Source organism: Algoriphagus sp. AK58 (assembly GCF_014324365.1).
GTDB lineage: Bacteria > Bacteroidota > Bacteroidia > Cytophagales > Cyclobacteriaceae > Algoriphagus.
In genome coordinates, this window is sequence record NZ_QEIG01000013.1 from 56,958 (window position 1) to 171,228 (window position 114,271).

Sequence of the window (114,271 nt, forward strand, 5' to 3'; positions counted from 1 at the left end):
AAAAAATATAAATCGGTCACTGGTGACCGTTTTTTTTATTGATTCAAATCAATTGGATTGAGTCGATAATAATGAAGCATTTCGGAATCGAATCGATCATCCATCCATTTTTTCAAATCTGAAATATTTTGATTCTCATCAATTATCGCCATCCTGAATTGAAGTCTATTTACCTCCGGCCAATTCAAAGATTTATAAGTTCTGAAAAATTCGAATACTCGTCTGACTTCTTCAATTTCCATGCATCGCTGAAAAAGAGCGAGATCAAGATGCTTTAAACCTGACAAAAACCGAGTAGGACCGGCAGCATTTAACAAATCAATCAAGTCTTGATCAATTTCTGCAAGAATCTCTATCAATTCCTTTTCCTCAAAAACTTGATCAAAATAATCTATGACCTTCTCTAAGGCAACATTCTCAAAGACCTCATTTACCACCATAGAAGGTGTAAACTCAACCGCCAAGACATCCTCAAAATAGTCTCTAAGCAGCTCAATATGCTTAACTTCCTCTTCAATTAGACTGATCACATCTGTATTGAAATTGCTTAGGATCGAGGAGTCACCGCCATTTTTATTCACAAATCGTATCCCTAGCCTTGATGCAAATTTGGTTTTCGCATTCTTGTACCTTACCATGACATATAAAGGAAAGCTAGCAGCCGATTTTCCAATCTTCTCCAATTCCTTGCCGTGGTAATGTTTGATTGCCAGTTTTGTTTTCTTTTGCATACTTATCGCTGAATGAAGGAAAGGATTCTATTGTAAGTTTCCACGGTTCTTCTTTCGGTGTAATATTTTTTAAGAACCGAGCCGGGTGAATGCCCAAATATCATTCTTATATCGTTATCATCCATCCCCAGTCGGTCAGTCCAGGTTCCAAAGGTCTTTCTACCTACCTTATTGGAAAGCACATCCGGGAATTTAATTTTCTCTGCAAGGACTTTCAGGTTCTGATTAAACTTTTGTTCTGAAATAGACACGCCTGCAGGAAAAAGATAATCTCCACCTTCTTGAAAATACTTTTTGACGATACGTTTTGCGGTATCATTGAGGGGGATCCAAAATTCTTCCCCATTCTTTTTTCTCTCCCCCTGAAGCACCATGTGTTCAGGGTTTTCTTTCAGCAAGTTCCAATCAAACCCATTTTCTGAACGGATTGCGATCAAATCATTATAATACAGTGCTGTGTTGCACAGCAAAAGAAAAAGATCCCTCGTGATTTCAAGCCTTCGCTCTTCAGGAGAAAATTTCATTTCAGACAGCAGTTCGTACTGCTTATCATTAACGTATATGATTTTATCAGGCCTTTTGGTTGACTCGACATCCAGTCTTTCAAATATTCGCTTCTTAAAAAGAATCCCATACTGGTCACAATACTCTCGATAGATTACCTTCAGTCGATCCACATATTTGGCAACTGTGGTGTCGGAATTAATATCTGTAGAATCACTCCGCAAGAAATCAATAAACCCCAACACAAAAGCTTCATCCAAATCAGCCATCACAGCTTGGCTTTTAAAGCTATCAACCAAATTCTTTAAGGTCACATATACTTTTCTCGTTCCTTCTGCCTTTTTTGAGGAAGCCCCAAATTTGAGAGAATAATCGATGTAGGATGAAATTTTATCACTTGCCCCGGGAGCATTTGTTCCATTGACACCTTTTATTCTTTTGCCTTGGTGTTTTACCAGATATATGTTCTTCAGTTTATCAGCAGTAAGAACCTCACTCCGCTTATAATAATCCTGGATGATTTCTTTGAGATGATGAATTTCCCTTGCAATTACACGATTATGAAAATCCGCGTACAGATATTGACTATTGACCCATTTTAATGGTTTTCCAGACCAAGCATTTTTTGGAATCTTTTCAAGGTTGAGATTAATGTAGTGTCTTCCTTTTCGATTAATGCACAAATAAATCGCTTCCCCATCTGGTGACTTTTTACTTTTCGGATTCAAAACCGCTGAAATTTTGAAATCTATCATGGTTCAAAATACCGAAAAAAATCAAGGCGGACAAGAAGGGGGACAAATTGGGGGACAAAAAGGGGGACAAAATCATTAGAATTTATTAGAATCAAATAGATTCGAAATAGTTCTAAATGCCTGAAAAACAAAAAACTCCGAACAATTTTGACATTGTTCGGAGTCGAGAAGTAGCGGGAACAGGACTCGAACCTGTGACCTTCGGGTTATGAGCCCGACGAGCTACCAACTGCTCCATCCCGCGATATTGTGATGCAAAGGTAAGTACTATCTCTCAAAAATCAAGTACCTTTGCAAAAAAATCTTTAAAAATGACCGCTCATCCCCATAAAGCAGGTTTCGTCAATATCGTAGGTAAACCCAATGTGGGAAAGTCCACGCTGATGAATATCCTTGTCGGTGAGCGACTTTCCATCGTCTCCTCCAAAGCTCAGACCACCCGGCACCGAATCCTAGGCCTGATCAATACCGATGACTATCAAATCGTTTTTTCGGACACCCCTGGAATGCTTAAACCCAAATATGAGCTCCACAAGAGCATGATGGGCTTTGTCAATCTATCTTTGGAAGATGCGGATGTGATTGTATTTGTCACTGACCTTTTTGAAACTGATGAGGAAATCGAAGAGGTGATCCAAAAAATCAATGCTTCCGGCGTTCCGGTGCTTTTGGTCATCAATAAGATTGACTTGGCCAAAGAGGGGCAGCTCGATGAAGTCACCCAATATTGGACTTCCCGAATCAAGTCAGAAACGGTAATCCCCGTATCCGCTCAGGAGAAGTTCAACACGGATAGAATTCTTCAGGAAATCGTAGAAAGACTTCCTATCCATCCACCTTTTTATGATAAAGAGGAACTAACTGACCGCCCAGAAAGGTTCTTTGCCTCCGAGATCATTCGTGAGAAGATCTTTACCAATTACAAAAAAGAAATCCCTTACAGCACAGAAGTTGGCATTGAAGATTTTCACGAAGAGGAAAATATCATCAAAATCCGGGCAACCATCTTTGTGGAAAGAAACAGCCAAAAGGGAATTATCATCGGAGACCAGGGAAAAATGCTCAAAAAAGTAGGCATCGAAGCTCGGACTGACTTGGAGAAATTTTTCGGAAAAAAAATCTTTCTGGAAACCTTTGTCAAAGTCGAGCAAGACTGGCGAAAGAATAAATTAAAACTTAAAAAATTCGGGTACGACCCATCCTAATCATGGCAAATATAGTAGCAATAGTAGGCAGACCCAATGTGGGTAAATCCACTCTTTTCAACCGCTTGGTCGAAGAGCGAAAAGCCATTGAGGACAACATGAGCGGTGTCACCCGTGACAGACATTATGGTCATGCCCAGTGGTCCGGAAAATTCTTCTCGGTGATTGATACCGGAGGGTATGTGACAGGTTCGGACGACATTTTTGAAGCAGAAATACGAAAGCAAGTCAAGCTGGCTATCGAGGAAGCCGACGTGATCCTTTTTGTGGTGGATTGTCATGATGGATTGACCGATTTGGATTCGGAATTTGCCAATGAACTTAGAGGCACCAAAAAACCACTTTATATCGTGGCCAATAAAGCCGATAACCAGGAAAAATCCCTGATGGCTAATGAATTTTACTCCATGGGGCTGAGTGACTTTGAGATTTTCCCTATAGCAGCGGTAAGCGGTAGCGGCACGGGAGACTTATTGGATGCTGTGATTACCCATTTCAAGGATGATGGAGAAGAAGATCCAGACGCAGGAGTACCGAAAATTTCCATTTTGGGTAGACCCAATGTGGGCAAATCCTCTTTTCTCAACGCCCTCCTTGGCCAGGAAAGATCAATCGTAACCGATGAGGCGGGTACTACCCGCGATGCCATTCACACCCGATATAAGTTTTTCGGAAAAGATTTTATTATCACTGACACAGCGGGTATTCGCAAAAAAGGTAAGGTTAAAGAAGATATCGAATTCTATTCCGTCATGCGTTCTTTGAGAACCTTGGAGGAATCAGATGTCGTGATCGTGATGGTAGATGCTACGAGAGGCTTAGAAGCACAAGATATCAACCTGATTGGCCTGGCTATCAAAAACAATAAAGGAGTCATGATCATGGTCAACAAGTGGGATTTGATCGAAAAAGACCACAAAACCATGAATAAAATCAAAGATGAAATGCTGGAAAGACTCGGGGAGCATAAGTGGATCCCGATTATCTTCACCTCAGTGGTAGAAAAGCAAAGAATCTTTCAAGCCATCGAGTTGGCAGTAAAGGTCTTTGAAAACAAAACAAGGAGAATCCCAACCTCAAAACTTAACGATGTCATGCTCCAGGAGATTGAAAAATATCCTCCTCCGGCATGGAAAGGGAAGTACATTAAAATCAAATACGTCACTCAACTCCCTACCAAGAATCCTGTTTTTGCATTCTTCTGCAATCTTCCACAATACATCAAAGATCCTTATACCAGGTATCTTGAAAACCGCCTGAGAGAAAACTTTGATTTCGAAGGAGTTCCTGTAAAAATTGTTTACAAAAACAAATAAAAAATATTTGGACGGCACTTGCACAATTGAAAATATTACTAGTACCTTTGTGGTGTAATTAAGAAAACCATAACAAATGAAAAAGGTATTTGCAATTTTCGCAATCGCTGGTTTGATCGCTACTGCTTCTTGCGGTAACAAGACCACTGAAGAAACAGTAGAAGAAACAACTGTAGTTGAAGAAACTCCAGTTGTTGAAGAAGCTCCTGCTGTTGACACTGCTGCTGTAGCTGCTGACACTACTGCTGCTCAGTAATCCAATCCAGCTTTGGAAAAAAATTAAGAGTCCCGAATTCGGGACTCTTTTTTTATTTTTGGCTAAATGAATTTTCCTCCCGGCCTTCTTCATATTGCAAAAACCCATTTTCCTGAAAGGTCAATTTCTTATTGCCTGAAACTTTGGCAGGAAACTCCTTTTTGCTTGCATGTAAAAAATCCCAGATCCACCAAGCTTGGAGACTTTCGCTATAGAAAAGACCGGAAATTTCAGACCATCACGCTTAATTCTGATCTGAATCCTTACCAGTTCCTCCTCACTTATATCCACGAACTTGCCCATTTAAGGGCTTTTGAGAGGCATGGGATTCACCACGCTCAGCATGGCCCTGAGTGGAAAAAACTATTTCAGGAGTTGATGGAGCCGCTTTTGACAGATGCCATTTTTCCTCGCGACTTACTTGTGCCTTTGAAATTGCACATGAGAAACCCCTCGGCAAGCTCTGCGAGAGATCTTTTCCTGATGAAGGAGATGAGTAAATACGACACCAAGAACCCTCACTCAAAAGAAGTTTTCCTGTCCGATCTTTCCCCCGGAAATACCTTCCTACTTTCGGGAAGAAAATTCAGAAAAGGAGAAACGAGAAGGACTCGGATACTTTGTGAGGAAGTGGGTTCGGGAAAAAAGTTTTTGGTCTCTCGACTTGCTAAAGTTCAGGCTTCAGATTAGTCTTTTTCTTCTCCGATTTGATTTTCGGGCTGTGAGAAATCTTTGGGTTGAGGCAGATCTTGAATGGAATTGATCCCAAAATACTCCATAAACTTCTGTGAGGTCCCATAAATCAAGGGTTTTCCTACACCTTCCGATTTTCCTTTGATTTCGATCAATTCTTTTTCCAAAAGTTTTTGAATCGAATAGTCACTGTTGACTCCACGGATTTGCTCCACTTCTCCTTTGGTAATCGGCTGCTTGTAAGCAATGATAGAAAGCGTTTCCAATTGCGCAGAAGAAAGTCTCTTTTGTGACTGCTGCCTCAGCAGAATACTGATACTTGTCTGATAGGCCGGTTTGGTCAAAAATTGATATCCTCCTCCGAGATGCTCTAAGGCAAAGGAAAAATCGTCCTGATTGTATTTCTTTCTCAAGTCGTAAATAGCCGCTTCGACATGGTCAATAGGAACTTCTGCCTCAAACATTTCGCTGAGGCACTTGACGATCTCTGTGACTGTAAGAGGCTCCGGGGCACAGAATATCAGAGCCTCAATATGGCGGTGAAGGAAATCCAAAATTACTTTTTGGCCAATTTTGCTTCAATGGAATGCATCGTATGGGGGACAGCTTTCAGCCTCTCCTTGGATATCAACTTTCCTGTATCCACACAAACTCCATAGGTGCCGTTTTTGATGCGGATCAAGGCATTTTCCAAATTGATGACAAACTTTTGCTGTCTTGCTGCCAATTGGCTCAAACTCTCCCGCTCCAAGGTATCAGCCCCATCCTCTAACAATTTGGATGTCGAAGCGGTGTAATCCGTCCCACTGTCGTTTTTCTTACTTAGGGTTTCTTTCAAAGAATGAAGTTCTTCTTTTGCCAAAGCCAACTTCTGAAGAATGATTTCTTCAAATTCTTTGAGCTCCTCTGGGGAGTATGCGGTCTTCTCTTCCTGACTCATAAGGGTCTAGCTTTTAATGATCGTACTGGGACTTTTTTGGATTGGTACCCTAAAATACAGTGGTCTTTGATAAATGCAAAGATTTAAAGATTTTGATAAAAAAGACCATTGGGAAACAGCGCAAGGTTTCTTTACTATCGGCTGTAAATCAGTTATTTATTTAAAAAATCTGAAAAATATTTTAATCCTGAAAAATTGATTGTTGTTAGGCTACAGCTTTCTCATGGGGAACCACTCTTTCCAATCGTTTCGAAAGAACCAGATCGTCGACTTCCATTCGAAAGCGCATGCGAAGGTATTGTTTTACATCCTGAATACTTTTTCCTTCTTTGAGGATGATTTCCTGAAGCGCGAGTGTGATCAAATCCTTTTCCATAGCCCTAAAGATTAATTATTAAGATACGAAAATTTGCTTATCGGGCCATATAAAATATTATCAATCAGAGTTTTGTCCCTACCACTATCGTTTTTTTAATGATAGATGTTCTGCCATTGAGATCAAATAGCTCCACTAACAGAATATAGTACCCCGGTCGGACTCTTGCGCCTGTTGAATCGGTACCAGACCAAGTGTACAAACCACTCATTCCCAAAAGTTGATTTTGCGCTAAGGTTTGGACCAAAAGTCCGGAAGACGAGTAAATCGAGAAACTGCCTACCCAACCCGGCTGATCCAATTCATACCTAATCGTGGTAAAAGTAGGACCAAAACTACCCTCAGGATCAAACACCTGAGGTTCAACCTGAATCAGTTTGGATTCGAACTCTCCGCTTATAGCCATGGAATTTCTTTTTCCAGGTGTAGCATAATCCTCGTTGCCTGAAGCGGACTGCCAGTTGGCAGGAACCTCTGCTGGGGTTTTAGAAGAGATTCTCTCCAAAGAGACCCCCTTGGTGTTTCGGATGAGCGGGTGATGCATTTTAGGATCGTACGTGAATTTTTCCATGACCTCTCCTCTTGTTGAAATCAGAACGACCGTACCTCCTGAAATGGGGTAGCTTGGAAGGCTGGAAATCTGAAGATAAGCCCCATCGGCAGATTTCGGATAAGCTAACCTCAGACGATTGGAGTCGGTACTTATTGCCAAAAAACCTCCGGGACCCAACATACTTCCCTTTGTACCAAATACCCTAATCTGATTGGGTAAGCCAGAGTCATTCAAATTGGCCAAAGCCCAGAACTCCAGAGAAAGATATCTCTCGGTAGTATTATGAATCTCCACAAATTTTGGATCTCCTACCCTAGCGTCAAACAATACTTCATTTATGATCAAGTCCCCCTTATCTGCTTCCTCGGCAAGTACCAAGGTGACGGAAAGCCCTCCATCTAGAAGAATTCCGGCACAGGTAACCAAGTCAGAGATATGCAACTCATACTTTAGACTTGGGATAGCAGGTTGAACAAGTTTGATATGCAAAGCTCTTCCCGCCGAGGAAATCCATACCGAATCCGCTCTGAGTTCAGGTGATAGGGAAATTTGATCTGATTTGATTTTTGGCACAAAAGGCTGATTAAAAACCAGTTCGATATGATCCGGACCCAGAAAATAGGCAGTTTCGATTTTTAACTCACCGTCGCTTGTTTCTATGGAGAATAAGGAGTTTTGTTTTCCAGGAGTGCCTCTACTTGGATCTGTCGAAGGCCTTAGGAATTCCGAATTATCACAAAGGAAAAACGGATTGATGACTTCGAGGCTGTATCCTCCATTGGCAAATTCACTCCCTCTCCAAGAAGTAGTCACAAAACTCAACTGATCGATCGGCTCACCCAGTGAAGAAGTCAGTCCCATCACATCTCCGGAATTTAACATAGACGGCCAAGGACTGACAGGAATTACAGACCCAAACTCCTGAAGTTGATTGGCTTGGTTGGAGGGAGCAAGAAGCAAATATTCTCCGGGTTGAATCCAATATTCCGACAACGCGGTACTACTTCTGGAATTGGAAAATCTGACACCCTGAAGTCTAAATTCCTTCTCTGTAGGATTAAAGAGCTCCACATACTCCACATTGGGAAGGTCCTGATCTACCCTTGGAGCAGGCATCAGTTCGTTGATTACCAAAGACTTATATCCAAACGCTGTAGGATCAGAAAACCGAAAAGTCACAACCGTATCTCTCAAAAAATTTCCCTCTAAATCAGGAATTTGGTTGATAGACAAGCGGTAGCTTCTTCCCTCTTCCAAATTCTCTTGAAATCCAATAATCACGGTCGAATCATTCAACGCTTTTATCCTTTCAGGCTCAACCCCTTCCAGGCGATAGGCTATGGGAAAAAGCGAAAACACAGGATCAATAGGTTCGTCGAAGCCCAGAAATAATTCATTCTTAGCGTATCCTTTTAGGGTTGCCACCTTTGGAGAAATGACATCCTGAACGAAATTCCCCAGCTCAAAATCATCCAACAACCATCTCGCCCCGCTTCCACTACCTGGGCCATAAAGAATTTCGATTTTCAAAAAGACTTCATTAGAGTCAGTTAATTCATCGGGAAGCTCCAAAACAAATCTTCGGTACTCTTGATTTTCATTCCCGAATTCATTCTCCCCACCCAGTAAGGCCCTATTTGTAAATCCTCCATTCAAACTTTCTCCCCAAGAAAAATACACTAGGGCAGGACGATTACCCGTCCCATTTTGAAGGCTTCTGGCCCAAAAGGAAACCTTTGGATTTTCAAATTCTGCAGGTTTAAGCCTAACCCAAATTTCACCATTGAAAGTACTGATAGGCTGAACCGCCAGCGCTCTGGAGTTTCCTCTGCCGAGGTTGGGCGATTGAAAAATGCGGGAAGCTGTACTTCTTACTTCATTCCCATACCATCCGGGAAGAAATTCTTGAGGAAATGATGCAATCGAAAACTGGGATTCGAAATTCTGCCTTTGTCCGAACAGCTCCTGAGACAAGGTGAATCCAAAGCCGACGATTAACCAAAAAACAATAGATCTAAAAAGATGATTCATAAGAAAAATGAGCGAAAAGAATGAGTTGAAAATACAAAAATTAGTTTGTTCTTGATTTTGGCCCCTTGAAATTTTCACGGAAAAATTGCCACATAATCCTGAAAATGAACTCCTAGTCCTTACTTTTGCAGTCCCAAAACCAATAAAAACCTATTTATACACACATGAAACTGGCTGTAGTAGGCGCCACCGGTCTGGTAGGCTCCGAAATCCTCGAAGTGCTCGACGAGCACAACTTCCCTTATGACGAACTGCTATTGGTCGCTTCTGAGCGATCTGTGGGTAAACAGATCGAGTATAAGGGCAAAAAACACACAGTGATCGGTCTCGCTGATGCTGTGGCAGCCAAACCTGAAATCGCGATCTTCTCTGCAGGAGGAAGCACATCCCTCGAGTGGGCACCAAAATTTGCAGAAGCAGGTACCACTGTGATCGACAATTCCTCTGCATGGAGAATGGATCCCACCAAAAAACTGGTAGTCCCTGAGATCAACGCCAAAGAACTGACCAAAGAAGATAAAATCATCGCCAACCCGAACTGCTCAACCATTCAGATGGTCTTGGCTTTGGAGCCTTTGCGTCAGCGCTTTGGCATCAAGAGGATCGTAGTGTCTACTTATCAGTCCGTGACCGGCACAGGGAAAGCTGCGGTGGACCAAATGATGGCCGAGCGCGCAGGCGAAACCAACCCTCCGATGGTCTATCCGCACAAGATCGACATGAACGTTCTTCCTCACATCGACGTGTTCCAGCCCAACGGATACACCAAGGAAGAGATGAAAATGATCAACGAAACCAAAAAAATCTTCAGCGACAATACCATTCAAGTGACTTCTACCACTGTGCGTATCCCTACTATGGGAGGACACTCTGAGGCTGTCAACGTGGAATTCAAGGAGGATTTTGACTTGGCAGAAGTGAGAAATCTTTTGGAAAATGCTCCGGGTGTGATTGTACAGGACGACCCAACCAATTTTGTCTATCCAATGCCGATCACTTCACACAAGAAAGACGAGGTATTCGTGGGTCGATTGAGAAGAGATGAGTCACAACCAAATACACTCAATATGTGGATCGTGGCTGATAACCTCAGAAAAGGAGCTGCTACCAATGCGGTTCAGATCGCAGAATACCTCTTGGAAAATAAACTGGTCTGATGAATCTCAGCGAGCTCAATAGCGCTGAATTCAGACAATTTGTGCAGGATCATCTTTCAGAAGATCCTGCACTTTTGCTTTTCAAGTATCAGGGAAAAGTGGCTTTTGACCTGAAAATGGCCGTGCAGCAGATTTCTGCCAGACAAAAAGCGGCTAAAAAACTTCCAACTTGGTCAGCAAATCCAAATCTCATTTTCCCTGCCAGCATTTCCCTAGAGCAAAGTTCTTCCGAGGAAACTGCCAAATTCAAAGCGGAAGGTCAGACTGGAAAAGTACTAGTCGACCTTACCGGAGGTTTTGGAGTTGATTTATATCACTTGAGTCAAGGATTTGACAAAGGGATTTACTGCGAGCGCCAACCTGAACTCTTTCAAATCACGAAGCATAATCTGGAGCTATTAAGACCCGGAAAGTTTGAATTTAAAGAGGGGGATGGATTGGATTTTTTGGAAAAAACGGAGCAACATTTTGACCTGATTTATGCCGACCCGGCAAGGCGCGGAAGCGGCAATCAGAAGCTCTACAAGCTGCAGGATTGCGAACCCGATGTGGTGAGTGCTTGGTCCCAATTGCGCAGCAAATCTGACAACATCCTGATCAAAGCTTCTCCTATGCTGGATCTCACTCAAGCTTGGTCAGAACTTCCTGAGATTCAAAAAATCACGGTGGTTTCCGTCAAAAACGAGGTAAAAGAGCTCCTGCTTTCCTGGTCAAAAGGAAAAACCGAGGAATCCCGACAGATTCAAGTGGTCGATTTGGGAAGTAGTTATCCCACATTTTCATTTGATACAAAGGAAGAGGAAAAGGCACTTGCAACTCTTGGGGAAGCAGAAAAGTACTTGGTCGAACCGCTCAGCGGAATCCTAAAGGCTGGTGCTTTTAGCCTTTTTGCAGAGCGTTTTGGCTTAAAAAAGCTGGAAAAAAACAGCCACCTCTATACGGGAAATAAGATTCCCCCAGGAATACCGGGCCGCGTTTTTGAAATCTTTACGGAAGTTTCACCAAAAAAGCAGGAAATCAAATCCCAATTCCCTTCTGGAAAAGTCAATGTGATTTGCCGAAACTACAGCATCGGGGCTGAGGAACTTAAAAAGAAATTGGGACTGAAAGATGGGGGTGAAGACTTCCTGATCGGAACCAAAACGGGAAGTGGATTTAAGGTTTTTTGGTGCAGGCGAGTGAAATAGGAATTTAAAAGTGCGTCGAATAAATCAGAAGCAAGAGACAAGACCTTAGACACAAGAACGTTCGGTATCCTGCAAAGCTTGGCTTACATGTGATTTTTCACCAAATTAGAGGATGGGGCAAAGGAGACTTTTTATCATCGCAGGATGAAATGGAGCTGGAAAAACCACTGCTTGCTTTCGGATGCTTCCCGAGCTTTTGGACTGCAAGGAATTTGTCAATGCTGATGAAATCGCGAGAGGATTGTCTCCTTTTCAGCCTGAGACCGTTGCGTTAGAGGCTGGTCGAATTATGCTTTCACGGATCCATGAGTTGATTGAGAGAGGAGAAGATTTCGCCTTTGAAACAACTCTAGCTACAAAGTCTTACTTGAGTTTTATCCGAAAAGCAAAAAAGGCAGGTTACTTCGTCTCTTTAGTTTTTTTCTGGCTGGAATCTCCCGAGTTGGCCATTGAGCGAGTAAAAAAGCGCGTGATGGAAGGTGGACATCACATTCCTGAAGGTGTGGTGAGAAGAAGATACCAAAGAGGAATTGAAAACCTATTCAACCTTTTTTTCAACGAGGTAGATTATCTATTGATATTCGATAATACAGGACCAGATCCAGAATTAATTGCTGAGAAAGAAACACAATTGAATATTTTAAATATTTCTAAATTTGATTTAATAAAGGCATTTTCAGAATGAGCACAGAAGAAAAGGAAATCTTAAAAGAGAAACTAAAATCAGCAATCCTGAATTCTGGCGAAGACTTTTTGAAAATGAAAAAGCGATTCGGTCAGAAAATTGTGACTCAGATTGATGGCAAGATCGTAACTCGGACACCGGATTATTTTTTAAAGAAATTAAAAGAGAAGAAAAACTAGTTCTCTGTCAGAAGCAATCAGTTTTAATCAAATTCACATTTACATTTTAGAGAGATTATTCCAAGAAAAAAGGTCTGTGAGGACACAGACCTTGGTATAATTGAGGTTTTAATAAGATTACTCCTTTACGTCTTCGTAGTCGACGTATTCGCCGCCTTGGATATCTTTTTTACGCTTTTCCAGCTCTTCTTTGGGGATATAATCTACCACTACAGAGTCTTTAGGACGGGAAGCATGCTTTTGGGCACGCTGCTGTTCCATGGCGGCTTCATTTACTTGTTTGGCAAATTGAGCAAGCTTGGATCGTAGAAAATAACGGAGGAGTTGGCCTAGCAGCCAACCCACTCCAAGAAGTATGATAAGAAATTTTACCAAGGTTATTCAGTTTTACGAACCGGATTACCTACTCAAATAAATGTTTCGCTCAGAGTAGATTTTCAAGAAATAATCATCCATCAGGTCGTCGATAAAGTAAATCGCTTCACCGGTGGATTTCATTTCAGGCCCCAGTTCTTTGTTGACATTCGGGAATTTGTGGAAGGAGAACACAGGTTCCTTGATGGCATAACCCTTCTTCACCGGTTTGAATTCAAAGTCGGTGACTTTTTTCTCTCCCAACATCACCTTTACGGCATAATTCACATAAGGTTCCTGATAGGCCTTGCAGATAAACGGCACCGTACGGGAAGCCCTTGGATTGGCTTCGATCACATATACTTTGTCATTCTTGATCGCAAATTGAATATTGATCAGTCCGACAGTCTTCAAAGCAAGCGCGATTTTCTCGGTGTAAGTCTCGATCTGACGGATCACCAAATCGCCCAAGTTGTAGGGAGGAAGCACGGCGTAGGAGTCTCCGGAGTGGATACCGGCAGGCTCGATGTGCTGCATGATGCCGATGATATAGACATTTTCTCCGTCACAAATCGCATCCGCTTCCGCTTCGATTGCGCCTTCCAAGAAGTGATCGAGGAGAATCTCATTGTTTGGAATGTCCCGAAGGACATTCACCACGTGCTCTTCAAGTTCCTTTTCGTTGATCACGATTTTCATGCCCTGACCACCCAACACATAGCTGGGACGAACAAGTAGAGGGAATCCGATCGTTTTGCAAAGCTCAAGAGCTTCGTCTGTATTGTGAATCGTGCCAAATTCAGGATAAGGCACGTTGTTTTCTTTCAACAAAGTGGAAAATAGACCACGGTCTTCTGCCAAATCAAGTGCCTCAAAGCTCGTTCCGATGATCTTGATGCCGTATTTGGAAAGTTTTTCGGCCAATTTCAATGCCGTCTGACCACCCAGCTGTACGATAACGCCAACCGGATTTTCGTGCAAAATGATCTCGTAAATATGCTCCCAGAACACTGGCTCGAAGTAAAGCTTATCAGCCACATCAGGATCGGTAGAAACCGTCTCCGGGTTACAGTTGATCATGATGGTCTCATAGCCGCATTCCTTGGCGGCCAAGACCCCGTGCACACAAGAGTAATCAAACTCGATTCCCTGCCCTACACGGTTTGGTCCTGAACCCAAGACTACCACTTTCTTTTTCTCCGATCTGATGGATTCATTTTCCTCCCCAAAAGAGGAGTAATAGTAAGGAGTTCGGGCTTCAAATTCCGCTGCGCAGGTATCGACCAGCTTGTACACCCGCTTGATTCCCATTTCATGATAGCGCTTGTTGAATACATCGCTTTCCAAGCAATCCAACAAATGCGCAATCTGACGGTCAGCGTATCCTTTTTTCTTCGCCAGATCCATCAGTTCAAAGGGAATGGTGTCGATTTTATATTTCTCAATCTCAGCTTCCAAATGGATCAATTCCTCAATTTGCTTGAGGAACCACTTGTCGATTTTAGTGAGATCTTGGATGGTACGGAAGGAAATGCCGAGTTTGAAGGCATCATACACATGGAACAATCGATTCCAGCTAGGATTGGCCAGGGAGTATAAGATCTGAGCTTGATCTTTCAGTTCTTTTCCATCAGCGCCCAAGCCATTTCTCTTAATTTCGAGAGACTGACAGGCCTTTTGAAGTGCTTCCTGGAAATTGCGACCGATGCCCATTACTTCCCCTACCGCTTTCATGGAAAGTCCCAGTCTACGGTCGGAACCCTTGAACTTGTCAAAGTTCCAGCGAGGTATTTTTACGATTACGTAGTCGATAGAGGGCTCAAAATAGGCTGAAGTAGTTCCGGTAATAGAGTTGGACAATTCGTCCAAGTTATACCCTACCGCCAGCTTGGCAGCAACTTTCGCGATTGGATAACCGGTTGCTTTGGAGGCAAGTGCGGAAGAGCGGGAAACCCTTGGATTGATCTCGATGCCGATGATGGTCTGGTTATCCGGACTTACAGCAAACTGTACGTTACAACCTCCGGCGAAATTCCCGATGCTGTTCATCATCGTGATCGCATAGTTTCTCATGCGCTGATAGACCGTATCCGGAAGTGTCATCGCAGGTGCTACCGTGATCGAGTCACCGGTATGCACGCCCATCGGATCAAAATTTTCGATAGAGCAGATCACGATCATGTTGCCGATATTGTCTCGCATGACCTCCAGCTCATATTCTTTCCAGCCGAGGATGCTTTGCTCGATCAGCACTTCATGCACCGGAGATGCCTGAAGTCCTGCCGCTAGGTATTTTTCAAAGTCTTCTGCCTTTTCCACAAAAGCACCTCCTGCTCCACCAAGGGTGTAGGATGCTCTGATAATGAGTGGAAACCCAATTTCCTGAGCGATTTCTTTACCCTGCAGCATGGAAGTAGCCGTGGCACCTTTACAGACACCTACTCCAATATGCTCCATCAGGGCTTTGAATTTTTCTCGGTTCTCGGCGGTATCGATGGCATCGATGTCAACACCAATCATGCGCACACCAAAATTTTTCCATATTCCTGCTTTTTCGCAGTCAATGGCAAGGTTAAGGGCGGTTTGCCCTCCCATGGTAGGGAGTACGGCATCGATATCAGGATGCTCAGTTAGGATTTTCCGGATGGATTTCTTTTCCAGCGGGAGCAAATACACGTGGTCGGCAGTCACCGGATCGGTCATGATCGTAGCCGGGTTAGAATTGATCAGGGTGACTTTGATTCCTTCTTCACGGAGCGATCTGGACGCCTGGGAGCCGGAATAGTCAAATTCGCAAGCTTGACCGATGACGATGGGACCTGAACCGATGAGGAGGACGTGCTTGATGCTACTGTCTTTAGGCATTAGAGAGGAGGGTTGAGGAAAATTTCACTTAAGTCCAAATTGGGGCAAAATTAGAAAAATTATCCGAAGGGGGAAGGGAAAAGGCGGGAAGTTTGGATGAAGTAAAATAGGGAGGTACGGATATAAAGAGATTAGAAAGTGTGTACCCAAGCAACTTATAATTGCATATATATTTGATTTTCAATTTTTTACAATCTAAAATTAGCCTAAACTATCTGAGGTGCATCCATTTCTAAAGTGGATTTAGAAAAACTCTTTGGCTCAAAAGTGCTTTATCTTGAAAGTCTTTCGATCACTATCTGCTGAAAAGGTCTTAGCTTTTTCAGATCCTCCCCTTCAAAAACTCCTGCCTTAGATCCTCCGGAAATTTTTCAATTGCGTACCGTAAAGCCGTCCGGGACATGGTGCGGTAATGCTTTTTCAAAAACTCCATTTCCGCTTTCAAATCCCGCTTTCCGATCTCCCGAAGCATCCAGCCGACGGCCTTGTGCATCAGATCGTGGGGATGGTTTTTGAGCTTTTCGGCCAAAGCCAAAGCATCGACAAACTCCCCTTTCTTGATCCAAAAAAAGCTACTGATCATCGCCATACGCTGCCTCCAAAGACTCTCAGAATCTGCCAGTTTATAGAATAGTGCTTTTTCTCTTTTCCAATAAAAATGCCCTAATATTTGGTGACAAGAGCTGTCTACCAAATCCCAGTTGTTCACAAAATCCAACTGAGAAAGGTAAAATTCGACCAGTTGTTTTTGCTCTTGTTCAGACTTGGTCTTTTCGTAGCGATACACCAAAGCCAATAGTCCTGTCAACCGAACTTCATGAATGGGATGTTGGAACAATATGGATAGCTCTTCCAAGCTAATCCCTTGGAAAAACTGCTTTGCAATATGTCGCTGATCGGGAACAGTCACTCCCAAAAACTGATCTCCCTCTCCGTATTCTCCGGGTCCGGTTTTGAAGAATTTGGGCAGGAAAGAAGCCTTCTCCGGAATCGCTTTTTCCTTTAAAGCTTCAATGATTTGTTCGGTCAAACCGCTCATCGGGTGAATAGTTCCAAGGCCTTTTGGATCAGCCGATCCACGGATTTTTCAGCCTCTTGATCAAACTTTTTCAAAGGCCTATTTGCCACAATAGCATTCAAACTGAGCATTTCATGGCCTAAAAGTTTCCCTAAAGCATAGTATCCGGCTGTCTCCATCTCAAAATTGGTTAGCCTTTTTCCTTTTATTTCTAGAGCAGCCAGCCGCTCGATCATCTGGCTAAATCGTGGTTTGAGACGGACTTTCCTTCCCTGAGGGGCATAAAATCCCGGGCAAGTAAGCGTCACGCCTCTTATTATTTTCTCATCGAGTTTGTCTAAAAGCAAGGTAGAGGCAGTTGCTTGGTAGGGTAAAAAAGGTAAATCCAACTCCGTCTCAATAGCCTTTGCGATGTCCTGATCCTCATTCAATTTGGGATAATAAGCCATCAGGGTATCCATTCCTATCCCTATTTCCGAGGCCAGCATGGTACCTACTGGCAAATCTGCCTGCATACTGCCCGAAGTGCCGATTCGGATGATTTGGAGGCTGGTTTTTTCGGATTTGATCAGGCGGGCTTCCAGGTCTACATTGACTAAAGCATCGAGTTCGGTCATTAGGATTTCGATGTTGTCCGTACCCATTCCGGTGCTCATGACCGTCACTCGCTTTCCGTTTTTCCAACCTGTGTGGGTAACAAACTCGCGCTTTTGGGTTTTGAAGTCGATCTGGTCAAAATATCGGGAGACCAAAGCCACCCGATCCGGATCGCCTACCGTGAAAACAGTTGAAGCCAGGTGTTCTGGCTTCAAGTGCAAATGATAAATACTCCCGTCTGAATTGATGATCAGTTCAGACGCAGGTATTGGCTGATTCTCCATGAAGTTTTTGGATTATGTCTTTGTTCGGCTTACGGTGAAGCCCTTTATAAGGATTGTATCCGTTGGTGTTTTTTTGATAATACCCAGTTCCGTCATAGGGACGCTTTTCAGGATGCTCCTTACACTCTGCGGAACAGGCACCCTCGAGTTCCCATCCACATTTTTCGCAGATAGGCAGGTGTTCGTTACAACTAGGATTAGCACAATTCACCATTCGGTCGCAAGCTGTACCGCAAACGTGGCACTTTGAAATAATGGTTGGGTTTACCTTGTTTACTTCCACTGCGATCCGGTTGTCAAATACGTAGCACTTGCCTTCGAAGTCCTCACCCCCAGCTTCCATGCCATACTTGATAATGCCTCCATGAAGCTGGTATACGTCTTCGAAACCTTGCTCCAATAGAAAAGCGGAAGCTTTTTCGCACTTGATTCCACCTGTGCAGTAAGTAAGAACTTTCTTGTTTTTCAGGTGTTCGAGTTCTTTTACTTTCTCAGGAAAATCCCGGAAGTTATCGATATCCAGTGTGATGGCATTTTTAAAGCGACCCAGTTCATGCTCGTAATTGGAGCGGACGTCAAGAATCACCACATCTTCCTGATCCTTCATTTTTTTGAATTCTTCAGGTTCTAGGTGTTTGCCCGTTTTCACATTGGGATCTAGATGACGGAGTGAAGAATGCACGATTTCCGGCTTGTAGCGCACATGAATTTTGGCAAAAGCATGGGAATCGTAGTAGTCAATTTTAAATTCTGTTTTAGCAAACCGAGGATCTGCGTGGATGTAGGCCATGTATTTTTCGCAGTCTTCTATCAGACCGGAGACTGTACCATTAAGTCCTTCATCAGAGATGATAATTCGGCCCCTAATGTTGTTTTCCACACAGAAGAGGTGGTGTTCTTCCCGATATTCTTCAGGATTTTCGATTTTGGCGTAGCAATAGTACAGCAGGATGCTGTAGGGTTTGTTTGTTGTGTTTTCCATAACTAGAGCCCTGTTTCGGCAGGGTGTTAACGGTTTCGGATTTATAAATTTTGGATTTCGGATGTTGAGTTTTCTCTATTCATCATTCGAAATTCGGTATTCGTTGTTACTTTTTTTCTCTGATCATTTCACTTTGGCCGCCGGATTTCCGAAGACGGTTTCATTTTTCCCAACAGAGGAGATCACCACGGATCCGGCACCTACTCGGGCCCCCTTGCCAATCGTAATGCCCGCCACTATTGTCACTCCTGAACCAATAAATGCGCCTTCTTCGATGGTCACTTCAGCATTGATGATGGATCCAGCGCCGATTTGGACAAAGTCCTGGATTTTTACCTTATGATCGATGATCGCTCCGGTATGAAAGATGCAATGGCTTCCAACCTCAGAACCAGCGCCGATGGTAACATTGGCATTGATAAAATTGCCATGACCAATAGCAGCATCTGTGGAAATATAAGCCCTTTGGTGGATGGCATTGACAGGCTGCATTTTTCGATTTTCTAAGAGCATATCCACCAGAAACTTTCGGTATTTGCTGTCATCCACTGCTACGAATGCCTCGGTCTTTTTTCCGATTAACTTCAAAAAACCCTCATCTTCGGTATGTCCAAGCACTGGAACATTGTTGATTTCGGTACCATGGATCTGGGCATCTTCATCAAGGAATCCATATACAATGACCTGATTGCTGTTGAAAATCTCAAGTGCAGGATGGGCAATGCCTTTTGCACCTAGAATAATCACTGGTTTTTCCATGAATCTAAGGGGTTTGGGATTGCAAAAGTACAGTAATTGCCCTGCTTGCGCAAAGAATCATTTGGATTGTCCTTTGAGTAAGCTCTGACCGATCTTGCAGTTGAGGCATTTTTGGGTCTGACAATAGCTCCGATAAAGCCCTATCATCCCTTGGGAATCGAACGCGTTTTCAGCTTTCCACGCTTTCTCAGCATACTTGCGAATGATGAAATTATTTTCTGAAGGGATGGTCTGCATAAGATCAAAGCAACGCTCCTGCCATTCGGGTTGCTCGAAATATCTGCCGTAAGCGAACCATAACGGAATCACAAAATTGATGATCAAAAGTTCCAAGGTTTGGCTCGAAATGCCTCTGGAGGCTGTTTTTTCAGTAGGAGTTCCAAAGTTATAATGATGCTGCCAATAGTCGGAAGGCTTGACTTGAAGGAGTTTTTTGAAGGCCGAAAATTCCCGACTGTCTTCCATCACCGCTTGAAGAAGGTTGGGAGCATGCGATAAAACCGATGCAAGTTGAGCGATCCTGAGTGTAGGAAAATTGGTCGGCCGGGCACCCATAAAAGACCACTGCTGTCGGCTTAGTTTATGCTGCCAGTTGAATTTTTTCTGATAAAAATCATACTCGCGAATTAGGTGTTGAGCGTAAGGTTCCGCTGATTTTTCAGGCAAAAGTCCCGCTTGGCCTAGAAGCATGGCTTCGAGCGCAGAAACTTGAGTTCGGTGTTTTTGAAGGATTTTGTAGGGTACCAATGAAGCAAGTTCACTCATGGGAAGTGAATTGACCTTGAACCCAAAGCAAGTGAACAGCCATCGATAAGCCGTTTCCTCCCAATCTCCTTTGGTTTGGTCGAGGATCGATAGAATGAGTTTGGACTTTTCCAGCAATCGCTCCACCAAGGCTTTTTCCAAAGCCGAAAATCGGATGATTTCAGGAACGCTTCGAAGTGCATGGGCGCAGGGAAGGTCGGATTTGAAGTCGAGGAGGTTCTCATAATTCCTCCAGATTTCCAGGAAGATTTTCCCCTTCAGTTCCAAGGTAGGCATAGGTGTGCCATCATTTCGGAAGACGTCTTTGTCATTTTCCCAAACTACATGCAGGATGACCGAATTGTAAGCAGGATCGCCTCCATGGGCATGTTGCTTCCATTCGGAGGCAAGTCGGTGCACTTCCACATGACCATGAAGAGTAACTCCATCGAGAACCAGCGAGGCATCCCTAAAGTCAGGTCCTTCCCCTTGGTTGTGAAATCCCACGTTGTGAATCTGTATTTGCTGCCCATCTACTGTCAGTAGATTTTTCCGGTCGAAGTACTGATACTTCCAGACCATTTGTAAAAAGTCCTCTCTGAAATTCATAAAAAACGACGACTAAAAGTGTACGGAATTTAAGAATTTCCCTGAAATCAGTCAACAATTCAAGAGTTCAAAACCTCTAGCGTGTTTTAAAGGTACCTCTCCAGCAATTCCTTCATCTCCAACTGTAGCTTTTCTGCTTCTTTTCTGGCGGCTTTTGCAAAGTCTTTTTCACCCGAGGCATAAATAATCCCCCGACTGGAGTTGACCAATAACCCACAGTTAGAATTCATCCCAAATCGGGCTACATCAGATAAGCTTCCTCCCTGCGCACCTACGCCTGGCACTAGGAAAAAGTGGTCTGGAGCAGTCTTCCGCACTTCGCCAATCAGTTCACCACGAGTCGCTCCGACTACATACATCAAATTTTCAGAGCTTCCCCATTCCTGACTTTTTTCCAAAACTGATTGATATAGTGGCTTGCCGTTTTGGTCAGGGATCAACTGAAAATCCATTGACCCAACGTTTGAAGTTAAGGCTAGCAGAATTACCCACTTGTTTTCAAATTCCAAAAATGGGGTCACCGAATCCTTTCCCATATAAGGTGCCACAGTGACCGAATCAAAATCCATGGCCTCAAAAAACGCCTTCGCGTAGAGTTTGGAGGTATTTCCAATGTCTCCTCGCTTGGCATCTGCAATGGTGAAAACGTTTTTTGGCATGATCTCAGCGACTTTGGCCAAGGTCTCCCATCCTTTTGCTCCCAAGGCTTCGAAAAAGGCAATGTTTGGCTTATAGGCCACGGCGAAATCCGCAGTTTCCTCAATAATGGCTTTGCAAAAGCTGAAAATTGGATCAGGTTCTGAGAGCAAATGAGCGGGAATTTTCTCCAAATCAGGATCCAAGCCTACGCAAAGAAAGGATGATTTTTGATGGATTTGGGAGAAAAGCTCGGCTCGGGTCATGGTTTATGGATTTTGGGCAAAGGTATTGATTTAAAAAATTTAGGCTAGCCTTGATCTTGGCAGATTTAAAATGATATTTCGAATCTGCAAGGATGATTAAAATAAAAATAATTGAAATACAGCTAGTTGTGGTTTTTCGCTAAATCAACTTTGGTAAAGGCTCCAGCCAAGGAAACTCCAGCAGAAATCAAGAAAAAGATTAAGCTGAAAGCCACCGCTGCGGTCTCTTCGATTCCTGCATAGGTGTGGGCATAGACAAATACCAACTCACGTGCACCCACTCCTCCGATGGTAAGCGGAAGCACAGCGACAATGGAAGATAGCAAAAACACCAACTGATAAGCCAGAATAGTTTCGTGAATTCCCAGGGCTTTCAGAATAAACCAAGCGCAAATCAGTTGGGCAAGCTGTCCAGCAAAAGACCAGGCATTTCCTGACCAAAAAGAGGGTAGAAAGTCTTTGAACAGCAACTTTTGAGCTATCCAAAATGCTGGGATAGTCAACATCAAGCCAGCAATCATCAATCCATTCCAAATGGAACTTTCGAGAAACTCAAGCTTGAGATCCACCACCAAAAACAGCCCAAAGAGCAAGAAAACGATGGCAACCAGTCCTCCGAGGCGGTCCAACAGCACTGCTTGAAGTAGTTTTTTGACGGGGGTTTTAAACTGTTTATTGAGCAAATAGACTTTATAGCCATCACCTCCGATTCCCCCTGGCAAAAACAAATTGTAAAACATCCCAATCAGGTAAAGTCGCCAGTTTTGGGATTCTGAAAGTCTGATTCCGATATTTTCAAAATAGCGGTTGAGGCGGATGGCGGTAGCCACTTTGCTCAGGATAAACAGGACCAAGGCCGGAATCAGCCAGAACCAGTGGATTGATTTTGCGAGTTCAAAAAGCTGCTCCGTGTCGATTTTTCGAAAAACCAAGTACAAAGCCAACCCTGTCAGCAAAAGCTTTAGCGCAGTTTTGAGTTGGTTTTTGTAACGGGACAAGGGGATAATTATTAGTTTTTGTAAAATGTGGAGTGGGTAAGTCTGCCGAATGATTTTGGATTATTCTGCCAACTGAGACTGAATACTGTGTTCTAACAAGACTGCTTCGTGCCTCGCAGTGCCGCGAGAAAGTTCCTGACTACTTATTACGGATGACTTCTTACTGAACACTACCAACTTCCTAAGCTTTTCCCTGAAAGATATCTTTGATCCGATAGGTCTTTTTGTCCTGAGATTCAAAATATGTCCTCACAATGATCTCAGCAATAATCCCCGTGGTGATGAGCTGAATTCCGCCTAAAATCAGGATAAAGCCCAAAATCATGATTGGTCTTCCCCATATATCCTCTCCAAGTATCTTCAAAATCAACAGGTAAAAACTTATCAAGGTCCCCAAAAGAAAAGAAAGCAATCCCAAGCCTCCAAAAAGATGAATCGGTCGCTGAAAATACTTTTGGAAAAACAGCATCAAGATCAAATCTGCCATTACCTTGAAGGTCCGGCTGAGTCCATATTTGGAAGTACCGTGGATTCTCGGGTGGTGCTTGACATCCACCTCGGTCATTTTGGCGCCTTGCTGCTTGGCTAGTACCGGGATAAAACGGTGAAGCTCTCCATAAAGGCCCATGTTTTGGGCGATTTCGGCTTTGTACACGCGTAGCGTGCATCCGTAATCGTTGAGGTAAACTTTGGTTGTATTTCGGATGATCCAGTTGGCGATTTTGGAGGGGATTTTTCTAAGGACAAAACCGTCTTTTCTATTGGCACGGCGACCTGCGACTACATCCCATTCCTCGTCTATTGCTTTTTGAAGCATAGTTGGGATATCAGTTGGGTCATTTTGGAGATCCCCATCCATGGTTGCAATGTATTCTCCTGTTGCCTGATCGATCCCAGCAGCAAGGGCAGTAGTCTGTCCGTAGTTTCGGTTAAAAATCAGGAGCTTGGTTCGCTCATTTGCATATTTTTTTACTTCTGCCACTGTCCGGTCAGTACTCCCATCTTCGATCAAAATTACCTCATAGTCGATTTCTGAAAGGGCCGAGTAGGTGGCTTCCAAGAGAGGTTGGATGTTGTCTTCCTCATTGTATACCGTAATGACAACAGACAAAAGTGGCTTGCTCATGGGATAAAATTTGGTCAAAATTACTCCAAAAAGCCAGTTTAGGCAAAAAAGGTTCTTAATAATGCTTAATTCCAAAGATTGTTTCGAACTTAAGCTGGGGCTAAATTTTATCTTTGCGCATGCTTTTATCCCAGACTTCAGAGTTGAAAATCAATCCCTGGATTTTGATGTTGGCCTATGCTGTATTGGTAGGTCCTTTTGCACTTGATTTCCATATGCACTATCCGGATGAGATCTATTACCGGGATGCTGCAGTCAAAATGCTTCAAAACGAAGATTACCTGACCACTTATCTTGGGAGTGGAGACTTGAGATTTAAAAAGCCGATTTTAACTTACTGGGCAGTATTAGCGGGGTTTAAGCTTTTTGGAGTCAATGAGTTTGGTTCCCGAATTTTCTTTTTACTGGCAGGTGCAGCTACAGTAGGATTAACTTTTTATTTGGCGAAAACTCTGTTTCAAGACAAAAAAATCGCAGGACTCTCTGCTTTGATCATGGCGGCAAATCCTGTGTTGATTTTATCATCCAGTCGGTCCATTCCGGATGTGCTGCTGGTACTGACCATGACGATCAGTGCCATTGGATTTGCCGGTCTTCTCAGAGATGGAGAAAAAGCCGATTCGAAATACCTTTGGTTGATGTATTTGGGTTTGGCCTTGGCCTTTGAGGTCAAAGGACTTCCGGCAGTCGCACTGGGAGGATTAGGACTTGCTCTGCTTCTTTTCAATCCTTGGCAGAGCGTTTCGTGGAAAAAGCTTTTGCATCTTCCTTCGATTTTGGTGAGTTTGGTGATTGCTTTGTTTTGGTTTGTGGCCATGTGGCTGATTCATGGGCCTACTTATCTCAATAGCTTTTTGGAAGATCAAGTGGGTATCAGAGTAGCTTCCAGGATTTTATTGATTTTACAAAACGGCTTTTTGGCATTGGGACTTCTTGTAGCCATGTTTTTGCCATGGATTTTTTTGGTTTTCTTCAAAATGCAGCAGACCGTTCAGAAGGCTTGGAGAGATAATCCACAGTTCTTTGTATTTGCAGTTCTGTGGGGATTGGCAATCCTTGGGATGGGTGCGTTGACGAGTAAGTTTTACGAACGCTATTTATTACCTGTCGCTCCGGTTTTGGCGGTTTGGATTGCTTGGTTAGGAATGAAAAGTGGAGTTTTTGATCGGCAAAAATTCATCAAAATCGCCTCGGCAATTTTTCTTTTTTTATTAATTCTCCTCATCGGATTTAGTATCTGGATCAATCTGGAGGGAAAAGGGCCGATCTGGATCCATTTTCAATGGATGATCGGATTGATGTTTTTGTGTTATTCAGGGATTATATGGATAAAGGCCCCACTAAAGCTTCCAAAAATCATCACTTACTCCTTTTTGATGATATTTTTCCTATTAAGCTCGATTACCTTTCATATTTCCTTGCCCCATCAAGGTGAGCAGACCAGGGAAGTTGTCAAAAAGGAAAACATCAACAAACCAATCGGTTTTTATGGAAATCTGCATGTAGGCAGCAAAATTAGGATGAGCCTTGGGCCAGACTATCACTTGGTGGATTTACCGAGGGAAAATTGGCGATCCAAAGCCGAAGGATTTGATGAGTTGATCCTGGAAGATAAATTCTTGACAGAGGTGGATACTTCACGATATTACACAAGACCTGTTTCAAAAAACTGGGAATCAAAGGCTATTTCTACACTGCTTTTGGCGTATCATTCTGAAAATTTTGAAAATCTTTTGGAAGCAAACAGTAAAAAATACTACCTCCTAACCAAAAAATAACCCCGGAGGATAAGTCCGGGGTTTCAAAAAGTTTTCCAGTTTTTATTGATTAGCTAGAACTACCTTTTCTTTATATTTTTTGATTTGACGTCTGAGAGCCTCGACCGCTTCATCTGCGGCGGCTTCAAAGGAATCACTTTGCTCTTTGGCAAAGAACTGTTTACCTGGGACATTAAGCTTGATTTCCACGATCTTGTTTGCGTTGTTGTCGTTTTTATCAAGTCTCATAAAAACCTCTCCGTCTATGATTCGATCATAGAATGTGTCCAGCTTATCTGCTTTCTTTTGGATAAAATCGATCAATTTTTGATCGGCATCAAAGTGGATGGAGTGCATCTGCAGTTTCATAACGATTGCATTTTAATGGTTAACAATTAATTTATTTAAGCTTTAGGATGTGCCTGTTCAAACACAGCCTTTAGTTTTTCTATGGTATTGTGGGTGTACACCTGCGTAGCCGCCAAGTTGGCATGGCCTAGCAAGTCTTTGACCGCGTTGAGGTCCGCACCTTTGTTTAACAAATGTGTGGCAAAGGTGTGTCTCAAGAGGTGAGGACTTCTTTTGGTATTTTGTGCAAAAAGATCCAAGTATTGTCTGACAATTCGATAGATCATCATTGGATAGGATTTTTCACCCTTATTACTGATGATAAAGTACTCATTCCCCTCAATCTTTGAAAACCTTTCCTCAAATACTTTTTTATAGGAAAGAATATTTCGTTGGAGACGCATCGTAATAGGTATTATTCTTTCTTTTTGCCTTTTACCCATGACTTTTACTCGTTCCTCATGAAGGTTGAGGTCTCTCCACTTCAGGGCAGTGAGCTCGGAAAGTCGGACTCCTGTAAGATACAGAAACTCCATCACCATTCGGTCTCGTTGCCCTTCAAAGGTCGATTCATAAACTTCTTCCTCCAAAACGGATTCAATGGTACTTTCTTGCAGGAATTCTGGTAGTTTTTTAGGGGTTTTAAGGGATTTTAACTTATAGGTGGGATCCTTTTGGATGATTTTAGATCTCATCAAGAATTTATAGAACGACCGAAGGGTAGCCAGCTTTCTATTTACTGTGGTGGGGCTAAGCCCCTGCTCAACCAAATCAATAATCCAAGCCCGCAACTCCGAATGTGAGCATTCGCCAAGGTCTTTAATGGAGAAGGAAAGAGACACAAAGTCAAGGGCTTGTTCCAGATCTTTGCGATAGGCCAAGACGGTATGATTGCTGGTTCTTTTCTCGTATTCGAGGTAATTGATGAAAGAATCGATCATGGCTCTTAATTCAGAAATAAGATAGTCTAAAATTTAGAATTCCTGTGTGACAAAGGTCATCTATGTAAATGATCTGCGCTTTAGTCTATTTAAGAATAAGGCATTTCTAAGTGAACTAGTTACTTACAAAATTGTAGATAAAAAAAATGGCTGCCTCAGGCATAGTTCTTACTCTTAGAGTAAGTTGGCTCTTTTCAAATGAGGCAGATTTCAGATTTCCAGCCTTCATTTTTTTCTACGATTGCCTGAGTTGGTTATTTAAAGTGAAGAACGGATTCGCTTTTTCCGTTGTCATGTTTTTAAAAAAGCCCCAAATGTGGTTTACCTGACCAATTAGGAGCAGATCTGTTTCAAAGGCAGCTTTATCATAGCCCAACTCAGAAGTGAGTGGTTGCTTTTTTTTGCCTTCTATTCCAGCAGACTTCATTCGTGTTTTTTGATTGCATAGCTCAACCTATCCAATTTGAGGCATACAAGAAAGGCTAGCCGAACAATCGACTAGCCTTCAAACTACCTACTTTTGAGACAGTATCTTTCCTTTAGCTCCACAGATTCGCCGGATATTCTCCTTCTTTATGCAGCTTCTGAAGTGCCTCGATAACCACAGGCCGGTCCTCGGTGTAGGTCACCCCAAACCAGGTTTTTCCTCCAGGTAGAATCTCAAATGCTGCCTTTCCCGCTTTGATGAGATTGTTGGCGACGGTCGGAATGTAAAATTCGGACTTCAGGTTTTCGCGATTGGCAGGAAGAAACTCATTCCACATCGCCTCGATATCTCCGAATACCTCAGGATGGAAACCCCAGAAGTTCATGCTCACGGGTGTATTCTCGGCAATTTCCAATACTTCACCTTCTCCGCGACTGAGAATCTTATCCCCTTCTCGGGCTATGGAGGTCCGCTCGGTCATTCCGATCAGCTGCCCTTTTTCATTCGTTTCGCATACACCGCGACTAACGGTACCATTTTCAGAAAGTACATTTTGAATTGAATAGCCTACCATCGCATGCAAGTCGGGACGAACTTCGGTGGAAAGGAATTTGCCAAGTACTTCAAAGGCCTCTTTTCCATAGAAATCATCCGCATTGATCACCGCGAAGGGTTCCTTAATAGCGTTCTTAGCGCAAAGGACTGCATGGGCGGTGCCGAAAGGCTTCACCCTATCCGGCTGCTTCAATTCGGCAGGCACAAAACTGTCTAAGGATTGAATGACCCAGTCCACCTCGATTTTGCCTTGCAGCTTGGGGAGAAATTTCTCCTTAGCCACTTCCAATATTTCCTGACGTACGATAAAAACCACCTTGCCAAAACCGGCACGAATGGCGTCAAAAATGGAGTATTCGAGGATGGTTTCGCCATTTGGGCCGAAGCCGTCAATCTGCTTATTGCCTCCATAGCGGCTGCCCATGCCGGCAGCCAATACGAGGAGTGTTGGTTTGTTAGTCATTTCCAGTTCTTTAAAAAAACGCTGGCAAAATTAGTCCTTATTCTCAGCCCAACAAATTCGATCTTTTTTTGATCTAGGTTTATTTTTAACCCATAATTTAATTTTTATGCACTCTTTTTCAATGAATGGATCCAATATTAGACTTACAACACATTTTTTAATATATATTTTTTGTTTTATGGTTAATTTTTTAACCTGTATTTTGATTTTGATCTAATTTTTCTCTTACTTTCCTGCCAGATTCTCAAAAAACCTTTAAACCTGTTGATAAAATGAAAAAAATCGAAGCGATTATCCGCACTTCACGCTTTGATCAGATCCACACCTGTGTCTCCAAAATGGGAGTAAAATTTCTCTCCTTTTATGAAGTAAAAGGGATGGGATTTGAGCATGCCCGACAAGAAGTGTATCGCGGAGTGGCCTATGAGCCTGCCTACATTCCACGCACCAAGCTGGAAATCGTCGTCCCTGATGACCTAGCCGAAGCAGTGATCAACTGCATCCTCAAAGAAGGAAAAACCGGAGAGGTCGGAGATGGAAAAATCTTCGTTTACGACGTTCTGGAGGCCTATCGAATCCGTAACAATGACACCGGAGAGGATGCCCTCTAATCCCCAATTCTTAATCACCGAACCTATTTAGACCTATGCAAGAACCTGTTCAAGACCTATTCACGGTCAATAATCTTTGGATGATGATCTCGACCATTTTGGTATTCATCATGCACTTGGGCTTTGCGACCCTTGAGGCCGGCCTTACCCGGGCCAAAAACACGGTCAATATTTTATTCAAAAACACCATCATTCCCGCCATAGGATTACTCACCTATGCGTTTGTAGGTTTCAACCTGATGTACCCCGGAGCTGATTTTGCCGGATCTATTTTCGGATTTTCAGGATTTGGCCTGTCTCTACCCGATGGCTGGGACACAAGCAATTACAACGCGGGATATACTTTCTTTACGGATTTTATATTCCAAGCTATGTTTGCCGCCACTGCTGCGACCATCGTTTCCGGTGCTGTAGCTGAGCGGGTCAAACTGGGGCCTTTCATCACCTTTTCCCTTCTTTATGTAGGGATTTGTTACCCTATAGTTGGCATGTGGAAATGGGGAGGAGGTTTTCTGAACACGCTGGAAACCCCTTTCTACGACTTTGCAGGATCTACAATAGTCCACTCTGTAGGAGGCTGGGGAGCATTGGTCGGAGCCTTTTTGCTTGGACCAAGAATCGGCAAATATACCCCAACAGGTATGAAGGCCATCCCTGGACATAACCTTCCCATGGCTACCATGGGGGTATTCCTTCTCTGGTTTGGATGGTTTGGATTTAACGGTGGCTCTGTACTCAGTGCAGACCCGGGTACAGTCTCCAAAGTATTTGTGACCACCTCCTTGGCAGCTGCTGCCGGTGCCATGGGAGCTTTGATCGCATCTTATTTCAAATTCAAAACTTACGATATCACCATGGTGCTCAACGGGATATTGGCAGGCTTGGTAGGAATTACAGCGGGAGCTGATCAAATGGGTGTGACCGATTCGATCATCATTGGATTTGTCGGAGGTGTATTGGTGGTGTTTGCTGTGGTTCTCTTTGACAAAATCAAAATCGATGATCCAGTAGGTGCCATCTCTGTTCACCTGGTAGGCGGTATATGGGGCACTTTGGCTGTGGGTATTTTCGGAGATTTGGCAGGATGGGGACAACTTTACTCCCAGCTATTGGGCATTGCAGCGGTAGGTCTGTTCTGTTTTGCCACCTCTTGGCTGATTTTCTTTTCTTTGAAGCGCACCGTAGGAATCCGTGTGGATGAAAAGGAGGAAGTCGAAGGCTTGGATATCAACGAGCACAGCATGAGAGCTTATCCTGATTTTGCTCCAAAGGATTAAAAACTAAACCAACTCTAGAAATGAAGAAAGCCCTGGGAAGCTGTGAGTTTCCAGGGCTTTTTTAATTTACTGCAAAGCGGAAGTGTTAATAAGTTGGTTTAAAATAACGATTTAGAATGGGTTGGTAGGTACGGCCAAACATCTCATAGCACCAATCTCTGAATTCTTCTATTTCAGCCGGCACCAAATACCGAAGTCCTTTTTTCAATTCTCGCTCAAACAAATACCTGTTAAAGCTTACTTTTTGCAAAATGGTCTTCACATATTCTAGCATAGCGGTACTGATTTGGGTTTATTAACTGATTTTAAGTGTTCCAACGGGGTCAATTCCGAAGATGTTACGTTATTTTGGAACCTGATAATCCGGAATTACCCTATTTTCGCAATCATGATCAAAACGACACTTCGACTGGCTTTCGTATGTATCGCCATGCTTCTTGTAGGTTTTTCTTACGGACAGGAAGTTCAGATCGAATTGGGTCCTGATGAAATCGGGCTGAATGAGACTTTTACGATCAAAGTCACCCTTTCCAATGACAAGATCAAATCCTACGATCAGTTTCCCGAAATACAGGGATTTCAAAAGCAAGGCATCTCCCAATCCTCCTCGATGAACATCATCAACGGGCAGATGAGTAGTTCAAACAGCATTATTCAATACTATAAGCCCAGTCGAAAAGGTCAGTTTACGCTGGGCAACTTTACGATTTTGATCAATGGAGAACCCCATAATTCACCCGGCAAACGAATCACTGTAACCGATGCAAAAAGCACTCAGGGTTTGGGAGGAAATGTCTTTGATCCATTCGCTGAGTTTTTTGGAAGAACAGCGGAAGAGCCTGAATTTATTGAATTGGATGATGATGCGTTTTTCTCTGTTTCGGTAGATAAAGATGAGATTTATGCAGGTGAAGGCTTCACGGTAAGTATCGCCTTCTTTATGTCGGAGCAAAACCAAGCACCTTTTCAGTTTCATGAACCCGGCAGACAATTGGATGCAGTCTTGAAGAAAATTAAGCCTGCCAATGCCTGGGAGGAAAACTTCAACATCACCAATATTGAGCCCCAGCCGGTGGAGCTTAACGGAAAAAAATGGATGAGATTCAAAGTGTATGAGGCTACTTTTTTCCCTTTTTCAGAAGGAAACATCGAAATTCCGAAAGTCCCATGGGAAATGATCAAGTACAAAGTGGCTAAAAATCCTTCTTTCTTTGGTGCAAACCGGCAGGAGGATTTCAAGACCTTTTACTCAGCACCAAAAACCATCAAGGTAAAACCACTTCCTCCACATCCGCTCAAGAATGAAGTAGCCGTCGGAATTTACCAACTGAGAGAAAATATCAGCACGCTAGAAGCCACTACCGGAGAAGGATTCAACTATAACTTCGGCATATCCGGTGTAGGAAACATTAATTCTATCGCAGCCCCGAAGCGACTGCCAGGCACCAATCTCAACACCTTTGACCCCAATGTCCGCCAACAAATCAACCGGGGATATGGAAGAGTATCCGGCATCAAGGAGTTCAATTATTTCATCACCCTCAATGAAGCAGGCGAATACAATCTAAAAGACTATTTCAGCTGGATTTACTTTGATCCGATTAGAGCGGTATACGATACACTTCGACCTGAAGCTAGAATCATCGTAAGCGGTGAGTCCAAAATCAATCAGGCACTTTCCGGTCAAAGGCTCGGGGGAATCTACGATCGCATCGGCACAGAAAGCAACCAGTTTTCAAACGAGCAATATAAATACTATTTTACCGCCGCAATTAACCTGCTTTTACTCGGAGCAGTGGTTTTACTAGCGGTCCTGATAATCAGAAAAAAGTAATGGGTAATTCATTTGGAAGGCTTTTCAGAATCACCACCTTTGGTGAATCACATGGAAAAGCTTTAGGGGCAATCGTAGAGGGTTGTCCGGCTGGATTGGAATTGGACGAGGAAAAAATCCGCCTCGAAATGCAGCGCCGAAAACCCGGCCAATCCAAAATCACCACCCAACGAAAAGAGGAAGACGAAATCGAAATTCTCTCCGGTATTTTTGAAGGAAAAACTACGGGTACACCCATCGGAATCGTCATCCAAAATGCCGATCAAAAGAGTAAAGACTACACCCATATCGCGGATAAATTTCGCCCTTCCCATGCAGACTATACCTATTTTGAAAAATACGGAATTCGGGACTATCGAGGAGGAGGCAGGTCCAGTGCGAGAGAAACAGCCGCGAGAGTAGCAGGTGGGGCTATTGCCAAACAATTTTTAGCGACCAAAGGAATAAATATTCAGGCCTATGTGTCTCAGGTAGGTGATTTGACACTTGAAAAAAGCTACACCGAACTAAACCTTGACCTTGCCGAAGAAAATATCGTCCGATGTCCTGATCCGGAATTTGCAGAGCAAATGATCGCATTGATTGATTCGGTACGTTTGGAAAGAGACACCATAGGTGGAGTCGTTTCCTGTGTGATCAAAAATTGTCCTCCCGGACTGGGTGAGCCAGTGTTTGACCGGCTTCATGCCGAGTTGGGAAAAGCCATGCTAAGCATCAATGCGGTGAAGGGCTTCGAGTATGGAAGCGGATTTGAAGGAGTGAAAATGCGTGGCTCTCAGCACAACGATGCCATAGTCAATAAAGGAGGTAAAATCAAAACACTCACCAATCATTCAGGAGGCATTCAGGGAGGAATCAGCAATGGAGAGGATATCTATTTCCGTGTTGCATTCAAGCCTGTAGCTACTATTATGCAGGATCAAGAGTCGGTCAATGAAGCCGGTGAAGCTGTCACAGTAAGTGGAAAAGGACGTCACGATCCCTGCGTGGTACCGAGAGCGGTACCGATCGTGGAGGCTATGGCTGCCTTGGTCATAGCTGACTTCCTGCTTATTTCCAAAACCAATAAACTTGAAGACATATAAACCCCGATTACTTTGAAAAAACTACCTCTACATACACAGATTATCATCGGATTGGTATTGGGCTTGGCATTTGGCTTGGTCTCCATCCAAGTGGGTATTCCAAAATGGCTGACCATTGACTACATCAAGCCAGTGGGCACCGTTTTCATCAATGGTCTGAAAATGATCGCCATGCCACTCGTTTTGGCATCTCTGATTATTGGGGTATCCAATCTGGGTGATATCTCTAAACTGAGTAGAATCGGAGGAAAAACCCTGATGGCATTTCTGATTACAACAGTGGTAGCCATCTGTACCGGTCTAGGTTTGGTAAACCTATATGAGCCTGGTGAAGGACTTCCTGATTCGACAAGAGAAAGCCTGATGGCCATGTACGAAGGGGATGCCGGAAAGCGCGCCGAGGCTGCCGCGCAGCTTCAGGACCAAAGTCCGCTCCAACCCTTGGTAGATATGGTGCCTCAAAATCTCTTCTTGGCGACGACCGACAATGCCGCCATGCTTCAGGTAGTGTTTTTTGCCATCCTTGCCGGAATCGCCCTTCTTCAGATTCCAAAATCCAAAGCAGAACCGGTCATCGCTTTCTTTGATGGGCTCAATGATGTAATTATTCAAATCGTAAACTACATCATGATCATTGCACCTTACGGAGTATTTGCTCTGATGGCTTCTTTGATTGTGGAAATAGCCGGTGACAACCCGGAATCAGCCGTGACCTTGCTTTTGGCATTGCTCAAATACAGCCTGATCGTATTGGGGGGCTTGTTCTTTATGATGTTGGTGATTTATCCACTTCTGCTAAAATCATTTACCAAGGTAAAATATACCGACTTCTTCAAGGCCATCCGCCCCGCTCAGCTCTTAGCATTTTCTACCAGTTCAAGCTCTGCTACGTTGCCTGTGACCATGAAACTTACCGAAGAGGAACTTGGCGTATCTGAAAACATATCCAGCTTTGTGCTCCCTCTTGGTGCCACTGTCAATATGAACGGCACCAGCCTGTACCAAAGTGTGGCTGCCGTATTTATTGCACAAGCCTTGGGTATGGATTTGACGTTTTCGCAGCAGGTAATGATTGTGCTTACCTCTACCTTGGCGGCTATCGGTTCCGCTGGTGTTCCCGGAGCAGGATTGATTATGCTGATCGTGGTATTGGAAGCAATCGGAGTACCTGCAGCTGGAATTGCCTTGATCATGGCGCCTGACCGGATTTTGGATATGTTCCGTACCGTGGTCAATGTCACCGGGGACGTGGTGGTAACTGCGGTAGTTGCCAGCACAGAAGGAGAACTCCCCGAAGGTATGATTCGCAAAAGCAATCCCCTCACACCTAATGAATAAGAAACTACAATGAGAAAGCAAAAAGCCCGGAATCAACCGGGCTTTTTGCTTAATACGATTTCAAAAACTCAATCAGCCGATCAAATTCGGTATCGGTGATCGCAGGGAAATTGGCAATTCTGAAACTCGTAGGCTTGAGCGGTCCATATCCGCTACCGAGCTGCATTCCTTCTTTTTCAGCAGCTTTTTTTACAGCGGAAATCAATTCCTCCGAGCCTGACACAGCCAAAACAGTCGTACTTCGTGTGGCCTCATTATCCACCAAAAGTTGCAATTTAGAAGATTGGGCGATCGCGGTCTCCAGTTTAAGCATACGCCTTCTCAATCGGGCATCAACATGCTGGATTTCTTCGAGATCTTTGAGCACTCGATTCAATAAATAAATACCAAAAACATTGGGTGTGTAATGCGTCTGGTAGCCTTCCGCATTTTCCAGCATAAAGTTTAGGCTGTTGTATCGTCCCTTTTCACCTTTACGCTTTGCTTTTTCTATTGCTTTAGGCGAAACAATCAGAACCCCCAAGCCCGCAGGAAGTCCAAAGCATTTCTGGACAGATGCATACCAGATATCTGCCAAAGAAAAATCCAATTCGATTCCTCCCATGGAAGATGTGGTATCCACAGCGATCATTTTCTCGGGATACTTTTCGCCCAATTCCTTCAATACTGACATAGGAACTTGAGTGGCATTGGCCGTCTCATTCTGGGTTATTGCGATCAGGTCAACCACTTCTCCGATCGCCAACTCCGCAACATCAATAGCCTGATTGGCATCGATCTTCAAAGCCTCCGTAGCGGGGATAATATGTTTGGCATATTCATACCACTTTTTCCCAAAAGACCCTGAAAAAATGTGAAAACTGGCATTTTCCACGATAGACTGCGAGATAATCTCCCAGTTTTCGGTAGCAGAAGAAGTGAAAAGCAATTTGTAATCAGCTGGCATGTGCAGCTTCTCCCGCATCAGTTCCTCAGTCTCTTGGTAGAGATTCATAAATACGCTGCTACGGTGATTGGCACTGAGAATGCCTTGGTTGTAAGCATCCTGCATATATCGGGGCAAGGCATCGTATACCTTGGAAGGCCCGGGGGCAAATGTGATCATAGTTCAGGAGAATTGAGAAAATAAAGAACTCCCAGCTCATATCCTTTGAGGCCCAGTCCGGAGATCATGCCTACACAGGATTTGGAAATGATGCTTTTGTGGCGAAACTCTTCCCGCTTGTAAATATTGGAAATATGTACTTCCAAGGTTGGGGTCGTCACGCCTGCAATGGCATCAGAGATCGCCACTGAAGTATGGGTATATCCGCCTGCATTGAGCAGAATGGCGTCAAATTCGAATCCTACTTCATGGATTTTGTTGATAATCTCACCTTCCACATTGCTTTGGAAATAGTGTAGCTGGACTTGTGGGAAACGCTTTTTGAGATGTTCAAAGTAATCCTCAAAGGATTCACTCCCGTAGATTTCGGGCTCTCTTTTTCCTAAGAGATTGAGATTTGGCCCGTTGATGATTTGAATGTTCAAGGTAAAATAGGTTGATCAGTATATCCAAAGTTACAGAGTCCTTTCAAGCTTTCAACGGGACAGTGGTTAATCCTTTCGCTCTTTGACCCTGAAAAGATACGCCAGGGTAAATTCCAGATTGGTAGAGCGCATATCAAAGACTCTATCTTGAGATTCGGGATTGGTAAAATCATAAGCAAACCTAACTTCAGCAGAGAGGGTACTTTTACCAAAAAGCTTTGATATCCCCCCTCCTGCGGTAATCCCATACATGAATTTGTTGGGATTATCCCCGGGTTGTCCAAAAGTGGGAAGCTCTGGAGGATTTCCCCCGGAGTACTCCCTGGAGACATCAGATGCATCTCTTAATTGGCCAAGGTGAGGACCAACCTTTATTTGAATTCTTCCCGACCTTCCTGCAAAAAAGCTGGCTAAGAGGGGGAATTTTATGTAATTAAACTCGGTCTGATTGAGATCTCCCTCCTCATTGAATTGTCTATATCCAAGCGTCAAATACTGAGCATTGAGTTCGATTCCCGCATTTTTTGCATTGAAATACTCCACCACAATAGCAAACGTCGGAGCCCCTATCCCATCCACTGAAGTACTCCGATTGCCTGCAGTAGCCTGATAACTGTATGAAGATGTGGCATATCCCCCTCTTATCCCAATGCTAAGCTGAGCCCAAGACGCGCTGGATAGCAGAAAAAAGAAAAGGACAAGGATTGATTTATTCATGCCCAAAAATAGGAGAATTAGTTTCCTTTCTTGTTATTTCTTGTTTAGTACGAATGTTCCTGAAATGATTTCCCCATCCACGGTCAACCCTCTGATCTCAACAACTACCGGACCTGTCGAATCATTGGAATAAAAGGTCAAGGTTAATTCCCCTTTCTCATCTGTCACTAAGTAAGGATTCCAAAATAAAGTCTGACGGTCGTCTTTCTCTATGGAAATTGTACTATTGGAATAATCCAAAGGAAAAAAATTCCCGGGAGGCTGGTATCCCTCGATGACGTACTCAGCCATACCCTTTCCCGAAAGGTTATCTGTAGCATTGAGCTGATCTTTCAGATAGATGGCAATTACTCCATTTCTACCCTGGTCGCCCAACATGGATACCATACGAGTGACTACCTCTATCCGTTCAATGTCAAAAGGATTGATCGTACGAATATTATCGGCAGCAGTCGTTGCGCCTCCAGAAACCAACACCACTCCATCAAGCATCACAACCGGTTCCATAGACATACTCCCGGATATGGCACCTCCTCGAAGACGGATGGTTTGTTGTCCTGTGCCCCCTACCAGATTGACTTGCGCTCCTGGGATATTCCCCACAAGGCTGTTGACCAAGTCAGTAGTATTACCCGTTTTCATCAATTTTTCTCCCTCAATGACAAAATCCGGATTGCCATAAATTGCCTTTCTAACACTACTGCCCGAGGTTTGGGTACTTTCAGACAGAATCTCTTCCTGCTTTTCGATGATTTTGATGGGTTTGGCCAAGGTGGTTACTTTCGGAAAATAAGCCTCCGAAGGGAGCGAAACCGGTGCCTTAAGCTGCTCATCCAACTGGATAGAAAATGGTCTGCCCTTTTTATCGGCAGCCAAAAATCCCAATCGCATGGGACCATAGAACTCCATTTCATCCAAAATGAAATTCCCATCGGTATTGGATTGGAGTTCGATCATACCTTGGAAGTCATTGACAAAGGCAGTAATGTCGGAAGCTACTCCTTTGCCTTTTTCATCCGTAACCTTTCCTGAGAATTTCAATTGCTTTTCTACAGGATAAGAAAAACGATCCAAACCTAAGGACTCAGGAACACCTGAAAGATTTATGCTTTCCTTCATGTTGGGATAGCGCTGAATTGGCACCAATTGCTCGGCATCCCAGACACCTACGGAGAGTGTCGAGGCAGCTGGCCTACCCTTTGAATCAGTCAGATTGAGGGTAATCGTAACCTTTTCCCGCGTTCCAAAAATCGGCTTATCTGATCTCAAGCTCACCCCTTGGTTGGTCCAAGCAGAAATTGCCTCCTCATTGATAATCCGCTTGTAAGGATTCAGGACGGAAAGTGGTTGTAAAAAGTAGTGATTAGGTCCATAGTTTCGCATCCAGTTGGTATAGGCTCTCAAGAAATACTTTTCCCCATTGAGCGTATCTGGCAAATAAAAATCCCCAACCACCAACCCGTCACGGATCGGGAATTTCTTTTCAATCAACAAGTCCCTTTCACTACTGATTACTTCTACATGGAGCACTTTGCTCAATTCATCCCGAAGATACGGATTGCCATAGGCAAAGTAGCCTTTGAAAAATAGCTGATCACCTGCGTAATAATAGGGCTTGTCAGTATGGAGGTAGACTCTTTCCTGGTAGTTTTTAGCTGTTTTGGCTAAATCTTGGAGAAGAATCGCTTTTTCCGCATTGTAATCCAAAGGAAGCAGATTGGAAATCCGCTTCCGGTCCATATCTCCGGAGAAAACCACATCCTCGGGATTGAGTACCATCCCGTTTTCTTTCACTTTGACTTGTCCCTTGTTCACTTCCACCCAAGAAATGGGGTAAGGAGCATCCTTGTAGGTATTGGCCTGAGCAAAGCCTTTTTGATAGTGAATTTCAATTCTCCCTTTCAGATTGAGAAGGTAGGTGCCCGGCGGGCTGATGGGTGTGACTAAAGGATCGGCCTTGTAGGGAACTACGGATTTTCCAAGCTCATTAGCAAAAATATCCGAACGCATATTCATACTTGCCGAACCGCCCGCCTTGTCTCCATAGAGGTAGAAGCCCTCCCGCTCGTGAGCACCTTTGAGCATGGCCCTGAACATATTCATCGGTGACTTGCGGTATACTTCGGCCCTGTTTTTTTCCCAAATGGATTTCTGGGCATCTGATTCAGGCTTCATTTCTTCAAATCTTGCCGCACCCACGATTCGATAATTGGTCGGGGAATCGAAAAAATCCTTAAGATTGAAAGTGATTTTATAGCCTAAAAAGGCATTTTCGATCTCGATAGGCTGATCCGCTTTGGCGACAAAAGCGCCTTTCTCCGAAGCTACCGGAAAGTCAATCACCCAAGGATTGAGGATGGTAGTTTGGGTTGCGGCTTCATCGATACCTATGAACAGGTTTTGGAATTTGCGAAGATCTCGCTCCCAGTTTTTGTCTCTAGAAGCCTTGATTTCCACATCAGAAAGCTCTTGGGCAAAGGGCTTCATGCTCAAATTGATGGTCAGAGTTCCTCCGGGATTAAGGGTTACTTTTCGGGTTTCTGCCACATAGCCCATAAAAGAAAATCCCAACTCCAAAGGACCCGACTCCAAGCCGGAAAGCATGTATTTACCATCCATATCCGTGACTGTGGCAATGGTTGTGTTATTGACAAAAACGCTGCAAAAGGGTAAGGCCTCGCCTGTTTCAGCATCTTTGATCTGCCCAGTAATAGTGCCGGTCTGAGCAAAGCCAACAGCCAGGCTAGAAAAAAAGACCAAAAAAGACAAAAGAAACTGCTTCATGTCAGCGAGTTGGTTTAGTAGGTAATTGACGGAGCAAAGTAAAAAAAAAGCCCCAAAAGGGGCTGATAAGATTAGTTAATTATTCTGATTTAGAATCGTCCCGATCCTTGAGCTTTTTGTCCTCTACATTTTTGTTGAGAAACTCATTGATCTTGTCGATGGAAAAGGAGGATGAAATCTCTCCGAAAGAATTGATTTCCATTTTGAAGCCTTTGAGTTCTTCATGAACCTTGGGCTCCTCTTCTTTTTTCTTCTTCTTGGTCATCTTAGCTTACGACTGTTAGGGTGGTTAGTGCATATCGAATTCTTTTCGCCACTTCAGCAGGTCCTAAAATAGCAAAAACCTGCATCAAATCGGGGCCTGCCCCCATCCCGGTCACTGCCAATCGGACGGCCTGCATCACTTTTCCAAGTTTGATTCCCTCCACTTCAGCAGTTTTCTCGAGAAGCAACTTGGGGTTATCACCTGCAAATACCCCTTCGAAATTATCCAAAGCTGCGGCATAAGCACTCAACAATTTTACCGAATCGGCATTCCATTTTTTGGAAGCTACCTCTTGGTCGAAGTCCTTGGGTGCCGTCATGATGAATTGACTGTCTCTCCAGAATTCGGATGGGAATGTGACCCGGTCTTTGAGCAAGCTGATGATGGCTAGGGCTTTTTCCTCAGGAATCGTGATGCCATCGGATTTTGCGTCAGCAATCAGAAATTTGGCCAACTCCTCGTTGGGTTTTGTACGAATGTATTGTTCATTGTACCACTTGGCTTTGGCGATGTCAAACTTGGTACCCGCCTTGCCAATCCGATCAATACTGAAAGCCTCTACCAACTCTTCCAGGGAGAAAATCTCCCGCTCATCGCCTGGATTCCAACCCAAAAAGGCCAAGAAATTCAAAAAGGCATCCGGCAAATATCCTTGTTCGCGGAAGCCGGAGGCTTTCTCCTGAGTAAATGGATCAGTCCAATTCAAGGGGAATACCGGAAAACCGAGCTTATCTCCATCACGCTTGGAAAGCTTGCCATTGCCATCAGGCTTGAGCAAGAGCGGTAAGTGTGCAAACTGCGGCATGGTATCTTCCCAGCCGAAAAACTTATACAGCAGCACGTGGAGTGGAGCGGAGGGCAGCCATTCTTCTCCACGGATGACATGAGTGATGCCCATCAGGTGATCGTCCACAATATTGGCCAGGTGATAGGTAGGCATGCCGTCCGACTTCATCAGCACTTTGTCGTCCAAGGTGCTCGAGTGCACCAATACCCAACCACGGATCATGTCATTCAAACGCACATCTTCCTTCAGGGGGATTTTGATGCGGATCACGTAAGGATCACCCGAAGCGAGTCGGGTAGCTACCTCATCCTTGGAGAGGGTGAGGGAGTTTTTCATTTGGGTGCGTGTGATGCTGTTGTACTGTGGCTGCACCACACGGGCAGCGGTGAGTCGCTCACGCATAGCCTCCAGTTCCTCTGCGGTGTCAAAGGCATAGTAGGCATGACCTTTATTCACCAAATCCAAGGCATACTGCATGTACATTTCCTTGCGCTCCGATTGACGGTAAGGAGCTACACTACCGGGCTTCCATGGACTTTCATCTGGAGTAATTCCCAACCAATCGAGTGACTCGCGGATGTAGTCTTCCGCACCGGGTACAAAGCGGGTTTGGTCGGTGTCCTCGATGCGAAGGAGAAATTTACCGCCCATTTTTCGGGCAAAGAGGTAATTATATAAGGCAGTACGGACACCGCCGATATGCAGGGCGCCTGTAGGTGAAGGAGCAAATCGTACGCGAACTTCTCTATTCATGGGAGGTCAGTAACTGAGCTTGATACCCCAAAAAGCGGGGCTAGGTTTAGTCCAAATCAGGGCACAAAGATAGGGAATAGTTGGGGAAAGGGGATTAATCCTACAAAAAGTAAGGGGATCGAATGCTAGCGAAATTGAGCTACAAGTTTGGGAAATCCTTGAAGGCAAGCTTGACTTTTAAATAAATAGGATTGATCTTTTTTGGATTGATTGATGTAGCAATTTTCCTTTAGTAGTAGTAACATTAATCGTGTGAATTTCCCCTTAGTTTCAACTTATACATGGCTCTTTACCAAGAAATTAATGCTGTATTAATGCATTGGAACCCAATCGGAGTTTCTGGATCGGATTTGGAAACCGAATACGTAAGGTATATCGAAGAGCTAATCTTATGTGTTCAAAACAAGGGTGATTTGTTGGGTTTAATCCATGAAATAGAGGGAAATCGAATCGGTTTTTTTTATACCCGTGAAGAGGATAGAGAATGGGTAGCCAAGCAGATATTGGAGCTTTTCAAAGAAGCTGACTAAAAGTTCATCCTGTATGTAATCAGATCATTGCCCAATCGGTTTTCTATTGGACAATAGTGCTTTCCTTGGAATGAAGTGATCCAAAACTCAAATCTTCCTCTCCAGCCAAGCCAATATCCCAAACCAAAACAGACACTTCAACCCAAGTCCTACAAAAAAATAGCTGATCCAATCCTCAGGACTTAGAGAAGGAAACAACCAGAGTAAATCCTCTTCTATTTCGATCTCCCAGTCTGAAAACAATCCCTCAGACCCCAAGTAAACCATATAGCCGCTGACCAGGGCAAAGAGCACCAAAACCACCTGCCCGATGCGGAGAAAAGTCCGTCCCAAGATCGCCCCGGGATCCGTGTAAGACATGGAAGAATTCATAGTCATAAAATTTTCTTCAAGTTAGCAGAAATGAAAAAAGGAACCCCTTTCGAAGTTCCTTTCTTTATCAGACAGGCAAATCTTAGTGCTTTGCTCTGATATTTTCCTTGATACGTGCAGCTTTACCCTGACGTCCTCTGAGGTAAAACAGACGAGCTCTTCTTACTTTACCTTCTCTTACTAATTCGATTTGCTCGATAGCTGGAGAAATGATAGGGAAGATACGCTCTACACCCACACCGTTGGACACTTTACGTACGGTAAAGGTCTCACCGTTGGTGTTAGGGTTTTTGCGCTGGATCACAGTTCCCTGAAACTGCTGGATACGCTCCTTGTTACCTTCTTTGATACGTACGTGTACGTTGATGGTATCACCGGCTTTGAAAGAAGGGAATTTGGCTCTCGCCTCGCTGTATTCCGCTTCTACAATTTTCATTAGATCGCTCATAGCTTTATGTTTTTATGCTTTCGCAGTGCACCGCCGCAGCGGTATAAATGAATTACTTCTGTTAAAATCTTGTCTCGCCTATTCCCAGCCTGTGCCCTTGAGCAAATCAGGCCGTTTTTCTTTGGTTCGGCGAACCGACGCTTCAAATCTCCACTCGCTTATCTTGGCTTCGTGCCCTGAGAGTAATACTTCAGGAACGGTCATTCCCTCATACTCTGCCGGCCGGGTATAGACCGGCGGGGCAAGCAGGTTATCTTGGAAGGAGTCTGTCAATGCCGAAGTCTCGTCATTGAGCACACCCGGAATCAGCCGAATGATCGCGTCAGCCACTACGGCAGCTGCCAATTCTCCACCGGAGAGCACAAAGTCTCCGATGCTGATTTCCTTGGTAATAAACTTGTCTCTGACCCGTTGATCCACCCCTTTGTAATGACCGCAAAGGATCAGGAGGTTTTGTTTCAGAGAAAGCGTATTGGCCATAGGTTGATCAAAGGTCTCTCCATCGGGCGTCATGTAGATGATTTCATCGTACGTTCGCTCCTTTTGAAGGGCCTCGATGCATCGGGCGATTGGCTCGATCATCATGACCATCCCGGCACCACCACCAAATGCATAATCGTCCACCTGCTTTTGCTTGCCGGTAGCATAATCCCTCAAGTTGTGCACCCGGACTGTGGCGAGGCCTTTTTCTTCGGCTCTTTTGAGAATCGAATGGGAAAAGGGTCCTTCCAGCAATCCCGGCACCACCGTGATGATATCGATATGCATGGGTTAGTCTTCCAGATAAATGTCAAGTAAGCCTTCGGGTAATTGGCAGTAAACTTTTTTAGCTGCCTTATCCACCTTGGTAATAATGCCATCCTGAATCGGAATCAGCACCTCTTTACCTTGATGGGTCACTCCGAGGAGATCCTGTGTTTCCAGATCGTAGATGATCTGCACAGGGCCGATCAGACCTTTCACCTCATCGATGACCTCAAATCCGATCAGCTCGTGGTAGTAATATTGATCCTCGTCCAGTTCGGGGAGCTCGCTGAGAGGAAGATACACTTCCGCGCCTACCAAGGCTTCCACTTGCTCGATACTGTTGAGGTCCTCAAACTTGGCCAGTGCCTTTCCTCCAGGCTGGATCACAAAGTGCTCCAAAAAGAAGGGGATCAGTCGGCCTTTTTGCTCGAGGAAGAGGTGCTCCAATCCGTCGTAATCCTCCGGATAGTCTACATCCAGCACCACATTTACTTCACCACGAAGTCCATGAACTTTGGCTATACGGCCTATTTGAAAGCACTGATCCTTGTTCATGGATAATGTTGATATTAAGCTTCAGCTTCCCCGCCTTCAGCAGGAGCTTCGGTAGCAGCTTCTTCAGCAGCAGGAGCCTCAGCAGCGGCTGCAGCAGCCTTAGCTTCTTCTTCTCTTGCTTTGATTGCATCCAGACGAGCTTGGTTTTTAGCCGCTTCAGCAGCAAGAGCTGCCTTACGAGCTTCTGCCTTAGCAGCAGCCAATTTGTCTTTCTTGCCTTCGATTTTGGAATCTTTTTCAGACAACCACGCATTGAACTTTGCGTCAGCTTGTTCTTGAGTGATTGCACCTTTCAACACACCGATTTGAAGGTGTTTTTTCAGCAGGATACCTCTGTAAGAAAGCATCGCTTTCACCGTGTCGGTAGGCTGAGCTCCATTCAACAACCAAGTAAGAGCGCGCTCATTGTTGATGTTGATAGAAGCAGGGTTTGTGTTCGGATTGTAAGTTCCGAGTTTCTCGATGAAGCGTCCATCACGTGGAGCTCTTGCATCAGCTACAACGACGTCATAGATGGCTTGTTTTTTACGGCCACGACGTGCTAATCTGATTTTTACGGACATAATTGTTTAGATTAAGTGAGTGGATGGAACCCGTCCATCCTAAATTTGGAGTGCAAAGATAGGGTAAATGATTGGAAAGCCACAAGTTATGTTCAGAATATTTGCCAGAAAGTTAGGTTTTGCTTTATCTTGCGGACTTTCTTTGGTCCCGTAGTTCAATGGATAGAATAGAAGTTTCCTAAACTTTAGATATGGGTTCGATTCCCGTCGGGACTACTTTATTGATTTTCAATGATTTAAGGGATGAAATTCATCCCTTTTTTTGATTTGAGTTCAAATTCGGAACTAATTGAAAATCAAGTAGTATTTTTCTTCAGACTAAATTTGATGGCGAATCGGACTTCTTACTAGGTCTTCAATATCTACAGGAATATCCTTCTGAAGTTTCCTGACGAATAATTCCCACGCATGGAGGTGAAAGGCTAGTTACTTGAGGCTATTTTTTTACTCATTGAGCTCCTATGGTGTAAGAATTTACCATCCTTCAGCCAGCATCATTTACCCAAAATGGATCCTAGCAAAAAAAGAGAGCTTTTCCACTCTCTTTCCTTTTGCCCCCTTACAGATTATTCAATTAATCGGCCGTGAATACTACTGGATTCAATTCCGTGTCGATGATTTCACCAACTTTTGCCCCAGGGCACCACGTTTCCCAATCTTTTTTCTGATTTTCATTTTCAGGCTCCTTCAAAACCATGTCTTTATCCATGTAGATTACTGTCATGACCTTTCTGACTTGATCCGTGTGATTTGCTCCTGCTCGATGAAAGACCCAACCCGAATGAAAACTGACTTCTCCCAGGTCGAATGGCTCGATGACATGCTTAAAGTCAGTAACCCTTAATTTTTGTTGAATTTTCACTTCACTTTCATCGCTGATGGATAATTCTCTTCCTTCGATGATTTGATGACTTTCGGCACTGAATTCCAAAGGCCCCATTTCCAAATCAACCTGTTGCAGGGGAATCCATGCGGTGATGGTCTTGTCTGAACTCAATGGCCAATAATACTGGTCGGCATGCCAAGGAGTAATTCCACCTCCTGCTTCCTTAAACAAGGCCTGATCATGGTAAATCCTCACCCCTTCTGTTTGCATGAGTGCTGAGGCAATTCCTGCAAGTCGCTTACTAAAAACAAAGTCTCTAATTTCTTCACTTTCCCTCCATAAATTGAAAATCTGCAAAAAAGCCTTCCCATAGGTGTCTCTATTTTCCAAGGGCTCGGCCATTTGATTGAATTCATCGACTTTTTGCGAAATCAACTTGCCATAGTAGGCCAAGGTGGGAGCATCGAATACATTTTTAAGTTTGATAAACCTGTTTTTCTGGTAAAATGCGATGGCTTCATCACTAAGTGGGTAGGGTTGATTCAATAGGTGTTTCATATCATTTTTGGAATAAAGCTGTGGTCAATCAGTAAGGCAAAGAACAGCCTAATATCAATGTTCATTTTGGATTTGATTTTCAATAAATTGTCTTATTTTGACATAATTTGGAATTCCAAATCCTTTGAAAGCAAAATCAATACATGAAGGCGGTTTTTGAGTACATCCATAGCAAGCCTAATACTTCCTTTATTTACAAGTATCTGAAATTGCCTTCCTTTGATGCGCCTTATCATTTTCACCCCGAGTTTGAATTGACCTGGATTGAAAAAGGCGAAGGGATGAGGTATGTCGGGAGAAATGCGCAGCCATTTTTAGCAGGAGATTTGGTGTTTTTAGGATCTAATCTCCCTCATTGCTGGATCAATCGACCACATGAAGAGCTTGTTGCAGCTCACGTGATCCAGTTTCATGGAGACTTTCTGGGAAAAGACTTTTTCAACCTCCCCGAAATGGAATCGGTAAGAAAGCTGTTTACCAAGTCACATTCAGGATTGATGGTGACTAACACCACCAAACACCTGGTCGGAGAGAGAATTTTGAGACTTCCGAATCAAACCCCTCTTCAACAGATTACAGGAATCGTGGAAATCTTGGGCATTCTCAGTCAATCTCAAGATTTGGTGCCTTTGGATCACAGCTTTGAAAAAATAATAGTCGATTTACCTCATACAGAAAGGTTCAATAGGATCATTTCGTTTTTGATTCAAAATTTCAAAAAGGAAATCCGCCTCAACCAAATGGCAGAAATCGCTCACTTGTCTCCAGCTGCATTTTGCAGATATTTTAAAGGAGTCATGCAAAAAACTTTGATGGAAGTTGTTTTGGAATTCAGAATTCAACATGCCTGCCAACTTTTAGCTTCTTCTGATTACCCGATTTCACAAGTGGCTCTGGAAAGTGGTTTTGAAGACTTACCCTATTTCAATAGAAAATTCAAAAAAATGGTAGGAGTCAACCCGATGGCCTATCGAAGAAAAAGCAAATTGGAAAAATATCCTCCCAACCCTTCAAGTTCACATATTTAAAGTCAGGCAGTGAAGTTTAAAGATTAGAAAAACCTTTTTCTTGATCGGCTAAAACAATTGGAGGGTATGATCAGGCAACAACAAACGCTGATTCACGGTGTGTTAAAAGTTGACTGATAATCCCATGATTATAGACTGGAAGGCAGAAGATGGATACTTCGGACTCAGTCAGTAATGGCAACCAAAAAACCGAAGATTTGGCATGTTTTAACAACTTGCCCCCTGGATCTAGCCACTGGCAAATTGCCTTACATTCATTCTCTTAAAATCAGTAGCTATTGAATTCAATTGCACACTTTCGATTTTCTACGGTTTGTAAGTCCCTGAAGGCTGATTCCTGTCAGGGCAACAAGCTGATTAGGCTGCCATCGGAATGAAGCCATTGACTAATTTCATTTTACCACTTTTTTAAAAAAAGGAAGCAATTCCTCAGCGATCATCCTATATCCCTTATCCGAAGGATGAAGCCCATCATAGGTTACATCAATGGACGTTTCCGGGTAGGGGTATTCGTCTTTTTCCGGATCAAAAGGCTGATCAATAAATTCAGGATAGCTGAAGTTTTCATATTCTCCAGTGGCTGGATTTCTGAGTCTTTTGAATTTTACCAAATCCTCATATCCCATCCCCTTTTTGTGAAATAAATCCACAACGGGGTAATTTTCTTCCCTTCCAATTGTTGCTATTGCTTCCGCAAATTGTTCGAGATCTTGATCGTTTTTCTTTCGGTAAGATCCATATGCATTGTTTTTGTAATTGTTGATATAGACAAAATCCGCCCGTTTCATAGGGGTGATCAGGATGATATTAGCATCAGGATTTAGCTTTCGAAGATGATCAATGATGACTCGGAATGCTCCAAAGACGGTCTCTTGACCTGTGTTTTTTTGATAGTCCTCAAAAGCCCCAAGTGGTTTTCCACCCCACCAATCGTTTGTCCCCAAAAACACGGTGTAGATATCCGCCTTCGGGATTTGAAGTTTTTCAAATTCAGTGGCTATACGCATTGCAGTCCAACCATTGTAGCCTTTATTCACCACCTCCAGATTTGGAAATTTCTCCTTCACCAAGCTCAAATACCCTTTGGAGATCCGATTGCCCGTCTCCTCAGGATGGTCGTTGAGGTAAGTGATGGAGTCCCCAATGGCAACCCAAGTCATAGGTTTGGGCGAAAAGCCCATTGAAAAAAGAACAAATGCCAAAAGCAAGAATAACTTCTTCATAAGTAAGGAATATTTCGAGTGGTGGCAGACTACAAGACTTTCCTAAACTACCTGTTTTCCATGGCTTGACAAGTGAGAAAAGGGAGAAATTCCTAACTTCAGGGAAACCCAAAAACCATGAAGAAACCGCTTTTACTTTTGGCTTTTGTTTTCCCGCTCTTTTGCACAATCGCTCAGGAAAAGCAAACTGCCCTGGAAGCTCATTCCTTTTCCCAAATCAAAATCACCGATTCCTTTTGGAAGCCTAAGTTGGAAAAGGTAGCCAAATCGGCATTGCCTGCTTCCATTTACCAGACCGAAATAAAAACCGGACGTATCCGGAATTTTGAAAAAGCTGCCAGGAAGCAAGGGGAAGCTCATGAGGGTATCTATTACGACGATAGCGATGTGTACAAGGCATTGGAGGCTATTGCCTATTCCCTCCAAAATATCCCAGACCCTCAATTGGAGCAAAAAGCAGACGAATGGATTGCCAAAATCGCAGCTGCCCAAGAACCTGACGGATACATCAATACCTTTTACTCCCTCACTGGCCTGGATAAACGCTGGCAAGACATGGAAAAGCATGAAGACTACTGTGCGGGACATTTAATGGAAGCAGGAGTGGCTTACTTTCAGGCCACCGGAAAAAGACAATTACTAGATGTCGCCATCCGAATGGCCGACCATATCGACACACAGTTTCGACAAGCCAACAAACCTTGGGTAAGCGGACACGAGGAAATCGAACTTGCTTTGGTGAAACTTTACAAAGTCACAGGTGAAGAAAAGTACCTTCTGCTGGCAGATTGGTTTCTCGATCAGCGAGGGCGGGGATATGGAAAAGGTGCCATTTGGGATAAACCTGAGTGGGGACCTAAATACGCTCAGGATGATGTCCCTGTCAAAAACCAAAAAGAAATCACCGGACATGCGGTGCGTGCCATGTACCTCTACACCGGAGCAGCGGATGTGGCTGCCACCAAAAATGACCCTGGCTATATGAATGCCATGAAAACGGTCTGGGAAGATGTGGTCTATCGAAATATGTATGTGACCGGGGGAATAGGATCTTCGGGAAGCAATGAGGGTTTTTCGGTAGACTACGATCTGCCCAATGAAAATGCCTACAGCGAAACCTGTGCTTCGGTAGGCATGGTCTTTTGGAATCAGCGGATGAATCTCCTCGAAGGTCATTCGCAATACATCGATGTGCTCGAGCGGAGTCTTTACAATGCGGCGTTGGATGGACTGAGCTTGACAGGTGACCGATTCTTTTATGGAAATCCTTTGGCCTCAAGTGGGCAGCATTTCAGAAAGGAATGGTTTGGCACAGCCTGTTGCCCTTCTAACATTTCCAGACTAGTGGCATCAGTAGGCGATTACATCTACGCCAAAAACGAGACTGGCATTTGGGTCAATCTCTTCATTGCCAATCAGACCGAATTTGATCTTTCCGGTGAGAAAATCGCAGTGGAAATGACCACGAACTTCCCATGGGATGGAAAAGTGGAATTAGGGGTCAATCCAAAAACTGCCAAGCGTTTTACAGTAAGTCTTAGAATCCCGGGTTGGATTCAGGAAAATCCGGTGCCCGGAAAACTCTACCGCTTTCTCGAGAAAGAAAAGTCCCATTTTACCCTTTTAGTCAATGGAGAAAAGGTCAGCTATCGAGAAGAAAATGGGTATGCCGTAATAGACAGGGAATGGAAAAAAGGAGATCGAATCTTCTACGAATTGCCTATGGAAATCCGCCAACTTCAGTCCCGTCCCGAGGTACTTGCCAATACAGGTAGAATTGCGATCCAAAGAGGGCCTTTGGTGTACTGCATAGAAGGGACTGACAATCAGGGCAAGGTGTTACAACTTACCTTGACTCCAAATCCAAACTTCACTCTAAAAGAACATCAAATCCTGGATGAAAAAGTCCAAGCCATCCAATTCCAGGCTTTTGATGGGGACATGACCAAAAACGTTATCGCCATTCCCTATTACACTTGGGCTAATCGGGGCCAAAATGAAATGGTCGTTTGGATTCCGGGGCACAACCAGAAAGATTAAGCGACTTTCGGGGATTTTTTAAAGAATTTATAAAATAGATCCTAAAAACGTACATTCGATAAATTTTTAAACCACAGCAAAATGAAAAAAACATTACTCTCAATCTTTCTTTTAGGATGGGGACTAAGTCTCTATGCACAAGAAAAAACCTCCTTGAATTGGTATTCAGTTTCCTCCTCAGAAACAATTTTATCTTGGGGCAGTGTAAAAGCAACAGGTCTTGAAACATCCGATATTGTTCGCTTTTCTCCGGTATTCAACTATGCCGTCACCTTTCACAAAGATTTCAATGATAAAATGGGATTCTATTTTGGTTTGGATCTAAGAAACGTGGGATTGATCACCGAACTAAACGACTCTGTCAGAGTAAAACAAAGAACCTACAACGTCGGAATCCCTATTGCTTTGAAATTTGGGGATATGAAAGGCAACCTTGTCGGCTTGGGGATCAACAATGAATTTGCTGTTAATTACAAGCAGAAAACTTTTGTGAATGAGGAAAAAGCAAAAACCAACATTTGGTTTAGTGACCGGACAAATATCTATTTACCTGCTGCCTATTTTGAATTCAAATCCAAAACTGGTACATATTTCCGCTTTAAATACTATTTGACTGATTACCTTATTGGAGAAAATCAAGCCGTGAATGTAGCAGGGGTCAATTATAGACCCACACAAAGCACACTAATGTATCTTTCAGTTGGATTTATGCTTGACAACAGAAAAATCCTGGAATAAAAAAAGTCATTCTGATAAAATAACGGCTGTCTGAGATTTCAGACAGCCGTTTTTATTTAGGTTATTTTAAACTTCCGATCATATCCTCAGGTCTCACCCACTCGTCAAACTGTTCGGATGTCAAAAGCTCAAGGGCAATTGCTGCCTCTCTCAAGCTAGTGCCTTCTTTATGCGCCTTCTTAGCGATAGCAGCGGCATTTTCGTAGCCGATGTATGGGTTCAAAGCCGTCACCAGCATCAGGGAATTTTCCAGGTGACGCTGAATCATCGGCGTATTTGGCTCGATACCGATGGCACAATTGTCATTGAAAGACACGCAGGCATCACCGATCAGTCGGGCAGACTGTAGGAAGTTGGCCGCGATCAAAGGCTTGAACACGTTCAGTTCGAAGTGGCCGTTGGAACCACCGATTGTGATGGCTACGTCATTACCCATTACCTGAGCAGCAACCATAGTCATGGCTTCTACTTGAGTTGGGTTTACTTTTCCAGGCATGATGGAGGATCCCGGTTCGTTTTCAGGAATCAGGATTTCACCGATACCGGAGCGAGGTCCTGAGGAAAGCATTCGGATGTCATTGGCGATTTTCATCAGAGATACGGCCAATTGCTTCAAGGCACCGTGTGCTTCGACCATGCCGTCATGAGCAGCCAAAGCTTCGAATTTGTTTGGAGCGGTGACGAATGGATGACCTGAAAGTTCAGCGATCTTTTGAGCTACCAGCTCAGAATAACCTTGAGGAGTATTCAAGCCCGTTCCTACCGCAGTACCGCCCAAGGCAAGTTCGGATAGGTGAGCTAAAGTATTTTTCAAGGCTCTCAAGCCATGATCGAGTTGGGCCACATAGCCGCTAAACTCCTGACCCAGGGTAAGGGGAGTCGCATCCATGAAGTGGGTACGACCGATTTTCACCACATTTTTGAAAGCTTCCGCTTTTTCAGCAAGCGTATCTCTTAATTTTTGAACGCCCGGAATGGTCGTCTCCACTACCATCTGATAGGCTGCGATATGCATTGCCGTAGGGTAGGTATCGTTGGAGGATTGAGACTTGTTGACATCGTCGTTGGGGTGAATTTTCTTTTTGGCATCTTCCAATGATCCTCCCAAAAGCACATGAGCACGGTAGGCAATCACCTCGTTGGCGTTCATATTAGACTGAGTACCTGAGCCGGTTTGCCATATCACCAAGGGGAACTGATCGTCATGCTGACCAGCGAGAATCTCATCACATACTTTTCCGATGATTTCCGCTTTGTCCTGAGCCAGTACTCCCAACTCCGCATTGGTCAATGCAGCGGCTTTTTTCAGGATGGCAAATGCACGGATAATCTCTATCGGCATACGGTTTTTTTCTCCGCCGATTTTGAAATTGTTGATGGATCGTTGGGTTTGAGCACCCCAGTATTTGTCTGCAGGCACCTCTACAGGGCCCATCGTGTCTTTTTCAATTCGGATTGACATGGTATTTGGGAATAGGTGTTTATTTTTTCGGTCGCAAAGTTAAGGGCTGTGATTTTTTCTGCCTAAGCAGGAGACGTTTAATCCTTATCCTTCAGCTGAAAATTGATCAACTGATGAAAGACTTCTCTGGAGAGTTTGTACTGACGATTGAAAAACATCAATCCCAAGGCATAATTCCCGATGGCCAACAGAAAACAAATCAAGCTGTAGCTGAGGTTGGGCAAGAAAAAAAGGTAAAAGGCAGAAAAGGCCGTCAAAATAATACTCCAAAATGCCAAGAAAAACACCGCAGAAGGGAATAGTCGGTATTCTAGGAATATAATACTTCCTCTAGGCGTGTCTTCCAGCTTTCCAATAAGCAAAGGAAGAAAAGTATCTCCTTTTTTGATGGATCGGGAAATCCGGAATCCCTCACGCCCTACCATGCCGTTAAATTTGATCTGATCATTTTGATAGGTACGGGAATCCAGAAAATTCACTTCCCGAGTCACCCGCATCAAATGACCCAAGACCTCTTCTTTGGAAAGAGGGCTCACCAAGGTTTCGGTATGGTAGGGGATCAGATTCAAACAGAATTACTTTACGGCAATGCAGGAGATCTCTACATTCACATTTTTAGGAAGCTTACTTACCTCAACTGTTTCACGGGCCGGAGGGTTTAATTTAAAATATTGGCCGTAGGCTTCATTGATGGTACCAAACTGCCCCATATCTCGGATAAAGATGGTACACTTGACTACATCGGAAAAGCTATATTCTGCAGCACGCAGGATGGCCTCCATGTTTTTCATAACGGCATGGGTCTCTTCGGTAATATTTTCATTGATCAGCTCGCCGGTCTCTGGGTCTAGTGCAATCTGGCCGGATACATAAAGCGTATTTCCAGCCAATACCGCTTGGGAATAGGGCCCGATGGGCGCAGGAGCTTCAGCGGTGAAAATAAGTTGTTTGGACATAGTTGGTAATTTAGTTATTGGGTAATTAGTTTATTGAGTTACTTGGTTAGCAGTCCGAAATCCGAGATCTGAAATCCAAAGTTTCAACATTCCTAGTCGGATCACTGTGACTGAACATTACTTACTACTCACTGCCTACTGCTTCTTTGCTTCATTCCAGTACACATCCATTTCAGCAAGGGTCATGTCGCTTAGATTTTTGCCGGCTTCACGTGCTGCATTCTCGAGGTATTGAAATCGCTTGATGAATTTGAGATTCGTCCGCTCCAAGGCTTCTTCCGGATTGATATCAATGAATCGGGCATAATTGATCAAGGAGAAAAGTAAATCCCCAAATTCGGCAGTTGCCTTAACTTTGTCGATTTCTTTTTCCTCTGCGGCATTGAATTCGTCTTTGAATTCCTGCATCTCCTCCTCTACTTTTTCCCAGACCTGATGTTTTTCTTCCCAATCAAATCCCACTCCTCGGGCTTTTTCCTGAATCCGCATGGCTTTGATGAGGGCAGGAAGTGACTTGGGAACGCCTCCAAGCACAGAAACATTACCTTTTTCCTGAAGCTTGATCTTTTCCCAGTTTTGCTTGACTGTTTCCTCATCTTGGGCTATAGTATCCCCATAAATATGAGGATGACGACGGATAAGTTTGTCGCAAAGTGCATTTGTCAACGTAGCCATATCGAAATTTCCTTCTTCAGATCCGATTTTGGCATAAAAGACAATATGAAGGAGAATATCTCCCAATTCTTTTTTTATTTCCTCCGGATTTCCTTCCAAAATGGCATCAGAAAGTTCAAATGTTTCCTCAATAGTGAGGTGCCTTAGGCTCTCTGTGGTCTGCTTTTTATCCCAAGGACATTGAGCACGAAGCTCATCCATGATGGTCAACAATCGATCAAATGCTGCCAATTGCTCGGCACGGGAACTCAAATTTGACATGTCTTGGGAAACTAAGCTGGAATTGTAAGCGTTTTCGAAGTAAAGCTTTAAATTTGCGCAAATTTATCCGTTATGGCAACTGTATTGATTACACTAGGCTTTGTAGCTTTGTTCTTTGTCCTGATGTCTGTCAGGCTCATATTCCTCAAAAACGGTGAATTTAAAGGCACTTGTGCATCTCAAAGTCCATTTCTCAACAAAGAAGGAGTGACCTGCAGCTATTGTGGAAAAACCGTAGACGCTAACAGCAGCTGTGGAAATCCCGAGAATGAGGTGGACAAAGTAATGGCCAAATTCAAATAATATACCCTGACCGAAAATCTGCGATTTTTTCTTTCAAATTCTTTAAAACCAACTGTACGTGTCGCTTATTAAATCTATTTCCGGAATACGGGGTACCATCGGAGGAAAGGCCGGTGAAGGACTTACCCCCATTGATGTTGTCAAATTTGCTTCAGCTTATGGCGCTTGGGTAATTGAAAAAACCGGGAACCCTAAAGTAGTCATTGGTAGAGACGCCAGGCTCTCTGGTGATATGATATCCCGACTGGTGGCTGCCACACTTCAAGGTATGGGAATCCATGTCATAGATTTGGGATTGAGCACTACCCCTACGGTGGAATTTGCAGTTCCAAGAGAGCAGGCAGGAGGAGGAATCATTCTTACAGCCAGCCATAATCCCATCCAATGGAATGCACTGAAACTTCTGAACTCGGTAGGCGAATTTATATCTGATGAAGAGGGGAAGTTCATTTTGGAAAAAGCTGAAAAGGAAGATTTCTCTTTTGCTGAGGTAAAGAAGCTGGGAAAATATACCATGATTGAAGACTACATCGATCGCCATATCCAGCATGTTCTGGATTTGGAATTGGTGGATGTGGAAGCGATCAAGGCAAGAAACTTCAAAATAGTGGTAGACGCGGTCAACTCCACCGGAGGAATCGCCGTACCTAGGCTTCTTCGCGCTTTGGGTGTGGAGCATATCGAAGAGATGTATTGTACCCCTGACGGTCATTTTCCACACAATCCAGAACCACTTCCTGAAAACCTCCGGGAAATCTCCAAAAAACTGGAGAAAGGAAATTATGACTTAGGTATCGTAGTCGATCCGGATGTGGATCGATTGGCTCTGGTCAATGAAGACGGGTCCATGTTTGGGGAAGAATATACCTTGGTGTCTGTAGCTGACTATGTGCTTTCAAAAACTCCTGGAAATACCGTATCCAACCTTTCCTCTACACGTGCCCTGCGGGATGTGACCGAAAAGCGGGGTGGAAAATACACAGCTGCTGCAGTGGGAGAAGTCAATGTGGTCAATCAAATGAAATCGGCAAATGCGGTAATAGGAGGCGAAGGAAATGGTGGTATCATCTATCCTGCTTCTCATTACGGACGTGACGCCTTGGTCGGTATCGGCTTGTTTTTGACTCACTTGGCCAAGTTTGGAAAGTCCATTTCCATGCTGAGAGCTACCTACCCCAACTATTACATTTCCAAAAACAAGATCGAACTCACACCCGAAATCGATGTGGATAAAATCCTGTTGGAAATCAAGAACAAGTATAAAAAACATCCTATCAACGACATCGACGGAGTGAAAATCGAATTTGAAAAGGAATGGGTACACTTGAGAAAATCAAATACTGAACCTATCATACGAATCTATTCTGAGTCAGATTCTGAAGCTACGGCTGAGCATTTGGCAAAGAAAATCATCCAGGACATCAAAGAAGTGGTCAGTGCATCACTAATTTGAACCTGAATATACCCAGCACCTACACCCAAATATGACAAAGGTTTATTTTGACAATGCCGCCACCACAGCTATGGACGATCGCGTGATCGAAGCCATGCTGCCATTCATGAAATCTCATTTTGGTAATCCTTCTTCTGTTCATAGCCATGGACGTGAAGTAAGGACTGCAATAGAGAAATCCAGAAAAAAAGTAGCGGAATTGCTGAATGCAAGCCCATCTGAGATTTTCTTTACCTCTGGCGGCACAGAAGCTGACAATACGGCTTTGGTCTGTGGAGTAGAAAGTCATGGGATTACCCATGTCATCTCTTCTCCGATTGAACACCATGCAGTACTTCATACCCTGGAGGTACTAGCAAAAAAGGGAACGGTCAAACTAAGCCTCTTGGATGTGAATGAAAAAGGAGAAATCGACTACAACCAACTCGAAAATCTCCTTAAATCTAATCCTGGAAGCCTGATCTCCTTGATGCATGCCAACAACGAGATCGGAAATCTCAATGATCTTAACCGGATCGGAGCTTTGGCAAAGGAATTTGGAGCATTTTTCCATTCTGACACGGTGCAGACGATGGGGCATTATGTCCACGATCTCAAAAATCTTCCCGTAGATGCCATTGTAGCCGGAGGCCATAAATTTCACGGACCAAAAGGTTCAGGATTTTTATTCGTCAGAAAAGAGAAAAAAATCCATCCGTTTATCCATGGAGGTGCGCAAGAACGAAATATGCGAGGAGGAACCGAAAATGTGATCGGAATCATCGGAATCGCAAAAGCTCTAGAACTGGCGTACGAGGATATGGCCGGTCATCGATCCCATATTGAAAAAATAAAAAAGCATTTTATTGAAATGCTTAAAGCTGAGCTACCTGGAGTGGAATTCAACGGATTATCAGCAGATATGGAGAAGAGTCTTTACACTGTTCTGAACGTAAGCCTTCCTCCTTCTGAATCTAATCGAGGGATGCTACTGTTTAATTTGGACTTGGCAGGAATTTCAGCATCCGGGGGATCAGCTTGTAGCTCCGGGGCCACTGTGGGTTCACATGTGTTAAGAGCGTTGAATCATAATCCTGAACGAGATTCTGTGCGGTTCTCCTTCAGCCGTTTCAATACCTTAGAAGAGGTGGATTACACCGTGAACAAACTCAAAGAGCTATACATGGTAGAAGTATAAAATCAAAAAGGAGTCTAATTGACTCCTTTTTTAATGAAACCCAGTAAACTTATTTTGCTGGTTTATACCCAATCGCATAAGGGGTCCAAATCTCGTAAATGGGTTGGCCTTGTGAACTCAATCCACTGTGGTGCCACTCACCCTCAATCACTTTGAAATCAAAGCCCAAGCTGGCTCCAACCCGGGAATTGTCTCTGGAGAAAAAGGTAATGGTCTCCACGTATTTTCCATCCTTGGCGGTGTAAGTTCCACCACCCGTTCCTGAAAATTCCTTTGTTTCTGAATTGAATGCTACCCATTGGAACCTTCCTCCACTTAGAATTTTGATTGTTCTTCGGGCTCCGGGAGTGGATCGGGAAATTTGATCATTTTGCTTGCGGCCGGTGATTACCCAATTTCCAGTCAGTTCGTCTTTTGTGTCGGAAATTTTCTCCCATGTTTCCACCAGCATGCCCTCATTGGTATTGGCAGATAGAGTGAGTTTGTTACCGTTTAGCTCAATTTTAAAAGGAGTAGTTGTCCCTACCTGAAGCGGATTGAGTGTAAAAAAATCCAAGGTTTCAGAATATTTCCCCCCTTCATATTTATAGGGTCCTCCACCTGCTCCAATAAAGGCATTATCAGAAACATTCTTTACCCCGAATGCAAAATAATCATCCTGATAAATCTTGATGTACTCTTGGTCAGTTAAGGCTTTTCCATTTTGACTGATCAATTTCCATGCTCCGTCCAGGCTTTGTCCATTGGCCCAAAAGGCGAATAAGACAAAAGGCAACAAAAGGTATTTTTTCATAGAATTACGGATAAATTGTTTGGAATAGCTGAAATTGAGAAACATTCCAGAAAAAACCAACCTACAGAGTCCCTGATGGTAATTTGACTTGACAAATGGGAGACATACATGAAAGAATACCAATTGGGAAGCAGCAAAGCAGAAATTTTTCTGATGCTGCCCGAACGAAAAGTAAAAAAGGTGATCCTCGGAAAAAAAACGATTGGGCTATTGAGGATAGGGGAACAGTTTTTTGCTTTTGATTCCCAATGTCCCCACCGGGGTGCTGACCTTCTCCAAGCCAATATCAACGGATGGTCCGAGATCATCTGTCCACTTCACCAATATCGTTTTGACCTAAAGACCGGTCAGGTAAGGTCAGGATTTTGCAGTGATCTTCCGGTATTTCCGGTCCGTTTACATGAAGAGGGTTTGACTATTCAAATCCCTCAATGAAGCTTTTGTCCGTTGGGTACTGGCCGCTCACTGGTAGCCAAAATAATCCCTGCGCTCTCAGAGGTAAATCCCGTCACCAAAATCTCGGACATAAAATCGGCTATCTGTCTGGGTTTGAAATTGCAAACACAGATTACCTGCTTTCCAATCAGCTCCTCCCTTGTATAATGGACAGTAACCTGAGCAGATGATTTTTTTATTCCCAACTCCTGACCCAAATCAACCCAAAGTTTATACGCTGGTTTCTTGGCTTTTTCGAATATTTCTGCCCTTATAATGGTACCAATTCGGAGATCTATTTTGTTGAAATCTTCTATGTCAATCGTTTGCATAGCCACATTTTTTACTATTTTTAGGAACATTTTGCAAAACCCGAAGTTAACAGAACAACTATCTTCCACAAGTCATGGCGAAATTCTCAGGATTTCCATTCAAAAAAGCCTCTTTGCTCTGTGTAGCAGTAGGGGGTATGACTCTTTTTGCTACAGATGCATGGGCCCAAGAGGAAAGTAGCCCCAGAATTCCGGAAAAGCCTGTGATTGAAGATCATTCCACAAACATGGAGAATGTTTCTCCATTTGCTTCACAATCAGTTAAATCATCTCCTAACAAGTCGGCAGTTCAAACTGGAAACGTGAAAAGAGATCTACCGGCGGGAGGAATAATGCAGGAGAAAGACGCAAGAAAAAATGAATCCCCATCTACCTTGTCGTTCAACATCTTTCTTTATATCGTAGATAAGTTCAAGCAAGATTAATTTCCACAATGATATCAAATGAAAAAGGAGGCATTGGCCTCCTTTTTCATTTTATCCGTTTGCCACAAATTTTTCCAAATCACTCAAACTGATTTTTCCCTCGTAATAGGCTCTTCCAAAAACAGCAGCATGAAGTCCCAAATCACGGAGTTTTTTGAAATCATCAATTCCCCTTACTCCTCCAGAAGCAGCCAAATGGATATTGGGGAATTTTTCAAGAATTTCTTTGTACAAGGAGAAATTGGGACCTTCCATCACACCATCTCGGGTGACATCAGAGCACTTTAGGTATTTAAGACCTCTGTCATAGAAAAATTCGATATGGTCAAATAGATCAATTTCAGTCTTTTTCAACCAGCCCCTGATTTTGATCTTGTGATCAGAAGGGTTGGTATCGGCAGCAAGATTGATTTTTTCTCTACCATAAGAGAGAATAAACTGTGCAAATCTTTCAGGGTAATTGGCAGCTGCTGAGGCAATAGTGACCGTTTTAGCTCCAAACTCGAAGCATTTGATCACATCACCATCAGTTGAAATTCCGCCTGTAAAATCCACTTTAAGGTCAGTATATCCAGAAATTGCTTCCAAAATGTGATAATTTTTAGGCTCACCTCTTCTTGCTCCATCCAAGTCCACCAAATGCAGCCTTTTTATCCCAATGCCTTCAAAAGCCTGAGCTATTTCCAATGGATTAGAGGAAATGACTTCCTCTGTAGCAAAATCTCCACGCTTGAGACGGACGCATTTCCCGTTGATCAGCCAAATGGAAGGAATGATTTCAAACATAGCGACTTAAGTAAAGGATTAGGGTAATTCTTGAATATTCTATTTCTAAATATACTACAGATGGGGTTTTTAAAAAGAAGATTGATAGGATTCCTTTCTTTTTTTTAACAAACTGGCATCAAATACTATCATCCAGTTAAAAAAACAACTCAAAAATTGATTAATCAATCAATCTGCCAATTCTGCCCTGAGATCCGGAAGCCCAAATACTTTTTTGATCATCCGTGGTTTTTACGGCATGAAAACCAACGGATGAAAAATTCTGCCAGTTCCTTCCTCCGTCAACTGAAAAATCTGAACCATCTGGTCCTACAGCGATCAAAAGACCGTTCTTTTTCAGCAAAGTAACCCCCGATCGATAGCCTTTGGTGGTTTGATTAGGGGCAATAAACTCTCTTCCAGACCAAATGAGCAAATTGCCTTCCCTTATTTCAGGATTTGCATAATCTCCTCCCGCTAAGATCAATTGATTCTTAAAGTGAGTCAAGGCAAAAATCCCCTGAGAAGATTTTCCCTGAATCATCAAAGGAACCGGAATTTTGGTCCATTCTGATTTTGCTAAGGAGTAAATGTGGAGGTTAGACGTACGCCCACCTGTACCCAAAATCAATTGGTCCTTATGAGCAATAAGAGAAGAGGAACTGGCTGCAAAAGCGGCTTCCCCATCATCCGCTTTAGGTAAGTGAGGCAGAGACTTCCAAGATTTCCCCCCATCCGAGGTTTCCAAAATCATCCATTTCCCATCTACCGGATCTCCAAGTACAAATCCTTTTTTTTTATCGATAAACGTAATGGCGTCAAAAAAAGCTTCTTTGCCTTCTTGGTGGACTTTTGTCCAAGACGTCCCTCCGTCTTCTGTTCGATAAATAACCGCTGGCTGACCTGCAGATGCCACCACTGCCACTTTTTCATCAACGGCATGGATCGACCGAAAATCCACCGTATCCAATCCTGCAATCACACCATGATCCCAAGATTTGCCGCCGTCGGTAGTTTTGAGCCAAGTTCCTCCACTTCCACTCGCCCAACAGACAAGGTCTGAAACGGGTGAAAGCCCCCTTAGGGAGGCTTTCACGGGAGTTTGAAATTCTTGCCAGGCGGGATTTTGGGCAAAAGTTGAGGTAATCCCTGTCCAAAAGCAGGTCAGAAAAATCAAAATTCTCATACGATATCCACTTTGCGATAAGCTTCGATCAGGGCCAATTCTCCCTCTTTTCCGGGAAGTGCATTGCCATGCTCCATCCCCATTACTCCGGTAAAACCTTTGTTGTGGATATATTTGAAGACATTAGAATAATTGATCTCACCGGTTCCCGGTTCCTTTCTGCCTGGATTATCGCCGATTTGGATGTAGGCGATTTCGCTCCATGTTTTTTCCATGGTCGCAATCAGGTTGCCTTCGTTTCGCTGCATATGATAGATATCGTATAGAATCTTGCAGGATGGGCTTCCCACTGACTTGCAAATCATATAGGTCTGATCCGCATGACGGAGGAAAAGATCCGGATTGTCACTAAGTGGCTCTAGCACCATGGTCAATCCATGAGGCTCGAAAATTTCCGCCCCACGTTTTAGAGCTTCAATTACATTGCCTGTTTGGACACCCATGGGGAGATTACGCTCAAAATAGCCCGGCACCACCGTCATCCACTTGGCTCCGACACGCTTGGCGACTTCCACGGACTCCCGGCAAGTTTTGAGAAATACATCTAGAAACTCTTGCTTTCCTGTAGTCAAAGACACTTTCCAGTTGTCTCCTCCATCGATCACAAAGACCCCCATTCGCATTCCCAAATCATGGAGTGTCTTGCCTATCAATTCTTGATCGGCAACCGAGCGCTTCAGCATTCCATTGTCCTCCAAGGAGCGGAAACCCTGATCAGCCATGAACTTAAGCTCATCCACCAAACCACCTGGAGCATGATTTTTAAACATGCCAAAATGCGGTGCAAAGTCCATTTTGAAAGGAGCCGCAGCCCCTTTTTCTTTGGAAAAAGCAGGTAGACTCATTGCTCCGGTCGCGCCTACTAAAGCACTTCCTAAGCCAATCTTTTTGATAAAGCCTCTTCTTTCCATGGGTTATATGACTTTGGTTTTGCCGGGAATCGCATGTGGGTAATAGCCATCAGGACCAGGGAGGATTTTTGGCATTGCATCCCAAGCCAATTTCTCAGGAAACAGATCTACCGAACCGTTAAGCGCTTCATCCCAAGTAACTACCTTACCAGAATAAGTAGCATATCTCCCCATGATCGCAGTCAGAGTTGATTTTGCAGCATTCTCTGCATCGGCAAACTTATACTCTCCCTTTACAATTGCCGCCCAAAGCTCATCGTGCTCGACTTGATAAGGGTTGGGGTTATTTTCTCGGTTGTGGGTATAAATTGAATTTCCTTTCCAATCTGTCATCACACCATGATTTCCAGCACTCAGGTATACTTTCCCCTTGGTTCCCTGGAAGGTTTCATCGACCCGATTGGCCGCACCGGGGAAGTGTCGGCATTCTGAATGAATCACCGACCCGTCGGCATACGTCAAGGTCAAGACATGATGATCAAAGATCTCTCCGTGGTCTTTACCCGTACGGACTTGTCGCCCTCCTGTGCCTTCTGCTTTGACAGGATACCCATTCTTTGCCCAATTGGCTATGTCAATATTGTGTACATGCTGCTCTACGATATGATCACCGCAAAGCCAGTTGAAGTAATACCAGTTTCTCATCTGATATTCCATCTCAGTCTGCTCCGGTTTACGTTCACGCACCCATACCCCTCCGTCATTCCAGTACACCTGGCCTCCTACGATATCGCCCAACAGGCCATCTTGAATTCTCTTCATGACTTCTCTGTAGTTTTGCTGATAATGCCGCTGAAGGCCCACCACTACATTGAGTTTTTTGGATTTAGCTACTTCGGCAGCAGCCAAAACTTTTCTTATTCCGGCTGCATCGGTGGCCATGGGTTTCTCGGCAAAAATCTGCTTGCCTTGATTTACCGCTTCCTCAAAATGCGAGGGGCGGAACCCTGGAGGGGCTGCTAATATGACCACATCTGCTTCGGCTATTGCTTTTTTGTATCCGTCAAATCCCACGAACCGTTTTTCGGCAGGGACATCCACTTTGTCTTTTCCGTATTTGTCAAAAATCGCCTTATAACTAGAGTCCAATCGATCCTGAAAAGCATCTGCCATAGCTACTAACTTGATAGGATGTCCTGTCTCAAACGCCTGGAATACCGCTCCGGTACCCCGGCCTCCACAGCCGATGACAGCGAGTTTGATCTGATTGTCCGGGGCTGCATAAGCTCCCGGAACCAAAAATGAGGGGGCCAGCATGCCGCCGGTCACCAAGGCAGAGGTTTTGAGGAAGTCTCTGCGTGAATTCTGATTGTTCATAGTATGGTTATTTGGTTTTAATAATCTGCGATAGGCTCCTGAGTATAATAGGCCATTATTTGCTCTTGAGACGGTGGATTAAGAGGTCTTACTAAACGGAGGCCGATAAAAGGAGCTTCCGGAAACCACCATTGGCTCTTCGGAATCTGCGGATCGATCCGCTTCCAAGAGGGATCCGATATTCCGCGAAATGCAGATCCCATTTCACTTTCAGGCGTTTTGAAGCTTCCTCCACGGACTACGTGAGGGTAAAGTTTAGTAGCCGGATTAACAGGATTGTCCTTGCCTGACCTGCTGTAAAAATTTTCCTCGTAAAAGTCAATGGTCCATTCCTGCACATTCCCAAAGATGTCATAGAGCCCCCATGGATTAGGCTTTTTCTGTCCTATTGGATGGGTTGAGCCACCGCTGTTGGAAGCTGTCCAGGCATATTCGGAAAGTCTGGATTCCTCATTACCAAAGAAAAACCTTTCAGAAGATCCTGCCCTTGCGGCATATTCCCATTCGGCTTCGGTAGGCAATCGGTAAAATATTCCTGTCTTCAAATAAAGCCAATAGCAATACTGAATGGCTCCATACTGAGTCATTCCGACCGCAGGTTTTCCGTCTTTACCCATTCCGAAGGTCATATCCAGGTAAGGTAAACTCGGACGTGTAAGCCCATCTACCCGATCCTCCACTCCTCCTTCTGTCATCGTCTGTTCGTAATGCTTATCCAAAAAAAGTTCGAATGAATCCCAAGTCACCTCATGTGTTCCCATCCAAAAGGCATCAAGTTTGACTTCATGGGCAGGATTTTGATCTGGGAATTTAGAATCATTGGATCCCATCAAAAAGGATCCAGCCGGAATGGGAGTCATGTCAAAAGACACAGGGGTTCCAGGAATTTTTTGGGTATAGGCTTCAAAAACTTCCGATTCGTTGAGCTGAAAACTCATCAAAATCAGACCTGAGGCGACAAGAAACTTCTTCATAGGTAAGCTGGGAGCATGAATGATTGAAAATAAGTCTTTTCTGTTTTTTTTGAATTAGTCTTTTGATGAAAGGTGCCGATAAATGTGAATTCCACTGTCTTTAATTAAAACATAGAGAATTTCTTTGGTGGATTTAACCCCAAGGGTTCCTACTGAATTAAGTTTTCTTATTTAATTAATCTGCATATCCGCTTTCTTACCAGAAAGTTAAGCGAGCTTAAAAAATTTCTAGAAAAGGTTGAAATCTGGAATGCTTCGGTCTTCGGTCATCGGTCTTCCGACCCATTAATCGAAGAGTATTTGGCTGTTGGTACTAATGCGGACAATCATATTAATTATGTTCGAATATTAGTTTTTCAAAGCCTCTTCACCACTTCTTTTTTTGGAATTCTTATTGCCCACATTCCTCTCAAATCTCCTACTTGATGCCCCTTTGCCTTATCATCGGGATAAAGTTCGGCTAGTTTTTGAAGAGTCTCTTGGTTGATCTCCTTGCCAGGCTCACCATGACAGCTGAGGCACATCCCGTTGGGGATTATGATCGGTTTGGTGTAGAGCAAAACCTCGCCATTTTGAAGTTTTTGGATATTGGGATCGCTTTTTATCCCACTCTCAGCATTGTATTCATAGGCCTCCAAAAGAGGTAATTCTTCTTGGTTGGGTGCATCGATTGGGTTTCTGTATCGGTTGGAAACACGCCTGATTTGGATGGAATATTCTTTCTCCAGATCACGTATTATCGGAAGGGCATTAAGATTGCAAAATTCAATAGCGCCCTGAACGCCTGTTTCTGAAATAGCTTTCTGCAGATTGGATATCAGCAGACTCTGTGCTTCCAAAGAAATAGAATCTCCCCATACCATAGCTTCTTGGATAATTTCAACTTCAGTAAGTCTTTTGACTTCCATATTCCGATTGACCTCTTCAAAGGTTTCTTTTGATACCCTTTCTTGTGGACCGCAGGAAAACATAGCCCACACTACTATGATTAAAAAAAAGAGCTTTTTCATCATTTCAATTTTTATGTATTAACTTAAGATGACTAGAATTAGGGAGTAAAGTTCTGTTAATTACCCAATTCTTGTTCTTAATTTACTTTTTAATTCCCATGAACCGAATTGGAGTTATCTTAAAGTGCTTATTTTCCGAGGAATGAAAAAAATTCTATCCGTATTATTTTTTCTGGTCTTTTCAGTTGAGTTTACCTGGTCTCAAACCTGGACCCGGATGCAGGGATGGGGACTTGATTTTGAAACTGTTCATTGGGTAAATGATCAGAAAGTTTTTGCTGCCGGCGAAAACTTGATCATCTATTCAGAGAATGCCGGCACTTCATGGAATGAAGTTCTCCAGAAGTTTGAAACAAGGTTTTATGATATTTCTTTCATAAACGAATCCAAAGGAGTGGCAGTAGGCGATAAAGGCGCGATCTTCCACACCAATGACGGCGGTAAATCTTGGTTAAAAACCATATCTGGAACCACAGAACACCTAAAAAGCATTACAAAAATTGGGGATACCCAGTTGATCACAATTGGAGATAACGGGACAGTTTTAATTTCTTATGATTCGGGTTTGAGTTGGACCAAAATTAATTCAAACACAGGACTGGATTTCAATGAGGTATTTTTTATTAACGAAAACACCGGCTTTATCGCAGCGGAAGCGGGGAATATTTTCAGAACTTTCAATAAAGGATTGACCTGGGAGAAAATCCAACTCTCAACCACCCAAAATCTCAATGGAGTACTATTCACCAGCGAATTGATCGGATATACGGTGGGTAACCAAGGAACTTTTTTCCGAACTACTAACGGAGGAAACACTTGGACCGCATCCCCATCAAATGTCACTACTCCCCTAAAAAAACTGGCTGCAAGCCCTATAGATCCGAGGATTCTTGTAGTCATAGGAGATCAGGCCACTCTGATCCGATCGGTAAATTCTGGAGCAACATTTGGAACGATAAACTTGGGAGCGGGAAATACTCGAAATCTTGGAAATTTAGGATTCAGACCTAACACCAATGTCCTTTTTGGGATAGGACAAAACGGTTACATGATTCAATCCACAAACGGAGGGGCTAACTGGACCACTCGGCAGGCTGGCATTCGTAATGAATTTTCCGCTGCTGATTTTAAATCAAATACAATAGGATTCATTTCTGGAAAAAGTGGAGAATTCTTTGTAACAACAAATGGCGCTATCTCCCTGATAAGTAGACCCCTTCCCGAAAAAATCGACATTCACACCATTGATTTTTGGAATACTGCTTTTGGGTATGCTTCCTCAGCCGGAGGTAAAATATATAGAACCGGAAATTCAGGAAGCAGTTGGGTTGCTGTTCCTTCACAAACACCCAATAAAATTACCGGATTTTACCTTTTTGCTCCTTCCGTATTATACATTACCGGTAACAACGGATATATTTCTAGGTCATTCGATTCTGGTGCTACCTGGGATCAAACGGTAAGGTCAAACACCCAAACAGATCTGAGCGATTTAATCTATTTCGATTTTGGTTTTGGCCTCGCAGTTGGTAAAAACGGTCAAATGAGCAGGACCTTTGGAGGATCTGTCTGGGAAAGTCTCCCTAAGCTGACACAGGAAAATCTAAATGCTTTAGCAAAGTTAGACACTACTACTGCCTTGGTTGTTGGGAATAATGGCGTTGTATTGAAAACCAAAGACAAGGCAATTACCTGGGAAATACTATCCTTTCCAGAAAAGGTAAATCTTCTCTCGGTGGATTTTTGGGATCAAAACCTTGGATTTGTAGTCGGGGAAAACGGAGTGACTTATCAAACCAAGGATGCAGGAAAAACTTGGTTTAAAATAAACAGCGGAACCACTCGCGACCTTCTTTCCATCAATTACGGTGACCCAAACTCTGCCTTTGCGGTCGGAAAAGACGGCACCATTCTCAGCTATTCCTGTACTCCTCCGGGAGGTATAAGTCCTATTACAGGGAATAGCTCAGAGTGCCTCGGCACAAGCACGTATTCAATTACAAGTCAACCCGAGCCTGGTTCAGAAATTGTCTGGAGGGTAGATGGTGGAAATATTATAACGGGTCAGGGAACTCCTTCCATTGAAGTAGAATGGACAAAGACAGGGAGAAATGCTGTTTTAGTCAGTCGAGTCAATTTTTGCGGTAACGGAGAAACGTCAGCCTTGGAAATCACAGTCTCCCAAATCCCTAATTTAAATCAGCCCATATCCGGAGAAGGTTCGGTTTGCCTTGAAACCAATCACACGTATTCCGTAATCAACCAAAATGGAACTACTTATTCCTGGGAAGTAACAGGTGGAGAAATTGTAACCGGACAAGGCTCAGCTTCGGTCTCAATCATTTGGAAAACCCAAGGAAACCAAAAAATCAGCGTAACTCCTTCCAATTCCTGTGGAAAGGGGAATCCCATTTCAAAACTCATTCAGGTAAATAAAACTCCAGACCAACCATCAGCTATCCAGGGTGAGAGTCAAACCGCCCTTGGGGAATACAAATACCAGACTACAGCCATACCTGGATTAAATTATCGATGGACGATTTCAGGGGGAGGAAGGATTTTGTCCGGTCAAGGAAGCTCCAGCATCCATGTGATTTGGGAAACGGAAGGAAACTTTGACTTGTCAGTAGAGGCACAAAACGAATGTAATTTTGGTCCAAAAAGAGTATTAGCTGTAAATGTGAACATCATTACCGGATTAGAACCCGATCCCCTGCTTCAAGACCTAATCCTTTATCCTAACCCAAGCCATGGAAGCCTTTCAATACAATCGTCAAACTTGGATTCCTTCTCCGAACTACGGGTAATCAACTCCCTCGGTCAGATTATTTATTCTTCAATTATCAAACAAGGCTCGAAGCAGGAAGAATTGTCATGGCTTCCACGAGGAGTACATTTTGTTCAGTTGATAGACAAAAAAAGGATCGTCACCAGAAAGGTAATCGTCAATTGATCGGAAAGTTCCACTGGAAAAAAATTAAATATCTCAAGAAAGTATTATTTAAGCCTGTTTCGAAATTTTATTTTGTTAACAAAGAATAACTTCCTGTTTCTTAACAAAAAATTAAATTTTCAAACTGTATTAAGATCAAACTCAAAATATCCTTAGGAATTCAATATTGTGAATCTTGGGCTTTTTTCTGTCCTTTGAGGAAAAATAAACCCAGATGAATTCCAGATATTTTCACCCAGAAAGCCTGATGATGTCATACGGCTATAAGCCCGAACTTTCAGAAGGCGCAGTCAAATGCCCTATCTTTCAGACCTCAACTTTTGTCTTTAAAACAGCTCAGGAAGGAAAAGAATTTTTTGAGCTTGCGTATGGAAAAAGGGAAAAATCTCCTGGAGAAGAACCCGGATTAATCTATTCCCGATTAAACAACCCGGATCTTCAAATTCTGGAAGAAAGGCTTTGCCTTTGGGATGGTGCAGATGAATGCGCTGTATTTGAAAGCGGAATGTCAGCCATTTCCACGGTATTGTTGGAATTTTTAAGACCAGGGGACTCTCTCTTGTATAGCAAGCCGGTCTATGGTGGTACCGATCATTTTATCAACAAGGTGCTACCCCAATATGGAATCCATGGAATTGGATTTACCCCGGAAGACTCCGTACAAGAAATTTTACAGCGAGCAAAAGGCGCAAAAGTGAAATTGGTCTATGTTGAAACCCCTGCCAATCCGACCAATGCACTTTTTGACTTGGAATTATGCAGAGAAGTGGCTGATCGACTAAGTGATCAAGAAACCGAGGTCTATGTAGTGGTAGACAACACCTACATGGGACCACTCTGGCAGCATCCACTCAAACATGGAGCTGATTTGGTCATGTATTCTGCTACCAAATACATCGGAGGTCATTCCGATTTGATCGCTGGAGCGGTTTTGGGAAAGAAGGATTTGATGAGAAGAGTTCGTACTCTCCGGACATTTCTCGGGAATATGGCAGGTCCATGGACTGGGTGGCTCCTGATGCGGAGTCTGGAGACACTAAAAGTACGGATGACTCAGCAGGCAGAAAACGCCTCGAAAGTGGCCGATTACCTCGCTGCCCATCCTAAAGTGGAAAAAGTATATTATTTGGGACATATTCCGGAAAATTCCTCACAATACCGAATCTTCAAAAAGCAACTTTCCTGCGCTGGCGCTATGGTTTCTTTTGATATCCAAGGAGGGGAAAAAGAAGCATTCCAATTTTTGGATAACTTAAAACTCTTTCACTTAGCCGTTTCTCTGGGAAGTACAGAATCTCTTGCAGAGCATCCCGCGACCATGACTCACAGCGATGTCAGCGACGAGGACCGGAACCAACTGGGAATCTCTGAAAAACTTATCCGACTGTCTATCGGTGTGGAACATCCTGAGGACCTCATATGGGACATTCAACAGGCATTGGAAAAAGTCGGTTAAATGAATAAGGGATGAAGTTTATTCTTCATCCCTTATTCTTACATATTGGAATATATCTCCTACCCTTCCTCTCTTAATAAAACCCTTTTTCAATATTGCTTCAGGGATATATCCTGCCTTTTCGAGCACGTTCATGGATTCTCCATTGAAGTCGTAGACCTGTGCAAAAATCCGTTGAATATCAAATTTTTCGAAAATGTAATCGGTATAGAGCTTCACTGCCTCTGTAGCTATGCCTTTGCCCCAAAATGGCTCTCCTATCCAAAATCCAAGTTCCATATTGGTTCGCAATTCATCTTTGCCACGCTCTGCCCCAATGGATCCAGCCAGCCTTCCTTCAAACTCAATCGCAAAATTCTGAGGAGGATTGAATTTTTGATTGTGCTCAATCCAATGCCGGGCATCATGAATCGTGTAAGGTTGGGGATAACTATCCCTGAGATTCATGGCAATTTTAGGATTATTGGCTATAGGATAGAGCTGATGAAAATGAGAGTCATTCCATGTCACCAGATTGATTTCTCTTTCTCCTTCAATAATCATAATTCTACTGGGTTAGCTTAGGTGGGTATTTATTTATCAATATACTTTCTTAATTCATTCCTGCAAAGCCTGTACCTATTACTCAATCCCTCCAGCCTGCATTTTTTCGAGATTTTCCGCCAGTCTTAGCGCGGAGATAAATTCTTCGATGTGTCCATCCATGACTTCAGGCAAATTGTACACCGTTTTGTTGATCCGATGGTCTGTGACACGCGACTGGGGATAATTATAAGTTCGGATTTTGTCGGAGCGATCTCCACTGCCGACCATGGACTTTCGCTGGGCACCCACCGCCTCATTGTGCTTGGCCAGCTCGATTTCATAGAGTCTCGAACGAAGTACCTTTAGCGCCTTTTCGAAGTTTTTGATTTGGGATTTCTCATCCTGGCAGGTGACTACCAATCCGGTAGGATTGTGGGTCAATCGGACCGCAGAATAGGTCGTGTTAACCGACTGGCCACCTGGTCCTGAAGAACAAAAAGTGTCTTTGCGGATATCATTCATATCCAAATGCACCTCGACTTCATCCATTTCGGGGAGAACCGCCACAGATGCAGCAGAGGTATGCACTCTCCCCTGAGATTCAGTGGCTGGCACTCTCTGAACCCGATGCACTCCCGATTCATACTTGAGCATTCCATAGACATCTGCTCCGGATACAGTCGCGATAATTTCCTTATATCCTCCTGCCGAACCAAAAGTCAAATCCAGGACCGTGAGCTTCCATCCCTGCATTTCACAGAATCGCTCATACATCCTAAAAAGATCCCCTGCGAAAATCGCCGCTTCATCACCTCCGGTCCCCCCTCGTATTTCCAGGATACAATCTTTGGAATCATTGGGATCTTTCGGGATCAAAAGCTCCTTCAACTCACCCTCTAAGACTTCTTTACGCTCACGCAAGTCATCCAATTCTGCCTTAGCCATTTCCCGGAATTCAGGATCTTTTTCTTTTTCGAGCATCTCTTTAGAGCTGTCGATATTTTTTAGAACCAGAGCATATTCGTCATACACGGCCACGATTTTCTCCAGATCCTTATATTCCTTGGTAAGCTTGGCATATTTGCTCATGTCAGACATAGAATCCGGCAAAATGATTAGCTGACCTACTTCTTCAAATCGTTCTTTAAGGGCTTGTAATTTATCCAGCATGGGTTTTTTCTTGGCTGCGCAAAAGTACGGATTTTATTGGCTGGCTTGTGGCCAATTCCTGCCTAAAGCATATGTTTTGTAGCAAGAAAGAATTACTTGACGTTATGATAGTATGAGAAAATTACCTCTGATTCTGCTTCTTTCCTCAATATTTTTCCTCTCTTCTTGTGAAAAAGAAGAGCCATTATCAGGCTGTATCGATCCGGAAAGGATCAGAAGTGGACCTTGTACCTTTGACTATACGCCAGTCTGTGGTTGTAACGGCAGGACCTATCCAAATGCCTGCGCTGCGGATTTAGCAGGACTAAAATCATGGACGGCAGGAGCTTGCAACTAAAAAGCCCGAATCACATCTTCGGGCTTTTTGACTTTTTATTCCACCGTCACCGACTTGGCTAAATTCCTCGGCTGGTCCACATTGCACCCTCTCATCACAGCGATGTGATAGGAAAGCAACTGAAGTGGAATCACAGAAAGAAGTGGAGTAAAAGCTTCGTTCGTTGGTGGAATTTCTATAACATGGTCTGCAAGAGCTTTTACCTGTTTATCACCTTCCGTCACGACGGCAATCACTTTACCTTTACGAGCTTTTACTTCCTGAATGTTGCTGACCACTTTTTCATAAGAACTGTCCAGTGTAGCAATAAAAATGACTGGCATTTCCTCGTCGATGAGGGCAATCGGGCCATGCTTCATTTCTGCTGCTGGATAACCTTCAGCATGGATGTAAGAAATTTCCTTTAGTTTCAACGCCCCTTCTAAGGCTACAGGGAAATTATATCCTCGTCCGAGATAAAGCATATTGCTGGCATCCTTGTATTTCTCCGCAATTTTTCTGACTGCATCATTCGTCTGGAGTGCCTTTTCAACTTTCGCAGGAATATCGGCAAGCTCATGAAGCATAAGGATATACTTACTTTCCGGCAATGTACCCCTCTGATAGCCAAGTTTCAGTGCCATCATTGTAAGTACGGATATTTGTGCTGTAAATGCCTTGGTAGAAGCTACTCCGATTTCCGGCCCTGCATGGGTGTAACAACCTGCATGGGTAGTTCTCGGAATTGATGAGCCTACCACATTACAAACACCGAAAATTGTTGCTCCCTTAGATTTTGCAAGCTCAATAGCAGCAAGTGTATCGGCTGTCTCTCCAGATTGGGAGATGGCGATGATGAAATCTTTGTCGCTGATTACAGGGTTCCTATATCGGAATTCTGAAGCATACTCGACTTCTACCGGCACACGGGCAAACTCTTCAAAAAGATATTCAGCCACCAAACCGGCATGCCAAGAGGTACCACATGCCGTAATGATGATTCGTTCGGCATTGGTAAACTTATTCATGTAGTCTCTTAATCCTCCTAGGACTAAGCGGCCTGATTTAGGATCTAGTCTTCCTCGGAGACAGTCCGCAATTGATTTAGGCTGCTCAAAAATCTCCTTAAGCATGAAATGCTCGTATCCACCTTTTTCGATGGCTTCCAACTCCAGTTCCAGCTGATTGATATACGGACTGGTTTCGATATTTTCAATGGTCTTTACTTGGAGTTTGCCGTCTCTGATTACTGCAATTTCATAATCATCTAGATAGACTACTTTATTGGTATATTCGATGATAGGTGTGGCATCAGATGCCAAGAAAAACTCGCCCTCTCCCACACCGATAACCAATGGAGATCCTTTTCGGGCAGCGATCAGCGTATCTGGCTCTTCGAGGTTGATCAATACTATGGCATAAGCTCCCACAACTTTCTGCAAAGCCAAACGCAGCGCCTCTTCCAGGGTGCAATAGTTATTGGTATAGATATCCTCAATAAACTTGACAAAAACTTCTGTGTCAGTTTCACTTTGGAAATTATATCCTTTTTGCAGCAAGTCTTTTTTCAGTACCTCATAGTTTTCAATGATCCCATTATGGATCATCGCAAATTTTTCTGAAGAAGAATAGTGCGGGTGGGCATTCACATCATTGGGCTCACCATGGGTAGCCCATCTGGTATGACCAATACCGATTCTTGATTTCAATTCTCCGTTTTCTTCCAGATGATTCTCAAGATCCGAGACTTTTCCTTTTTTCTTGTAGACACTCAGGCCATGCTGGTCAATCAAAGCAACACCTGCCGAATCATAGCCCCGATACTCTAATCTTTTCAGTCCTTTGATAATAATAGGGAGGGCTTCACGCTGCCCGACATACGCGACAATTCCACACATAAGTAAAAATTCTTAAAAGTTGGTTAGTACTTGCACAAAGAAACAGCATTCGTGCCAAAAAAAATAATCCACTTTTAGAAAAACTAAAAGTGGATCAGAATCACTTTTTCGAAATCGATTGTTTATCGTGTTTTTGAATAGATAACCGTAACTTTAATTTTATCTTTATTCACCTTAAACTGCCTTAAAGATCGTTTAAAATCATCGCCCGTTCTCGGGGTAGTGGCATAAAGCAACCAATCCGATCGTTGAAGCTGCCCCCTATACAAGGCATTTACATGAGAAGTAATAGCTGCTTTTTGAATTTTGTCAGTGGTATTGTATTCTATAACAGCTGAAGACGCAAAGAAATTATTTGGAACTGAATTTCCATTCGTGTCTTGAATTACTTGTGCTTGCCCATCTGCCTGAACATGTAGTTCTGCTTGGTTGACCGAGCTTAACAACACTCTGTTTTGAGAATCAACAAACTTCATTACCATGCCATTGATCGGAGTATTATTGGCATCTTGGTTTTCAATAGGACCTAAAGAAAAATTGACCTGATTGAAAATAACTCCACCCAATGTGTCCAAAAAGGCATCAAACGGACTGGTGTCGATTCTTAAAGCTAGACCAAGCCCTGATTTCATTCCGACAATCGGCCCTGTACTGTAAGATTTTTGATACTCCGAAACCACTTCAGTTGGAGTACCTGACCGGTCAGATTCTATACCGTTGAAACTCCTTGAAGAGAAGGTGGTGATGGAGTATTTCTTGGCTACTGTGTCTCCTTGATAATGGTAAAACACGGAAATTCCTGTATTACCTCCCAGTGAGAATCCCGCAGTAGTATTATCACCTTCCCTAGCCGTAACAGCCACACCAGGAAGATACCTTCTAAAATTGAAAAGGTTATCAAACTCCTGTCCTCGCTTAAGCTTTCCAAAAAGCTCTTCTGCAAAGTCGGCTTTGACAGGAATAGAAATCACGGTGTCTTTCTCATCTCTAAACACCACCTCTCCTATTGCTATGGGATTAGACTCAAAGGCAAGTCTGCTGAAATTATAATAAAGTGTATCTAAGATCGGCTCAGATAACAAATGAACGGAGTAGCGTTTAGGCTGATCTAAGTTCGATCCATTTACGCTGACCGTTGACAAGTTGAAGAAAATCGAATCCAAAATTGCATCGGACCTCGGACGCTCTGCACCAGGTTCAATGTAAAGCCTTGTGTAAGCGATACTTCTAGTTTTGCCGAAATAATCGTCAGATTCATCACCAACTATCAGAATTCCTGCATTGGTCGTATTAAAAGAATCCAATAAGACAACTTGGGCATCCAGCTGAAACTCCTTGTAAAATACTCCGATTTGATTGTTCTGAGGTGCGAGTTCCAGCCCTACCGTAGCAGGATCACTACAAGCACCTAGGAAAAAGACGGTAATTAACGCGGAAAAGGTAATCTTAGCCCGCAAGGCTGGTATAAATCCCATAAAGCTCGTCATGAGCTTGCTGCTCTTCTTCAATTTTGATTTCAAACTTTTTGTCTTTAGAGAAATCCTCAATCAGTTGGTTTAGTTCTGCAGAGACTTCCGAGCCTTTTACCACCATATCGGCATATTCCATACCCATTTTGATGAAGCCTGTGAAGTCTTTGCTTTTCAAAGGTGCTAAAATAGTGTCATCGATGTCTACCATCTTAACCTTGTTTAACAAATCGTCTCCAAAGGTATGGGAAAATCCATTGTTATAAATAGCGAATACGGTTTTAGTATCCTTGAAGAGAGGCTCATTCTTGTAAGTTGTCTTCAGATACATTGGGATCAAAGACGTCATCCAGTCGTTGCAGTGTACGATATCAGGAGCCCATCCCAGTTTTTTCACAGTCTCGATGACCCCTTTGCAGAAGAAAATAGCGCGCTCATCATTGTCTTCGTAAAAGCGTTGCTGTTTGTCATGAAAGACATGCTTTCGCTGGAAATAATCCTCGTTATCGATAAAATAAACCTGGAGCTTTGCATTGGGAATCGATGCCACCTTTATAATCAAAGGTTTTTCTTCATCACCGACTGCGATATTGATCCCTGATAGCCTCACTACTTCATGGAGTCTGTTTTTGCGCTCGTTGATCAACCCAAACCTTGGCACCAAAATACGGATCTCCATTCCGCGCTCTTGCATGGCTTGTGGGAGAGTTCTCAAGAAATTGGCTACTTCGGAAGTTTGTAAGAAAGGGTTGATTTCACTAGCAACGTAGAGGATACGTAGTTTGGACATGCTATAGGGATTTAATGATCGTGATAAACAACGGGCACAAAGGTAAATAAAAAAAAGCCAAAAAGCATTGTATTTCTGGATATTAATCTACTTTTGCCCCAATTTAGCCGAAATACTGCCCTGTCGTGAAGCTAATCCGCTCAATTGCCGAATGGAACCCCCACTGGCTCAATCACCTTCAAAAATCTCAAAAAATCGGACTTGTACCTACAATGGGTGCGCTGCATCAAGGACATCTGGATTTGGTGGGGAAAAGTAAGGTGATGATGGATGTGACAGTGGTCTCCATTTTTGTCAACCCCACCCAATTCAACAACCCGGAAGACTTCAAAAAATACCCGATTACTCTAGAGGCGGATTTAGAAAAACTGAAAGAATCCGGAACAGACTATGTTTTTGTACCTTCGGTGGAGACCATGTATCCCAATCAGACCCGACTCACGCTGGACTTTGGAGACTTGGAGAGGGTGCTGGAAGGTAAGTTTCGCCCTGGTCATTTTAATGGTGTGGGCACTGTCGTTTCCAAGCTTTTCCACATTATAAAACCACACATAGCATTTTTCGGACAAAAAGATCTACAGCAGGTAGCCATCATCAATCGTTTGGTCCAAGACCTCTCATTTGACCTCCATCTCGAGGTAGTGCCAACAAGAAGAGAAATGGATGGATTGGCCATGTCTTCGAGAAACCTCCGCCTGAATGATGAAGAGCGAAAAAAGGCCTTACTTCTTTTCGAAAGCATGAATCAAGCCAAAAACAGGCTCCTTGAAGGACAGGCTTGGAGAGAGGTAAAGGAAAGTGTTAGAATCAATTTTGAAAGGGAAAAACACACTCAGCTGGAATATTTTGAGTTGGTAAATCCGGATTCATTTGCGCTTTACGGAGAATTTAACTCCGAACAGAAATCATCTATTTGTATAGCAGCCTTTGTAGGTGAGGTGAGATTGATCGATAACCTGCCGATAATTCCCTAATTTCGCGGCGGAAAAACTAAACCAATGCAAATCCAGGTACTTAAATCCAAAATCCACCGGGTAAAAATCACCCAGGCAGAATTGCACTATGTAGGTTCGATCACCATCGATGAGGACCTGATGGATGCAGCACATCTTATCGAAAACGAGAAAGTGCAGGTAGTCAACGTAAATAACGGAGAGCGGCTGGAAACCTACGTGATCAAAGGAGAAAGAGGAAGTGGTCAAGTCTGCCTCAATGGTCCCGCAGCAAGAAAAGCATCAGTCGGTGATATTGTGATCATTATTTCTTACGCGAGTATGGAGCTTGAAGAAGCAAAAAAGTACAAGCCTGTTCTGATTTTTCCCGATGAAAGAAACAAATTGATCTGATGCTGAATCCAAAAGTCAAACAACTTATCCAGGTAGTCATTTCCCTAGGCGTGGCTGTCTGGATTTTTTGGTTTTTGTATCGAGATATCGAGTTTTCAAGCCTAAAAGCACAGATTCAGTCCAGTAATTGGTTTTGGATTCTGTTTTCATTAGGGATTGCCTGGGCTGGATATTGGATTCGTGGCTGGAGGTGGGCTTTACTGATCCAAAAACAGGAAGGGGAGGCTCAGGTAAGTGCAAATCGGGCCTACCATGCCGTCATGGTGGGTTATTTGGTCAACCTTTTAGTGCCTAGAGCTGGAGAAGTTGCCCGTTGCGGAGTCCTGTCCAGGACCAATGGAACCTCTATTGGACATTTGATCGGGACAGTAATCATGGAGCGGACTATTGATTTGCTGTTTTTGATTTCAGTCATTCTGCTGTCCTTTTTCCTCGAAAGCCAACTTTTCCTATCTCTAGCAGGTGAGTTGGTGGATCTTAATTCATTAGGCAACAAACTCATCAATTACCTTCCTCTATTGCTTGGAGGATTGGCAGTTTTCGCACTTTTTATATTCATACTATTCAAAAAATTTCGTGGAAACGGCCTGATCAACCGACTTCAGCAGTTTTTAAGACAACTTTATTCTGGGATTCAATCCATTCGATCTGTCAAGAATCCTATTGGATTTTGGATCAGTTCATTCCTAATCTGGATTATATATTTCATGACGATGTATACGGTTTCCCTTGGAATACAATCCACTGCCAATTTGTCGGCAACTCAGGTGCTATTGGTAATGGTGATGGGAAGTATTGGCATGGTAGCGCCCGTACAAGGCGGGATTGGCACCTTCCATGCCTTAGTGGCCTACATTTTGATCCAGTTTGGAGTGTCAGAGACTGACGGGAAGATTTTTGCTGCTATTATTCATGGAACTCAGGTAATTCAAGTAATGCTTGTAGGCTTGATGAGTTGGATCGTGATGGTAAAAATCCCTGCTTGGATTAAACCTGACAAGTCCTAACTTCGTATTCAGACCGAGTTTAACCCCAAAAAAAATGATTATTCTAATTGTAGTTGTATTTGCAATTCTTGGATTTGTGGTAAGCAGCAGATTGAAAAGCAAATTCAAGCTTTATTCACAGACCCCTCTTCAAGCGAATCTGTCAGGAGCTGAAATAGCCAAACTGATGCTTGCTGACAATAACATCCATGACGTACAAGTTATTTGCGTAGAAGGTCAGCTTACTGACCACTACAATCCTATGGATAAGACAGTAAACCTCTCTCCTGACGTTTACTATGGACGAAATGCCGCCGCTACTGCCGTAGCTGCCCATGAATGCGGACACGCTGTTCAGCATGCAACATCGTATGCGTGGCTCAACTTCCGATCTGCGATGGTTCCTATCCAAAATATTTCAGGTAAAATCCTAAACATCGTGTTGATCGCTTCTTTGTTTGGTGGGTTTGCATTGAGTCTCCCTGTGCCGATCATAGGATACATTGTGGTCGGTTCTTACTCAGTAATGACCCTGTTTACTTTAGTGACATTGCCTGTGGAATTTGACGCATCCAACAGAGCTTTGGCTTGGGTACAAAACCGAAATATTGTGACCCGACCAGAATATGACATGTCGAAAGATGCTTTAAAATGGGCTGCAATGACCTATGTTGTAGCTGCCTTGGCCTCTTTAGCTACTTTGGCTTATTATATCTTCGTTTTCTTTGGAAACAGAGATTAACAGACAACAAAATAATATTCGGAAAGGGACAAGTTTTTGTCCCTTTTCTTTTTTTAGGCTATCTTTTCGCTCTGAATTTAAACCCAAAAAAGGACTACCCTTATGAACTTTCAATTGACTGAAGAGCATCTGGCCGTGCAGGAAGCAGCGAGGGAATTTGCTCAGACAGAACTACTTCCTGGCGTAATCGACCGAGACACAGAGGCAAAATTCCCCTACGAACAGATCAAAAAAATGGGAGAGTTGGGCTTTATGGGAATGATGGTGGATCCCAAATACAATGGTGGAGGGATGGATACTATTTCCTATGTCATCGCCATGGAAGAACTATCCAAGATCGATGCCTCGGCTTCGGTCTCCATGTCTGTAAATAACTCACTGGTATGCTGGGGTCTTGAGAAATACGGGACAGAGGAGCAAAAGCAAAAATACCTGACCCGCTTGGCAACCGGAGAAATTCTAGGGGCATTCTGCCTATCTGAACCAGAAGCTGGGTCGGACGCGACATCCCAGCGAACCAATGCAGAGCTGAAAGGCGATCACTACATCCTCAACGGGACCAAAAACTGGATTACCAACGGTTCCACGGCAAGTGTTTACCTAGTCATCGCACAGACTGATGCCAGCAAGGGACACAAAGGAATATCGGTGTTCATTGTCGAAAAGGGCTGGGATGGGTTTGTAATCGGAAAGAAAGAGGACAAATTGGGAATCCGGGGTTCGGATACCCATTCTCTGATGTTTACTGATGTGAAAGTGCCGGTGGAAAATCGTATCGGAGCAGAAGGATTTGGATTCACATTTGCCATGGAAACCCTCAATGGGGGCAGAATCGGGATTGCTGCCCAAGCACTGGGAATCGCTTCAGGTGCCTATGAACTTGCGCTCGCCTATTCCAAAGAAAGAAAAGCATTCGGAAAGCCCATCAGCCAACACCAAGCAATCCAATTTAAACTGGCAGATATGGCGACACAGATCGAAGCAGCAAGACTTTTGGTTTACAAAGCCGCATGGCTCAAAGATCAAGAGCAAGATTATGCACATGCTTCAGCTATGGCCAAACTCTATGCTTCTGAAGTTGCGATGAATGTTACAGTGGAAGCAGTACAGGTACATGGAGGATACGGATACGTGAAAGAATACCATGTTGAAAGACTCATGCGTGACGCTAAAATTACCCAGATCTATGAGGGTACTTCAGAGATCCAACGGATCGTAATTTCTAGAGGAATCCTGAAATAGTGCACCAAGGTTGAGTTTTAAAAAGGGTATAGATACAAATTTTTATACCCTTTTTTTACTTTTTTTGCCCCTTCTCTAAAATAGTTATGTTTTTACTTAGGAAAAATCATATTTTTGGTTCTAAATTTTTCTGAATAATTATGGATTATTATAACAAAGTAATAGAATCAGTACATGTCAAATTTTTAAGGGGAAACAATTTTAAAATTGATAAACCTATATCTGTTTACAACTATCAAGAACCTGAAAATGCTCTTATTCTTCTGCATCATGGCAGCCTAAAATTCGGGGAAGATCAAGAACTCATCAATGAAGGCGAAGTACTTTTTCTACCAAAAGGCCAAAGAACTGCAGTAACTTTTGGAGCTGGGAATAAGCGACAGGAAATTACCTTAGAGCAGTTTAGTGAATCCAAGCGCAAATACCTGCAAAGTATCAGCTACAAGGATATCAAGACCTGTGAGGAAGATTGCATCTCTGTGCTGCACTTCGAGTCCAAGGTTTTCGATGTAGTCAACTTTTTCAACTCTCTGGACATTCCTCCATTTATCATCCGATTCAATGATCGCATCGCGACTTTGATTGAGGACATTATGAAGGAATTGGAAACTTCCAACGTGGGAAAAGAGAGGGCTTTGAAGGCGCAAACTGAAGTCTTGGTTATCGAATTGCTTCGCCATATTCTTAAAAACCGACTTTTCACAGAGGAATTATCAACCAATTCTACCTATTTCAAGGACCCAAGGCTTATTGATCTTTTTAATTTTATAAAGACCAACATCGGAGGAGATCTTTCGAATAAAGTCTTGGCCAAGGTCGCTAATGTGTCTGAAGATTATGTGGGACAGTATTTCAAAATGCTTACCGGAATCAATCCTCAAGATTACATCGAATACCAGCGGATGGAGGCAGCCGTAGAACTTCTACGAACAACCAAAAAATCAATCCGGGATATCGGAAAAGAAGTAGGCTATAAAGACACGGCTTATTTTTGCAGACGCTTTAAAATGATGTATGGGGTGCCTGCGGGCAAAATGCGAAGAAGGGACTCACTAATTAATGTTCAATAGTTGATTGTACCAATATTTGATTTTCAAGACCTCGGCCAAAAAACCGGGGTCTTTTTCTATCGAATTACCCAAGACCACCAAATCTGCCCCTGCATCAAAAGCAGCCTTGACCTTTTCGGGTGAATCCAGTCCACCACCCACCATCAGAGGCTTTCGAATTGATTTTTTGACAACTTGGATTACTGTGGGTGAAACCGGTTTTTTTGCACCGCTTCCTGCCTCCAGATAGAAGAATCTAAAACCTAAAAATCTACCAGCTAAAGCAATAGACCTGATTCGATCGATTTCTGAGTTTAAAATCGGCAGCGTGTTACTTGCCTGGTGAACACTCAATATTTCTCCCTCATTTACCAACATGTAGGCTGTGGGCAAAATCTCCAGATTCATCGTTTCCAGATCAATAGCGGCCTCTGCCTGATGAGAGATCAAAAACTCTGGATTCGTTCCGGAAATAAGGGATAAAAACAAAATCCCATCTGCCTGACCGGATAATTGGAGCCTGGATCCTGGAAAAATACAGATTGGAATTGATCCTGAAAATTTCCTGATTGCAGCAATAGTTTCCTCAAGCCTTTGAGCACTCGCTCTACTCCCCCCTACCAAAATCAAATCCAAATTTGAGCGCTGAATCCAAGAAAATTGATCCAAACTGATCTCTTTTTCTGGATCAACCAGCCAGGCTACTCCTTTTTTTCCGGACTTTGAGAATCCCTTCAGGAGTTTACTTATCCTTTTCAATCACCTCTTGGCTAGTATTTCCTGAAAAAAAATCACTGTAAATTTTATCCTTTGCCAAAGCAAGTCCAAGGATTAATAGTCTTTGAGTCAGTGAAGGCCAAAACGAAGAACTCTTGGGCTTGGTCAGTCGCTTTTTGATATCATCATTGAGCAGGCCCTCCTTTTCCAGAACCTCCAAGGCCTTCTCGGTATTCCTGACTTTTTTCTTTCGGGTGGCTTTGACGATCCCATAGGTAAGTAAGGCTCCTACTGCCACAGCGGCACCGACTTTTAGCCAGTCTTCAGAATCCTTTTTCAACAATTCCAGTTGCTTTGCTAAAGTCTGTTCCAGCTCTTCTGACTTTTTCTCGAGATCCTTACTCATCTTCTTTTTTATCGCTTTTTGCTCTGAAAATAAAATCCTTTAGGGTGGAATTAATGCTTTCTTGTACGCTATGAGAATCTCTAGTGAGGTAAAGGATCAAGACGATCAGAACATACATCAATGCCACAATCAAAAATCCCAAGTAGGGACTTTGAGTTACCTGACTGATGAAAAATGCCAGTGAAAGTGAAAGAAACAAAAAAACCAATAACACCAAAGAACCGATGATGACCAGCAGAATCAATCTTGAAAGGATGGTAACAAATTCATCCTGAATTTCATTTTTAATGATTCCTATTCTAGTTTCAACGATACTCTTAACCGTCTGAACGATCTCCCCAAGATTCAGCATGTGTTTGGCTTTTTACGGGCTCTTGCCATTAAATTGATATCGAATATAGGCTAAAAACAGATGATCTAAAAAAATCAATCCTGATTTGACTCCTCAGCCTCTTGATAAAACTTATACCTCAAGACCAATTCCAAAGCCATAAGGATGGCTTGGTTGACAGGATATTGGCTGGATAAGGCTTCGTCCACGTCTTTGATCCGAGTATAATAAGCAGGGGCGAGAGGAATTTCCATGTCTGTGTTGATCCGGTCACTGACCTTTTGGAACAACTCCCTTTTCTCTGCTTTCAAAATCTTACAGGTGATCAATTCCTTCAGGCCGGTTTTATTGTTTTTCCTGGCAGACGCCCCAAAAAGTCGGCAAATGAGTCCCCTTTTTGAATAGTTTCCACAGTATCCTTTCGTCACATCTGCTGGATTGGATCGATAAACCACACAAATCCCTGGAGTTTCCTCATTGGCCAGTTGATTGGCAATGTCATCGGCCAGGCCTTTTTCATACAGATCAAATGCTAATGGCAAAAATTCCAAGGGAGTAGCGGGTACCTGAGGATTGGCGCAACAAAACCCACACCCCGAAATGCAACCCATCCCTGCCTCCTCGTGAAACTGCCTGGATTCTTTCTCCAGTTCAAGGAAGATTTCTTCCACTGCCCGGGATTTTTCAAAAAGATTCATCTATCTCTATTTTCAGAACAAAATTAACTGGGTATTCCGGGAATTAAATCTGTCCCTTAAAGGAATTTTTATCCCTGAATACCAATGATTTATTGAGATTCTTGGCCTGATTTTCGCCATTCCTGCCCAAGAATCGTTTTCTTGATGACACAATTTGAGAGAATATGAGCCACATAGATGAAAAAAAATCGGAAGAACGAATCCGACGTGCCTTCAAAGAGCGTGACTGGAGCGAAATCAAAAGCGCCGACTCGTGGGCAATTTTTAAAGTCATGTCTGAGTTTGTAGAAGGATTTGAAAAACTCGCCAAAATAGGACCCTGCGTCACCATCTTTGGATCTGCGAGGACGCCTAGGGACCACCATTACTATAAAACCGCCGAAGAAATCGCAGCAAAGTTGGTTCGCCATGGCTATGGAGTGATCACCGGTGGTGGTCCTGGTATCATGGAAGCTGGTAACAAGGGTGCCTATTCAGAGGGTGGAAAATCCGTAGGGTTGAATATTCACCTGCCTTTTGAGCAGTTTAACAACATTTACATTGATCGGGACAAACTTTTGACCTTCGATTACTTCTTTGTCAGAAAAGTCATGTTTATCCGATATTCTCAAGGATTTGTCGTACTTCCAGGAGGGTTTGGAACCTTGGATGAATTTTTTGAAGCGTTGACTTTGATCCAAACCAATAAAATCGGACGCTTCCCTATCGTACTCGTAGGCAAAGATTACTGGGGAGGATTGGTGGACTGGATCAAAGCTACTTTACTTCGGGGTGATCCCAATTACATCAGCGAGTCCGATTTGGATCTCTTTTGCGTGGTGGATGATGCCACGGAAGCGGTCAAAGTCATCGACGAATTCTACAGCAAATACCTGCTCAGTCCAAACTTCTAGAAAAAACGAAACCCGCTATGTCCGCGGGTTTTGTGTTTTAAGAGACTTTCAAGCGAAGCTCTCCATGTCTTTTGACCACCTTGAGCTCAAAATGCTGGTTGATGAATGCCTTACAGTGATTTTCAGCCCATTCGGCCCGAGTCTCGGTATCGTAAAGCAAGGTCATCCGAAGCATTGTTTTCACATACTGTTCGTGCTGACCCAACTGTTGAATGTAGCTTATCAAAGCCTCAGACCAGTCTTCCTGAAACTTTTCAAAATGAGTTCTGCCGTCAAAAAGCAATTCCAGCTGATTATCTCCATGTTTGTAGCGGTAGATTCCGCACAGTTGCCTGTAAATTAGCCGAACTCTGTCCTTGGGAAATTCAAAGGTATCCAGGATTTTGGCGTAGGTGTGATCCATCAATTGGAGAGGATTGTATAAAAAAGTATATGATCGTTTCAATTCAAAAATCATCCGGTCAATCAACTGCTCCTCTAGCGAGGACTGCGCCTGCCTAAGGATGTAATTTTTGTCCAGTGGGAATAATTTTTCGATCATCAGGGCCTGAATATGGCGTAAAAATAAAAACTTATCTCATGGAAAAACACAAAACGGGAAAAGTCCTTGCAGACTTTCCCCGTTTTTTCAAATTTTTAACGGATTATGAGAAGGATTCCATGCTTCGGCCTCCCGTCTTCAAGCTTCCTGCTTAATCAAACATCTCCTCAATGAGTTCAGTGTAGAAGTCTTTGATGCTTTTCCCTGTAGCCTTCACCTGCTGGGAAATCAAGCTCGTTTCGGTCTGGCCCGGCACGGTATTGATCTCGATAAAGTAGAACTTACCCGTCTCATGCTGGAGGAAATAATCAATTCTCACAGCTCCTTTGCAGTTCAGTTTTTCGTAAACTTTGGTCACAATACGACCAACCCGCCCGACTTCCTCTTCAGTCATTCTTCCCGGAGTGATTTCCTCACAGACACCCGGTACATATTTCGCTTCGTAGTCAAAAAATTCCTTACTACTCACGATCTCAGTAGCAGGTAGCACGGTGATTTTTCCCTTTCCTTTGAAAATCCCGATCGAAAACTCCCTTCCTGAGACAAATTCCTCCACGAGCACTTGCTTATCTTCTGCAAAGGCTTTTTCCAAGGCCTCCGGCAACTCTTCCCAAGTTTTCACCTTACTCATCCCGATGGAACTTCCCCCGTTATTGGGTTTGATAAAAAGGGGCAGCGTGAGTTCGGATTGAATCTTGGATGCGTTTTCGGGGGAATTTTCGAAAAGTTGAATTGATCTTGCCACGTTCAGTTCGGGAATATCCTGGACAATGGCCTTGGTATAGCCCTTGTTCATGGTAATCGCTGAAGTCAACTGATCGCAGGTGGTGTAGGGAATACCGAGCATATCGAAGTACCCTGCTAGTTTTCCATCTTCACCCGGGGAACCATGAAGAATGTTAAATACTCCGTCAAACTTCACCTTTTCATCCCCGATCATGATGCTGAAATCGTTGAGGTCCACGGGTACTTTCTCCCCTGAAGCACAGCTAAAATGCCAATCGCCCGGGTAGACCAAAATCTTATACACATCGTAGCGTTCCCGATCGATGGTCTTTTCGACGACAGCGGCACTTTTGAGGGAGATGACGGACTCACCGGTAAAACCTCCGGTGACCAAGGCAATTTTCTTCTTCATGGTGGGGAAAAATTAACTATGCGAAATAGCTTATTTTCCGTTTACCCTCCAAGGTATCCAACTTTCATTTGAATTTTTAGATCATCATTTAATCCAAAATTCACCAACCTAATCCGTAAGATTTAAAAATTTCAAGTAACTCTTTTACAAAGTCAGAATTCTCCTTCATGTACTGAACTGAGGAATAATCTGATTTTTCCATTACTTCATGATACTGATAAGAATTTTTTCTTGTGACAAAGTTGTCTCTTTCGCCTAATTGGTCAGTTTTCGGAAAGTATGTTGATCTTAATCGTGAAAATATTTCTTGATCAAAGTGGTAATCAGGAGTTTTAGAGAAAGAGTTAAGCGCATTGAAAAATGAGTCTTGGTTCGACCTGTTTTGGTAATTTTCAGGAAAGTTCAGCAAACTGGGTATTCCTTCAAAAAACAGGAGCACTTTGACTTCTTTTTCATCCTTATGGACATCAAAAGAAAACTTGGTGTAAAAACTGTTTTCCTGAGAGGAAGTGAAATCTAGGGAACCAGTGATCTCATGTACGATTCCATATTGGTCTTTAAAGACCCTAGGGGGTAAACTAATTGAATTTAGCTTTCCATTAGGAAAAACGCTTACCTCAGCATTCAAACCATCAATTTGAATACATTCAAACCTTCCACAATCCTTTTCCAATCTTTTCCAAGAGCCTAATTTTGAGGACAGTATTTGGAAAATAAAATCATTTAAAAAGACAGTTAAAGTTGGAACCGTAGATTGATAAGGCGATTTTCTACTAACTGTTTTTTCCGAGATTTTAGAATATTGGGGGAGAAAAGTGAGCCGACCCGAATCAAATCGATGTTTTTTGGTAGTCCGATCCATCAATCCCGACTGAATAAACAAGCCATAACTTTCAAAATAATACTCCTCGGATTGCTCAATTAGGAAAGAATTGGAGAAGGTTAGATTTGCAGCGATTCCTGACAGCTCACTCTTTACCCTAAGAGCAATTTCATTGTCAGAAAGAGCCTGAATATCAACTTGATTTAATTCCAGTAATTTTTCAGCAAGACTTACAGTTATTTCAATGTTTTCGATCGAATCCAGATAGATTACTTTTTCTTCGAATGCCAAATGTCTTAATGCCCATTCTTTTTCTAATAATTTCTCTGATTCCGAAAAAAAGATTCGCCCGTCCGCATCTCCAATTTTAACAGACTTAAAGTTGGAGCTGACCGCTGTAAAGTAAGGAACTGGATTACCTTTAGAATCAACCACCTGGAGGGTTTGCGAACAAACTTTCTGAAAAATCAAAAAAACTAAAATCAAACTAACTATAACCCTCATCAAATTCAATTCAAATTTTAAATCTGTAAATCATTAATTGCTCCGATTGCTCATCAATAATTCCATCCGCAAAATAAAAATCTCCCAACTTACCTATAACAGTAAAGCGTTTTGGAACTTCTAAGTCACCGATCAATTTCGAACCTTTATAAATTTGAAGCCTAGAAGTAGAATCCATACTACCACTTTTGAAGTAAGTTCTAAAAGTCAAATCGGAACTCTCCTCATAAAAAATAGACCCGTAAAATCCCGCCTTAGTCAAATCAATCGAATAATTATCTATGGCATCTTCGATAGTCTGGGTTATGGGATACTTAGTAGTTATTTCAAGACCTTTTCGACCAAATTTTCGGATCAATTTTCCTTCTGGAGAAAATACATGAATCAAAGGATCGATTGCAAAAGAAACCAAGATGGAGTCCTCTTTTGAAGCAAAATGAAAAAAGTCAAAATTGGGAATAAAGCGATAGTTGAGATACTCATCTGACCGATTCCCAAAACCAAAATTGATTTTCTTTTCTTTAGTAGAATATTGCCCAAAAATAAAAGCTCTTTTGTAGTAGTTCTCGGATAAATATGCATTCAATTGAGGATGACTCATGGTGATTGGAACTAGAAAACTTGTACCTGTCGGCATTTCCTTGACAAGGAAATCAAAATTCTCTCCCTTCCTTTTCCAAGCTACTTCATATAAGCCAAGCATTTTTTCATTAGGTGCCTTTTCCATTTCATCCCTTGATTCATGAAATGACCACTCCAATGGGAGGTATTCCTTTTTCTGAAATTTTTCGTCAAAGAGTGTAAAGCCAAAATCCTCGAGTACAACATGTAGGCCTTTATAACCAAAGGGTTTGAATCCATGAATGACATTTTGTTGATCCGGGCCATCGCCTTTGCCCAAAAACGTATCTATTAAAAAACCCTCTGAATCGAATAAAGCTACTTGACTTAAAATTTGATCAACAAAGTAGAAGTTGCTATCATGCATCTCGAAAAATCCAACTCCAGAAAATAAACCATGCTGAAGTTGAATGGTATCAAATTCGAGAAATTCAATTTCAAGGTTGACAGGATCAGAAACTTGAGTTAATTCATTTCCTTGTTTACCTGTGCAGTTACTAAAGATGACTAAAAGAAAAATTATGGATTTCTTCATCGACAAAATTTTATTCCTCTATTCGTGAAAACTATCTGATAAGTTTCACCCCCTCCTAATTTTCCCGAAAAAAACTATTTAAGCGCTTTTAAAGCGTTTCTTATATTCGCCAAGCAAAATTTACCCAAAGTAAAACTTCCATGATGATGATTAAAAGTTGGAAAGTGCTGAGCCTAGCCTGGATCGCGATGATCGGAATGGCCCTCAGCGTGCAGGCGCAAAGCCTGAAAAAAGTAACTCTGGAGGATGTCTTCAAAAAAGGCACCTTCAACCAAAAATCCGTCTACGGCATCAACTGGATGAAAGACGGGCAGTTTTACAGTTCGCTCGTGCAGCGTGGCGGAGCACCGGCTGTGGTCAAAATCAACCTAGCCACCGGTGAAGAAGCAGGAATATTGCTGGATGGCGCCAAGCTCGGAGTAAACTTTTCCAGCTATTCTTTCAATGCGGACGAATCTAAAGCACTCATTGCTACAGATGTAGAGTCCATCTATCGACGCTCTTCCAAAGGCATTTTCTACGTGGTGGACATGGCCACCGGCCAAAAGCAGCAGCTGATGAACGGTGAGAAAATCTCCTATGCTACGCTGTCACCGGACAATGACAAGGTGGCTTTTGTCAAAGACAATAATCTATTCATGGTGGAATTGGCTACCAACAAACTTACCCAAATCACTACCGATGGAGAGTGGAATAAAATCATCAACGGTGCCGCTGATTGGGTGTACGAGGAGGAATTTTCGATGGCCCAGGCTTTCAAGTGGTCACCTGACGGCAAAAAGATCGCCTTCATCCGCTTTGATGAGACCCAAGTGCCTGAGTTCAACATGCAGACTTGGGGCCCGCTTTATCCTCAGGATTACAAGTTCAAGTACCCAAAAGCAGGAGAAAAGAACTCCCTCGTGAGTATCCATGTCTATGATTTGGCTACAGCGAAAATCCAAAAAGTGAATGCTGGAACGGAAACTGACATCTACTTGCCAAGAATCTACTGGACTAAGGATGCAAATACCTTGGCATTTATCAGAATGAATCGCCTGCAAAATCAGCTGGATATTTTCCATGCCAATGCGACCTCAGGCGAAAGCAAGCTGATCATTTCCGAGGCCGCCAAAACTTACGTGGACCTTGACTATAACGATGACCTGCAATACCTCAGCGACGGAAAAACCTTTATCCGTACATCCGAACAAGACGGATACAAGCACATCTACCATCACAATTTGGATGGAAGTCTGATTCGTCAAATTACCACTGGAGCTTGGGAAGTGAGCTCCATGGTGGGGATTGATGAAAAAGCCAAAAAACTCTATTTCATCTCGACGGAATCCTCTCCACTTGAGCGGAATTTTTATGTGATCAATCTAGACGGCAAAGGCAAAAAAGTGCTCACTCCTGCCAAAGGAACACATACGATCAATATGAGTCCCGATCACAAGTTTTTCATCGATTACTACTCCACGACAGATACACCGGTAAAGGTTACGTTGAACGATGCAACAGGAAAAGAATTGAAAGTCCTCGAGGACAATCAGGCCTTAAAAGAGCGTTTGGCAGGATTTGCTTTGGGGAAAAAGGAATTTTTCACCTTCCCAACCGTAGATGGTACGCAGCTGAATGGCTACATCATCAAGCCGGCTGACTTTGATCCAAACAAAAAATATCCGGTGCTGATGTATGTCTACGGCGGTCCGGGTTCGCAAAATGTGCTGAATTCCTGGGGTGGAACCCGCGACTTCTGGCATCAGCAATTGGCTGCAGAAGGGATCATCGTGGCCTGTGTGGACAATCGTGGTACTGGCGCACGTGGTCGTGGCTTCAAGCATTCTACCTATGCCAACTTGGGCAAACTGGAAACCATCGATCAGATCGAGGGTGCCAAGTATTTTGCGAAAATGCCTTTCGTAGATCCTGCCCGAATCGGTATCTGGGGATGGTCTTATGGAGGCTACATGTCTTCGCTTTCCCTGATGATCGGAAATGACGTGTTCAAGACTGCCATCGCAGTAGCGCCGGTCACCACTTGGAGATACTACGACACAATCTACACCGAGCGCTACCTTCAGACTCCCCAACTGAATCCTTCTGGATACGATGATAACAGCCCGATCACTCATGTGAATAAGCTGAAAGGAAATTTGCTTCTAATTCATGGTACCGGCGATGACAATGTGCACTTCCAAAATGCGGTTGATCTGACTAATGCCTTGATTGCAGCGGACAAGCAATTTGAATCCTTCTACTATCCCAACAGAAACCACGGCATCTACGGAGGCAATACCACTTGGCACCTGTACACGATGATGACTGATTTCCTGAAGAGAAAGCTTTAATTGAGAATCCAAAAAAACCGCAGAAGTCGATTTCTGCGGTTTTTTTATTCAATCCTAATCTGATCCAGATAGAATTTCATCCGACTGTGATCCCGTTCCAAAAAGTCGATTTTATCAATCCGATCCTCTTTGTGGTTATAAAAGACCTCGATGTACTCGTTTTCCAACAAATACAGATTAACCTTGTGCCGGTAGTAGCGAATGCCCACGACAAAAGTTCCTTCCAGATAGAGGGTTTTGATCTTTTGATGCAAGGGCAGTTGGCTGAATTCTTCCCGACTCATGAGTTTTACTTTTCAACAAAGACTTGAAATTAGCCCTTTTGGTTCGTTTTTATTTTATCCCAACTCCTAAAAACCAAAAAGCCCCCGGAAATCCGAGGGCTGGCGGGTGATTGAGAACTTTTCTTTTTCTTTAATGAGCTACCGTTTGAAAGTCTTTGATGGCTTCGCTGAAATCGAGAACCTGCGCTCCTTTTAACGCTCCAGCCACTATGCTGGAACCTGCCGCAGAACGGTATCCCCCGGCACAGTGAACCAATACTGGCTTTCCTGTTGGTATCTCGGAGGCTCTTTCTCTCAATTCCTGGAGTGGAATATTCAATGCCTCTTCGAAAATTGGTGTATTGGCATGCTCGTCTCGGCTACGGATATCCACGATAGTGTACCCATCCGGATTTACTTTGAAGGCTTCGACGTCGAAGAAGGCGCCTGTCTCCGTCATTCCTGCAGGATTTACCACAGCTCCGTGAATGAGTTGCTCGTAGCCGATTTTGGCTGCTTTGTAAATGAGGATTTCAAGCTCGGCTGTGGAATCAGCTACGAGGAAAAATCTCTCTTCAGGACCCACTATCGATCCCAACCAAGTTTCGAACTTACCCCCATTCATGATATTGATAGCACCTGGGATATGGCCTGCCGCAAATTGAGCCTGCTTTCTGGTATCAATGACTAAAGCGTCAGCTGGGAGAGTAGCTCCCTCTGGCCAAATACTTACCTGAGAAATAGATCTCTGGTAAGCAGGTGCACCTTTTTTATTCATATCCACATCGTAGCCAAAGTACTTTGGAATGTACGGCTGGCCCTGAAGAAGGGAGTCCATGAAAGTCTTTTCGTCCAAATCAGAAAAAGCCCAATTGGTGGCCCGCTGCTCTCCGATGGTGGACTGACGGGCATCGCTTAGGTTTTTGCCACAAAGTGAACCTGCACCATGCGCCGGAAATACCAGTACATCATCAGCCAAAGGTTTCAGCTTATTTTGAACCGTGTGGTACATCATTCGGGCGAGTTCTTCACGCTGTGCGGTCATATTACCCGCCTTTTCTCTCAAGTCTGGCCGGCCTACATCACCAATAAACAAAGTGTCCCCTGAGAATAGCGCATGGTCTTTTCCATTTTCATCCTTCAGCAGGATGCTGATGGAGTCTGGAGAATGGCCAGGAGTATGCAAGGCGTGGAAGGTCACTTTTCCCATCTGAAAAGAATACCCTTCGTCGAAGCCGACATGAGGATATTCGGCGCCGACTAGTTTGGAAACGTAAATGTTTGCTCCTTCATTCTTGTGAAACTCTAAGTGAGAACTCACAAAGTCAGCATGGGGATGGGTTTCGATGACGGCTACGATTCGTGCATCATTTGCTTCTGCAAAATCATAGTATTGCTGAGGGTTTCTACCTGGATCAACCAAGGCCACTTTACCTTCGGATAAAATCGCATAGCTTGCATGGGCCAAACCCTCGTCATAAAACTGTTGAATATTCATAGTTATTTTTTATTGTTTTCAAATTCCGATACAAAGGTATAATGACCAAAGTCAGACACTTGGTGATGATAATCACTTAAGCCTTTGATGTAAAATTACAGGGTTGGATTTTATTTCTTGAATCTCTGATCACTAGACCGTAAACTTGGAAAAGAAAAAATCAATTCCCTTGGTTCTGAAAAAGCATCGAATTGGCCCTATCATTTTGCTGATCATTTTATCGGTTTTTTTTATTCAGGGTTGTAAGTCAAAGAAAAAGCTCGCAAAAGAATCGCCAGCTTTTACAGTAATACAAACTGCCAAATCTTACCGGGGTACCCCTTACCGCTATGGAGGTACCACTAGATCAGGGATAGATTGCTCAGCTCTGGTTTATCACTCGTTTTATTCGGTTGGGATTTCCCTTCCCCGAAGATCAGAGGATCAAAGTAAGTTAGGAGAAAAAGTACCCCTAGCACAAGTCAAGCCTGGTGATGTGCTGTTTTTTGCCACCGGTAGAAAAAAGAGTGAAGTCACTCATTCGGGAATTGTCACCGAAGTGGAAAAAGGTAACGTGAGATTTATTCACTCCTCCACCTCCTTGGGCGTGACAGAAGATTATCTCGATAATGACTATTGGTCCAAAGCATTTCTTTTTGCGAAGCGAATCTTGGAATAAAAAAGGGAGCGCCAAAGCGCTCCCCGTTACCCAGCAAAAAAATTAACTTTTAAAACTTTTGAGAACCGTTAGGCTGAAGGACATACCTGAAGGTGTAGTGCGCACTTGGTGTAGTCATTGGATTGATTTGAGCTACAGGGGGATTACCCTGGTAGTAGCTTAGAATTTCCATTTTCACATAGTTACCTTTTGAGGTCTTGAACAAAAGAATTCTTCCGGGAATAGGGGTCACTGTGAATGTGGCAGAATTGTAATTATACCATCCTGCGCCACTGCCAGTGGGTATTGCAAAAGTGGTAGGCGTATCCGTGGCAAACTGAGCAGAAGCAGGTACTTCTTTTAAATCTTCAAAAATGCCGTTGGCCAAAGCTGCGGATACATTTTTTGCACTGTTGACTCGGATGGTGGTGCCCTTGAAAGCAATGTCCCATTCCTGAGCTTCTGTCACAATGGATTGCGTCTCCAAGCTGAAGAAAATGAAAGGTCTTGCCTGAGTCACCTGACCCGTGGTACGATCAATGACGTCATTTGGAGCTGCTAGGTCTTGAATCAAAGTCGCCTCCAGGGGAATAACTGGCTCTGGAGTGTCGTCATTTTCACAGGAAATAAGGGTAAACGACAGGAGGAAGAATAGGACTGAATAAACGGTAGTTTTCATAGTAAATTAAGAGTTATTGGATTAGTTGATAAGATTTACAAATGGAATTCTGGTCCCAAGGAAAAGCACTCTTCCGGGATTGTTGGGCTGGGCCGGAGTGAGGGTATTCAGAAGGTTGGTAGCACCTATCTCGAAGAAAAGCCCATTGGAGAGGGTCTTGGTAGCTGTCAGATTGACGCTCAGCCATCCCGAAGCATATTCAGAAGGATCGTCCAAAATCAGGTTGCCATTGAGATCGGCAAAACCAAACTTTCCTCTGTAAATTCCCCGAAGTGACCAATCAATACCTGTGATGGGTTCAGAGTAGTTGATTTTCACATTTCCGCTATGCCGGCTTATGTTAAACAATCCGCCGTAATCCGAGCGGGTAACCCGTGAGGTGATGTTCTGAGCATTTCGCTTGAAGAGCTCTCCAGCATCGATGCGATCGAGGACTTGGGTATCTCTGGTATCGAGAAAAGCATAACCGGCACTGACCCGCAGCGTATTGGACAGCGTCATGGAGAGATCTGCCTCCACCCCCTGCGTGACGACACTTCGCACATTGAAGTAGGAGAAGGCATTTTGGCCGGTCACCAACTGGGCAATTGGCGCTGTCTCAATGAGATTTTCGATTTGATTTCGATAGCCGTTGACTACCAGAAGCGCTTTGGAGAAAGGTTTCCATCGAAAACCGGTATTGAGCGCCCAGGAACTTTCTGCCTGAAGGTTGCCCAATGTTTCTGGCTGAATCAAAACTCTAGCTACCAAGCCTTCACGCTGAAGTCGGGCTATCCCTTCCTCGGCGAGATTGGCTCCGAAGACATAATAGCCCGATGCTGCATTGTTGAAATTGAGCAGCATCTGTCGGAAATCGGGAGCTTTAAACCCTGCCCCTAGGGAAGCTTGCCAGCTGAATTTGTCCGAGAACTTGAATTGCCCCGCGACCTTTGGACTGAGTCTTCCTCCAAACTGACTGTGCAGATCTCCTCTCAACCCGGTGACGATATTGATTTTTGGACTTGGGTCCCATTGGTGCTGGACAAAAAAGTATCCGGCATCAAATCGGTTGACCTCATCATAGCGAGTGGCCTCTACTGTTTCGAGCAAGTGGCCCACACCAAGTGTGAATAGATTTTTGCTGTCCAATTGGAAGTCGGTCTGCTGCTCTGTCCGATGATATAACTGGCGAAATTCCTGAAAATCAAAGCTTGTCCCATCGGCCATAAATCGGGTATCCGACTCGGTTGAAAATTGGGAACTCATCCCGCGAAGGGTAAAGAGCCATTTTTCAGAAGGCTTGAATCTAAGGGTTGGATTAAGGTTGAAATCCCTGCGGAAATTCTCCATACCCAATAAAGTTTCGGAGACTCCCGATTGCATCTGACCGGAAGATGTCTCCAGATAGCCTCTGGAAAAAAGACTGAGCTCCCACTTTGGAGAGAAAGCCCGAGTTACTTTCAGTTGGGCAGTTTGAGCAGCAAATGGATTTTGGGTTTGACCTACCGTCTCCGGTGTGAGATCAAATCCCTCACTTCGGAGGTAATCATACATTCCGGATACCCGCCATTTTTCGGAATTAAACCCAAGCTCTGCATAGGGATTCCAGGTTTTAAAGGAACGATGACGAAAGCCTAGATCGACTTTCTTGGTTTCCTTATTGGCCTTGGTGATGATATTCACTACTCCTGCCATGGCTTCACTTCCATAGATCGCACTGGAAGGGCCTCGGAGGATTTCTATTCGCTCAATATTCGATATCGCAATCCGGTCCAGATCAAAGGTGCCAGCTGTCCTGCCAATGAGAGGCTCCCCGTCCAGCAGGATCAAAATGTAATCCGAATCTAACCCTTGCATCTGCAAGCCTGCGCCATGATCTGAGCTGATCTGCAGACCAGTCTGCTCACGAAGTACTTCGGAAAGTCTCAATCCTCCCGTCTCCTGCACTTGTTCGGAGGTCAAAACGGTCACGGGAAGCGGCAAGTCCTCCACCGTCCGATCCGTACGGGTAGCTGCGACGACTACCTCTTGCAGGGCTCCGGTTTTTTCTTTTAGAATAATCTCTTCCAAACTACCCCACTCTTGCCAAGTGAACCGATGCGAATCAAATCCCATGGCAAACACCATAACCGACTTGCCGGATGGTAATTCTGACTCCAATTCACCGGTTGAACTGACTTGAAATGGCTTCAATCCATCCACCTGAATCACCGCATGGGCAATGGGATTTCCTGATGAGTCGAGAATTCTTTTTCTGCCGTCTTGTGCCCAAGCCGAATAACTAGGCAGAATGGAGAAGAGGAAAATTATTTTAATTAGACTAATTCTAAACATTGGTTTAAAATTTTTGCGGAGGTTTCCCCCCGCAAGTGGGATTAAGACAAACTATCCAAGAGGGCTTTCCATTCTGGCTTTTGCGGGATTCCAGGCTTACGAAGTCCAAAGAACTGTGCGACCATTTCCCCGGAATGATCAAAAAGTTCCAATGCAGACACCAAACCTTCGGTGGTGTTTTTGTGCACTACATAAGCAGAAGCCACTTCTGCTTCATTCAAGTGAAGGTTAAATTCCGGATCCATCACATTCAGCCAATCGCCTAGCTGTCGGATCGTTTTTACTTTTCCTTGGTGGATTTGAATGTTTCCTTTATTGCCCGCAAAAATCATGATCGGCAGTTGGGTAGAAGAAGCAACCTCCAAGACCTTTCTTGCAGACAGCCGATCTACCTCATAGGCCCACTTGTCATCGATCCATTTGACAGCATCCAGTCGATTGAGCTTGTATTTTCTAAGCATGCCAAAGAAATCGTGGGTGTCTTTCATGTTTTCCCAATCCTGAGAAAAGGCTGAAAAATCCAGCTCTCCTCTGGTGGAGTAGACAGGTGCCTCAAATTTCCCAAGTTCGATCTGTGAGTTTTGATTTTCATCTCTGAATGATTGGAGAAATTGCTCCGCAGCTTCATAGTCAGATGACTCTTGTAAAAACACTTTCAATACTGCATTTCCTTCCTTGTCAAAATACTGAAGGCTCGACTGTGGCCCTGAGGAAGTCTCATTGGACACTGCAAAACCAAATCTCCATGCGCTGAAGAAGATCCGCTGCTCAATTGGCCCGATGACGGTAGCAATCTGATTAGTTGAAGCGCCCATCAAATCGATCTTTTGAAAAGTCCCCTTGTGCTCCAACACACAGCCTTCATTTCGGGTCAAGGCCATGACTTTTCCAAGTTTTGGAAAATCCAAAACCTGATTGGCAAAGTCAGCATTCAGACGAACGACTTGTTCGCCGATACCGGTCACTAGCAACTCGGCCTCAGAGACACCCAATTTTTTGGCAGCATCGCGGATTCGGAGTTGAGGTTGGGACACTTTCAGCTCATTCCAGGCGGCCTTGAGTGCATTAGTTGTTTCAAAAAGAGTTTCCATATCAAGCTTGTTTAATAAGTTGTTTTTGAAAAGAGGGTTGGCTGGTGGACACAATCAATCCACCATGGTGCGGATGCTGTAGGATCTGGATAGGGTAATCAAATACTTCGTGAAGGGTCTTTTCCTGAAGAACCTCTTGGACTGTGCCACAGCTGGTGATCATGCCGTTTTTGAGCAGGGCAATCCGATCAGCATATTGAGCAGCGAGGTTAAGCTCATGGAGAATGATCAAGACGCCGATGTTTCGATGGGTGAGTTGGCGTAGGATACTCAGGACTCCATGCTGCTGCGCTATGTCCAGACTAGACGTAGGCTCATCGAGAAGGAGGTATCGGGGGAAAGGTTTTTGCTCCCAAATCTGAACCAATACTCTGGCTAACTGTACCCGTTGCTTTTCACCTCCGGAGAGGTGTTGAAAATTGGAATTTTTCAAATGGAGCGTATTGGTAGCCTCCATGACCTCCTCTACCAGCTTAGCCGGATTTTTGGATTGGGTGCTGAAAAGACCGAGCTCGACTACTTCCTGGGCAGAAAATGGAAAGTTGACTGCCGAATGCTGAGGCATGACCGCCCTTACCTCGGCAAGTTTCTTTGAGTTGAGATTTCCAACGGGCAAACCATTGTAATCTACAGCTCCATGCTTACAGGATATTTCTCCTGAAAGGATCTTGAACAAGGTGGATTTACCTGCTCCATTAGGACCAAGGACAGCCAAGATCTCCCCTGCCTGAAGGGTCAGACTGATCTGGTCAACCACTGGTCTTTTTTGAATACAAAAGTGAATACGACTTGCTTGTAGCATTAGCGTTTTGGTTTGTTTAGGTTGAAAATGAGCCAAATGAAAAAGGGAGCACCAATCAAGGCCGTCACCACACCGATGGGCATCTCTGCCGGAATCACGATCAACCGAGCAATCAGGTCTGCTACATTCATCAAAATGGCCCCTAGCAAAAAAGCCCCCGGCAATACGAGCCTATGATCGGCACCAAAGCCAATCCGGATCAGGTGTGGCACGATCAGACCGATAAATCCGATCATCCCTGCCAAAGAAACACCTACACCCACGATGAGAGCGGTGGTAATGAGTAGTTTGATCTTGATCTGTTTTACATTCACTCCCATGTGGAAAGCCTCGTGCTCACCAAGGGCAAGCGCATTCAACGCACGGCAGTCTCGGAATAAGAAAAGGCTAGGAATTAGGATGAGTAGGAAGGCGGTAGGCACCTTGGTCCAAGAAGCGCCTCCCAAATCCCCAAGGCTCCAAAAGGTGAAACTTCTAAGTGCCGCATCGTCGGCATAGAACAGCGTCAACCCAATTAGCGCGCCAGCCAGCGCATTGATCGCAACGCCTGCCAGGATCAATGTGGAAGTTTCCGTTTTCCCCTGTGATCGGCTCAAGCGGTACACTGCTGCCACATGAATCAATCCTCCTACGAAGGCAAACAACGGCAAGCCGAAAGCACTCATGGTCTTCCATATTCCTGTAGATCCTGCGATCAGCACCAGGTATATGACTGCAAAAAGGGCACTACCACTGCTGACTCCGATCAACCCCGGCTCAACGAGTGGGTTTCTGAACATACCTTGTAAAGAAGCACCCGCTACACCCAATCCTCCACCAATTAAGGTAGCCAGAACAATACGAGGCAGTCGAATCTGAAGCAGCACATTGACTTGCTGACTTTCAGCAGCTACTCCTTGGATACCCAAACCATTCAAAATGACACCCAAAAGTTGGGCAAACGGAATCTGATAGGCTCCTAAACTGAGGGAGACTAAAGCCAATACACCAAGTATCGCCAGCAGTCCGGTAATAATCAGGTTTTGGGTCCGTGTCTTTGAATAGAGGTGAATCGTCCACATGGCAATTAAGGTCTTGCTGCTTTTGCCAATTCAAGGGCAGCCTTACCCACTCTTGGGCCAAAGCCTGATAAGTAGTGGCCGTCGAAACTGAGGATGTGGCCGTTTTTAAAAGCGGGAGTTTCTGACAAGCCTTTGACTTGTGCGAGTCCTTCCTTTCCGCCCAGACTTTCGATTCCTGAATCAAAAAAGACCAGAAAATCAGGATTCAGGGTTACTAAAGCCTCAGGTGTCACCGGTACAAAATCCTTGAAACCTGAAGCCGCAGGCTGCAAGCCTGCCAACTCGAAAATAGACTGGGCAAACGTACTCTCGCCTGCCATAAAAACAGTCTGTGGGCCGCGCGCCATGATAAAAGCCGCTTTAGGACTTGAGTTGTTCAAAAGTAAATAGGACTGCAGGCTGTCCAGGTCTGCTTGCAATTCAGCAACAATTCGATTTCCCTCCACCTGAGCTTCAAAAAAGGCAGCTAAATCGGTAATGAGTTTTTTGGTTTCCTCTACCCGAATTGGCTTTTTGAAAAAGTGAATTTCAATCTGAGCGGATTTGAGCTGATTGACTACATCTTCAGAAAGGTAGCCTTCTTCTGCCAAGATCAAATCCGGCCCCAAAGCGAGTATTCCTTCAGCTTTGATTTGATTCCGGTAACCAATCGAAGGGAGGCTTTGCATTGAGATAGGATAAGTAGAAGTGATATCCGTGGCGATGATTTGATCTCCAAATCCTAGCTCGTAGACTATCTCGGTGATGGTACCTCCAGCAGTGATGATTTTTCTAACCTCCATAGTGGCGGACTCCTGCTTCTGTGGAGTATTACAGCCCCACACCAGGACAATGAAAATGAATCCTAATACCCTTATCATTATTTAGATTAATTTTAATTAAATGCAAAGTTATCTCTATTTAGATTAATTCCAAATTAAAATAATTAATGTTTAGGATTAAAGTTGGAAAGGACATGGAGAGGCAAGTGGCAATAGGAAAAAAATTCTCTTTAGGGATTCTAAAGCCTCAAAATTTAAAAATGGGTGATACTTAGGATTAATTTTCCAAATATCCTTTGGGAATAGGCTTTTCTCACTAATTTTGCGCTCGAATTAAAAAAGCGTATCCTTTTTACATTTCACATAATCAAATGGCAAATATTGGAAAGATAACTCAGGTAATCGGGCCCGTGGTGGACGTTTCCTTTGAAGGCGGCAAACTGCCTAACATCCTTGACGCGCTGGAAATAACCAAAGAAAACGGCCAAACAGTCGTTTTGGAAGTTCAGCAACACCTGGGCGAAGACCGCGTGAGAACCATTGCGATGGATTCTTCCGAAGGTATGGTAAGAGGCATGGAGGTAAAAGACATGGGTCAACCTATTTCTGTACCAACAGGAGAGGCCATCAAAGGTCGACTTTTCAATGTGGTTGGTGAAGCCATCGATGGTTTGCCTCAAGTACCAGCAGGAAAAAGACTTCCTATCCACAGAGCAGCTCCCAAATTCGAAGATCTTTCTACATCGACCGAAGTCCTATACACAGGAATCAAGGTAATTGACTTGATTGAACCTTATGCAAAAGGTGGTAAAATCGGTCTTTTCGGTGGTGCCGGTGTAGGTAAGACCGTATTGATCCAAGAATTGATCAACAACATTGCAAAAGCATATTCCGGTTTGTCCGTATTTGCCGGTGTAGGGGAAAGAACCCGAGAAGGAAACGACCTTTTGAGAGAAATGATCGAGTCTGGCATTGTAACCTACGGTGAGGACTTTATCCATAGCCTTGAAGAAGAAGGTGGATGGGATCTATCCAAAGTTGATCTCAAGAAATTGGAAGACTCTAAAGCTACTTTCGTTTTCGGTCAGATGAACGAGCCTCCAGGGGCACGTGCACGTGTGGCATTGACTGGTCTTACCCTAGCAGAATACTACAGAGATGGTGACGGAACAGGTCAGGGTCGTGACATTCTCTTCTTTATTGACAATATCTTCCGATTTACACAGGCAGGTTCTGAAGTATCTGCTTTGTTGGGCCGTATGCCTTCTGCGGTAGGTTATCAGCCTACGTTGGCCACTGAAATGGGAGCCATGCAGGAAAGAATTACTTCCACCAAGAATGGATCAATCACTTCTGTACAAGCGGTTTACGTACCTGCGGATGACTTGACTGACCCTGCCCCTGCGACAACCTTCGCTCACCTGGATGCCACCACGGTATTGTCCCGTAAGATTGCCGAATTGGGGATCTACCCAGCTGTGGATCCTTTGGATTCTACTTCTCGAATTTTGGACCCAGCTATCTTGGGTGATGACCACTACAATTGTGCTCAAAGAGTGAAAGAAATTCTTCAGCGGTACAAGGAACTTCAGGATATCATTGCCATCCTTGGTATGGAAGAACTTTCTGAAGAAGATAAGATGGTCGTACACCGTGCCCGTCGAGTTCAGAGATTCTTGTCTCAGCCATTCCACGTAGCAGAGCAGTTTACCGGTTTGAAGGGGGTGTTGGTTGACATCAAGGATACTATCAAGGGCTTCAACATGATCATGGACGGGGAACTGGATCACCTGCCTGAAGCAGCGTTCAACCTAGTAGGTAGCATCGAAGATGCCATCGCTAAGGGCGAGAAGATGCTTGCTGAAGTGAAATAAAAGGAGTTAGTTACTAGTTGTTGGTTATTAGGTGGAAAACCACCACCATTAACTCAATAACTCTTTACTTAATAACTAGATAAACATGCAATTAGAAATCGTCACACCGGACAAGAAAGTTTTCCAAGGAGAAGTCAGCGAAGCCACCTTCCCAGGAGCTTCCGGTTCTTTTCAGGTGTTGAACAATCACGCTCCAATCGTATCAGCTTTAGCTAAGGGGGCAATATCCTTTACCAGCAAAGAAGGAAAGCAATCCCTGATGGTAGATGGTGGTGTCGTGGAAGTGAAAAATAATGTAATTGTGGTCTTGGCCGAAAAAGTGGTCGGCTAAACTCAAACAGTTATAAATTAAAAAGTCCAGCTCGAGAGGGTTGGACTTTTTTGGTTTTGGGAGCTTAGATTTTCCAAAGTTTGGGACTTTGGAAAAGATTAGGGTTCATGTATTCTCAAAAATCTAAAGAACTTAAAGATAAAATTTTCCAATCTTCCGATTTTTCAATTATTCTCTTACCTTTGCACCCACGAAAGGGGGTGTATACTATGATCATTGTAAACGTAAAAGAGAACGAATCCATCGACAAAGCGCTAAAGCGTTTTAAAAAGAAGTTTGACAAGACCGGTGCGGTTCGCGAACTAAGAGCCCGTCAGGCTTTCACCAAACCTTCCGTGAAAAGAAGAGATGAGATCATCCGTGCTGCTTACCGTCAGAGACTTCAAAATGAAATCATGAAGTAATTAAGGTTTAGCACTTAATACAAAATTGTACTGTCTTTAAAGTAGACAGTTTAATAGGCTAGTCGATTTTTCGGCTAGCCTTTCTTGTTTAATTCAAAATAGATTTTTTAAAGGCGTGCAAAAATATAGTGACTGGAAATCAAAAATCAGCCCTGGGGGTTAAACCTAATGGCTCTAAATGTCAAATCTATTTTTGCGCCTGCTTTCTATTTTCTAATCTTTCCCTTTTCCACCTCAAAAAAGAACACCTCCGCATCTAACTCTCCCAAAATACCTCTTGACCGCTCAGGTCTGGCATCGGTCAGGAAGATCTGTCCAAAGGTCCCCTTTGATACCAACTCCATCAGCTTGGCTATCCGGTCATCGTCGAGCTTGTCAAAGATGTCATCTAAAAGTAGCAAAGGTTTTTCTCCTTTGGCTTTTTCGAAAATCTGAAACTGCGCCAGCTTCAAGGCGATGATAAAGGACTTCTGCTGACCCTGACTCCCGATCTTGCGAAGCGGGTGCTCTCCTATCTGGAACTCAAAGTCGTCCTTGTGAATGCCCGCATTGCTGTTTTTGGTAGCAAGATCTTTTTGTCTCATACTCAGAAAGTACGCTTCAAAGTCTTCTCTTAGGGCTTCGGTTTCATAGATCACCTCCACTTTTTCCCTCCCGAGGGAGATCTCCTCGTAATACTTTTGAAGTACCGGCCCCATTTCGTTGATCAGTTCTGCACGTTGATTTGCAAGCATTACACTGAAACGGATAAGTTCCTGATCGTAGCTTCCAAGCAAAGTCAAATCCCTCCTTCCCGTCTCTGCAAACTGCTTCAGCAGGGCATTGCGTTGCTTAAGAAAATGATGGTAGCGAATCAGCTGATCGAGGTAGTTTCGGTCGAGTTGGGAGATGAGGCCGTCGAAAAATTTCCTCCGCCCTTCACTGCCTCCTTTGATCAGTTCGGTATCGTCGGGGGCGATGAGGACGAGGGGAATGAGCCCTACATGCTCACTGCTCTTATCAAGTATTTTGCCGTTTTGAAAGATTTGCTTCTTTTTCCCCGATTCAAAGGAGCACCGCACTTCCAGAGGTTTACCTTCGATTTGAAATTTACCTTTGATGGTAAAAAAAACCATCCCATGGGAAATATTCAGGCTATCACTGCTTTGGACAGCACTTTTAGTAAGGGAAAGGTAATGGACCCCATCAAGAATGTTGGTTTTCCCACTGCCATTTAGCCCCAAAAGACAGTTGATCTGGGGGCTAAAGACCAGGCTGGTTTTAAGGTGATTTTTAAACTGGATGAGGTCTAGAGACTCCAGAATCATGAAGGCGGGGAATTATTTGAGTGGCATCCTGATTTTTAGGTCAGGATTACTATATTTGGGGCCTAAATTAGCATATTTTGATTAGTACGATATGGCAAAGAAAACTGCAGCGGCTAAGTCCAAAGTGAAATATTCCAAAGACACCTATGCTTTCTGGTATGAAAGTATGCTCTTAATGAGACGGTTTGAGGAAAAAGCGGGTCAACTCTATGGCCAGCAAAAAATCAGAGGGTTCTGCCACCTATACATTGGACAGGAAGCTTGTGCATCCGGTGCGATTACCGCATTGACCAAAGATGACAAGTGGATCACCGCCTATCGTTGCCATGCGCATCCTCTGGGATTGGGAACCGATCCGGGTGCAGTGATGGCCGAGCTTTTTGGTAAAGCAACTGGCACGACCAAAGGAAAAGGTGGTTCCATGCACATATTTGACAAAGAGCGCAACTTCATGGGAGGCCATGGAATCGTAGGCGCTCAAGTACCGATGGGCTTGGGGATCGGCTTTGCAGAAAAATATGCAGGCACCAAAAACGTCTGCATCACCAAAATGGGTGATGGTGCAGTACGTCAGGGAGCCGTGCACGAAGCATTCAACCTAGCTATGCTTTACAAGTCTCCGGTGATTTTTGTCATCGAAAACAACGGATATGCGATGGGTACTTCTGTATCCCGTACCTCCAATGTAACTGAGCTATACAAAATCGGTGAAGCTTACGACATGCCATCTTTCCCTGTGGACGGAATGGACGTAGAAGCTATCCATGAGGCCGTATCTGAGGCAGCCGACCGAGCTAGAAGAGGAGACGGCCCGACCTTGTTGGAGTTCAGAACTTACCGATACAAAGGTCACTCCATGTCTGACCCTCAAAAGTACAGAACCAAAGAAGAAGTGGAGGAATACAAGCAGCGTGACCCAATCGAGCAAGTGCTCAAAACGATCCGGGACAATAACATCATGACAGAGGAAGAAATTGAGGCTGTGGTGAAAAAAGTGAAAAAGCAGGTGGATGATGCGGTGAAATTTGCCGAAGAGTCTCCTTGGCCTGATGGAATGGATGCTTTTAAAGAAGTGTATGTTCAGGAAGACTATCCATTTGTAATGGAATAATCAACTCCCTTTAAATCAAAGAAGGCCATGAAGTCTTTCGCACTTCATGGCTTTTTTGTTAGCGCTTGTGAATTTGATAAAAACCGTATATTTGCGACCGAAATTTTGAGTAACATGGCAACGAAGCAATCTAAAAAAGCAGACCAAAACGAACTTCTTGAAAACCCGGAAGTAATCGCAGAGCGAATCGGTAGAGGTGAGGCTTTTTTGAAAGAAAATAGCAAGGTATTGGCAGGGGTAATTGCCGCTGCGGTGATTTTGATCGGTGGAATTCTTTTCTTCCAAATCAACAATCAAAACCAAAATGAAAAAGCACAGGCCGAAATGTTTCAGGCGGTGTATTTCTTTGAACAAGACAGCGTAGATTTTGCCCTGAATGGGGATGGAATCAATAAGGGCTTGCTCACTATTGTGGAAGATTATCCCCGAACCGATGCAGCCAACTTGGCTCATTTCTACATTGGTTCCATTTACCTTTCCCAGAAGAAATTTCAGGAGGCTTTGACTCATTTGGAAGAGTTTTCTGCGGACGATTATTTGGTTCAGGCAAAGGCATATTCTTTGATCGGAGACGCTAATCTTGAGTTGGGAAATGTAGACCAGGCAATTTCTAACTATACCAAGGCTGCCCGTACCAACGAAAACAAATTTATGACTCCAAAGTACCTGGCTAAGCTTGCTGTGGCACAGGAGGAATCCGGAAAGATTGAAGATGCGATCAAGACGTATACTGAGATCGAGGAAAAATATTATGAATCATTTGAGTACGCTGCTGCTCGAAAACATAAAGCTCGCTTAGAAGGCCTTGCCGCTAAGTAATGCTTCTTATGTATGCATACTAGAAGAGTAAGGCCCCTAGGTCTTACTCTTTTTTGTTTTACCCACTTTCAAAATCAACTATTCATGGCAACCTCACTCAAAAGCCTAAGCGAGTACAGTTCAAAAAATATCGTAGACATCAGTGCAAAGAAGTTTGCCCTAGTAGTGTCTGAGTGGAATGAAGAAGTGACTGAAGCACTCTACTCCGGAGCTTATCAAACCCTAATTCAACATGGGGCAAAAAAAGAAAATATCATCCGAAAGAATGTTCCGGGCTCATTTGAGCTCTCCCTTGCAGCCCAATGGTGTGCACAGGATGAAACTATCGATGCGGTGATCTGCTTGGGTTGTGTGATCCAGGGGGAAACCCGCCACTTTGACTTTATCTGTGATGCAGTTGCACACGGTATCACCAATGTCAGCTTGAAATACAACAAGCCGGTGATTTTTGGAGTTTTGACCCCAAATACGCAGCAGCAGGCTCTAGACCGTGCAGGAGGAAAACACGGAAACAAAGGCGATGAAGCTGCCATCACCGCCATTAAAATGCTCGGATTCTAATCTCAAACCTATTTATACGCTAGTTTAATTATGAAAATCATGAAGTTTGGCGGAACCTCTGTGGGCCGTCCGGAGCGCATGCACCAAGTCAAAGACTTGATTACCCGTGGAGATGAACCTACCATCGTGGTGCTTTCTGCCTTGTCCGGTACTACCAATGCTTTGGTGGGTATCGGAGAAGCACTCGCATCGGGAAATAAGGCCTTGGCAAAAGAACGCATCGATACCTTGCATGCGCATTATTTGGCCTTCTATCCGGCACTTCTACAGACTGCCGAGGCAAAAGCAAAGGCAGAAGAAATCATAAAGGAGCACTTTGAGTTTTTGAATATTCTGTTGAAAATTTCTTTCAATGAGGCAATCAACCGCGATATTCTTGCTCAGGGAGAATTGCTTTCTACAAAGCTTTTCTACACGCTTTTGGGCGAATTGCAGATTCCTGCAGTATTTCTTCCTGCCTTGGATTTCATGAGTATTGATGAGAATTCTGAGCCGGAACTCCCTAAAATCTCCGAAAAGCTGAAGGCGATTTTGGCTCAGTATCCAAACGAGCGCCTCTTCATCACCCAAGGCTATATCTGCAAAAACCACCGAAACGAGGTCGATAACCTCAAGCGTGGAGGAAGTGACTATACGGCATCCTTGGTGGCTGCGGCAATCAATGCTTCCGTGTGCGAAATTTGGACAGACATTGACGGTATGCACAACAATGACCCGAGAGTCGTAGACCGTACCCGTCCGATTGCAGAAATGTCTTTCGATGAAGCAGCTGAGCTAGCCTACTTTGGTGCCAAAATCCTTCATCCGGCATCCATTTGGCCAGCCCAGTTACACAACATTCCAGTAAAGCTGCTCAACACCATGCAGCCGGATGCTGGTGGAACGCTCATCAAAGCTGCAGTAGAGACCACTGGGGTGAAGGCTATCGCAGCAAAAGACGGGATTACCGCCATTAAGATTAAATCCAGCCGAATGCTTTTGGCATATGGGTTTTTGAGGAGAATATTCGAAGTGTTTGAAAAATACAAAACACCAATCGATATGATTACTACCTCCGAAGTGGCCGTATCGGTGACCATCGATGATTTGAGTCATTTGGAGCAGATCCAAGCAGAGCTTCAGAGCTTCGGCACCGTTGAGATTGACCGCAACCAGGCGATCATTTGTGTGGTAGGCAATAAAGTAGCAGAAACCAAAGGAGCACTTCAGTCTGTGTTGGATTCCTTGATTGACATTCCTGTTCGCATGGTTTCTTTTGGAGGAAGTAAACACAATGTGTCCATCCTAGTAGATGCTCAGTATAAAACACAAGCCTTGAAAAGCTTGAATGAGGGAGTATTTGACTGGAGTAATTGAAAAATTGCAAGGTTGAAACTTTAATTCCATTGTCACATTGAGCGAAGTCGAAATGTGGTTGTTTTGAATAAAAATAGCCTTCGACTTCGCTCAGGCTGACATCACCAGGAATTTATGAGTTAATTCCAACATTAAAATTTAAGTCCATGCAAACCGATAAGCCCGGATTTCTTCAGCGCCTACAGACCAAATGGAAATTGGACAGCCTATTTCAGGTGGTGATGGTTTTGGTGGTATTTGCCTGCACTGGCTTTACTATCCTTTTTATCAAAAACCCAATCCTTGACTTTTTTGGGATTGAGCGGGGAGGAGGTCAGGGATTTGTCAATACAGTTTTGTACCTGCTTTTGGTTTTGCCACTCTACCAGATCATCCTGTTGATCTATGGGTTTATCTTTGGGCAGTTTAAATTCTTCTGGGAAAAGGAAAAGCAAATTTTCAGACGAATCGGAAAGCTTTTTGGGAAGAAAGAAAATTGAATCTATCTGAAATTTACGAATTACGAAACTCCGACTTCGCTCAGTACAAGTTTTTGATTTACGACATTTTGAAGAACCTCTATCATGATTTTCAATTGTTCAGATTTATGGATAGATGATTGAAGTCCGTTTGGATATCGTAAATCGTAATTCTGAAATCGTCAATCAACTGATTCTGCTCCAATTCATCGCTGTTTTTTTCTGCTGCCTCACTTGTCTCAATATCGCAGCATTATCGGGCTGAGTGAGTTCAGGGTCATTGGCTAAAAGCTGCTGTGCGGCATCTCGGGCCAAAGTAAGGAGCGGGGCATCTTTGCTCAGATCAGCAATCAGTAAGTCTGTAATCCCGCTTTGCTGGGTACCCATCAAATCCCCCGGTCCTCTCAGCCTTAGATCTACATCGGCGATTTCAAAGCCATCGTTGGTGCGCACCATAGTTTCCAGTCGGATTCTAGACTCCTTGCTCAGCTCGTATTTGCTCATCAGTACGCAGTAGCTCTGTTCTGCACCTCGACCTACGCGACCACGAAGCTGATGAAGCTGTGAAAGACCAAAACGTTCGGCATTTTCGATTACCATCACGGAAGCATTGGGTACATTGACCCCCACTTCTATCACAGTTGTGGCTACCATAAAGTGGGTTTCGCCTTTGACAAAACGCTGCATTTCGAAGTCTTTGTCTTCGGCTTTCATGCCTCCATGCACAATACTGAGGTGGTATTGGGGAAAAGCACGGGCAATGCTCTCGTAGCCGTCCATCAGATTTTTCAAATCCATCTTTTCGGATTCCTCGATCAGCGGGTATACGATGTAGACTTGCCTGCCTTTTTTAATTTCTTCATTAATAAAGCCAAAGACTTTCAGGCGATCCTTATCGTATCGGTGAACGGTCTGGATCGGCTTTCTTCCCGCAGGCAATTCATCAATCACTGATACATCCAAGTCTCCGTAAAGCGTCATCGCCAAGGTTCTCGGAATTGGTGTCGCCGTCATCACGAGCACATGCGGGATAAACTCCTCATTTTTTGCCCAGAGCTTGGCTCTCTGTGCCACTCCAAAGCGATGCTGCTCGTCGACAATCGCCAAACCCAAATTTTGAAATTGAACCACGTCCTCGAGTAATGCATGGGTACCGATCAGGATTTTTAGTTCACCGGACAACAGTTGTTCATGAATGATTTTTCGTTCTGACTTTTTGGTCGAACCGGTCAATAGGGCAATGTTCAATCCCATCATTCGGGCGTAGTTTTTTAGCCCTTCGAAATGCTGTGTGGCCAAGATCTCTGTAGGGGCCATCAAGCAGGCCTGAGCGCCCGAGCTGATCGCTATGAGCATGCTGATAAAAGCCACCATGGTCTTGCCGCTCCCTACATCACCCTGTACCAACCTGTTCATCTGCCGGCTGGACTTCATGTCTCCATAAATCTCCCGGATCACCCGCTTTTGGGCATTGGTGAGATCAAAAGGGATGTGGTTTTTATAAAAATCCGTCAGAAGATCGGTATTGGAAAGGATTTGACCACGGGATTTTTCCGTGCGGGTCACTTTCATCATCAGCAGGCGGAGCTGCAGGTAGAAAAACTCTTCAAACTTCAAACGCTTTCGGGCCCGATTTAGTAGCTCCGGTGACGTCGGGAAATGGATTTGACGAATGGCTTCTTGCTTCCCGATCAACTGGTACTGATGGAGGATTTCGGGAGAAAGCGTTTCAGGGATCTGGGGAAAAACCAAGGGGACCAGCACTTCGAGAATTCTCGAAATGCCTTTGGAGTCCAGAAATTTTGCCCGTAGTTTTTCGGTGGTGGAGTAGACCGGCTGAAAGGTGTTTCGCTTCTCATTGGCAGCAGTGATCGGCTCCATCTCAGGATGGGCCATGGTCCATTTGCGGCCATATTGAGCCGGTTTTCCGAAGAAGATGAACGCCGCTCCTATTGGCAGCTTTTTTACTACCCATTGGATTCCCTTAAACCAAGTCATCTCCATCTCCCCGGTTTCGTCAAAAACCTGAGCTACCAGTCTTTTTTTCCCACCTGCTCCGATCAGTTCCACATTCTTGATGCGAGCCATGACCTGCACGTTGTCGAGTTCGTCGTGGAGATCCCTAATTTTGAAAAACTTCGTGCGATCCTCGTAGCGAAAGGGATAGTGTTGGAGGAGGTCTCCATAAGTAAAGATATTCAGCTCCTTATTTAGGAGTTCGGCTTTTTGGGGGCCGACACCTTTGAGGTATTCGATGCGGGTATCAAATATTCCGGTCAAGCGAGCTGAAGTTTGGGACAAAGCAAATTAAACCCTCAGGCATCCAAATGCCAAGGTTTTTGGAGATTGTCTTTCAGGAAAACTCCTTCAGTGAGCCTTGGTGATCTTATTCCAGATTTCTTGGAGTTCTTCACGTTGGTTTTGCTGGCTTTTGAGGAAAATCATTTGGTTTTTGGCCCTATGAAAGTTTTGTTCGGGATAGGTCACGCGATAGTAAATATTTCCCTGAAGGTGGTCCGTGAAAAAGCGCAAACCCATGATCAAGGTCATCACTTCACCAGAAAGAAGCAAGGAGTCTGCTTCCGAAGGAGTTGCCATGTCTTTTACACCTTCCCAATATCCTTTCAGAAGTTGCTCAAACAATTCAGTATCGAGATGTATACTCTTCCAATCGGTGTGAGTTTCCGGAAAGCTACAAGCCACTGTCCGAACCAAATCTCCAAAATCATACATCAGGAATCCGCCCATCAGGGTGTCGAGGTCAATCAGGGCTACCACCCGCTCCAGGTTTTCTGAAAAAATGAGGTTGTTGATTTTGGTATCGTTGTGGGTGACTCTCAGCGGTAGCTTCCGGATTTGATTTAGGTACCAATCTACCAGTGGCTTTTGGCTTAGGTAGAAGTCCAGGATTTCCTGTTCTTCAGCAGTATTGCCAGATTTGGTTTTGGATACTTGGGCCAATTTTTCAAATCTCAAATCCAAGCGGTGGAAGTTTGGGATGGTTTCAAGCATTTGCTTAGCATCAACTTCTTCCGCCCATTTGGCAAATTCACCATAAGCCTTTGCAGCGATGTACGCTTGCATAGGATTTTCTATTTGTTGCAAGGTTTTTCCTCGGACAAAGTCAAACAAGCGATAGTTGAGCCCATTGATTTCAGTTAAACCACTACCTGACTTGTTTTTGATTGGAAGAGGAAGTTGAAAAGGTAAGGGATGGTTTTCAGCATGCTGATAGAGCATAGATAGGTTGTGATCGATGCGATCAGGAAAGTTGAACACCGCCTGATTAAATCCCTGTAAAATCCATTTTTTGTCCCCTTGGGAAAGAAGTAGGGTTTCATGGATCAGACCTTCCCCAAAAGGAGTGATCCCTAGGGGAATATTTTGAAAAATAGAAAATGCCGAAGCTATTTGAGAAGTCAATGGAGAAAACATGCTGCGAAAATAGGGAAGAAATAAAACTTTGTGTTTTTTGGAATCAGAAAAGGTAAAATTGGAAAAGCCGTTTGTATTTCTTTGTGTTTTTCAAAAAAATTAAAAAAGATCTTGTCAATTAAAGAAAAAATTTCTGTTAATTGGACGCCAGTTTAATCCCAAACCCTATGAATGTAACCGCCTTGGATTGGGGCATCATTGCAGCCTTCTTTATCATTTCCTTGCTAATTGGCTTATTCACTGCCAAATCCGCCGGCAGCTCAGCCAAAGAGTTTTTTCTTTCTGGAAGAAATATGCCTTGGTGGTTATTAGGGGTCTCCATGGTGGCGACTACCTTCTCAGCAGACACACCTAATCTGGTGACAGATATCGTTCGAAAAAACGGTGTGGCAGGCAACTGGGCTTGGTGGGCATTTTTGCTTACCGGGATGCTGACGGTATTTGTTTATGCCAAGCTTTGGAGAAGATCGGAGGTGACCACAGACTTAGAGTTCTATGAGTTGAGATATTCAGGCAAGGGGGCGGCATTTTTGAGAGCTTTCCGAGCAATCTACTTAGGGGTTTTCTTCAATGTGGTCATTATGGCTACAGTATCCCTGGCTGCGATCAAAATCGGAGGCGTTATGCTTGGGCTGAGTCCGGTTCAGACCCTACTTATCGCGTCAATAGTAACAGTAGTGTATTCTTCCTTGGGGGGATTAAAAGGAGTTTTGCTTACCGATTTCTTCCAGTTTTTCATTGCCATGGCGGGTTCTTTTGGAGCGGCTTACTATGTACTAGATCTTCCTGAAATCGGCTCCTTAAACAATCTTTTGGCACATGAAGTAGTCGCCACCAAGTTGGATTTCATCCCGGATTTTACTGATCCCAATGTGTATATCCCGATTTTCATCCTGCCTATTGCCATTCAGTGGTGGGCGACTTGGTATCCAGGTGCTGAGCCTGGAGGGGGAGGATACATCGCCCAGCGAATGCTATCTGCCAAAGATGAGAAGAATGCCATTGGTGCTACCTTGTTCTTTAACATCGCCCACTATGCGCTGAGACCTTGGCCATGGATCATAGTGGCCCTGTCCTCTCTGGTGATTTTCCCAAATATCTCTGACCTTCAGGAAGCTTTCCCAAATATTCCTGTAGACAAGTTGGGTGATGACTTGGCCTATCCAGCGATGCTTTCCTTCTTGCCCACAGGACTTGTAGGAATCGTGCTGGCCTCTTTGATCGCCGCGGTGATGTCTACCCTTTCCACCCATCTCAACTGGGGTTCAAGCTACGTGGTGAATGATTTTTACCTGAGATTCATCAAGCCTGAGGCTTCGGACAAAGAACTAGTTGCAGTCGGAAGGATTTCTACGGTATTGTTGATGGTACTTTCGGCCTTCTTGGCATTGGCGATGTCTTCTGCTCTGGACGCATTCCAGATTTTGCTTCAGATCGGTGCAGGTACTGGTTTAATCTTTATCCTTCGTTGGTTTTGGTGGCGAATCAACGCGTACACGGAGATCTCAGCGATGGCGATTTCTTTTGTGGTAGCGATTTTCTTTGAGGTGATCAATCCAAAAATCGGTCTGATCGAAATTGCTGCTGACCAGTCTTATTTGAAGTTGATCTATTCCGTCTCTATCACTACTATTGGCTGGCTAATCGTCACATTTATGACTCAGCCGGAAAAGGACGAGGTGTTACTTTCTTTTTACAGAAAAGTGACTCCTGCGTCTTTGGGTTGGAAAAAACTCTTGGATCGATACCCAGCCGAAAAGGAAGAAAAAGGTACCCTTGGAAAAGAAATTGGTCTGATGATTACCGGTACGTTTATGGTGTATGCTGCACTTTTCTCCACCGGTTTCTTTATTTACGGAAAAACTACGCCTGGCTTAATTGCAGCGGTGATTGCTATTGTGGGTGGATTCGTCATCATCCGATCTTGGAAAAAGCTCCATTGATTCAACGTAATTAAATCTGAAAAGCCTGCCAGAAATCACTTCAGGCAGGCTTTTTAGTTTGTTTTAAGAGGTATTCGGGACTTTGTTGATAGAATTTACCTAGGATTGGATTAAAATTTATCGATTGGTTTCGGCTTCCTAGAAAGCAATCCGTCTTCCAAATCCCGCACGTGTTTAAACACCTTTCATGGAGAATTTTGGAATTCACAAGTTACCGGATATCAATCCACAAACTTCAGTGAATTCATCAGGTGGGCCATGTCGATTTTGATGTATTCGATCACAGGTGCCAGAGAATCATTTTTCATGGCTGTATTGAAATACAGAGCGCCCCGCAGGAAATGTTGGGTGGAATCGGTCACAAAAAACTGAAACTGTGTGGGCACTTCACCGCTCAATTCTGCCACCACTGCAGTGTATCCATTTGGAGTGATCAATACTGCTTCCTCGATTCCATATGCCTTGATTTGGTGCTTGGCAGTGAGCTTAAACGCGTCGTTAGAGAGGGTTTTAAACTCGGTTTTTCCGTCTATTTTTTTGTAAGTCAGATGTACCTTGGCTCCAAAATCCCCGTAATTCAGATTGATCCAGTTTTTTTCGGTAAGATTGAATGAATCGGGTTCGATTCTGCTATACTTTGAAAAATCAAGCTGATAAGGATACCCTTGTTCCAATCTCAGGTAATCATGATTGGGCAGGTCAATTCGATTGTATCCAGGAGGCTTGGGCAACCAGGTTTTCTCA

The 114,271-nt window shown here is 43.7% G+C and carries 113 protein-coding genes and 2 tRNA genes (1 of these 115 running past the window's edge); 44 read left to right on the plus strand and 71 right to left on the minus strand.

Annotated elements, in window-relative coordinates; translation table 11 throughout:
* Positions 1-35: 35 nt before the first annotated feature.
* From DDT91_RS12295 to DDT91_RS12305, 3 genes are all read right to left on the minus strand, one after another.
* Positions 36-731, minus strand: coding sequence for a hypothetical protein (locus tag DDT91_RS12295; protein ID WP_187176485.1), 696 nt, complete (start codon positions 729-731; stop codon positions 36-38).
* 2 nt (positions 732-733) lie between these two features.
* Entirely contained in the window at positions 734-1,990 is a 1,257-nt protein-coding gene (locus DDT91_RS12300) for a tyrosine-type recombinase/integrase (protein ID WP_187176486.1), read from the minus strand.
* Positions 1,991-2,161: 171 nt separating this feature from the next.
* A tRNA-Met gene (locus DDT91_RS12305) sits at positions 2,162-2,234 on the minus strand.
* Positions 2,235-2,301: 67 nt separating this feature from the next.
* Here DDT91_RS12305 and era point away from each other — a divergent pair.
* The 4 genes from era (at position 2,302) to DDT91_RS12325 (ending at position 5,457) form a co-directional block, all read left to right on the plus strand.
* Positions 2,302-3,195, plus strand: a complete 894-nt coding sequence (gene era, locus DDT91_RS12310) for a GTPase Era (protein ID WP_187176487.1) — start codon at positions 2,302-2,304, stop codon at positions 3,193-3,195.
* Between the two features lie 2 nt (positions 3,196-3,197).
* Positions 3,198-4,511: a ribosome biogenesis GTPase Der gene (gene der / locus DDT91_RS12315; RefSeq protein ID WP_187176488.1), complete on the plus strand. Its 1,314-nt coding sequence runs from the start codon at positions 3,198-3,200 to the stop codon at positions 4,509-4,511.
* A gap of 76 nt (positions 4,512-4,587) precedes the next feature.
* Entirely contained in the window at positions 4,588-4,767 is a 180-nt protein-coding gene (locus tag DDT91_RS12320; protein ID WP_187176489.1) for a hypothetical protein, read from the plus strand.
* 165 nt (positions 4,768-4,932) lie between these two features.
* Positions 4,933-5,457 (plus strand): SprT-like domain-containing protein, encoded by a 525-nt coding sequence (locus DDT91_RS12325; protein WP_255502105.1) that lies wholly within the window; start codon positions 4,933-4,935, stop codon positions 5,455-5,457.
* Here the strand turns inward: DDT91_RS12325 and scpB are convergent.
* From scpB to DDT91_RS12345, 4 genes are all read right to left on the minus strand, one after another.
* Positions 5,454-6,014, minus strand: a complete 561-nt coding sequence (gene scpB / locus DDT91_RS12330) for an SMC-Scp complex subunit ScpB (RefSeq protein WP_187176491.1) — start codon at positions 6,012-6,014, stop codon at positions 5,454-5,456. The genes DDT91_RS12325 and scpB overlap by 4 nt on opposite strands.
* Positions 6,015-6,016: 2 nt before the next feature.
* Complete coding sequence (locus DDT91_RS12335; protein WP_187176492.1) at positions 6,017-6,400, minus strand: TraR/DksA C4-type zinc finger protein; 384 nt, start codon at positions 6,398-6,400, stop codon at positions 6,017-6,019.
* Positions 6,401-6,605: 205 nt separating this feature from the next.
* Positions 6,606-6,776, minus strand: coding sequence for a hypothetical protein (locus DDT91_RS12340; protein WP_187176493.1), 171 nt, complete (start codon positions 6,774-6,776; stop codon positions 6,606-6,608).
* A 64-nt stretch (positions 6,777-6,840) separates the two neighbouring features.
* On the minus strand, positions 6,841-9,360 hold the full coding sequence (locus tag DDT91_RS12345; protein WP_187176494.1) for a lamin tail domain-containing protein: 2,520 nt from the start codon (positions 9,358-9,360) through the stop codon (positions 6,841-6,843).
* Positions 9,361-9,524: 164 nt separating this feature from the next.
* Here DDT91_RS12345 and DDT91_RS12350 point away from each other — a divergent pair, with 164 nt between their 5' ends.
* From DDT91_RS12350 to DDT91_RS12360, 3 genes are all read left to right on the plus strand, one after another.
* On the plus strand, positions 9,525-10,517 hold the full coding sequence (locus tag DDT91_RS12350; protein ID WP_187176495.1) for an aspartate-semialdehyde dehydrogenase: 993 nt from the start codon (positions 9,525-9,527) through the stop codon (positions 10,515-10,517).
* Complete coding sequence (locus tag DDT91_RS12355; RefSeq protein WP_187176496.1) at positions 10,517-11,704, plus strand: class I SAM-dependent methyltransferase; 1,188 nt, start codon at positions 10,517-10,519, stop codon at positions 11,702-11,704. The genes DDT91_RS12350 and DDT91_RS12355 overlap by 1 nt, the downstream gene beginning before the upstream one ends.
* A 181-nt stretch (positions 11,705-11,885) precedes the next feature.
* Positions 11,886-12,389 carry a zeta toxin family protein gene (locus DDT91_RS12360; protein WP_255502106.1) on the plus strand — a complete coding sequence of 168 codons (504 nt, stop codon included), beginning with the start codon at positions 11,886-11,888 and terminating at the stop codon, positions 12,387-12,389.
* Between the two features lie 296 nt (positions 12,390-12,685).
* Here DDT91_RS12360 and DDT91_RS12365 read toward each other — a convergent pair whose 3' ends face one another.
* The 10 genes from DDT91_RS12365 to DDT91_RS12410 all read right to left on the minus strand — a co-directional run bounded on the left by DDT91_RS12365 (position 12,686) and on the right by DDT91_RS12410 (position 23,806).
* Positions 12,686-12,943, minus strand: coding sequence for a DUF4834 family protein (locus DDT91_RS12365; RefSeq protein ID WP_187176497.1), 258 nt, complete (start codon positions 12,941-12,943; stop codon positions 12,686-12,688).
* A 24-nt stretch (positions 12,944-12,967) separates the two neighbouring features.
* Positions 12,968-15,787 (minus strand): carbamoyl-phosphate synthase large subunit, encoded by a 2,820-nt coding sequence (gene carB / locus DDT91_RS12370; RefSeq protein WP_187176498.1) that lies wholly within the window; start codon positions 15,785-15,787, stop codon positions 12,968-12,970.
* Between the two features lie 322 nt (positions 15,788-16,109).
* Positions 16,110-16,826 carry a DNA alkylation repair protein gene (locus DDT91_RS12375; RefSeq protein ID WP_187176499.1) on the minus strand — a complete coding sequence of 239 codons (717 nt, stop codon included), beginning with the start codon at positions 16,824-16,826 and terminating at the stop codon, positions 16,110-16,112.
* Complete coding sequence (locus DDT91_RS12380) at positions 16,823-17,686, minus strand: nucleoside phosphorylase (RefSeq protein WP_187176500.1); 864 nt, start codon at positions 17,684-17,686, stop codon at positions 16,823-16,825. The genes DDT91_RS12375 and DDT91_RS12380 overlap by 4 nt, the downstream gene beginning before the upstream one ends.
* Entirely contained in the window at positions 17,658-18,668 is a 1,011-nt protein-coding gene (locus DDT91_RS12385) for a rhodanese-related sulfurtransferase (protein WP_187176501.1), read from the minus strand. The genes DDT91_RS12380 and DDT91_RS12385 overlap by 29 nt, the downstream gene beginning before the upstream one ends.
* Before the next feature lie 123 nt (positions 18,669-18,791).
* Positions 18,792-19,427 (minus strand): acetyltransferase, encoded by a 636-nt coding sequence (locus tag DDT91_RS12390; RefSeq protein WP_187176502.1) that lies wholly within the window; start codon positions 19,425-19,427, stop codon positions 18,792-18,794.
* Between the two features lie 57 nt (positions 19,428-19,484).
* Positions 19,485-20,780 (minus strand): DUF2851 family protein, encoded by a 1,296-nt coding sequence (locus tag DDT91_RS12395; RefSeq protein WP_187176503.1) that lies wholly within the window; start codon positions 20,778-20,780, stop codon positions 19,485-19,487.
* An 86-nt stretch (positions 20,781-20,866) separates the two neighbouring features.
* Positions 20,867-21,682 carry an orotidine-5'-phosphate decarboxylase gene (pyrF, locus tag DDT91_RS12400; protein WP_187176504.1) on the minus strand — a complete coding sequence of 272 codons (816 nt, stop codon included), beginning with the start codon at positions 21,680-21,682 and terminating at the stop codon, positions 20,867-20,869.
* Between the two features lie 122 nt (positions 21,683-21,804).
* Positions 21,805-22,680 carry a lysylphosphatidylglycerol synthase transmembrane domain-containing protein gene (locus DDT91_RS12405; RefSeq protein ID WP_255502107.1) on the minus strand — a complete coding sequence of 292 codons (876 nt, stop codon included), beginning with the start codon at positions 22,678-22,680 and terminating at the stop codon, positions 21,805-21,807.
* 181 nt (positions 22,681-22,861) lie between these two features.
* Positions 22,862-23,806, minus strand: coding sequence for a glycosyltransferase family 2 protein (locus tag DDT91_RS12410; protein ID WP_187176505.1), 945 nt, complete (start codon positions 23,804-23,806; stop codon positions 22,862-22,864).
* Positions 23,807-23,925: 119 nt separating this feature from the next.
* On the opposite strand from DDT91_RS12410, the gene DDT91_RS12415 reads away from it, so the two are divergent.
* Positions 23,926-25,584 (plus strand): glycosyltransferase family 39 protein, encoded by a 1,659-nt coding sequence (locus DDT91_RS12415; protein ID WP_187176506.1) that lies wholly within the window; start codon positions 23,926-23,928, stop codon positions 25,582-25,584.
* A 42-nt stretch (positions 25,585-25,626) separates the two neighbouring features.
* Here the strand turns inward: DDT91_RS12415 and hpf are convergent, their stop codons facing one another.
* From hpf to DDT91_RS12430, 3 genes are all read right to left on the minus strand, one after another.
* A complete protein-coding gene (gene hpf, locus DDT91_RS12420; RefSeq protein ID WP_187176507.1) occupies positions 25,627-25,932 on the minus strand; it encodes a ribosome hibernation-promoting factor, HPF/YfiA family in 306 nt (101 codons plus the stop codon).
* Positions 25,933-25,967: 35 nt separating this feature from the next.
* The gene (locus tag DDT91_RS12425; RefSeq protein WP_187176508.1) at positions 25,968-26,852 is read right to left on the minus strand and encodes a tyrosine-type recombinase/integrase; all 885 of its coding nucleotides are present in this window, start codon (positions 26,850-26,852) and stop codon (positions 25,968-25,970) included.
* A gap of 539 nt (positions 26,853-27,391) precedes the next feature.
* The gene (locus DDT91_RS12430) at positions 27,392-28,297 is read right to left on the minus strand and encodes a sugar phosphate nucleotidyltransferase (protein ID WP_187176509.1); all 906 of its coding nucleotides are present in this window, start codon (positions 28,295-28,297) and stop codon (positions 27,392-27,394) included.
* 272 nt (positions 28,298-28,569) lie between these two features.
* Between DDT91_RS12430 and DDT91_RS12435 the strand changes: the two genes are divergently transcribed.
* Both DDT91_RS12435 and DDT91_RS12440 read left to right on the plus strand, forming a co-directional pair.
* Positions 28,570-28,908 (plus strand): P-II family nitrogen regulator, encoded by a 339-nt coding sequence (locus tag DDT91_RS12435; RefSeq protein ID WP_187176510.1) that lies wholly within the window; start codon positions 28,570-28,572, stop codon positions 28,906-28,908.
* 35 nt (positions 28,909-28,943) lie between these two features.
* On the plus strand, positions 28,944-30,185 hold the full coding sequence (locus DDT91_RS12440) for an ammonium transporter (RefSeq protein WP_255502108.1): 1,242 nt from the start codon (positions 28,944-28,946) through the stop codon (positions 30,183-30,185).
* An 85-nt stretch (positions 30,186-30,270) separates the two neighbouring features.
* Here DDT91_RS12440 and DDT91_RS12445 read toward each other — a convergent pair whose 3' ends face one another.
* A complete protein-coding gene (locus tag DDT91_RS12445) occupies positions 30,271-30,459 on the minus strand; it encodes a hypothetical protein (protein ID WP_187176511.1) in 189 nt (62 codons plus the stop codon).
* A gap of 114 nt (positions 30,460-30,573) precedes the next feature.
* Between DDT91_RS12445 and DDT91_RS12450 the strand changes: the two genes are divergently transcribed.
* The 3 genes from DDT91_RS12450 to DDT91_RS12460 are packed head-to-tail and all read left to right on the plus strand — an operon-like array spanning position 30,574 to position 34,442.
* Positions 30,574-32,019: a BatD family protein gene (locus DDT91_RS12450; RefSeq protein ID WP_187176512.1), complete on the plus strand. Its 1,446-nt coding sequence runs from the start codon at positions 30,574-30,576 to the stop codon at positions 32,017-32,019.
* Positions 32,019-33,104: a chorismate synthase gene (aroC, locus tag DDT91_RS12455; protein ID WP_187176513.1), complete on the plus strand. Its 1,086-nt coding sequence runs from the start codon at positions 32,019-32,021 to the stop codon at positions 33,102-33,104. Before DDT91_RS12450 ends, aroC begins: the two co-directional genes overlap by 1 nt.
* Positions 33,105-33,116: 12 nt before the next feature.
* Positions 33,117-34,442: a dicarboxylate/amino acid:cation symporter gene (locus tag DDT91_RS12460; RefSeq protein WP_222718640.1), complete on the plus strand. Its 1,326-nt coding sequence runs from the start codon at positions 33,117-33,119 to the stop codon at positions 34,440-34,442.
* A gap of 49 nt (positions 34,443-34,491) precedes the next feature.
* Here the strand turns inward: DDT91_RS12460 and DDT91_RS12465 are convergent, their stop codons facing one another.
* The 6 genes from DDT91_RS12465 to gltX all read right to left on the minus strand — a co-directional run bounded on the left by DDT91_RS12465 (position 34,492) and on the right by gltX (position 41,278).
* The gene (locus DDT91_RS12465) at positions 34,492-35,547 is read right to left on the minus strand and encodes an aminotransferase class V-fold PLP-dependent enzyme (protein WP_187176514.1); all 1,056 of its coding nucleotides are present in this window, start codon (positions 35,545-35,547) and stop codon (positions 34,492-34,494) included.
* Positions 35,544-35,972 (minus strand): type II 3-dehydroquinate dehydratase, encoded by a 429-nt coding sequence (gene aroQ / locus DDT91_RS12470; protein ID WP_187176515.1) that lies wholly within the window; start codon positions 35,970-35,972, stop codon positions 35,544-35,546. The genes DDT91_RS12465 and aroQ overlap by 4 nt, the downstream gene beginning before the upstream one ends.
* Before the next feature lie 66 nt (positions 35,973-36,038).
* Positions 36,039-36,689: an outer membrane beta-barrel protein gene (locus DDT91_RS12475; protein WP_187176516.1), complete on the minus strand. Its 651-nt coding sequence runs from the start codon at positions 36,687-36,689 to the stop codon at positions 36,039-36,041.
* A gap of 33 nt (positions 36,690-36,722) precedes the next feature.
* On the minus strand, positions 36,723-39,473 hold the full coding sequence (locus tag DDT91_RS12480; protein WP_187176517.1) for a TonB-dependent receptor: 2,751 nt from the start codon (positions 39,471-39,473) through the stop codon (positions 36,723-36,725).
* A 79-nt stretch (positions 39,474-39,552) separates the two neighbouring features.
* The gene (locus DDT91_RS12485) at positions 39,553-39,738 is read right to left on the minus strand and encodes a hypothetical protein (protein WP_187176518.1); all 186 of its coding nucleotides are present in this window, start codon (positions 39,736-39,738) and stop codon (positions 39,553-39,555) included.
* Between the two features lies 1 nt (position 39,739).
* The gene (gltX, locus tag DDT91_RS12490) at positions 39,740-41,278 is read right to left on the minus strand and encodes a glutamate--tRNA ligase (protein WP_187176519.1); all 1,539 of its coding nucleotides are present in this window, start codon (positions 41,276-41,278) and stop codon (positions 39,740-39,742) included.
* A gap of 281 nt (positions 41,279-41,559) precedes the next feature.
* Here gltX and DDT91_RS12495 point away from each other — a divergent pair, with 281 nt between their 5' ends.
* Positions 41,560-41,808: a hypothetical protein gene (locus tag DDT91_RS12495; RefSeq protein ID WP_187176520.1), complete on the plus strand. Its 249-nt coding sequence runs from the start codon at positions 41,560-41,562 to the stop codon at positions 41,806-41,808.
* 87 nt (positions 41,809-41,895) lie between these two features.
* Here the strand turns inward: DDT91_RS12495 and DDT91_RS12500 are convergent, their stop codons facing one another.
* The 5 genes from DDT91_RS12500 to DDT91_RS12520 all read right to left on the minus strand — a co-directional run bounded on the left by DDT91_RS12500 (position 41,896) and on the right by DDT91_RS12520 (position 44,493).
* Positions 41,896-42,180 carry a hypothetical protein gene (locus DDT91_RS12500; RefSeq protein WP_187176521.1) on the minus strand — a complete coding sequence of 95 codons (285 nt, stop codon included), beginning with the start codon at positions 42,178-42,180 and terminating at the stop codon, positions 41,896-41,898.
* An 82-nt stretch (positions 42,181-42,262) separates the two neighbouring features.
* Positions 42,263-42,628 carry a 50S ribosomal protein L19 gene (gene rplS / locus DDT91_RS12505; RefSeq protein WP_187176522.1) on the minus strand — a complete coding sequence of 122 codons (366 nt, stop codon included), beginning with the start codon at positions 42,626-42,628 and terminating at the stop codon, positions 42,263-42,265.
* 78 nt (positions 42,629-42,706) lie between these two features.
* Positions 42,707-43,396: a tRNA (guanosine(37)-N1)-methyltransferase TrmD gene (gene trmD / locus DDT91_RS12510; RefSeq protein ID WP_187176523.1), complete on the minus strand. Its 690-nt coding sequence runs from the start codon at positions 43,394-43,396 to the stop codon at positions 42,707-42,709.
* A gap of 3 nt (positions 43,397-43,399) precedes the next feature.
* Entirely contained in the window at positions 43,400-43,930 is a 531-nt protein-coding gene (gene rimM / locus DDT91_RS12515) for a ribosome maturation factor RimM (RefSeq protein ID WP_187176524.1), read from the minus strand.
* A 14-nt stretch (positions 43,931-43,944) separates the two neighbouring features.
* The gene (locus DDT91_RS12520) at positions 43,945-44,493 is read right to left on the minus strand and encodes a 30S ribosomal protein S16 (protein ID WP_187176525.1); all 549 of its coding nucleotides are present in this window, start codon (positions 44,491-44,493) and stop codon (positions 43,945-43,947) included.
* A gap of 144 nt (positions 44,494-44,637) precedes the next feature.
* On the opposite strand from DDT91_RS12520, the gene DDT91_RS12525 reads away from it, so the two are divergent.
* A tRNA-Arg gene (locus DDT91_RS12525) sits at positions 44,638-44,709 on the plus strand.
* Between the two features lie 358 nt (positions 44,710-45,067).
* On the opposite strand, the gene DDT91_RS12530 is transcribed toward DDT91_RS12525, so the two are convergent.
* The gene (locus tag DDT91_RS12530) at positions 45,068-45,877 is read right to left on the minus strand and encodes a phytanoyl-CoA dioxygenase family protein (protein ID WP_187176526.1); all 810 of its coding nucleotides are present in this window, start codon (positions 45,875-45,877) and stop codon (positions 45,068-45,070) included.
* Positions 45,878-46,020: 143 nt separating this feature from the next.
* Between DDT91_RS12530 and DDT91_RS12535 the strand changes: the two genes are divergently transcribed.
* On the plus strand, positions 46,021-46,905 hold the full coding sequence (locus tag DDT91_RS12535) for an AraC family transcriptional regulator (protein WP_187176527.1): 885 nt from the start codon (positions 46,021-46,023) through the stop codon (positions 46,903-46,905).
* A 392-nt stretch (positions 46,906-47,297) separates the two neighbouring features.
* On the opposite strand, the gene DDT91_RS12540 is transcribed toward DDT91_RS12535, so the two are convergent.
* Positions 47,298-48,128, minus strand: coding sequence for an SGNH/GDSL hydrolase family protein (locus DDT91_RS12540; protein WP_187176528.1), 831 nt, complete (start codon positions 48,126-48,128; stop codon positions 47,298-47,300).
* Between the two features lie 117 nt (positions 48,129-48,245).
* Here DDT91_RS12540 and DDT91_RS12545 point away from each other — a divergent pair, with 117 nt between their 5' ends.
* The gene (locus DDT91_RS12545) at positions 48,246-50,168 is read left to right on the plus strand and encodes a glycoside hydrolase family 127 protein (protein ID WP_187176529.1); all 1,923 of its coding nucleotides are present in this window, start codon (positions 48,246-48,248) and stop codon (positions 50,166-50,168) included.
* 81 nt (positions 50,169-50,249) lie between these two features.
* Positions 50,250-50,906, plus strand: a complete 657-nt coding sequence (locus DDT91_RS12550) for a hypothetical protein (RefSeq protein WP_187176530.1) — start codon at positions 50,250-50,252, stop codon at positions 50,904-50,906.
* Positions 50,907-50,967: 61 nt separating this feature from the next.
* Here DDT91_RS12550 and fumC read toward each other — a convergent pair whose 3' ends face one another.
* The 4 genes from fumC to mazG all read right to left on the minus strand — a co-directional run bounded on the left by fumC (position 50,968) and on the right by mazG (position 54,260).
* Positions 50,968-52,368, minus strand: coding sequence for a class II fumarate hydratase (gene fumC, locus DDT91_RS12555; RefSeq protein WP_187176531.1), 1,401 nt, complete (start codon positions 52,366-52,368; stop codon positions 50,968-50,970).
* Positions 52,369-52,445: 77 nt separating this feature from the next.
* A complete protein-coding gene (locus tag DDT91_RS12560) occupies positions 52,446-52,937 on the minus strand; it encodes a hypothetical protein (protein WP_187176532.1) in 492 nt (163 codons plus the stop codon).
* A 6-nt stretch (positions 52,938-52,943) separates the two neighbouring features.
* Complete coding sequence (locus DDT91_RS12565) at positions 52,944-53,324, minus strand: RidA family protein (protein WP_187176533.1); 381 nt, start codon at positions 53,322-53,324, stop codon at positions 52,944-52,946.
* 135 nt (positions 53,325-53,459) lie between these two features.
* The gene (mazG, locus tag DDT91_RS12570) at positions 53,460-54,260 is read right to left on the minus strand and encodes a nucleoside triphosphate pyrophosphohydrolase (protein ID WP_187176534.1); all 801 of its coding nucleotides are present in this window, start codon (positions 54,258-54,260) and stop codon (positions 53,460-53,462) included.
* Positions 54,261-54,332: 72 nt separating this feature from the next.
* On the opposite strand from mazG, the gene DDT91_RS12575 reads away from it, so the two are divergent.
* From DDT91_RS12575 to DDT91_RS12585, 3 genes are read left to right on the plus strand one after another with little or no spacing between them, the layout of a single operon-like run.
* Complete coding sequence (locus tag DDT91_RS12575; RefSeq protein ID WP_187176535.1) at positions 54,333-54,563, plus strand: hypothetical protein; 231 nt, start codon at positions 54,333-54,335, stop codon at positions 54,561-54,563.
* A 58-nt stretch (positions 54,564-54,621) separates the two neighbouring features.
* Positions 54,622-56,016, plus strand: a complete 1,395-nt coding sequence (gene glmM / locus DDT91_RS12580; protein WP_187176536.1) for a phosphoglucosamine mutase — start codon at positions 54,622-54,624, stop codon at positions 56,014-56,016.
* Between the two features lie 31 nt (positions 56,017-56,047).
* Positions 56,048-57,193, plus strand: a complete 1,146-nt coding sequence (locus DDT91_RS12585) for a cysteine desulfurase family protein (RefSeq protein ID WP_187176537.1) — start codon at positions 56,048-56,050, stop codon at positions 57,191-57,193.
* A 49-nt stretch (positions 57,194-57,242) separates the two neighbouring features.
* Here the strand turns inward: DDT91_RS12585 and DDT91_RS12590 are convergent, their stop codons facing one another.
* Positions 57,243-57,986: a hypothetical protein gene (locus DDT91_RS12590; RefSeq protein WP_187176538.1), complete on the minus strand. Its 744-nt coding sequence runs from the start codon at positions 57,984-57,986 to the stop codon at positions 57,243-57,245.
* A gap of 108 nt (positions 57,987-58,094) precedes the next feature.
* Here DDT91_RS12590 and DDT91_RS12595 point away from each other — a divergent pair, with 108 nt between their 5' ends.
* The gene (locus DDT91_RS12595; protein WP_187176539.1) at positions 58,095-58,421 is read left to right on the plus strand and encodes a Rieske (2Fe-2S) protein; all 327 of its coding nucleotides are present in this window, start codon (positions 58,095-58,097) and stop codon (positions 58,419-58,421) included.
* Here DDT91_RS12595 and DDT91_RS12600 read toward each other — a convergent pair.
* Positions 58,415-58,753 (minus strand): tRNA-binding protein, encoded by a 339-nt coding sequence (locus DDT91_RS12600; RefSeq protein WP_187176540.1) that lies wholly within the window; start codon positions 58,751-58,753, stop codon positions 58,415-58,417. The two genes, DDT91_RS12595 and DDT91_RS12600, sit on opposite strands and share 7 nt — an antisense overlap.
* Before the next feature lie 74 nt (positions 58,754-58,827).
* On the opposite strand from DDT91_RS12600, the gene DDT91_RS12605 reads away from it, so the two are divergent.
* A complete protein-coding gene (locus tag DDT91_RS12605; RefSeq protein WP_187176541.1) occupies positions 58,828-59,178 on the plus strand; it encodes a hypothetical protein in 351 nt (116 codons plus the stop codon).
* Positions 59,179-59,229: 51 nt separating this feature from the next.
* Here the strand turns inward: DDT91_RS12605 and DDT91_RS12610 are convergent, their stop codons facing one another.
* The 6 genes from DDT91_RS12610 to DDT91_RS12635 form a co-directional block, all read right to left on the minus strand.
* A complete protein-coding gene (locus tag DDT91_RS12610) occupies positions 59,230-59,964 on the minus strand; it encodes a HisA/HisF-related TIM barrel protein (protein WP_187176542.1) in 735 nt (244 codons plus the stop codon).
* Between the two features lie 160 nt (positions 59,965-60,124).
* A complete protein-coding gene (locus DDT91_RS12615; RefSeq protein ID WP_187176543.1) occupies positions 60,125-61,129 on the minus strand; it encodes a YCF48-related protein in 1,005 nt (334 codons plus the stop codon).
* Complete coding sequence (locus DDT91_RS12620) at positions 61,126-62,040, minus strand: hydroxypyruvate isomerase family protein (protein WP_187176544.1); 915 nt, start codon at positions 62,038-62,040, stop codon at positions 61,126-61,128. The genes DDT91_RS12615 and DDT91_RS12620 overlap by 4 nt, the downstream gene beginning before the upstream one ends.
* Before the next feature lie 3 nt (positions 62,041-62,043).
* On the minus strand, positions 62,044-63,357 hold the full coding sequence (locus DDT91_RS12625; protein ID WP_187176545.1) for a Gfo/Idh/MocA family protein: 1,314 nt from the start codon (positions 63,355-63,357) through the stop codon (positions 62,044-62,046).
* Positions 63,358-63,374: 17 nt separating this feature from the next.
* A complete protein-coding gene (locus DDT91_RS12630) occupies positions 63,375-64,331 on the minus strand; it encodes an SUMF1/EgtB/PvdO family nonheme iron enzyme (RefSeq protein WP_187176546.1) in 957 nt (318 codons plus the stop codon).
* Between the two features lie 356 nt (positions 64,332-64,687).
* Positions 64,688-65,341: a DUF3365 domain-containing protein gene (locus tag DDT91_RS12635; protein WP_187176547.1), complete on the minus strand. Its 654-nt coding sequence runs from the start codon at positions 65,339-65,341 to the stop codon at positions 64,688-64,690.
* A 142-nt stretch (positions 65,342-65,483) separates the two neighbouring features.
* On the opposite strand from DDT91_RS12635, the gene DDT91_RS12640 reads away from it, so the two are divergent.
* The gene (locus tag DDT91_RS12640; RefSeq protein ID WP_187176548.1) at positions 65,484-68,294 is read left to right on the plus strand and encodes a YCF48-related protein; all 2,811 of its coding nucleotides are present in this window, start codon (positions 65,484-65,486) and stop codon (positions 68,292-68,294) included.
* Positions 68,295-68,508: 214 nt separating this feature from the next.
* Positions 68,509-69,750 (plus strand): cystathionine gamma-synthase family protein, encoded by a 1,242-nt coding sequence (locus tag DDT91_RS12645; RefSeq protein WP_187176549.1) that lies wholly within the window; start codon positions 68,509-68,511, stop codon positions 69,748-69,750.
* An 18-nt stretch (positions 69,751-69,768) separates the two neighbouring features.
* Here DDT91_RS12645 and DDT91_RS12650 read toward each other — a convergent pair whose 3' ends face one another.
* Both DDT91_RS12650 and prfA read right to left on the minus strand, forming a co-directional pair.
* A complete protein-coding gene (locus tag DDT91_RS12650; RefSeq protein WP_187176550.1) occupies positions 69,769-70,293 on the minus strand; it encodes a GNAT family N-acetyltransferase in 525 nt (174 codons plus the stop codon).
* Positions 70,294-70,371: 78 nt separating this feature from the next.
* On the minus strand, positions 70,372-71,445 hold the full coding sequence (prfA, locus tag DDT91_RS12655) for a peptide chain release factor 1 (RefSeq protein ID WP_187176551.1): 1,074 nt from the start codon (positions 71,443-71,445) through the stop codon (positions 70,372-70,374).
* A 112-nt stretch (positions 71,446-71,557) separates the two neighbouring features.
* On the opposite strand from prfA, the gene DDT91_RS12660 reads away from it, so the two are divergent.
* Positions 71,558-71,782 (plus strand): Kazal-type serine protease inhibitor domain-containing protein, encoded by a 225-nt coding sequence (locus tag DDT91_RS12660; RefSeq protein WP_187176552.1) that lies wholly within the window; start codon positions 71,558-71,560, stop codon positions 71,780-71,782.
* Positions 71,783-71,817: 35 nt separating this feature from the next.
* On the opposite strand, the gene glmS is transcribed toward DDT91_RS12660, so the two are convergent.
* The 3 genes from glmS to DDT91_RS12675 all read right to left on the minus strand — a co-directional run bounded on the left by glmS (position 71,818) and on the right by DDT91_RS12675 (position 75,918).
* Positions 71,818-73,659, minus strand: coding sequence for a glutamine--fructose-6-phosphate transaminase (isomerizing) (glmS, locus tag DDT91_RS12665; protein ID WP_187176553.1), 1,842 nt, complete (start codon positions 73,657-73,659; stop codon positions 71,818-71,820).
* A 122-nt stretch (positions 73,660-73,781) separates the two neighbouring features.
* Positions 73,782-75,167, minus strand: a complete 1,386-nt coding sequence (locus DDT91_RS12670; RefSeq protein WP_187176554.1) for a DUF4270 family protein — start codon at positions 75,165-75,167, stop codon at positions 73,782-73,784.
* Positions 75,106-75,918 (minus strand): glycogen/starch synthase, encoded by an 813-nt coding sequence (locus tag DDT91_RS12675; protein WP_187176555.1) that lies wholly within the window; start codon positions 75,916-75,918, stop codon positions 75,106-75,108. The genes DDT91_RS12670 and DDT91_RS12675 overlap by 62 nt, the downstream gene beginning before the upstream one ends.
* Positions 75,919-76,043: 125 nt before the next feature.
* On the opposite strand from DDT91_RS12675, the gene panC reads away from it, so the two are divergent.
* The 6 genes from panC (at position 76,044) to DDT91_RS12705 (ending at position 81,304) form a co-directional block, all read left to right on the plus strand.
* Positions 76,044-76,892 carry a pantoate--beta-alanine ligase gene (gene panC / locus DDT91_RS12680; RefSeq protein ID WP_187176556.1) on the plus strand — a complete coding sequence of 283 codons (849 nt, stop codon included), beginning with the start codon at positions 76,044-76,046 and terminating at the stop codon, positions 76,890-76,892.
* 24 nt (positions 76,893-76,916) lie between these two features.
* Positions 76,917-77,264, plus strand: coding sequence for an aspartate 1-decarboxylase (gene panD / locus DDT91_RS12685; RefSeq protein ID WP_187176557.1), 348 nt, complete (start codon positions 76,917-76,919; stop codon positions 77,262-77,264).
* The gene (locus DDT91_RS12690) at positions 77,264-78,271 is read left to right on the plus strand and encodes a lysylphosphatidylglycerol synthase transmembrane domain-containing protein (RefSeq protein WP_187176558.1); all 1,008 of its coding nucleotides are present in this window, start codon (positions 77,264-77,266) and stop codon (positions 78,269-78,271) included. Before panD ends, DDT91_RS12690 begins: the two co-directional genes overlap by 1 nt.
* A 34-nt stretch (positions 78,272-78,305) precedes the next feature.
* On the plus strand, positions 78,306-78,992 hold the full coding sequence (locus DDT91_RS12695) for a zinc metallopeptidase (RefSeq protein ID WP_187176559.1): 687 nt from the start codon (positions 78,306-78,308) through the stop codon (positions 78,990-78,992).
* A gap of 102 nt (positions 78,993-79,094) precedes the next feature.
* Entirely contained in the window at positions 79,095-80,234 is a 1,140-nt protein-coding gene (locus DDT91_RS12700; protein WP_187176560.1) for an acyl-CoA dehydrogenase, read from the plus strand.
* Positions 80,235-80,374: 140 nt separating this feature from the next.
* On the plus strand, positions 80,375-81,304 hold the full coding sequence (locus tag DDT91_RS12705; RefSeq protein ID WP_187176561.1) for an AraC family transcriptional regulator: 930 nt from the start codon (positions 80,375-80,377) through the stop codon (positions 81,302-81,304).
* Here DDT91_RS12705 and DDT91_RS12710 read toward each other — a convergent pair.
* From DDT91_RS12710 to DDT91_RS12725, 4 genes are all read right to left on the minus strand, one after another.
* A complete protein-coding gene (locus DDT91_RS12710; RefSeq protein WP_255502109.1) occupies positions 81,287-82,042 on the minus strand; it encodes a geranylgeranylglyceryl/heptaprenylglyceryl phosphate synthase in 756 nt (251 codons plus the stop codon). The genes DDT91_RS12705 and DDT91_RS12710 overlap by 18 nt on opposite strands.
* Positions 82,026-82,406, minus strand: coding sequence for a hypothetical protein (locus DDT91_RS12715; RefSeq protein ID WP_187176562.1), 381 nt, complete (start codon positions 82,404-82,406; stop codon positions 82,026-82,028). Before DDT91_RS12715 ends, DDT91_RS12710 begins: the two co-directional genes overlap by 17 nt.
* Positions 82,399-82,758, minus strand: a complete 360-nt coding sequence (locus DDT91_RS12720; protein ID WP_187176563.1) for a phage holin family protein — start codon at positions 82,756-82,758, stop codon at positions 82,399-82,401. Before DDT91_RS12720 ends, DDT91_RS12715 begins: the two co-directional genes overlap by 8 nt.
* A gap of 74 nt (positions 82,759-82,832) precedes the next feature.
* Complete coding sequence (locus DDT91_RS12725; RefSeq protein WP_187176564.1) at positions 82,833-83,435, minus strand: YkgJ family cysteine cluster protein; 603 nt, start codon at positions 83,433-83,435, stop codon at positions 82,833-82,835.
* A gap of 164 nt (positions 83,436-83,599) precedes the next feature.
* On the opposite strand from DDT91_RS12725, the gene DDT91_RS12730 reads away from it, so the two are divergent.
* Positions 83,600-84,328, plus strand: a complete 729-nt coding sequence (locus tag DDT91_RS12730; protein WP_187176565.1) for a TIGR00730 family Rossman fold protein — start codon at positions 83,600-83,602, stop codon at positions 84,326-84,328.
* Between the two features lie 37 nt (positions 84,329-84,365).
* Here DDT91_RS12730 and DDT91_RS12735 read toward each other — a convergent pair whose 3' ends face one another.
* From DDT91_RS12735 to DDT91_RS12750, 4 genes are all read right to left on the minus strand, one after another.
* Positions 84,366-84,869 (minus strand): hypothetical protein, encoded by a 504-nt coding sequence (locus tag DDT91_RS12735; RefSeq protein ID WP_187176566.1) that lies wholly within the window; start codon positions 84,867-84,869, stop codon positions 84,366-84,368.
* Positions 84,870-85,020: 151 nt separating this feature from the next.
* A complete protein-coding gene (locus DDT91_RS12740) occupies positions 85,021-86,007 on the minus strand; it encodes a D-alanine--D-alanine ligase (protein ID WP_187176567.1) in 987 nt (328 codons plus the stop codon).
* Between the two features lie 100 nt (positions 86,008-86,107).
* Positions 86,108-87,265, minus strand: a complete 1,158-nt coding sequence (locus DDT91_RS12745; RefSeq protein WP_187176568.1) for a hypothetical protein — start codon at positions 87,263-87,265, stop codon at positions 86,108-86,110.
* 79 nt (positions 87,266-87,344) lie between these two features.
* Complete coding sequence (locus DDT91_RS12750; RefSeq protein ID WP_222718641.1) at positions 87,345-88,490, minus strand: hypothetical protein; 1,146 nt, start codon at positions 88,488-88,490, stop codon at positions 87,345-87,347.
* Positions 88,491-88,678: 188 nt separating this feature from the next.
* Here DDT91_RS12750 and DDT91_RS12755 point away from each other — a divergent pair, with 188 nt between their 5' ends.
* Positions 88,679-90,823 carry a S9 family peptidase gene (locus tag DDT91_RS12755; RefSeq protein ID WP_370539319.1) on the plus strand — a complete coding sequence of 715 codons (2,145 nt, stop codon included), beginning with the start codon at positions 88,679-88,681 and terminating at the stop codon, positions 90,821-90,823.
* A gap of 44 nt (positions 90,824-90,867) precedes the next feature.
* On the opposite strand, the gene DDT91_RS12760 is transcribed toward DDT91_RS12755, so the two are convergent.
* Positions 90,868-91,107 carry a hypothetical protein gene (locus DDT91_RS12760; RefSeq protein ID WP_187176570.1) on the minus strand — a complete coding sequence of 80 codons (240 nt, stop codon included), beginning with the start codon at positions 91,105-91,107 and terminating at the stop codon, positions 90,868-90,870.
* A gap of 130 nt (positions 91,108-91,237) precedes the next feature.
* Complete coding sequence (locus DDT91_RS12765; RefSeq protein WP_187176571.1) at positions 91,238-92,584, minus strand: MBL fold metallo-hydrolase; 1,347 nt, start codon at positions 92,582-92,584, stop codon at positions 91,238-91,240.
* Between the two features lie 145 nt (positions 92,585-92,729).
* On the opposite strand from DDT91_RS12765, the gene DDT91_RS12770 reads away from it, so the two are divergent.
* Positions 92,730-93,242: a C40 family peptidase gene (locus tag DDT91_RS12770; RefSeq protein WP_255502110.1), complete on the plus strand. Its 513-nt coding sequence runs from the start codon at positions 92,730-92,732 to the stop codon at positions 93,240-93,242.
* A 49-nt stretch (positions 93,243-93,291) separates the two neighbouring features.
* Here DDT91_RS12770 and DDT91_RS12775 read toward each other — a convergent pair whose 3' ends face one another.
* The 6 genes from DDT91_RS12775 to DDT91_RS12800 are packed head-to-tail and all read right to left on the minus strand — an operon-like array spanning position 93,292 to position 100,027.
* A complete protein-coding gene (locus DDT91_RS12775) occupies positions 93,292-93,900 on the minus strand; it encodes an HmuY family protein (RefSeq protein ID WP_187176572.1) in 609 nt (202 codons plus the stop codon).
* Between the two features lie 21 nt (positions 93,901-93,921).
* A complete protein-coding gene (locus DDT91_RS12780) occupies positions 93,922-96,213 on the minus strand; it encodes a TonB-dependent receptor (protein ID WP_187176573.1) in 2,292 nt (763 codons plus the stop codon).
* Positions 96,214-96,254: 41 nt separating this feature from the next.
* Positions 96,255-97,304, minus strand: coding sequence for a hemin-degrading factor (locus tag DDT91_RS12785; protein WP_187176574.1), 1,050 nt, complete (start codon positions 97,302-97,304; stop codon positions 96,255-96,257).
* A gap of 1 nt (position 97,305) precedes the next feature.
* On the minus strand, positions 97,306-98,106 hold the full coding sequence (locus DDT91_RS12790; protein WP_187176575.1) for a heme ABC transporter ATP-binding protein: 801 nt from the start codon (positions 98,104-98,106) through the stop codon (positions 97,306-97,308).
* The gene (locus DDT91_RS12795) at positions 98,106-99,167 is read right to left on the minus strand and encodes an iron ABC transporter permease (protein ID WP_187176576.1); all 1,062 of its coding nucleotides are present in this window, start codon (positions 99,165-99,167) and stop codon (positions 98,106-98,108) included. Before DDT91_RS12795 ends, DDT91_RS12790 begins: the two co-directional genes overlap by 1 nt.
* 5 nt (positions 99,168-99,172) lie before the next feature.
* Positions 99,173-100,027 carry a hemin ABC transporter substrate-binding protein gene (locus DDT91_RS12800; RefSeq protein ID WP_187176577.1) on the minus strand — a complete coding sequence of 285 codons (855 nt, stop codon included), beginning with the start codon at positions 100,025-100,027 and terminating at the stop codon, positions 99,173-99,175.
* A 272-nt stretch (positions 100,028-100,299) separates the two neighbouring features.
* Between DDT91_RS12800 and atpD the strand changes: the two genes are divergently transcribed.
* The 3 genes from atpD (at position 100,300) to rpsU (ending at position 102,537) form a co-directional block, all read left to right on the plus strand.
* Positions 100,300-101,802, plus strand: a complete 1,503-nt coding sequence (gene atpD, locus DDT91_RS12805) for a F0F1 ATP synthase subunit beta (RefSeq protein WP_187176578.1) — start codon at positions 100,300-100,302, stop codon at positions 101,800-101,802.
* 85 nt (positions 101,803-101,887) lie between these two features.
* The gene (atpC, locus tag DDT91_RS12810; RefSeq protein WP_187176579.1) at positions 101,888-102,133 is read left to right on the plus strand and encodes an ATP synthase F1 subunit epsilon; all 246 of its coding nucleotides are present in this window, start codon (positions 101,888-101,890) and stop codon (positions 102,131-102,133) included.
* Between the two features lie 209 nt (positions 102,134-102,342).
* The gene (gene rpsU / locus DDT91_RS12815; protein WP_187176580.1) at positions 102,343-102,537 is read left to right on the plus strand and encodes a 30S ribosomal protein S21; all 195 of its coding nucleotides are present in this window, start codon (positions 102,343-102,345) and stop codon (positions 102,535-102,537) included.
* A gap of 206 nt (positions 102,538-102,743) precedes the next feature.
* Here rpsU and DDT91_RS12820 read toward each other — a convergent pair whose 3' ends face one another.
* A complete protein-coding gene (locus tag DDT91_RS12820) occupies positions 102,744-103,844 on the minus strand; it encodes a DNA replication/repair protein RecF (protein WP_187176581.1) in 1,101 nt (366 codons plus the stop codon).
* A gap of 91 nt (positions 103,845-103,935) precedes the next feature.
* On the opposite strand from DDT91_RS12820, the gene pdhA reads away from it, so the two are divergent.
* The 5 genes from pdhA (at position 103,936) to DDT91_RS12845 (ending at position 108,170) form a co-directional block, all read left to right on the plus strand.
* Positions 103,936-104,955 (plus strand): pyruvate dehydrogenase (acetyl-transferring) E1 component subunit alpha, encoded by a 1,020-nt coding sequence (pdhA, locus tag DDT91_RS12825; RefSeq protein WP_187176582.1) that lies wholly within the window; start codon positions 103,936-103,938, stop codon positions 104,953-104,955.
* 114 nt (positions 104,956-105,069) lie between these two features.
* On the plus strand, positions 105,070-105,774 hold the full coding sequence (locus DDT91_RS12830) for a tol-pal system YbgF family protein (RefSeq protein WP_187176583.1): 705 nt from the start codon (positions 105,070-105,072) through the stop codon (positions 105,772-105,774).
* 84 nt (positions 105,775-105,858) lie between these two features.
* The gene (gene ribH / locus DDT91_RS12835; RefSeq protein ID WP_187176584.1) at positions 105,859-106,335 is read left to right on the plus strand and encodes a 6,7-dimethyl-8-ribityllumazine synthase; all 477 of its coding nucleotides are present in this window, start codon (positions 105,859-105,861) and stop codon (positions 106,333-106,335) included.
* Between the two features lie 30 nt (positions 106,336-106,365).
* Positions 106,366-107,691: an aspartate kinase gene (locus tag DDT91_RS12840; RefSeq protein ID WP_187176585.1), complete on the plus strand. Its 1,326-nt coding sequence runs from the start codon at positions 106,366-106,368 to the stop codon at positions 107,689-107,691.
* Between the two features lie 146 nt (positions 107,692-107,837).
* The gene (locus DDT91_RS12845) at positions 107,838-108,170 is read left to right on the plus strand and encodes a DUF6787 family protein (protein ID WP_187176586.1); all 333 of its coding nucleotides are present in this window, start codon (positions 107,838-107,840) and stop codon (positions 108,168-108,170) included.
* Positions 108,171-108,335: 165 nt separating this feature from the next.
* Here DDT91_RS12845 and recG read toward each other — a convergent pair whose 3' ends face one another.
* Both recG and DDT91_RS12855 read right to left on the minus strand, forming a co-directional pair.
* On the minus strand, positions 108,336-110,429 hold the full coding sequence (gene recG, locus DDT91_RS12850) for an ATP-dependent DNA helicase RecG (protein ID WP_187176587.1): 2,094 nt from the start codon (positions 110,427-110,429) through the stop codon (positions 108,336-108,338).
* Between the two features lie 87 nt (positions 110,430-110,516).
* Positions 110,517-111,584, minus strand: a complete 1,068-nt coding sequence (locus DDT91_RS12855; RefSeq protein ID WP_187176588.1) for a phosphotransferase enzyme family protein — start codon at positions 111,582-111,584, stop codon at positions 110,517-110,519.
* A 167-nt stretch (positions 111,585-111,751) separates the two neighbouring features.
* Here DDT91_RS12855 and DDT91_RS12860 point away from each other — a divergent pair, with 167 nt between their 5' ends.
* Positions 111,752-113,527, plus strand: coding sequence for a sodium:solute symporter family protein (locus tag DDT91_RS12860; RefSeq protein ID WP_187176589.1), 1,776 nt, complete (start codon positions 111,752-111,754; stop codon positions 113,525-113,527).
* A 221-nt stretch (positions 113,528-113,748) separates the two neighbouring features.
* On the opposite strand, the gene gldD is transcribed toward DDT91_RS12860, so the two are convergent.
* Positions 113,749-114,271 carry the 3' portion of a gliding motility lipoprotein GldD gene (gene gldD, locus DDT91_RS12865; protein ID WP_187176590.1) on the minus strand. It continues 50 nt past the right edge of the window, so 523 of the gene's 573 nt are visible here — the last part of the coding sequence; its start codon lies beyond the right edge, outside the window; it ends in the stop codon at positions 113,749-113,751.

Excerpts from the sequence above, each read along its gene's own strand:
- hpf (WP_187176507.1), bottom strand. The coding sequence starts at position 25,932 with ATGAAACTGCAGATGCACTCCATCCACTTTGATGCCGATCAAAAATTG.
- DDT91_RS12390 (WP_187176502.1), bottom strand. The coding sequence starts at position 19,427 with ATGGAAAAACCAGTGATTATTCTAGGTGCAAAAGGCATTGCCCATCCT.
- DDT91_RS12675 (WP_187176555.1), bottom strand. The coding sequence starts at position 75,918 with ATGTCCAAACTACGTATCCTCTACGTTGCTAGTGAAATCAACCCTTTC.
- DDT91_RS12480 (WP_187176517.1), bottom strand. The coding sequence starts at position 39,473 with ATGAAGCAGTTTCTTTTGTCTTTTTTGGTCTTTTTTTCTAGCCTGGCT.
- DDT91_RS12855 (WP_187176588.1), bottom strand. The coding sequence starts at position 111,584 with ATGTTTTCTCCATTGACTTCTCAAATAGCTTCGGCATTTTCTATTTTT.
- DDT91_RS12785 (WP_187176574.1), bottom strand. The coding sequence starts at position 97,304 with ATGGAAACTCTTTTTGAAACAACTAATGCACTCAAGGCCGCCTGGAAT.
- DDT91_RS12760 (WP_187176570.1), bottom strand. The coding sequence starts at position 91,107 with ATGAGTCGGGAAGAATTCAGCCAACTGCCCTTGCATCAAAAGATCAAA.
- DDT91_RS12395 (WP_187176503.1), bottom strand. The coding sequence starts at position 20,780 with ATGAATTTCAGAGAGGACTTTTTACAAATGGTCTGGAAGTATCAGTAC.
- DDT91_RS12775 (WP_187176572.1), bottom strand. The coding sequence starts at position 93,900 with ATGAAAACTACCGTTTATTCAGTCCTATTCTTCCTCCTGTCGTTTACC.
- panD (WP_187176557.1), top strand. The coding sequence starts at position 76,917 with ATGCAAATCCAGGTACTTAAATCCAAAATCCACCGGGTAAAAATCACC.
- DDT91_RS12530 (WP_187176526.1), bottom strand. The coding sequence starts at position 45,877 with ATGAAACACCTATTGAATCAACCCTACCCACTTAGTGATGAAGCCATC.
- DDT91_RS12700 (WP_187176560.1), top strand. The coding sequence starts at position 79,095 with ATGAACTTTCAATTGACTGAAGAGCATCTGGCCGTGCAGGAAGCAGCG.
- DDT91_RS12730 (WP_187176565.1), top strand. The coding sequence starts at position 83,600 with ATGAGCCACATAGATGAAAAAAAATCGGAAGAACGAATCCGACGTGCC.
- DDT91_RS12735 (WP_187176566.1), bottom strand. The coding sequence starts at position 84,869 with ATGATCGAAAAATTATTCCCACTGGACAAAAATTACATCCTTAGGCAG.
- DDT91_RS12780 (WP_187176573.1), bottom strand. The coding sequence starts at position 96,213 with ATGTTTAGAATTAGTCTAATTAAAATAATTTTCCTCTTCTCCATTCTG.
- DDT91_RS12600 (WP_187176540.1), bottom strand. The coding sequence starts at position 58,753 with ATGCAAACGATTGACATAGAAGATTTCAACAAAATAGATCTCCGAATT.
- DDT91_RS12750 (WP_222718641.1), bottom strand. The coding sequence starts at position 88,490 with ATGAAGAAATCCATAATTTTTCTTTTAGTCATCTTTAGTAACTGCACA.
- DDT91_RS12535 (WP_187176527.1), top strand. The coding sequence starts at position 46,021 with ATGAAGGCGGTTTTTGAGTACATCCATAGCAAGCCTAATACTTCCTTT.
- DDT91_RS12340 (WP_187176493.1), bottom strand. The coding sequence starts at position 6,776 with ATGGAAAAGGATTTGATCACACTCGCGCTTCAGGAAATCATCCTCAAA.
- DDT91_RS12630 (WP_187176546.1), bottom strand. The coding sequence starts at position 64,331 with ATGAAGAAGTTTCTTGTCGCCTCAGGTCTGATTTTGATGAGTTTTCAG.
- era (WP_187176487.1), top strand. The coding sequence starts at position 2,302 with ATGACCGCTCATCCCCATAAAGCAGGTTTCGTCAATATCGTAGGTAAA.
- DDT91_RS12380 (WP_187176500.1), bottom strand. The coding sequence starts at position 17,686 with ATGGAGAATCAGCCAATACCTGCGTCTGAACTGATCATCAATTCAGAC.
- DDT91_RS12650 (WP_187176550.1), bottom strand. The coding sequence starts at position 70,293 with ATGATTATTGAAGGAGAAAGAGAAATCAATCTGGTGACATGGAATGAC.
- atpD (WP_187176578.1), top strand. The coding sequence starts at position 100,300 with ATGGCAAATATTGGAAAGATAACTCAGGTAATCGGGCCCGTGGTGGAC.
- DDT91_RS12475 (WP_187176516.1), bottom strand. The coding sequence starts at position 36,689 with ATGAATAAATCAATCCTTGTCCTTTTCTTTTTTCTGCTATCCAGCGCG.
- DDT91_RS12345 (WP_187176494.1), bottom strand. The coding sequence starts at position 9,360 with ATGAATCATCTTTTTAGATCTATTGTTTTTTGGTTAATCGTCGGCTTT.
- DDT91_RS12550 (WP_187176530.1), top strand. The coding sequence starts at position 50,250 with ATGAAAAAAACATTACTCTCAATCTTTCTTTTAGGATGGGGACTAAGT.
- pyrF (WP_187176504.1), bottom strand. The coding sequence starts at position 21,682 with ATGACCCGAGCCGAGCTTTTCTCCCAAATCCATCAAAAATCATCCTTT.
- DDT91_RS12715 (WP_187176562.1), bottom strand. The coding sequence starts at position 82,406 with ATGAGTAAGGATCTCGAGAAAAAGTCAGAAGAGCTGGAACAGACTTTA.
- DDT91_RS12545 (WP_187176529.1), top strand. The coding sequence starts at position 48,246 with ATGAAGAAACCGCTTTTACTTTTGGCTTTTGTTTTCCCGCTCTTTTGC.
- DDT91_RS12465 (WP_187176514.1), bottom strand. The coding sequence starts at position 35,547 with ATGATCACATTTGCCCCCGGGCCTTCCAAGGTATACGATGCCTTGCCC.
- DDT91_RS12450 (WP_187176512.1), top strand. The coding sequence starts at position 30,574 with ATGATCAAAACGACACTTCGACTGGCTTTCGTATGTATCGCCATGCTT.
- rplS (WP_187176522.1), bottom strand. The coding sequence starts at position 42,628 with ATGAGCGATCTAATGAAAATTGTAGAAGCGGAATACAGCGAGGCGAGA.
- DDT91_RS12615 (WP_187176543.1), bottom strand. The coding sequence starts at position 61,129 with ATGAGAATTTTGATTTTTCTGACCTGCTTTTGGACAGGGATTACCTCA.
- DDT91_RS12520 (WP_187176525.1), bottom strand. The coding sequence starts at position 44,493 with ATGTCCGTAAAAATCAGATTAGCACGTCGTGGCCGTAAAAAACAAGCC.
- DDT91_RS12385 (WP_187176501.1), bottom strand. The coding sequence starts at position 18,668 with ATGGAAAACACAACAAACAAACCCTACAGCATCCTGCTGTACTATTGC.
- DDT91_RS12415 (WP_187176506.1), top strand. The coding sequence starts at position 23,926 with ATGCTTTTATCCCAGACTTCAGAGTTGAAAATCAATCCCTGGATTTTG.
- DDT91_RS12485 (WP_187176518.1), bottom strand. The coding sequence starts at position 39,738 with ATGACCAAGAAGAAGAAAAAAGAAGAGGAGCCCAAGGTTCATGAAGAA.
- DDT91_RS12445 (WP_187176511.1), bottom strand. The coding sequence starts at position 30,459 with ATGCTAGAATATGTGAAGACCATTTTGCAAAAAGTAAGCTTTAACAGG.
- DDT91_RS12720 (WP_187176563.1), bottom strand. The coding sequence starts at position 82,758 with ATGCTGAATCTTGGGGAGATCGTTCAGACGGTTAAGAGTATCGTTGAA.
- DDT91_RS12575 (WP_187176535.1), top strand. The coding sequence starts at position 54,333 with ATGGCAACTGTATTGATTACACTAGGCTTTGTAGCTTTGTTCTTTGTC.
- DDT91_RS12605 (WP_187176541.1), top strand. The coding sequence starts at position 58,828 with ATGGCGAAATTCTCAGGATTTCCATTCAAAAAAGCCTCTTTGCTCTGT.
- DDT91_RS12740 (WP_187176567.1), bottom strand. The coding sequence starts at position 86,007 with ATGAAGAAGAAAATTGCCTTGGTCACCGGAGGTTTTACCGGTGAGTCC.
- DDT91_RS12435 (WP_187176510.1), top strand. The coding sequence starts at position 28,570 with ATGAAAAAAATCGAAGCGATTATCCGCACTTCACGCTTTGATCAGATC.
- DDT91_RS12410 (WP_187176505.1), bottom strand. The coding sequence starts at position 23,806 with ATGAGCAAGCCACTTTTGTCTGTTGTCATTACGGTATACAATGAGGAA.
- DDT91_RS12425 (WP_187176508.1), bottom strand. The coding sequence starts at position 26,852 with ATGATCGATTCTTTCATCAATTACCTCGAATACGAGAAAAGAACCAGC.
- DDT91_RS12790 (WP_187176575.1), bottom strand. The coding sequence starts at position 98,106 with ATGCTACAAGCAAGTCGTATTCACTTTTGTATTCAAAAAAGACCAGTG.
- DDT91_RS12300 (WP_187176486.1), bottom strand. The coding sequence starts at position 1,990 with ATGATAGATTTCAAAATTTCAGCGGTTTTGAATCCGAAAAGTAAAAAG.
- DDT91_RS12350 (WP_187176495.1), top strand. The coding sequence starts at position 9,525 with ATGAAACTGGCTGTAGTAGGCGCCACCGGTCTGGTAGGCTCCGAAATC.
- DDT91_RS12595 (WP_187176539.1), top strand. The coding sequence starts at position 58,095 with ATGAAAGAATACCAATTGGGAAGCAGCAAAGCAGAAATTTTTCTGATG.
- DDT91_RS12430 (WP_187176509.1), bottom strand. The coding sequence starts at position 28,297 with ATGACTAACAAACCAACACTCCTCGTATTGGCTGCCGGCATGGGCAGC.
- DDT91_RS12360 (WP_255502106.1), top strand. The coding sequence starts at position 11,886 with ATGCTTCCCGAGCTTTTGGACTGCAAGGAATTTGTCAATGCTGATGAA.
- DDT91_RS12375 (WP_187176499.1), bottom strand. The coding sequence starts at position 16,826 with ATGAGCGGTTTGACCGAACAAATCATTGAAGCTTTAAAGGAAAAAGCG.
- rpsU (WP_187176580.1), top strand. The coding sequence starts at position 102,343 with ATGATCATTGTAAACGTAAAAGAGAACGAATCCATCGACAAAGCGCTA.
- trmD (WP_187176523.1), bottom strand. The coding sequence starts at position 43,396 with ATGCATATCGATATCATCACGGTGGTGCCGGGATTGCTGGAAGGACCC.
- DDT91_RS12625 (WP_187176545.1), bottom strand. The coding sequence starts at position 63,357 with ATGAACAATCAGAATTCACGCAGAGACTTCCTCAAAACCTCTGCCTTG.
- mazG (WP_187176534.1), bottom strand. The coding sequence starts at position 54,260 with ATGTCAAATTTGAGTTCCCGTGCCGAGCAATTGGCAGCATTTGATCGA.
- DDT91_RS12800 (WP_187176577.1), bottom strand. The coding sequence starts at position 100,027 with ATGATAAGGGTATTAGGATTCATTTTCATTGTCCTGGTGTGGGGCTGT.
- DDT91_RS12845 (WP_187176586.1), top strand. The coding sequence starts at position 107,838 with ATGCAAACCGATAAGCCCGGATTTCTTCAGCGCCTACAGACCAAATGG.
- der (WP_187176488.1), top strand. The coding sequence starts at position 3,198 with ATGGCAAATATAGTAGCAATAGTAGGCAGACCCAATGTGGGTAAATCC.
- DDT91_RS12590 (WP_187176538.1), bottom strand. The coding sequence starts at position 57,986 with ATGAAAAAATACCTTTTGTTGCCTTTTGTCTTATTCGCCTTTTGGGCC.
- DDT91_RS12860 (WP_187176589.1), top strand. The coding sequence starts at position 111,752 with ATGAATGTAACCGCCTTGGATTGGGGCATCATTGCAGCCTTCTTTATC.
- DDT91_RS12725 (WP_187176564.1), bottom strand. The coding sequence starts at position 83,435 with ATGAATCTTTTTGAAAAATCCCGGGCAGTGGAAGAAATCTTCCTTGAA.
- DDT91_RS12830 (WP_187176583.1), top strand. The coding sequence starts at position 105,070 with ATGGCAACGAAGCAATCTAAAAAAGCAGACCAAAACGAACTTCTTGAA.
- gltX (WP_187176519.1), bottom strand. The coding sequence starts at position 41,278 with ATGAATAGAGAAGTTCGCGTACGATTTGCTCCTTCACCTACAGGCGCC.
- DDT91_RS12690 (WP_187176558.1), top strand. The coding sequence starts at position 77,264 with ATGCTGAATCCAAAAGTCAAACAACTTATCCAGGTAGTCATTTCCCTA.
- DDT91_RS12440 (WP_255502108.1), top strand. The coding sequence starts at position 28,944 with ATGCAAGAACCTGTTCAAGACCTATTCACGGTCAATAATCTTTGGATG.
- DDT91_RS12820 (WP_187176581.1), bottom strand. The coding sequence starts at position 103,844 with ATGATTCTGGAGTCTCTAGACCTCATCCAGTTTAAAAATCACCTTAAA.
- prfA (WP_187176551.1), bottom strand. The coding sequence starts at position 71,445 with ATGCTGGATAAATTACAAGCCCTTAAAGAACGATTTGAAGAAGTAGGT.
- DDT91_RS12645 (WP_187176549.1), top strand. The coding sequence starts at position 68,509 with ATGAATTCCAGATATTTTCACCCAGAAAGCCTGATGATGTCATACGGC.
- aroC (WP_187176513.1), top strand. The coding sequence starts at position 32,019 with ATGGGTAATTCATTTGGAAGGCTTTTCAGAATCACCACCTTTGGTGAA.
- DDT91_RS12635 (WP_187176547.1), bottom strand. The coding sequence starts at position 65,341 with ATGAAAAAGCTCTTTTTTTTAATCATAGTAGTGTGGGCTATGTTTTCC.
- DDT91_RS12585 (WP_187176537.1), top strand. The coding sequence starts at position 56,048 with ATGACAAAGGTTTATTTTGACAATGCCGCCACCACAGCTATGGACGAT.
- DDT91_RS12335 (WP_187176492.1), bottom strand. The coding sequence starts at position 6,400 with ATGAGTCAGGAAGAGAAGACCGCATACTCCCCAGAGGAGCTCAAAGAA.
- pdhA (WP_187176582.1), top strand. The coding sequence starts at position 103,936 with ATGGCAAAGAAAACTGCAGCGGCTAAGTCCAAAGTGAAATATTCCAAA.
- DDT91_RS12705 (WP_187176561.1), top strand. The coding sequence starts at position 80,375 with ATGGATTATTATAACAAAGTAATAGAATCAGTACATGTCAAATTTTTA.
- glmS (WP_187176553.1), bottom strand. The coding sequence starts at position 73,659 with ATGTGTGGAATTGTCGCGTATGTCGGGCAGCGTGAAGCCCTCCCTATT.
- DDT91_RS12620 (WP_187176544.1), bottom strand. The coding sequence starts at position 62,040 with ATGGAAAGAAGAGGCTTTATCAAAAAGATTGGCTTAGGAAGTGCTTTA.
- DDT91_RS12500 (WP_187176521.1), bottom strand. The coding sequence starts at position 42,180 with ATGAATTCTTCCATGTCTTACACGGATCCCGGGGCGATCTTGGGACGG.
- DDT91_RS12320 (WP_187176489.1), top strand. The coding sequence starts at position 4,588 with ATGAAAAAGGTATTTGCAATTTTCGCAATCGCTGGTTTGATCGCTACT.
- DDT91_RS12295 (WP_187176485.1), bottom strand. The coding sequence starts at position 731 with ATGCAAAAGAAAACAAAACTGGCAATCAAACATTACCACGGCAAGGAA.
- rimM (WP_187176524.1), bottom strand. The coding sequence starts at position 43,930 with ATGAACAAGGATCAGTGCTTTCAAATAGGCCGTATAGCCAAAGTTCAT.
- DDT91_RS12640 (WP_187176548.1), top strand. The coding sequence starts at position 65,484 with ATGAAAAAAATTCTATCCGTATTATTTTTTCTGGTCTTTTCAGTTGAG.
- DDT91_RS12355 (WP_187176496.1), top strand. The coding sequence starts at position 10,517 with ATGAATCTCAGCGAGCTCAATAGCGCTGAATTCAGACAATTTGTGCAG.
- DDT91_RS12755 (WP_370539319.1), top strand. The coding sequence starts at position 88,679 with ATGATCGGAATGGCCCTCAGCGTGCAGGCGCAAAGCCTGAAAAAAGTA.
- atpC (WP_187176579.1), top strand. The coding sequence starts at position 101,888 with ATGCAATTAGAAATCGTCACACCGGACAAGAAAGTTTTCCAAGGAGAA.
- fumC (WP_187176531.1), bottom strand. The coding sequence starts at position 52,368 with ATGTCAATCCGAATTGAAAAAGACACGATGGGCCCTGTAGAGGTGCCT.
- DDT91_RS12610 (WP_187176542.1), bottom strand. The coding sequence starts at position 59,964 with ATGTTTGAAATCATTCCTTCCATTTGGCTGATCAACGGGAAATGCGTC.
- DDT91_RS12540 (WP_187176528.1), bottom strand. The coding sequence starts at position 48,128 with ATGAAGAAGTTATTCTTGCTTTTGGCATTTGTTCTTTTTTCAATGGGC.
- DDT91_RS12495 (WP_187176520.1), top strand. The coding sequence starts at position 41,560 with ATGGCTCTTTACCAAGAAATTAATGCTGTATTAATGCATTGGAACCCA.
- DDT91_RS12660 (WP_187176552.1), top strand. The coding sequence starts at position 71,558 with ATGAGAAAATTACCTCTGATTCTGCTTCTTTCCTCAATATTTTTCCTC.
- DDT91_RS12840 (WP_187176585.1), top strand. The coding sequence starts at position 106,366 with ATGAAAATCATGAAGTTTGGCGGAACCTCTGTGGGCCGTCCGGAGCGC.
- DDT91_RS12795 (WP_187176576.1), bottom strand. The coding sequence starts at position 99,167 with ATGTGGACGATTCACCTCTATTCAAAGACACGGACCCAAAACCTGATT.
- carB (WP_187176498.1), bottom strand. The coding sequence starts at position 15,787 with ATGCCTAAAGACAGTAGCATCAAGCACGTCCTCCTCATCGGTTCAGGT.
- DDT91_RS12565 (WP_187176533.1), bottom strand. The coding sequence starts at position 53,324 with ATGTCCAAACAACTTATTTTCACCGCTGAAGCTCCTGCGCCCATCGGG.
- ribH (WP_187176584.1), top strand. The coding sequence starts at position 105,859 with ATGGCAACCTCACTCAAAAGCCTAAGCGAGTACAGTTCAAAAAATATC.
- DDT91_RS12695 (WP_187176559.1), top strand. The coding sequence starts at position 78,306 with ATGATTATTCTAATTGTAGTTGTATTTGCAATTCTTGGATTTGTGGTA.
- DDT91_RS12765 (WP_187176571.1), bottom strand. The coding sequence starts at position 92,584 with ATGAATATTCAACAGTTTTATGACGAGGGTTTGGCCCATGCAAGCTAT.